Here is a 113680-nt window from a genome sequence, read left to right as displayed (position 1 = left end):
TGTCAGCCATCGCGGCCTGCTCCCCGCCGGAAAGCAGCACGTTCGTCTCCGGCTTCGAGATCACGCCGCTGGCGCTGCTCGTCGCCGCAGTCGACGCCGGCTTGTACGTCACCTCGGCGAAGCCGTCCCGCCGGCGGACCCGCAGGCACTCCACCGTCTCCATGTAGTCGACGTCCGGTCGGCTGTAGTACGTGTCGACCTCGGTCACCGGCTCGGCCGCGGCCCAACCTGAGCCGACCAGCAGCCCCGCCAGGCCCGCGCCGTCGTCGAGCAGCTGGCGCTTGCGCTCCACCTCGATCTGTCCGGTCACCCTGGTCATCCTCCTGAGTTGATCGCCGAGTACACGCGGGTCCGAGCTGCCCTTGCTGCACCACTGCTGAGGAACCCGCATTCCCCGCCCCGTGAGTCGGCCACGGGAACGTTCGAGAAGAGCACCATCTGCTTGGCGTCCTTCAGCGGGTTGGGGAGCGCTCGCCGAAGGTACCGGTTGTAGTAGGCCCGGTCCCTGCGGATCACGTCCGCCGCGGTGACGGGCATCAGCACCGTACGCTCTTCCCGCGCCGCCTCCGTCGACGCTCCTGAGGCCGGCAGCGACCGGAAATGGTGAGCCGGTCGACGATTGCGGTGGTCTACGCCCGGCCAGGCGAGGGCGGGTGGACCGTGCGATGAGGCAACGCTCAGGGACTGGCAAGTCGCCTCATCACCACAGCTGCGGCCACTGTGGCGAAGAGCAGGGCCGGCCAACGTCCCGTGCGCTGAACCACGCCGAACGGTTCGTCCGCACCCGTGCCATAGCCGTGCCTGTCCGAATGCCGGCACGTGCGTCTCATGTCGTCCGGGAGGTCGGCCACCAGTTCCCGCACGGGGCAGCCGTGGACGTCGGCGGCGGGAAACCCCGCCAGATCCTCTGCTCCCCGGTCCACCACCACGCCTCGATCGTCGAGCACCGCGGCTGCCAAGCCGTCCAAGGCGGACACCCTGCCGCCGGGACGGGCACCGGAGGCGCTCATCGCTGCTCAGGCAGCGCCGGCCGAGGCGGCGTTTTCACCGTTCACACCGAAGCGGCCGACCCCTGCGGTGGGCGCAGAGTGAGCGCCTGTCGCTGTGGTCGCGGCACCGCGGATGAACTTCAGGGCGGGCGTACTCAGTCCGGTGGCGAACGCGCGGATCCGTGCCTGATGCCGCTGGACGTACTGCAGAGCGTGCGTCCGCTGAAGCAAGTTACCGACCGGCCTGGGCGTCCCTGATCATGGCGGGCAGACGACCGGCGAGCCGGCTTCCCTCCTGGGCCAGGGGGATGACGAAAAGGGCGACCGCGCCGACGGCCACGGCAGTAGCCAGGAAGACCAGCAAGGTCGCCACCGACCGTCGGCATCGCGGCACCCGTCGCTGCAGCGCCTCGACCGCCGGATGAAGGGAGACGGCCAACAACAGCGCGATGACCGCCCAGATCAAGACCCGACGAGCATGGACCACCAGCTCGAGTACGAGTACGACGTAGGTGGCGAGCACCAGGCCGATGGTGGCGAGGACGGTTCGCGCGACGCCATGGGCACCGGGCGCCCGGCCCCAGTCACCGGAAACGGGTGAGCTCCTCGTCCGTGAGCCCTGGTGCCCTGCGCTCTCGCCGCGGTCCCCCTCTGCCACTGGCGGCGGCAAGTCGGCGGCCCAGCGACCGGTGCCAGCGCCGCCCAGCCGTACGCGGCCACGTCGGCGGCGATCCATGCAGACGGGGTGGAGGCATGCGCCGGCTGTGTCCGCCTACCCCTATGGCGGCTGGCGACGGTCACGTCCCGGGCATCGCCCCCTCCGACCACGGCGCACGCGGGTTGCGGGAACGGTGTCGGCCAAGCGGTGATGGAGGCGCTGCGTAGACCGGTCCGCGGGGCGGTGGGCTTTCACGGCGATGACGGGGCCACGCCCGTCCCAGGTGCGGATGCCCAGACCGAGCTGCAGGCTGGTGCCGCAAGCCGTAACTGCCGAAGGAAGTGTCATGGTGACGCTGGCCGCAGGTGCAATCGCAGGACCGTCGGCCCGGTGGGAGACGGCGCCGTCAGCCGCAGGCGTGATCGCTACAGTCCTGCTGTCGCCGGTGATGTGCGCCGAGCTGATGCGTGCGACCTGGCGGTACGTGTCATGAGCGAGAGCGCGTCGCGGCCGGCGACCGGCGCGCGGCGGCCCTACCTGATCGTGAATCCGCGTTCGGGGGGAGGGAAAGCCGGCCGCTTCCGGATCGTGGAACGAGCCCGGGCGTTCGGAGCTCAGGTTTTCCTGATCGATCCTTCCCTGCGCCAGGACCTGGCGGCTGTCGCCCGACGCGCGGTGGATGACGGTGCGGATCTGCTGGGGGTGGCCGGCGGAGACGGCACGCAGGCGCTTGTCGCCGCGGTGGCCGCGGAGAGCGGCCTGCCTTTCGTCGTCGTTCCGGCGGGTACCCGCAACCACTTCGCGATGGATCTCGGCCTGGACCGTGACGACCCTTCGGTCGCACTGGAGGCCCTCTCAGACGGCGTCGAGTTGCGCGTGGATCTCGGGTACGCGGGCGACCGGGTGTTCGTCAACAACGTGTCGTTCGGAGCGTATGCCGCTCTGGTGCAGGATCCGGCCTATCGGGAGGACAAGATCGGCACGACGGTGCGGATCCTCCCGGAGTTCCTGGCCCGCCACGAGGGTCCGGAGCTGGTGGTACGCGCAGGACTGTTCACGGTGGACCGGCCGGATGCCGTGCTGGTGAGCAACAACCCCTACCAGGTCGACGACCCGGCCGGACTCGGCAGGCGGGCGCAGCTCGACTCCGGGCTCCTGGGAGTACTGGCCGCCAGGGCGGAGACGCCGGCAGAGACGGCCGCCAGGCTGCGAAGCGGGCAGACGCATGGCCTGACCCGTCTCGCGACACCCGACGACGTCGTCATCCACGCCGACGCCCCGGTCGTCCCCGTCGGGCTCGACGGCGAAGCCGTCACCCTGCCTACTCCCGTACGGTGCCGGATCAGTCCCGGGACGCTACGGGTATGGGTTCCCCACCATCGACCGGGCGCCGTGCCCACCGGATGGCGGCCGCCGGGACGGGCCGTCGTCCGGCGGGCGGCCTCACGTGTCGGCCGGTCTCATGGCCGTCACACCGACTGACCCGAACGCCGCTCACCGCTTCCAGCCGGTCAGTGCTGGGGGTGCGGACGCCCGTGGAACAGAGGACGCCGCTGGGTGGCCGTGCCCGAAGCGAGATGACCGATCTCGACGCGCGTCCTGATGGCACGGACCAGTTCGGTCAGGCCCAGAATGATGGCCATGACGCCCACCACCAGGGTGAGTGCCGCGATCGAGGCGAACGGCATGACAACCATCACGATGCCGGCCAGAGCTCCGATGATCCCGAAGGCGACGTGCCAGCCGCGCCCCGGCATGGCCGGGGCCGAGGCCGCCGCGACCGTCTCCGTGGTGCCGCGCAGCAGCCAGCTGAAGCCGATCCACAGGGCGAGCAGCAGGATCGACTCAAGGGTGCCCCGGAAGCAGATCAGTCCCAGCAGGATGGAGGCCGCGCCGGTGATGAAGTGCAGCACGCGAAGGTGCCGTGGGACGTGGGTGCCGAAGGCGGCGGCGAGTTGGGAGACACCGGTGACCAGTAGGTAGACACCGAAGAGAATGCCGACGACGCGCAGCGTCGCGCCCGGCCAGACCAGGGCGATGACGCCCAGGGCGATGGTGGCGAGGCCCATCGTGAGCAGGATCTGCCAGCCCATGTTCGCCAGGGCGACCATGCCTTCTGCCACGGGCCTCTCTTCTGGCTCGGTGCCGCGCGGGGGAACGGGGCCCGCGGAATCGGTGGGGGATGTCATGGCGCCTGCCTCCTTCTTGGAGCAGCGTTGTCGCGTCAGTGCATGTCCGTCGTCACCCGACCACGCCGCATGTGCGTGTCGGTCGCGTTGGCGTCGGTACTCATGCGTGGGGGGTGATGACGGCGCGTCCTTGGATCTTGCCGTCGTGCAGGAGCTGGTACGCCTCGGCGGCGCGTTCCAATGGGAAGTGCTCGACCAGCATCCTGATCTTTTCCTGCTGGGCCAGGGTGATCACTTCCATCAGTTCGGGGAGGGTGCCCCAGTAGGGCGAGGTGACCGAGCACTCGTGCGGCGGGCTGGTGAAGTTGACGGGCACGGCTCCGCCGCCGAGGCCGACGATGGTCAGGTGGCCGAGCACCCTGGCCACCTGAGCAGCCATCCGCAGAGTCGGGTCTATCCCGACCATGTCCAGCACGAGCTCAGCGCCCAGCTGTCCCGTCAGGTCCTTGATGCGCGTGATCGCCTCGTCGCCCGAGGGAAGCGCCTCGTCGGCTCCCATCTGCTTGGCGGTTTTCAGCTTGCCCGTGTCGGTGTCCACGGCGACGACAGTGGTCGCCGTGGTGAGCGCGCGCACGATCTGGATGGTCATCTGCCCCAGACCGCCCGCCCCGATCACGACCGCGGTCGACCCCGGCCCCAGCAGGTGCAGCGACCGTTTGACGGCGTGGTAGCTGGTCAGTCCGGCGTCGCTGAGCGGGGCGGCCTGGCGGGGGTCGAGGGTGCCGAGCGGAATCAGGTAGCGCGGCGCCGGGACGAGCAGGTACTCGGCCATTCCGCCGTCGTGACCGCCGCCAAGGCCGGGGCCCTGACCGCCGAGGTTCTGGCAGTAGTTCTCCAGGCCCTGGCGGCAGTTGGCACACACCCCGCAGCCCCAGCAGCCGTAGACGATCACAGGGTCCCCGGGCGTGAACCCGGTGACGCCCGCTCCCTGCCGTTCCACCCATCCCGCGTTCTCGTGGCCGAGGGTGAAGGGCAGTTCGGTGACGAGCCCGGGTGGTGGCCCGGGTGCCTCCATGATGTGCAGATCGGAGTGGCACGCACCGGCACCCGCGACCTTCACCAGGACCTGCCCCGCGCCGGGCTCGGGTACCGGCACCTCGCGCAGCTCCGGCGGATGCCGCCACCCGACCAGTTGAAAAGCCCGCATAGCGATTCCTCACACACACGCGCTCAGTCACGGATGCCGTCGATGTCGACCAGGACGTGCCGCGGGCCGCGGAAGATCTGGTTGTGCCGGTACGGCGGCGGGTCCTCGACGAGCCGGGGGTTCTGCACCCGGCGGACGAACTCGCCGACCGCGACCTGGACCTCGAGTCGGGCGAGCGGGGCGCCGAAGCAGAAGTGGATGCCCTGGCTGAACCCGAGGTGCTGGTTGTCGGAGCGTTCGAGGTCGAGTTCGTCGGGGTCGGTGAACCGTTCCGGGTCGCGGTTCGCCGAGCCGTACGCCAGGAAGATCGGTGCTCCCTTGGGGATGGTGGTGCCGGCGATGTCGATGTCTTCCAGGGCGGAGCGGGTGTGCCAGAACTGCACCGACGACTCGAAGCGCAGCAGCTCCTCCACTCCGGGCACGATCAGCTCGGGCCGGCGGCGCAGCTTCTCCAGCGCGTCGGGGTGCCGCAGCAGGGTGAGCACGCTGTGGGCGATCAGGTTGACCGTGGTCTCATGCCCCGCGAAGATCAGGAGCAGGGCGTTGCTCGCGAGGACGCCCCTGGACATCCGTCCTTCCGGGCCGTCCTCGTTGACCAAGGCGGAGAGCATGCCAGGGCCGGGCTGGTCGGCGTACCGGTCGAGCAGCTCGGCTGCGAACTGCCCGAACTCCTGCACGGCCTGCCGCGCCCCGGCCTGGCGGCTCCGGATCTCTTCGGAGGCGGCTTCGGGGCCGAAGTCCAGGGCGTCCAGGGCCGTTTCGATCCAGTGGTGGAAGCGTGGCTCGTCCTCCAGTGGCACGCCCAGGACCTTGCAGATCACCGTCACCGGCAGGGGGTAGGCGAAGTCGTCGACGGCGTCGATCCGGGTCTTGCCCCGCATGCCGTCCAGGAGGCCGTCCACGAGACGGCGGATGTCGGGTTCCAGGTCGGAGATCAGGTGAGGCGCGTGAGGCGGGCCGGCGAAGTGCGGCATCATCGTCCGGCGGCCCCTATCGTGCTCGGGGGGATCCTGGGTGATGATGTTCGGCTCCAAGGAGACGACCGCCTCCGTGATCGGCTCGGCCTCCGCCTCCGCCGCTCCCTCGGCCGGGGTGGCGGCCGGAACGGGGCACTTGCGTGGATCCGAACTGACCCGGGGGTCGTGGAGCAGCGTGACGATCTCCCGGTAGGTGCTGACGACATAGGTTCCGTCCGGCTGCCGCGCCACCGGTGTCTTGCGCAGTTCCTCGTAGAAGGGGTACGGGTCGGCGCGGTTGGCGTAGCGCAGGGCCTGCTGCCAGGGGGTTTCCTCGACCACGAGGCTCCCCTCCTTCTTCCTGTCGGTGCTGTCCGCTCATCCGCCCGGTCGGCGGTCGGGTCAGCGATGTCGCGGCCGGAACTCGGCCGTCCGCTCGCTCGGGGCGTGGCCGGTCAGGACGACGTCGGGGATCGCCGTCGGGACCCTCGGGTCCGGGAACTCGGCCGGCATCGGCTTGGCGTCGGGCGGTTGGTCCCATCCCGGAGGGGGAGGCGGGAACGGACCGGACTGCTCGATCAGCTTCCCGTAGTACTCCAGCCACTTGCCGTGATCGAAGGTGACGGCCGCGACGATGCGGCCCCGGTGGCCGTAGGCGGCGGCGAAACGGCGCTCCTCCACGGATCCCTGGGTGAAGACGATCTCGTCGCCGAAAGGCGGCACCCCGACGGACTTGATGTTCACGCCGAACTGACCGGACCAGAAGCCGGGCAGCAGCAGATGCGGGCGGTAGTGGGGTTCGAGGTTCACCATGTTGTGGGCCGCGGCCTCCGCGCCGAGCACCGCGTTGTCCCAGTGCTCCATCGCCAGGAACTGGTACTCGTAGAGCACATGCGGCGCACGCGCCACATCCCCCGCCACGAAGATGCTGTCGGTGACCACGCCGTTGATGTCGAAGGCCCGTCCGCCGGCGTCGCATCCGACGCCCCAGAAACCGGCCGCCAGTCCGGAGCCTTCCAGCCATTCCACGTTGCGGATCGACCCCAGCGACGCCACCACCACATCGGCGTCGACGGTCGAACCGTCCGAAAGCCGAGCACGCCGCACGTGCCCGCCGGAGTCGCCCTCCAGCGACGACACGCCCAGCCCGCAGCGCAGGTCCACGCCGTGATCGCGCTGCAGCTGCGCGGCGATCTCCCCGATCACCCCGCCGAGCGCGCCGACCAGCGGCGCCGAACCCCGCTCGACGACGGTCACCGGGATGTCCAGTTCCCGGCAGACAGAGGCCACTTCCGAGCCGATGAACCCGGCGCCGATGACCAGGACCCGCGACGGCGGCTCGGCCAGCTCCTTCTGCAGCTGCTCCGCATCATCGCGCGAGCGAATCGTGTGGACCCCGTGCAGGGCGGCCTCGGCCGGGTTGGGCCACTGCCGCGCGCGGGTGCCCGTGGCGATCAGCAACCGGTCGTACGGGACCTGCTCACCGTCGGCCAGACGCACCTGCTTGGCGGCCCGGTCCAGCCCGATGGCAGCCACCCCGAGTCGCCAGTCGGCATCCACTTCCCGCATGCGGGGCAGCTTGGTGTGGTCGGCCGGCACCCAGCCCTTGAGCACCTGCTTGGACAGCGGCGGACGGTCATACGGCCCGTACGGCTCGTCCCCGACGATGGTCAGAGAACCGGTGAAGCCCTCCTCGCGCAGGGTCTCCGCGGCCCGCAGCCCGGCCAGAGAGGCACCCACGATGACGATCCGGCCGCTGGCCCGGAACTCGCGCACCAGCTCCGCGACCGTTGCCCGCAAGGTCATGACGTCTCGCCCCGCTCCGCGCCGTCCAAGCGGTCGATCACGATCGCCTGCACCGGGCACGCAGCAGCGGCTCGCTCGACCTGCAGGCGCCGCGCGTCATCGGGGTTCGGCTCATAGGTGAGCGCCTCCTGACCGTTCAATCTGAAGACCTCGTGCGCCAGATACACGCACTGTGCGTATCCCTGGCAGCGATTCAGGTCCACGACGATCCGCATGGGCAGACTCCTTCCGCTCTGCCGACCGCCCCACGGCGGCGACCACCGACACGGTCATGCGGCTGTGGCGGAGTTCAGGCCGTCTGCCAGGTGAGCCGACCGCGGGTGTTCTACCCGTCAGCCTGGAACACCGGCTGAGCAGGTCCGGTCTTATTCGCTGTGCCGCCGCTTCACGGGTGACGTCTGTCGGAGTGTCGCAGCGCGAAGGGCGCGTCCCTCCTCCCATGGCGCCGGCATTCAAGGCTTGGCCCGGCCGTAGCGCCCCTAGGAAAATGCTCGCGCCGCCTTCCGACGATCGCAAACCGCCGTTCGGGGCCCAGCACGTCTCGATGACGGGGCAGCGTGTGAGGTCGACAACGGTCCGCATCTCCACCACTTCTTCCTCCGTTCCTCGCCGGCATGGGCCAGAGCTGAGTCCCTGCATGGCTTGTGATCGAGAGCTGGTATTCGGGCCGGCAGGGTGCGGGGGAAGGAGCTGAACTCCCGGCAATGACGCCCCAGTTGCTGAGAAGCGTTCAGGTGCGTCTCCTTGACCAGGTGGTCCGGGTGACCCGAGTCGCTGTCAGCACCTCCCCATTTCCATACGCCGTATGGTTATCCTGGCAGGGCGATTCCATACAGCGTATGGAACTGCTTGACGGACAACGTCACACAACGCCAGGCGCCTCTCATCGCCTGCAAAAGCAGCCGTTGGTGCGGATCGCACCAACCGGAAGGAAAGATCATGAAGAAGCTCACGAAGCGGATCGCTGTCGCCGTTTCCTCCGTGGCGGTCGCGGGTGTCGCCGTTGTCGGTGCCGGGGGCACCGCTTCGGCCGCGACTCCCGCCTCTGTGCACGTCCAGCGGTCGGCCGAGGTCAACCTGACCGACTACCGCTGGGACCACGGCGCGGGTTACCTGATCGAGCAGGGCTACTGCTGGGACGGACAGCGTGGCTGGCACAACGACGACCATGTGCACAGCCGCGACGGTCGCTGCTACCGCTGGGACGACGAGCGGCGCGGGTGGAAGTCCGACAGGTCCTACCGGCTCGACTGGAACCGCTACGAGAGCGACGGCCGGGGCCGCGACTCCGCGGCCGACCCGCCCCGGTGAGACCAGCCGCCATGCGGCAACCCGCTACCTGCGTCGCATCGCCCACCTTCCCGCGCTCCGTAGCTCGCCGCTCATCGGCAGGCTCTGCCGCAGGGACGGAGCGGTCAGCCGGAGTGCTGGCCGAGCCTGCTGAACTGCTCGACTCATGGACTCCTACTGGGACGGGCGGCTGCCCGATGAACAGTTCTCGCTTGGGTGAGCGGCATCAACGCCGACCGTGCGCACGCTGGGCCCCGCTCCCCGAACCCTGACGGGCTGTACACGCCGGTGCAGCGTAACGTCGTCTTGTGGACTTCCCTGCGGACAGTCTCGTCTCTCGTGCCGCGCGTGAGGTCAGCCTGCGGGCAGACCAGTTGATCCATGACGTCGAGCGGTGCCTGCAGCGTGGAGTCCCCGAGGTCTGGGAAGACCCCGACGCAGCCCGCATGACGGCAGAGAACGTCACCGAACATGTTCTCGCGGCGTTGGCCGGCCTGGTACACGGCATCGAGCCGGACCAGATCGAAACGCCGGCCGCCGACCCGGACCGCGCGCCGACTTGCTCGGCACGGGACACCCGTCAGCGTGATATTGCGGTCCTTCCGGCTGGGGCAAGGTGTCATGCTCGACCGGCTACTCGTGGAGATGCCCCGGCTGACCGACGACGCCGAATTCATCAGTGCGGCGACGCGGAAGCTGATCGCGACGATGGCCGGGTACGTCGATCGCATGTCGGAACAGGGCGTGGCCGTCTACCAGCGGGAACGGGAACGGCGGCTGCAGTGGCGGCTCTCGATGGTGAACGAGGCGGGCAGGCGCATCGGCAATGTCGCAGCCTGATATCGCCCGCCTGCGGGCCCGCCTCAGGCGCAGCGCCTCAGGCTGAGTGGCTCAATGGCCGGCGTGCCGGCCGTCACGACCGGCGGTGAGGCGGCCTTCCAGGCCCGCGATCAGCGTGTCCATCACGAGACGGAACATGTGGTCCTGGTCAGGGCCTTCAGGGGCCGCACTCGTAGAGCCAGGGCCTGCGTCCGCGGCCCCGTCTTCGTCGGCCTCAGGGTCATGGGACTTGAGGGTCGACCACTGGTGGAGCGAGCCGTTGAGTTCCGCGGTGAGGGCACCGATGACGACGGCGACCACCAGCGCGGCGATCTCCGAGACCTCTGACTGCGGCACACCGGCAGCCGCCACGATGGCGGTGAGGGCGGTCCAGAACGGGTCCTCGGGCTGGATGAAGTCCGGCTGGTGGCTGAACGAGTACGCCAGCAGCTTGGGGTGACGGCGCGCCAGGGTCCGGAAGTCCGTGGCGAGCAGGCGGATCCGCTCCTGCCAGGGAGCGTCCTCCAGTGTCACGGTGCGGAACTGCGCTCCGATCATTCTCGTGACGCCGCGCAGCACGGCTTCCTTGTTCGGCACGTGGTGGTACAGCGACATCGGGTTCGCGTCGAGCGCGGTGGCGAGTTTGCGCATGGTGAGCGCCTCGACCCCGTCGGCGTCGATGAGCCGCAGGGCGGCGGCGTAGATCCCGGCCTCGGTCAGAGGCACGTCCCTCTTCCTCGTTCCCCGCGGGGGACGCCTCACCTTCTTTTCCATACCTCGTACGGTATCAATTCCATACGGCGTATGTTTCCGTCCGGCGCCACGGCATCGACCTGCGCAGCGCGCCCTTGCCCTCCACCCCCTCCACCCCCTCCGCAGAGGAGCAAGACATGACCGTCGTCTACGGCTACGTCCGCGTGCCCTCCCCGACGTTCGCCCCGCCCGCCGACCCCGCCACACCGCTGATCCTCATCGGCCCCGGCACCGGCATCGCACCGCTGCGCGGCTTCCTGGAGGAGCGGGCGACACAGCACGCGAACGGCACCCAGGTGGGCCTGTCCCAGGTGTTCGTCGGCTGCCGCCACCCGGAGCACGACTACTTCGTACAAGCAGGAGATCCAGGACTGGGAGCAGGCCGGCATCGCCCAGATCCACACCGCCTTCTCCGCGGTGACCGGCCACCCGGCCCGGTTCGTGCAGAACGCCATCGCCCATGCCGCCGACACGGTGTGGCAGGCCATCGAGGACGGCGCGTACATCTACGTCTGCGGTGACGGCCGCCGCATGGCCCCCGCCGTCCGCGAGGCACTCGCGCCATCCACCGCCAGAAGACCGGCAGCGACGACGAGAGGGCCCAGTTCCACCTGGACAGCAAGAAGTTCGCCGTGGAGGAAGTCCCCATCCCCGTGCCGGGGCCGGGCGAGGTCCTCACCGAGGTCAAGGCCGCCGGCGTCTGCCTCTCCGACGTCCACCTGCTCGACGGCTCCCTCGTCCCGCTGTTCGCCACCTCCGACACCATCACCGTCGGCCACGAGGTCTCCGGTGTCATCCACACGCTCGGCCCCGACCTCAAGCGCGGCCTGCCCGTCGGCACCCGCGTCACCCTGGAGGCCGGCAAGACCTGCGGCACGTGCGCCGGATGCGTGCGCCACCGCCCCTGCACCCAGATGCTCACCGCCGGCATCGACTACGACGGCGGCTGGGCCGAGTACGTCATCGCCCGTGAGGACACCCTCATCCCCATCCCCGACAGCCTCCCCTTCGACCAGGCCGCGATCATCCCCGACGCGGTCTCCACCCCCTACGCCGCAGTCGTCTCCACCGCGGGCGTCCGTGCCGCCCAGTCCGTCGGCGTCTGGGCCGTGGGCGGAGTCGGCGCGCACAACGTACGTCTCGCCCGCCTGGTCGGCGCCGCGCCGATCATCACGGTCGACCCGCTGCCCAGCGCTCGCGAGCGTGCCCTGGCCTTCGGCGCGGAGCTCGCGCTCGACCCGGCAGCCCCCGACTTCGCCGACCAGGTCCGCGCAGCCACCGGCGGACGCGGCCTGGACTTCGCCTTCGACTGCGCCGGCGTCCCCGCCGTCCGCGACCAGGCCGCCTCCGTGCTCGGCCTGGGCGGCTCCCTGATCCTGGTGGGCATCACGCCCCGGCCACTGACCATCACCGAGGGACTGACCTTCAACTACCTGCAGAAGCAGGTGCGCGGCCACTACGGCGGCTTCCCCGAGTCCGTCTCCGAGCTGGTGCAGCTGACCGCGGCCGGACGGCTCGACCTGGCCCCCTCCATCCCCGACCACATCCCGCTCGTCGAGGCCGCCGACGCCGTCCACCGACTGGAGAACAAGATCGGCGAGCCCCGGGCCGCGCACCGCAGCTCGGCGACGCTCGCGCGAACCGTCAACGCATCCTCGCCACCGCTCGGCGGAAACTGCGGGACGACCCCGACGCAAGTCTCGACAGCGTCGCTGTGGCGGCCGGCCTCGCGCGGCGCACCTTCTACGGGCACTTCCCCAACCGGCATGCGCTCATCACCGAGTTGACGCAGGAAGCAGCCCAGGCACTTCGACAAGCGTTCGCCGCAATGGGGCTGCCTCCTCACCGCGCGCGTGGCTTCCGTACGGCCGGATCTGATGGCCGCTTCCGTGCGCGTCACCCGTTTTCTGAGGCGGGAGAGCAGCCACTGGACGCCGATCCAGAAGCCAGCCGAGGTCGCCGCCGCCCTCGAGGAGCACTGGAGCAGCTCTCGGGGGTGACCGGCGCGTCCAGCAACAGCGCCCGTGGGTGCACGCCGGGCGGTGCTGGCTCCATGCCGCCCGACACCCGAGGGGTCCCGCACCGCCGTGCGTCCCGCCGAGCGGGGCGGGCGCTCATCAAGACGGCCGGAGCCTCGCTGCGGCGACGCCATGTCCCGTCGGACTGGCGATAACGCCGCGGAGCTTGGCCAATGACACCGCCACGGGTCGCAAGCCTGGGCCGCCACGTGTCATCGGTGTCCACGACATCGTGGATCGCCGACGCCCCGGCCGGCAGGGCAACGGTGCCGTAGCACGGGACCCACCCGACTTGGCCGGCGGCGGCGCACCAATCCGGACCCTCAGACGAGATCGGGCAGCGGGCGCCGGGTGACCTCGTGCGCGTCCTCCGGCGGGAGCCCGAGCATGCGCAGGACCATCTCCGCCAGGTCGGAGGCGGCCTCGTCGCCGTCGAGGTCGGGGCGGGCCAGCCTCAACGCCACCAGCGACAGCAGGGTGCCGCCCAGGGCGGACAGGGCGGTGGTGGGGTCGGCAGCGGTGAAGCGGCCCGAGGCGATGCCGCGTTCCAGATCGCGACGTGCTCGTGGCGACAGGCCACCCTCGGAGTGGATGTGGGCCAGGCCGCGGTCGCGCAGGATCCGCATGAGTTCGGGGTGGGAGTCGGCCATCCGGGCGGAGAGCCGGAAACCCGCCGCAACCAGCTCGGCGGGGTCCTCGATCCCTTGGACACGCTCGTCGATGACCTGGCCGAACTCCTCCAGGGCGTCCGCCACGGCGGCGTCGAACAGCTCCGTCTTGGACTCGAAGTGGTTGTAGAAGGAGCCGAAACCGACATCCGCGCGCTCGGCGATGGCCTGGATGCTGGCGCTGGTGTCCCCGGTCTCCGCGAGGATCTGCCGGGCCGCACGGATGAGGGCCTGACGGGTCTCGGCGCGGCGCCGTTCGAAGCGGTTCTTGGGTGGGGCTGACGTCGGCATACAACCGAGTGTAGCGGCCGTTCCGATGGCGCCCGCATCACTGATGTTTCCATCAAATATATGGGCCTGCTCTATTGACGGTGGGCAACGGCAAAGTTGATGATTTCCTCATTACGGCAGTGTTGCTTGGAGGGCACCATGTCCCACACCCCCGTTAACAGGGCCGATCTCCAGACGCCCCATCAAGATCTCCACAGTGAGCTTGGCGCCCTGCGCGGTGAGCATCCCGGCCGGTCCCGGAACCCCGTCATCAAGGTGGCGGACCTGGCCTGGCTGGAGTTCGAGAAGCCGGACCTGGACCGGGCCGAGGTGTTCGCCCGGGACTTCGGGTTCGCGATCGCCGCCCGCACCGAGCGGGAGCTGTGGCTGCGCGGTACCTTCGCGGGCTCACCGTGCATGGTCATCCGGCGCGGGCAGGCTTCCCGCTTCGTCGGGCCTGCGTTCCGCGCGGCTGAACGGGCCGATCTGGACCGGCTTGCCCGCACGACCGGCAGTGACGTCCGGGACATCGACGTACCCGGCGGCGGACAGTCCGTCACTCTGCTCGATCCCTCCGGCTTCCCGGTGGGGGTCGTGCACTGCGCCGAGCAGCTGCCCGCTCTGCCCGAGCAGCAGCCGCTGATCCTCAACACCGGCGCCGAGCGCCGTCGTACGAACGCCACCCAGCGGCCGCCCCGCGAGCCGTCGCGTATCCAGCGGCTCGGTCACGTGGTGCTGGAGACGCGGGTCTTCCTGCGGGCCCTGGACTGGTATCTGGACACCCTCGGGATGATCGTGTCCGACTTCCTGTTCCTGGACGGGCAGCGCGGGCGCGGGCCGACGATGGCGTTCATCCGCTGCGACCAGGGCAGCCTGCCTGTGGACCACCACACCCTCGCCCTGCACCTGGGGCCCGGTACCGGATACGTCCACTCCGCCTACCAGGTCACCGACCTCGACTCGATCGCCGCCGGCGGCGAGTACCTGGCCGAGCGCGGCTACCGGCGCAGCTGGGGCATCGGCCGGCACATCCAGGGCAGCCAGCTCTTCGACTACTGGCGCGACCCCGACCGCTTCATGCTGGAGCACTTCGCCGACGGCGACCTGTTCTCCTGCGACCTCGAACCCGGCTGGGCGCCGATGTCCGCGAGCGGCCTCGCCCAGTGGGGCCCGCCGGTCACGCGTGACTTCCTGGGCGCGAGCCCGTCCCCGTCCAAGCTGCGCGAGGTCATGAGGGCCCTGCGCGACGACAACGAACTCGACCCCGCACGCCTGCTGGGCCTGATGAAAGCGATGAGCTCATGAGCACCAACGTTCTGCGCACCACTGGGGGCACCTCCCGCTCGAGCGGAGCCGAGAGTGGGGGAGGCTGGTGGGTCGTCCGCGACGAGCGCGCCGTCCGTATCGAGACCAAGGCCGTCACCACCGCCGAACTGCTCGCTGACCGGGACGCCGTCCGTGAGGCCGCCGCCTCCGGCGAGAGCGGCACGCCGGTCGCCGACCTGGTGGCGCTGCCCCCGGTGACCACCCCGTGCCGGGTGGTGGCCCAGATGGTCAACTACCGCAGCCACGCCAAGGATTCCGGCTTCACCGGCGACATCCCGCCCACCTTCTTCCGCAAGGCGTCCGGCTCGGTCAGCGGCCCGCACGACACGATCGTCCGCCCGGCACACGTCAACTTCCTCGACTACGAGGTGGAAATCGGCCTCGTCATGGGCGCGCCCCTGCCCGTAGGCACCGTCGTGGAGGAGCAGGACCTGCCGCGCTTCGTCGCCGGGCTGGTCCTCACCAACGACGTCAGCGCACGCGACGTCCAGCTGACCAAGACCCAGTTCTACGAGAGCAAGTCCTACCCGACCTTCACGCCGACCGGGCCCTACCTCGCCCTGCTGGAGCCCGACGACTTCACCCACCTGCTGAACCTGCGACTGCGGCTGTCCGTCAACGGTGTACCGCGCCAGGACCGCACCCTCGCCGACATGATCGTACGGCCCGCCCAGGCGCTCACCCTGCTCGCCCGCTTCCAGACTCTCGACCCGGGCGACCTGCTGCTGACCGGCACACCCGGCGGCACCGCGCTGAAGGCTCCGCCCGCACCGGTCGCGAAGATCAGCGCGCTGCTGCCGCCCGCGGTCAGGTGGAAGGCGTTCTTCAAGGGTCAGGCCAAGAACCCGCTGTACCTGCACGCCGGTGACGTCGTCACCGCCACGATCGCCACCCCGGACGGGCGGATCGACCTCGGCGAGCAGCGCAACCCTGTGGCGGACGCAAGGTGAGCGCCGCAGCCGCCCGCAGACCGGTAGTGATCATCGGCGCGGGGCCCGTGGGGGTCACCGCCGCGCTCCTGCTCGCCCAGCGCGGAGTGCCCAGCGTCCTCCTGGAACGCCACAGCGACATCTACCCCCTGCCGCGAGCCGTCGTCGTGGACGACGAGGTCCGCCGGATCCTGCAGAGCGTCGGCGTTCACGAGGAGTTCGCCGCCGTGGCGCGCCCGGCACCGGGCCTGCGGCTGCTGGACCCCCGGCGCCGCGTGATCGCCGAGTTCCCGCGCTCCCTGCACGGCCACCACGGCTTCCCGCAGACCAGCATGTTCGACCAGCCCGAGCTGGAACGCCTGCTGCGTGCCGCCCTCAAGCGCCGCCCCGAGTGCGAGTTGTGGGGCGGGGTGGAGGTCGTGTCGGTCACCCAGGACACCGGCGGATCACACGCTCCGACGGGTCCGGTCCGGGTCACCTTCCGCCGTGACAGCGGCGACGAGGAGGAGCATCTGTGGGCCGATGCCGTCCTCGGCTGCGACGGAGCGGGCAGCATCACCCGTGACGCCATCGACGCCGTATGGGAAGACCTGCACTTCGAGGAGAGCTGGAGGGTCATCGATGTCCGCACCAGCCTTCCGGTGCGCACCTGGGAAGGCGCCGAGCAGGTCTGCTGCCCCACCCGGCCGGCCACGTTCATGCGCGTCGGAGAGGACCGTTACCGCTGGGAGTTCCGGATGGCCGAGGGCGAGCCCCTGGACGGCCCGCAGGGGCTGGAACGCCTGCGCGAGCTGGTCGCCCCCTGGGTGGACCTGCCGTCTGACGGGTCGCAGGACGATGACTTCGAGGTGATCCGGCAGGCGCAGTACACCTTCCGCGCCCGCCTCGCCGACCGCTGGCGCCGCGGACGCGTCTTCCTGCTCGGCGACGCCGCCCACCTCACCCCGCCCTTCATCGGGCAGGGCCTGTGTGCGGGCCTGCGCGACGCCCGCAACCTCACCTGGAAACTCGCCCACGTCCTCCAGAAGGGCGCAGACGAACGCCTGCTGGACACCTACGAGCAGGAGCGCAAGCCGCACGCCCGCCACGTGATCCGTCTCGCGGTCGCCGTCGGCTGGGCCATGACCGGCGGACAGGACCGGGGAGCGGCGCTCCGCCGGACCGTCGTGGGCGCGGCCTGCCGCATTCCCGGCGTGACCGCGACGGTCAGCCGCGACCTCAGCCCCGCCCTGACCGCCGGCCCACTCGTACGGCGCCGCCCCCGGCTGACCGGGCGCTCACTGGCCGCCACCTTCTGCCCTCAGCCCTGGGTCCTGCGGGGCGGCAGGCGCGTGCGCCTCGACGACGTCCTCGGCGACTCCTTCACCGTCCTGACCGCCGTACCGCCGACCGCGCAGATGACGGGCGTGGCCACGGCACTGGGCGCGCCCACGGTCCACGTCGGTGACCTGGGCGACGACGGCACCTTGGCCGCCTGGCTGGCCCGCGGCCGCGCCGACGCCGTCCTGTTGCGCCCCGACCGCGTCGTACTGGACACCGTCCCCACAGGCACCGGCGACTTCACCGGCACCGCATCCTGGGCCTCGTTGCTGCACACGGCCCGCCGCCCCGCCGAAGCCCGGCCCGCACCCTGACGAGGAACACCACACCATGACCACCCCGCACTCCACGCCGTGTCCGGAGCCCTTCCTGCCGCCCGACCCACGAGCGGCCGCCGGCAGCCGCATCGCGGACTTCGCCCGCTGGGCCGCCCGACACCAGGGCGCCGAAGGGATTCCGGACCCGACCGACTACCAGGCCCTGCACCACTGGTCCGTCACGGACCTGGAAGGATTCTGGGCCGCGGTGTGGGAGTACTTCGACATCGACGCCACCACTCCGTACGAGCGGGTGCTGGCCGACGAGACCATGCCGGGTGCGCGCTGGTTCCCAGGCGCCTCCCTCAACTACGCCCACCACGCGCTGCGCCACCTGGACCCGGAGGCGCCCGCGATCACCGCGCTGGACGAGACCGGAGCCGCCTACGAGATCACGGGCCGGGAGCTGCGCGCCCAGGTCGCGTCCGTCGCGGCCACCCTGCGCGACCTGGGCGTCGGACCGGGCGACCGGGTGGTCGGCTACCTGCCCAACACCCCCCACGCCGTCATCGCCTTCCTCGCCACCGCCAGCCTCGGCGCGGTGTGGTCCGTGTGCGGCCAGGACTACGCACCCCAGGCCGCCGCCGACCGCTTCGCCCAGCTCGAACCCACGGTGCTCATCACCGCGGACGGCTACCTCTTCAACGGCACCCGCCACGACCGTCGCGCCGCCTCCCTCGACGTCGCCGCCGCCCTTCCCACGCTCAAGGCCACGGTCCTCGTGGACCACCTGGGCCTTGCGCGGCCCGCGGCCCGGGCCGCGAGGCTGACCGTTCCCTGGGAGGACGCGGCCGGCCGCACCGAGTACCTCACCATCACCCCGGTGCCGTTCGACCACCCGCTGTGGATCGTCTTCTCCTCCGGCACCACCGGCCTGCCCAAAGGCATCGTCCACGGGCACGGCGGCGTCCTGCTGGAACACCTCAAGATCCTCGGCCTGCACTGCGACCTGGGCGTCGGAGACCGCCTGCTGTGGTACACCACCACCCACTGGATGATGTGGAACCTGGTCGTCTCCACCCTGCTGACCGGTGCCGCCACCTGCACCTACGACGGCAGCCCCGCGCCGGTGGCGCGCCCGGACGTCCTGTGGGAGCTGGCGGCGCGCCACAAGGTCACCGTCTTCGGCACCAGTCCCCAGTACCTGCTGGCCATGGCGAAGCTCGGCGTCGACCCCGCCGTGCACGACCTTTCGGCGATCCGCGTCATCGGCTGCACCGGCTCCGCCCTGCCCGCCTCCGCCTACCCCTGGGTCCGCGACCGCGTCGGCGCAGACGTCCAGCTGGCCTCCACCAGCGGCGGCACGGACGTCGTCTCCGGCTTCGCCGGCAGCGCCCCCACCACCCCGGTGTGGGCGGGCGAACTGTCGGCTCCCAACCTCGGCGTGGCGCTCACGGCGTACGACGGCGCGGGACGGCCGGTCGTCGACCAAGTCGGCGAACTGGTCGTCACCCGGCCCATGCCGTCGATGCCGCTGTACTTCTGGAACGACCCTGACGGCAGCCGCTACCGCGACGCCTACTTCAGCGCCTACCCGGGCGTGTGGCGGCACGGCGACTGGATTACCCTCACCTCCCACGGCTCAGTGATCGTGCACGGCCGCTCCGACGCCACCCTCAACCGCAACGGCGTACGCCTGGGCAGCGCCGACATCCACGACATCGTCGAACACCTCCCCGAGATCACCGAGGCCCTCGTCATCGGTGCGGAGGAACCCGACGGCGGCTACTGGATGCCGCTCTTCGTGGTCCTCGCCGACAGGGTCGGCCTGGACGAGTCACTGCGCGAGAAGATCCGCGACGCGATCCGCACCGGCGCCTCCCCCCGCCACGTCCCCGACGAGATCCTCGCCGTGCCGGCCATCCCGCACACGAAGACCGGCAAGAAGCTCGAGGTCCCGGTCAAACGCCTCCTCCAGGGCGCACCCGCCGACCAGGTCCTCAACCCCGCGGCGGTCGACAACCCCGACCTGATCGCCTACTTCGCCCGGTTGGGCGCCGAACGCCGCCAGGCCCGCCGCCCGCACACCCCCGAAGGCGTCTCGTGATCCTCTCCGCCTCGCTGACCTGTCTCATCGCGTTGGTCTTCGCCCTGCTGGGCGCGGCCAAGATCCTGCCCTGGGTCCGATGCCCGAGCTGGCCGCCCACGCCGGCTTCACCACCGCGGCCTACCGGGTCATCGGCGGGCTGGAGCTGGCGGGCGCCATCGGCGTGGCCCTCGGCCCGGTCGTACCGCTGTGCGGCGGCCTGGCCGGCATCGGACTGCTGATGCTGCTCGCCGGTGCCGTGACGACGCACGTACGCAAGGGCGACGGGCTGACCAAGCTCCTCCCCGCGGTGACATGCGCGGCCCTGGTCTTCCGGGCGCGCCCCGGCTCCGGTCGCGGTCCACAGCGGTATGAGGCCGGGGTCGGTGACGGCGTGCCAGACCTTGGCGGGGGAGTGCGGGTAGTCGTGGACGATGCGGATGACGCTCATGGAAGGCTCCCCAAGCGTTCGAGGGCAGAAAATACAGTGACTAGACATTCCGACCCGCTGACGCGCTCGGCGGTGTGCGGGCGGCCGCGGGGAAACGGGCGGGCCGGCCCGGCGACCCCGCTGGTCGCCGAGCCGGCCCTCGTGTCAATCACGCCGGCGGCCGCTAGCGGGCCTCGTCCTGGTGGGACAGCTCCAGGTCGAAGTCCGTGACGCCACTGCCGTCCAGGCGTACGGACGCCGCGACCGGGGCGTAGCCGCTGGCGATGACGGTGTACTCGCCGCCGTCCAGGTCGGTGAACCCGTAGACGCCGTCGGCCCCGGTGATCGCGGTACCGACCACGTTGCCGGCCGCGTCCAGCAGGATGACCTTGGCGTCGTCGAGCGGCCGGCCGGTGGCGGTGCTCACCACGCCGCCGAGCCGGGCGCTGGGCTCCAGACGGATCTCGTGGACCTCGCCGGCGCCCGGGGCGACCTCCACGGGGAGGGCGGCCGGACGGTGGCCCGGGGCGTTCACGACCAGCGTGTAGGTGCCGGGGACGAGATCGGTCAGCGTGAACGAGCCGTCCTCGGCCGTGCTCCCGGAGGACACCACCTCGCCGCGCACATCGGTGGCGACCAGCAGCGCCGCGGGCACCGGGCGGGCGCCGTCGGCGTCCCGGACGACCCCCGAGAGGGCGACGGTGCCGCTGAGGACGAGGTCGCAGACGACCGGCTCCTCGCCGACGAGCACGGTGACGGCCTGCGGCTGGCGGGCACCGGCGGCGGCGATCAGCACATAGGTGCCGGGGCCGGTGACGGACACCGCGTAGCCGCCGTCGGCGCCGGTGACGGCGCGGCCGAGTTGCCGTCCGTCGACGTCGATGACGGTGATCACGGCCTGCTGGACGGGCGCGTTGGTGCCGTCCAGCGCCCGGCCCCGCACGACGTACGACGGGCCGCCCGGCACGGGCGCGAACCGGTCGGCGGCGACGGGGCGCTCCACGGCGGCCGCCGTCGCCGGCTGCCCGGCGGGCTCCCGGCCGGCGGTGGTGTCCGCGGCGGGGGCGGCGTCCGCGGCGGCGGTCGCGGCCGGCTCCGCGGCCGGTGCGCCGTTCTCCTCCGCCGCCTGGGCCTCCAGGCCGGAGACCTTGCGCAGCGGCACCTCCTTGGTCCACAGCGCGACCAGGAAACCCAGGACCATCACGCCCGCGGCGATGAGGAACACGAGCTGCATCGAGTCGGTGAAGCCGACCTTGAACGGCTCGGCCAGGCGCGGGTCGAGCCGCTGGATGAACGACGAGTCGTTGAGCACGGAACCGCCACCGCCGCCGCCCGCCCCCGGGTGCTTGAACATCGCCAGCACGGGCGCGTTGGCCGGGTCGGCGCGTACGGCCGGGTCGTGCAGGGCAGCCTGGAAGGCCGGCGTCTGCGCGGCGGACCGGAAGGCGGAGCTGATCTTGTCGCCGACGGTGCTGAACAGCACGGAGAGGAAGACTGCCGTACCGGCGGTGCCGCCCATCTGGCGGAAGAAGGTGGCCGACGCGGTCGCCACGCCCATGTCCTTGGGCTCGACGGCGTTCTGCACGGCCAGCGTCAGGATCTGCATACAGCCGCTGAGGCCGATGCCGAACAGCGCCATGTAGGCCATGGTCTCCGGCAGCGCCGTGTTCCACTCCACCCGGTAGTGGAACAGCAGCATGGCGGCGATGATCAGCGCGGTGCCGATGACGGGGAAGACCTTGTACTTGCCGGTCTTCTGGATGATGCGGCCGACCACGATGGTGCCGGCGATCATGCCGACCATCAGCGGCAGCATCAGCAGACCGGACTTGGTGGGGCTGACGCCCTTCACGATCTGCAGGTACAGCGGCACCATCATCATGCCGCCGAACATGCCCATGCCGATGAGCACGGACAGCAGGCTCATCTTGCTGAACACCGCGCTGCGGAACAGCCGCATCGGGATCAGGGCCTCCTCGCCCATCGCCCGTTCGACGAGGACCCACACGATCAGGCCGACCGCACCGACGCCGTAGCACAGGTACGCCTTGGTGGAGGCCCAGCCCCAGTCCTGGCCCTGCTCGGCGACGAGCAGCAGCGGCACGACGCCGATGGCGATGGTGAGCGCGCCCCACCAGTCGATGCGGTGCTCGCGCCGGGTGTGCGGGAGGTTCAGCACCTTGGCGACGACGAACAGCGCGATGATGCCGACCGGCACGTTGACCAGGAACACCCAGCGCCAGCCGGCGATGGCCAGGATGCTGCTGCGGCCCGCGAGGAAACCGCCGATCAGCGGGCCGAGCACGCTGGAGGAGCCGAACATCGCGAGCATGTAGCCCTGGTAGCGGGCCCGCTCGCGGGGCGGCACGATGTCACCGATGATCGCCAGCGCCAGCGACATCAGACCGCCCGCGCCGATGCCCTGGAAGGCACGGAACGCGGACAGCTCCGTCATGGAGGTGGCGAACGAGCAGGCCGCCGAGCCGGCGATGAAGATCGTGATGGCCGCCAGGAAGAAGGGCTTGCGGCCGTAGAGGTCGGACAGCTTGCCGTACAGCGGCGTGCTGATGGTCGAGGTGATCAGATACGCGGTCGTGACCCACGCCTGCGAGCTGAGCCCGTGCAGGTCGTCGGCGATCGTGCGGATCGAGGTGCTGACGATGGTCTGGTCGAGCGCCGCGAGGAACATCCCCAGCATCAGTCCGCTGAGGATCGTCATGATCTGCCGGTGCGTCAGTCTGCCGGCCGGTGGTGGCGACGCGGATATCTCTGCGGTTCCCCCGCGGGCCGGGGACGCTGACATGGTCATGCGTACGAATCTCCTTGCCTCGCCTCGCCCCCCGGGCACTGCCCGGCTCCGAGGCTCGTGTTCATGCGGTCCGCCGGGTCGCCGTGGGGCGCTGCACAGATCCCCGATCGACGTGCGAGCGCACGGCTCCCTCCGGGCGCTCCGACGGCCCGTGCCGATCATCACTCATGTTCCGTTGCTTGCGGCTACCAACTGAGTGTAGATCCTGGCAGCGCCTGGCTCTATCACATATGCCGATCATCAACGTCCCCTTACCGGAAGGCACGCCGTCAGGGCAGGGCCGGCCATCCGGTCAGGCCGGTCAGGCCGAGGAGCACGGCACCGATGCCGCACGGCACCGGCAGCCGGCCGGCCACCGGTGCCCACGGGGCCCCGCCGATCCTGCCGCCCGGCCCGGGAAAGGCGGTGGGGAAAGCCCCGCACAGGCCGGTCAGCCCGGCGACGACCGCCACCGCGCAGACGCAGCCGGGCGCCCGGCCGTCGGGGCCACCCCGACCAGGTGGCAGCGGCCGCCCGTCCCCCGCGCACCGCGCCGGCCCACCGCCTTCGGACGCCAGCGGTGCGTACGGCGACGTGCGGACCGGGGCCGGCCGGGGCTCTCGGGGGCCGGGGGCGGTGACGGCCTTCGGGGAGGGTGGCAGTGGCGCACCGGCCTGTGGGCGAGACCGGTGCGCAGGGGGTGGCCCGGCCGGGGCTCTCGTCGGTCCGGGGCGGTTGCGCCCCGGCGCCGGGGGGCTACAGGTCGTCCCATGTCCCGAGGCCGGTCAGGGCGCCCACGGGGTCGGGGTCCGGAGTGCCGCGGGGCCACCAGTCTTCGCGGCCTGGCTCCGACTCGTAGGCGTACCACAGCCCGTCGCGGCCGAGGCGGAGCTGTGCATGGCCCCGCGGGTGGGTGAGGCGGTTGCGCCAGGGACGGAACGCCGGCAGATCGGCGGCGAGCAGCAGCGGGCGGGCCCGGTCGAAGCGGCCGGCCGGAGGGTCCCACGGCTCCTCCAGGGCGGCCAGCCCGGCGGCTCCGCCCTGGCGCCAGGCGGCGACGGCCCGCGCCAGGTCGGACGGGGAGCGGCCGACGGCCGTGGCGAGCGTGGAGTACAGGGTGCGGGTGGCGGCGGTGAGGCCGGAGCCGGGGCGGGCGGCGGCCAGGCGCACCGCGTCCTGCCACAGCGACAGCTCCCCCACCGGATCCCGGCCGGTGCCGAGGAGCGCGTGCGCCCGGGCGGCGGCGTCGGTCGCGAGCTGGTCCAGCGCGAACGGGTCCGGGCCGCCGGGCGCCGCCGGATACACCGGTGGCTGCTCGGGATGCGGCGGCACCGGCAACGGCGGGGGCAGCGGCGGCAGTCCGCGGGGCGCGAGGGCGTCGGTGGCGCGGACGCCGGGCAGCGCCCGGGGCTGCCGCTCCCGGGCGGCGCGGGCCGCGCGGGCGGCACTGCGCCGGGACAGCGCGTCGAGCAGGTCCTGCTCGCCCCGGCCGCGAAGCAGGAGCAGGACGAAGGGGTCGGCGTCGAGCAGCCGGGCCGTCTGGTAGCACAGCGCGGCCGCGTGCTTGCAGGGATGGCCGGAGTCGGGGCAGCTGCAGCGCGGGGAGAGGTCGCCGGGGCCGGGCAGCAACGGCACCCCGCAGTCGGCGAGCGACTGGGGCAGCTCCCCGTCGAGCAGCGCGGCGATGTGTCCCGGACGGTCGGCGGCCGTGTCCAGGAAGCGCTCCCAGTCCTCGTCCCGAAGGGTGTGGACCCGCACCTGCACGCGGTACGGGCGCGGGCGGCTCCCGCGCACGTACGCCAGCACCAGCCCCGGTGTCACGGTGATCGCGTCGACATGGCCCTGGTCGGCGTAACCACGCCCCCGCGCCAGCCGCTCGGGATCCAGCGCGCCCCGCTCCAGCGCGGCCGTCCACGCGTTGCCCCACCAGGTCCCGGCGAACGACGCGCCCTCCTCGGCGGCCCCGCGCGGCGCGAACGCGGGGAACGTGCGCCGCAGTTCGCCGTCACGGTGGGGGGTGGCCATGGTGGCGGGCAGGTGCGGGGCCGCTGTCACGGGGGCCGGGAGGTCCGGTTCGGCGGGGGCGGCGGAAGGGGTGGGAGGGGAGGCCGGCAGCGGCGGGCGCGGGTGAGCCGGGCCGGTGGGGGCGACGGGGGCGGAGGACGACCGGTCCCCGCGGGCACCGCCGCCGGCGGCCGCACCGGTGTCGGGGGGCCCGGTCTCCTCGTCCGGGGTGTCGGACCACGCCGGCATGCGGAAGGCGTTGGCCAGGTAGTGCCGCATGTCCTGGACGGCCTTGGTGCGGGCCGCGTGGTGATCCGCCGCGGGACGGGAGGCGTCGCGCGGTGCCGCGGCGGCGGAACCGCCGGCCGTGCGTGACCCGCCTCGGGCACTTGCCCGGCCCGGCCGCCTGCCGGGAGCGGCACTCGCCGCGTCCGCTTCCGCCGCCGCGTCCTCCTCGGCCCGCAGCGCCTCCCGCCGGGCGGCTCGCAGCGCCTCCCTCGCGATGTCGGCGGGGCGGCCGGACGGCGCGCCCGCGGGGTCCTCTTCCCGTTCCCCGGCGGTGGCGGTCGCCTCGGCCCGTGCCGCGGCGGCGCCGGCCGGGCGAGGGGGTTCGTCCGGTGCGGGGACGGGCTCGGCGCCGGTGTGCCCGCGCGCCGCTCTCAGCGCGCGGCGGGCGGCGTCGGCGGGTGCGGCCTGCGCTCGCACCGGCGCCGGGTCGTGCTCGGCGCCGGTGCGCTCGCGCGCCGCCCTGAGCGCGCGGCGGGCGGCGTCGGCGGGGCCGGGGGTGCTGGTCCCGGGGTGCTCCGGAGGGAGACTCATGGCGTCCTCCGGAGGGAGACGAGATCGGACAGTTCGCGGTCGGTCAGTTCGGTCAGGGCCACCTCGCCGGAGCCCAGAACGGCGTCGGCGAGGGCGCGCTTGGCGGTGAGCATCTCGGCGATGCGGTCCTCGACCGTGCCCTCGGTGACCAGGCGGTGGACCTGGACGGGCTGGGTCTGGCCGATGCGGTAGGCGCGGTCGGTGGCCTGCTCCTCCACGGCGGGGTTCCACCAGCGGTCGATGTGGATGACATGGCCCGCGCGGGTGAGGTTCAGCCCGGTGCCCGCCGCTTTCAGGGAGAGGACGAGGACCGGGGTCTCGCCGTTCTGGAAGCGGTCGACCATGCGCTCGCGCTCGGGCACCGGCGTGCCGCCGTGCAGGAGGTCCACCGGGATCGCGCGGGCGGACAGGTGCGCGGTGACGAGGCGGGCCATGCCGACGTACTGGGTGAAGACGAGCGCCGAGCCGTCCTCGGCGAGCAGGGTGTCCAGCAGCTCGTCGAGCAGGGCGAGTTTGCCCGAGCGGTGTGCCAGGCGGCCGGGACGGGGCTCCTCTTTGAGGTACAGCGCGGGGTGGTCGCAGATCTGCTTCAGGGCGCCCAGCAGCTTCAGGACCAGGCCGCGGCGGGCGATGCCCTCGGCGGTCTCGATGGCGAGCATCGACTCGCGCACCACGGCCTCGTACAGCGCGGCCTGTTCGCGGGTGAGCGGTACGGGGTGGTCGGTCTCGGTCTTCGGGGGCAGCTCGGGGACGATGCCCGGGTCGGACTTCCTGCGGCGCAGGAGGAAGGGGCGGACCAGGCGGGCGAGGCGGTCGACCGCCGCCGGGTCCTCGCCGTTCTCCACCGCGCGGGCGTGCCGGGCGCGGAAGGACTTCAGGGGGCCGAGCAGGCCGGGGGTGGTCCAGTCGAGCAGGGCCCACAGCTCGGAGAGGTTGTTCTCCACCGGGGTGCCGGTCAGGGCCACGCGCGCGGGGGCCGGGACCGTGCGCAGTGCCTTGGCCGTGGCCGAGTAGGGGTTCTTCACGTGCTGGGCCTCGTCGGCGACGACCAGGCCCCAGGGACGGCCGGCGAGCTGTGCGGCCGCCGACCGCATCGTGCCGTACGTGGTGAGGACGAAGCCGCCGTCGAGGCCGTCCAGGGTGCGGTCGGCGCCGTGGAAGCGGCGCACGGGGACGCCGGGCGCGAACCGGGTGATCTCCCGCTGCCAGTTGCCGAGCAGGGAGGCGGGGCAGACGACGAGGGTCGGCTCGGTGCGGGCCCGTTTCAGGTGCAGGGCGATGAGGGTGACGGTCTTGCCGAGGCCCATGTCGTCGGCGAGGCAGCCGCCGAGGCCGAGGGAGGTCATGAGGTCGAGCCAGGCCAGGCCGCGCAGCTGGTAGTCGCGGAGGGTGGCGTTCAGGCCCGGCGGCGGGTCGGCGGGGCGCAGGCCCGCCGTGAGGCGGTCGCGGAGGGTCGCCAGGGCGCCGGCGGGGACGGCTTCGACGCTCTCGCCGTCGACCTCGGCGGTGCCGGTGAGCGCGACGGACAGCGCGTCGACGGGGTCGAGCAGGCCCAGTTCGCGCTTGCGGGCCTTGCGGACCAGCGCGGGGTCGACGAGGACCCAGCGGTCCCTGAGCCGTACGACCGGGCGGTGGGCCTCGGCGAGGGTGTCCATCTCGGCCTCGCTGAGCGGGTCGCCGCCGAGGGCCAGCTGCCAGCGGAAGCGGAGCAGTTCCTCGCTCTCGAAGAAGCCGGTGCCGTCGGTCGCGGAGCCGGGCGCCGGGCGCACCACCGCGGCGGCGGTCAGATCGCGGGCGAGGTCGCGCGGCCAGTGCACGGCGACCCCGGCGGCGGCGAGCCGGGAGGCGGACACGCCGAGCAGCTCGCCCAGCTCGTCCTCGGACAGGGCGAGCACGTCGGGCACGTCCTGCTCGGCGAGCCGGTCCAGGGGCGGCCACACGCGGGCCGCCCGCCGCACGGCGAGGGTGGCGTCCACGCGCGCGCGGGGGCCGAACGCCGCGTCGGCCTCGCCCGCCCACAGGGCCGCCGCGTCGGCCACCAGGGTGGGGTCGGCAAGGCTGTGCACCTGCACGATCGCGGCCCCCGCGGCACGGGCGCCCTCGCTCGCGCCGGCGTCGAAGACGGCGTACGCCGACAGGTCCAGGCGCAGCGAGATCCGTACGCCCGCGTCCATGCCGGCGGCGACCTCGGCGGCCCACGCGTTCGCGTGGGGCAGGGCCACGGGTTCGCGGGCGGCGAAGGGCCGGCCGGCGGTGTGCGGGGCGGCCGGGGTGCGCGGCAGGGTGTCGGCGACCGCGTCGAGGAAGGAGCGGACCAGGGCCTCCGGCTCGGGCAGCCGGAGCGGGCCGGGTCCGGCCAGCGGCACGGCGTGGCCCTCCGGGGGCAGGGCGGCGGCCACCGCCCGCAGATGGGCGATGTCGTCGGGCTCCAGCGGGCCGGCCCGCCAGGCGTCGTGCCCGCTCGGGGTCAGGCCCGGGAGCAGCCGGCCCCGGGCGACCAGCCGCAGCGCGTGCAGCGCGGCGGCGCCCCAGCAGGCCGTCGCCGGGTGGGCGGCCGGGTCGCGGCGGGCCCGGGCCAGCAGCGGAAGGGCCGCGGCGAGCGGCAGGGTGAGCGCGGGGACCTGCCGGCGGCGCACGCCGGCACCGTGCCGGCGTACGACCGTCAGCTCGGCCTCTTCGCCGTGCGGGGGCAGGGGGCCGCCTTCGGGGTCCCAGAAGGCGACGCGGCCCTCGCGCGGCAGGGGTGCGGGCAGATAGACCGACGCGAGACGCACCGGGACCGGGTCCCCGGCGCGCACGGGGTCGTCCGCGCGCGCGGCCGTCGCGGCCGTGTCCGTGCTCATGCGTTCTGTCACCTCCCGCCCGTGTGCCGGATCGGACGTCATCGGACGCCTTCGACTCTACGGGCGGGGTCTGACAACCGGCCCCGGGGACCGGCCGCGAGCCCGGCGTTACGGCACCGTGCGGGAGACGACGTACACCATCGGGCTCTTCGGGTCGGACATGTTCACGACCACGTCCTGGGTGGGCGCCGGGTTCCTCTGCGGGTGGGTGAGGCCCCACCAGGGTCCGGTGCCGGTGAAGTGCCAGCCGCTGACCTCCTGGTCGCGGGCGCCGATGGCGACGTCGCCCCGCTTCAGGTCCTCCCGGCGGGTGCCCATGGACTCCAGGAAGGCGTCGAGGCCCGCGTCGTTGGTGCGGAACTGCACGTAGAGGCGGCTGGTCTTCCAGTTGTTCGTCTCGTAGGAGGCGGTGGCGTCGGCCGGGTGCGGGACCGGGACCTGGTAGAGCCGGCACTGCACCTTCGACGGCAGGCCGGCGGTGAGGCCCGTGGCCGCGTACTTGGCCTCCTTGTCCGCGCCACTGGCGCGGCTCTGGTTGGCGGAGATCACCAGGTACCCGGCCGGGATGCCGATCAGCAGGCCGATGATCAGCAGCGTGAGCACGCGCCGCTTGGCCTTCTGCCGGGGGGTCTCGACACGGCGGCGCGGCTCGTGCGGCGCGGCCGCCTGGCGGGGCAGCGCGGCGGTCATGCGGTGTCCCGGTCGCGGCGGGCCTGGGTGTAGCGCTCGTAGCGCTCGTAGCGCTCCACGCGGCGGCGCTTGGCGCGGCGGAACCGGCGGGCGACCAGCCGGGCCAGGTCGGCGGCGCCGACCATGCCGGCCTCGGGGCCGAGCTGGGCGCGGGTGATACGGGCCTCGGGGCGGTAGCCACGGCCGGTGAGGTGGCGCTTGAAGGCGTCCCGGGCCGGGCCGATGAGCAGGTCGTCGGCGGCCGAGACACCGCCGCCGATGACGAAGCAGGACGGGTCGAGGGCGGCGGCGAGGTTGGCGATGCCGACGCCGAGCCACTGGCCGATGTCCTGGAGCAGCTCGACGCACATGGCGTCGCCCTCGCGGGCCAGCTCGGTGATCATCGGGCCGGTGATGTCGCCGATCTGGCCCTTGACGTGCTCGATGATGCCGTAGGCCACCGGGGAGTCGGCGGCGGCCAGCTCCTTGGCCTCGCGGACGAGGGCGTTGCCGGAGCTGTACTGCTCCCAGCAGCCGCGGTTGCCGCACGGGCAGCGGTGGCCGCCGGGCACGACCTGCATGTGGCCGAACTCGCCGGCGACGCCGAACTTGCCGCGCTTGACCTGGCCGTCCTCCAGGATCGCGCCGCCGATGCCGGTGCCGAGCGTGATCATGACGAGGTGGTCCTCGCCGCGTCCGGCGCCGAAGCGCCACTCGGCCCAGGCGGCTGTGTTGGCGTCGTTGTCCACCAGGACCGGCACGGACAGGCGCCCGCTGAGCCGGTCGCGCAGGGGTTCGTTGCGCCAGGACAGGTGCGGGGCGAACAGGACGCGGTTGCGGTCGGCGTCGACCCAGCCGGCGGCGCCGATGCCCACCGCGTGCACGTCGTGCCGGTCGGACAGGTCCAGGACCAGCTCGACGATGGTGTCCTCGACGACCTGGGGGCTCTTGGACTTGTCCGGGGTCTCCGTGCGGACCTTCTCCAGGATGTTGCCGTCGGCGTCCACGACGCCCGCCATGACCTTGGTGCCGCCGATGTCGATGCCGACCGTCGGCACGCGGGGTGCGGTCAGGTGGGAGCGGCGCTCCCTGGTGCCGACCGTGCGGAGGACCGGGGCGCGGCGGGAGCCGATGGGGGCGGTGAGGTCGCGGTAGGTGCTCATCGGGCTCGATTGTGCCTCACCGTGGGGTAAGCGTGCCGTACGGGGAAGGGGGCGGGGGCGCGTGGGCGTCGCCCGGTGCGGGTGCGACGCGGTCGCTCGCGCGGTCCCCCTCGCCCCTTCAGTCCCGCTGGAGTTCGTGGACGAGGGCGTCCAGGTCGGCGCCGCCCGCCATCTGCTTCGTCAGCTCGTCCAGGGTGATCTCGGCCCGTGTGTAATTGCCCACCATCGTGCCACGGCGCAGCAGGACGAACCTGTCCCCCACCAGGTAGGCGTGATGCGGGTTGTGGGTGATCAAGACGACACCCAGGCCCTCGTCCCGTGCCGCGGCCACATATTTGAGGACCACACCGGACTGCTTCACCCCCAGTGCGGCCGTCGGCTCGTCCAGGACCAGGACCTTCGCGCCGAAGTGGACCGCGCGGGCGATCGCCACGCACTGCCGTTCGCCGCCGGAGAGGGTGCCGATGGGCTGGTCGACGTCGCGCAGGTCGATGCCCATGCGCAGCAGTGCCTCGCGCGTCGTACGGCGCATGAGGTCGGTGTCCAGGCGCTTGAACGGGCCGACGCCCTTGCGGGGTTCGGAGCCCAGGAAGAAGTTGCGCCAGACCGGCATCAGCGGGACGACGGCCAGGTCCTGGTAGACCGTGGCGATGCCCCGGTCCAGGGCCTCGCGCGGGGAGGTCAGCCGGGTCTCCTCGCCCTCGACGCGCAGGCTGCCGGCGTCGTGGCCGTGCAGGCCGGCGATCATCTTGATCAGGGTCGACTTGCCTGCTCCGTTGTCGCCGAGGACGCAGGTGATCTCGCCCGCGTGGACCTCCAGCGAGACGCCCTCAAGGGCGCGCACGTTGCCGTACTGCTTGGCCACGTCGGTCAGCTCGACCAGCGGCGTGCGCTCCTCGGCCCCGGCCCCGGTTCCGGCCCCGGCCGCGGTCTCCCCGCCCGTCACATCGTCCGTCACGTCGTGCGCCCCGTTGTCCGTCATGTCGTCGCCTCCGCGCGCTTGCGGACCCAGGCGTTCAGCAGGGTCGCGAGGAGCAGCATCGCTCCGAGGAAGAACTTGAACCAGTCCGGGTTCCACTCGGCGAAGACGATGCCCTTGCTCGTCATGCCGAAGAGCAGCGCGCCCACGGCGGAGCCGATCGCGCTGCCGTAGCCGCCGGTGATCAGGCAGCCGCCGATGACGGCCGCGATGATGTAGATCAGCTCGTTGCCGACGCCCTCCCCGGACTGCACGGCGTCGAAGGAGAAGAGCAGGTGCTGGCCGCAGATCCAGGCGCCGAACGCCACGCCCATGTAGAGGCCGATCTTGGTCCGTGCCACCGGCACGCCGACCGCGCGGGCCGCGTCCTCGTTGCCGCCGACGGCGAAGATCCAGTTGCCGGCGCGGGTGCGCAGCAGGATCCAGGAGGCCACGGCCACCAGGGCGAGCCACCACAGGATCGTGACCTTGACGTCGACCCCGCCGATCGTGAGGGTCGAGGCGAAGACCGCGTGGGCGGTGGGGAAGCCCTCCATGTCCCCGATGGTCTTGGTCGACACCGTGCCGTCGATCAGCTTGGTGAAGCCCAGGTTCAGGCCGGTCAGCATCAGGAAGGTGCCCAGCGTGACGATGAAGCTGGGCAGCCCGGTACGGGTGAGCATGAAGCCGTTGAAGGCGCCGACGGCCAGCGTCACCAGGAGGGACACGGCCACGCCGACCCAGGTGTTCGCCGTCATCTGGTAGCTGAACATCGAGGAGACCAGCGCCGAGGACGTCACGAGGACACCGGCCGACAGGTCGAACTCGCCGCCGATCATCAGCAGTGCCACCGGTACGGCCATGATGCCGATGGTCGAGGAGGCGTACAGGACGGTGCTGAGGCTGGAGGAGTTGACGAAGCCGTCGGCGGCGACGGCGAAGAAGACGAAGACGGCGAGCGCGCCGACGACCGAGCCCAGCTCCGGCCGGGCGAGGAGCTTCTTCAGCGCAGAGGTCTGCAGAATCCTTTCATCCGCCGTCTTGGGCGGTTCGCCGGCCGTCTTCTGCACGGTCGCGCTCATCGGGTGCCCCGCTCGGTGTAGGCGGCCAGCGCGGCGGCCTGGTCCTTGGTGACGATCTGCGGGCCGGTCAGCACCGGCCGGCCGCCGCCGAGGACGTCGCCGTTGTACTTGTAGGCCCACAGCAGGTCGACCGCCTCGTAGCCCTGCAGGTACGGCTGCTGGTCCACGGCGAAGCCGAGGGTGCCGTTCTTCAGCTCGGCGGCGACCTGGGCGTTGAGGTCGAAGGTGTCGATCTCGGCCGTGCTGCCGGCGTCGCCCTTCGCCTTCACGGCCGTGTCGGCGTACGGGGCGCCGAGGGTGACGACGGAGTCGATGGACCTGTCCGCCTGGAGCTTGGCCTCGATCGCGGACTGCACGTCGGGCATGTCGGTGCCGTTGACGTACAGCTTCCGGAGCGTGCCGTGGAAGGTCTCGGCGACGCCGTCACAGCGCTGCTCGTGGCCGACGTTGCCCTGCTCGTGCAGCACGCACAGGGCCTTCTTCCTCCCGCGCCTGTTCAGCTCGTCGCCGACGGCCTCGCCCGCGACGGTCTCGTCCTGGCCGATGTGGGTGAGGGCGCCGAAGGCCTTGGACTCCGCGGAGCCCGAGTTCACCGTGATCACCGGGATGCCGGCCTTCTCGGCGCGGGCCACGGCGGCCTTCATGGCGTCCGGCTTGGCGAGGGTGACGATGATGCCGTCGACCTTCTTGTCCACGGCCGCGTCGACCAGCTGCGCCTGCTGCTGGGCCTGGGCGTCGTGCGAGTACAGGAAGTTGATGTTGTCCTTGACGGCGGCCTGCTTGGCCCCGTTCTGCACGATGTCCCAGAACGTGTCGCCGTCGCCGGAGTGGGTGATCATGGCGAACGTCCAGCGCGGGGTGTTCACCGCCGACCTGCCCTGGGCGGCCGCGGCCTTGCGGGCGTCCTCGGCCCGTTTGCCGCCGGTGCTGCTGCACGCCCCCAGGGACAGCGAAAGTGCCCCCGTCAGCGCGATGACTGCCCAGGTCCGAAACCGTGCCACGAGGCCGTGCCCTTCTTGCCGTGTTCGTACGTACGGAAGGGGCCGGTGATGACGCCAGCGGCCCCAAATGCTCCAGTATCGAACACCATGAACACTCGTGACAGGACAGGGGGTACCCTACGGGTCCTATTGTCCGGACATTGCGACGCTTCCAGAGGGGCCCGTCACGGCCGGACGAGCAGCTGGAACTCGAAGGAGTAGCGGCTCGGGCGGTAGATGTGGTCGCCGAACTCGACCGCGCGGCCGGTGTCGTCGAACGTGGTGCGCTGCATGGTGAGCAGCGGAGCGCCCTCCGTCTCCGCGAGCCGCTCGGCCTCGGCGGCCGTCGCCCCGCGGGCCCCGATGGACTGGCGGGCGCTGTGCAGGGTGATCCCGGCGGCGCGCATCAGCCGGTACAGGCCGGTGGCCTCCAGCTGGGCGGTGTCCAGCTCCAGCAGGCCGGTCGGGAGATGGTTGACGAGGTACGCCATCGGCTCGCCGTGGGCGAGGCGCAGCCGCTCGATGCGGTGCACCTCACCGCCCTCCGCCACGCCGAGGGCGGCCGCGATCGCGGCGGAGGCCGGTACGACGGTATTGACCAGCACCTTCGTCGCGGGACGCTGACCGGCCGCCTCCAGGTCGTCATAGAGGCTGCTCAGCTCCAGCGGGCGCTTGACCTGGCTGTGCACGACCTGCGTGCCGACGCCTCTGCGGCGCACGAGCAGGCCCTTGTCGACCAGGGACTGGATGGCCTGGCGGACGGTCGGCCGGGACAGCCCGAGCCGGGCGGCCAGCTCGATCTCGTTGCCCAGCAGACTGCCCGGGGTGAGGCCGCCGTGCTCGATCGCGGCCTCCAGCTGCTGGGAGAGCTGGAAGTACAGGGGCACCGGGGAACTACGGTCCACACGGAGGTCGAGCGCGACGGTCGGGTCCACATCTGGTTTCGGCACGGGCCTGAGCGTATCCCTGTGACGGGTTGACGGGAAGTCGTGTAGTCTGATTGTCCGGACATATGTATTGACAGCGCACGGGGTCCGCCCTCACTTTGTTTCCATGCGCATCGGGGTCATCGGTACGGGCCGCATCGGCGCCCTGCACGCGAGAACGCTCAGCCGTCACCGCGAGGTCGGCTCGCTGATCCTCACGGACGCGGATCCCGCGCGTGCCCAGGAGCTGGCGCACCGGCTGGGCGAGACGGCGGCGCCGGGGGTGGACGAGATCTTCACCTGGGGCGTGGACGCGGTGGTGATCACCACGGCGACGGCGGCGCACGCCGAACTGATCGGCCGGGCGGCCCGCTCGGGCCTGCCGGTCTTCTGCGAGAAGCCGATCGCGCTCGACCTGCCCGGCACCCTGCACGCGCTCACCGAGGTGGAGCGCGCCGGAACGATCCTTCAGATGGGGTTCCAGCGGCGCTTCGACGCGGGGTACGCCGGCGCCCGGGAGGCGGTGCGCTCGGGCCGGCTCGGACGGCTGCACACCGTACGGGCGATGAGCTGCGATCCGGCACCTCCCCCGGCCGCGTGGCTGCCGCTGTCCGGCGGGCTGTTCCGGGACACGCTGATCCACGACGCCGACGTGCTGCGCTGGGTGACGGGCCGTGAGGTGGCCGACGTGTACGCCGCCGGCTCGGACGCCGGGCCCGCGCTGTTCCGCGAGGCCGGTGACGTGGCCACCGGTGCGGCCCTGCTCACCCTGGACGACGGCACGCTGGCCACGGTGAGCGCGACCCGGCTGAACGGCGCCGGGTACGACGTGCGCATGGAACTGGCCGGGGAGCGGGACACGGTCGTGGTCGGCCTGGACGACCGTACGCCGCTCGCCTCGACGGAGCCGACCGGTCCACCGCCCGCCCGCACGCCGTGGACGGGCTTCCTGGAGCGGTTCGGGCCCGCCTACGAGGCCGAGCTGAACGCCTTTGTCGAGGTGGTGCGCGGCGAGCGGCCGAACCCCTGCGACGGCCGGGAGGCGCTGCAGGCGCTGCGGATCGCCGAGGCCTGCGAGACCTCCCGGCGCGAGCGCCGCCCGGTGCGCCTCACGGAGATCCCGGACCGGGTGCAGCCGTCGTACGGGTGAGGAGGCCCCGTACGACTGCCGGGGTCGCGTACGGGTGCGGGCGGGGTCGGTGCGGCTGGGGGCGGGGGTGGTGTACGCCCGCGACTGACGCCAGGCCCGCGTACGCCTGACGCTCGCTCGCACGCGGTCGACCGCCGGCACGCGGAACTGACCCCCGGTCCGCCGACGGCGGACAACCGGTCCGCACGCGGTCGCCGCTCGGCGTGTCTGTGGCTGACGCCCCGGCGGCGGGGACGGGGGCCACTTGCGACGGCCTGTGTCAGGGGACGGTCACCAGCGCACCGGGAGGCTGCGCATGCCGCGCATCAGCAGGCCCGGCAGCCACTCGCCCGGGGTGCCGTCGAGTGCGAGGGCGGGGGCGCGTCGCAGGAGGGTGCCGATGGCGATGCGCCCCTCCAGGCGGGCCAGGGGCGCGCCGAGGCAGTAGTGGATGCCGTGGCCGAAGGCGAGGTGGCCGCGGGTGTCGCGGCGGATGTCGAAGCGGTGCGGGTCGGCGTAGCGGCCGTCGTCGCGCTGGGCGGCGGTGAGGCCGACCACCACGTGCTCGCCCTTCCCGATCGGCGTGCCGGCGATCTCCAGGGGCTCGGCGGCGAACCGGTACGTGGCGCTGTGCACCGGGCCCTCGTAGCGCAGCATCTCTTCCACGGCGCCATCGAGGAGGCTCATGTCGGCCCGCAGGTCCGCGAGTTGGCCGGGGTGGGTCAGCAGGGCGTGGACGCCGTTGCCGATCAGGTTGACGGTGGTCTCGTGGCCGGCGACCAGCAACAGGAAGGCCAGGCCGCGCAGTTCCTGCGCGGAGAGGCGGTCGCCGTCCTCGGCGGTGGTGCGGATCAGGTCGCTGAGCAGGTCGTCGGTGGGGCCGGAGGAGCGCTTGTCCTCGATCAGCTCGGTGAGGTACGCGCCGAGCCGGGCGACCGCGTCGTACTCCATCTGCCCGCCGGACGGTGCGACCACTTCGGTGGACATCGTGCGGAACTTCGCGCGGTCCAGGTCCGGCACACCGAGCAGTTCGCAGATGACGGTGATGGGCAGCGGGTAGGCGAGGGAGCCGATGAGGTCGGCGCGGCCCGCCGGGAGCATCTCGTCCAGCAGGTCGTCGGTGATCTGCTGGATCCGCGGACGCAACCGCTCCACGCGACGCGCCGTGAACGCGCGCGTGACCAGCGTCCGCAGCCGGGTGTGCTGGGGCGGATCGGTGGCCAGCAGGTGGTCTCCGACCATCTCCCGCTCCATGACGGTCACGCCGATCTTGCTGGCGTCCTTGGCCAGCCGGAGGTCGGCGAGAGCCGCCCGCGCCTCCTCGTACCCCACGACCAGCCAGGCGTCGTCGTCCCAGCCGGGCAGCCGGACGCGGTGCACGGGGCCCTGCGCGCGCAGTCGCGCGTACACCGGATGCGGGTCCTCGCACAGCGCTTTCTCGAACTCCCCCAGATCGACCACCCGTTGCCTGTCCACAGCTCCCCTTCCGGACTCCCCCGAGGCCCACCGGGTGTCTCCCGGTACCGGGACAACGCCCGGCGTGCCGACTTAGTGCCCGTCCTCGTCGAGCAGTCCCGCGTCGTAGGCGAGCAGGGCGATCTGGACCCGGTTGTTCAGGCCGAGCTTGGCGAGGATGCGGGAGACGTGGGTCTTGACGGTGGCCACGCTCATGAAGAGGCCGGCGGCGATCTGGGCGTTGGCCAGGCCCCGGCCGACGGCGACGGCGACCTCCCGTTCGCGGTCGTTGAGCGCGGCGAGCCGTTCACGCGCGCGTGCCTGCCGGGAGTCGGCGGCGGTGCCGGCCGCGTGGCGCATCAGCTGACGGGTGACGGCGGGCGAGAGCACCGGCTCGCCGGCCGCGACCCGGCGCACCGCGTCGACGATCTCGGCGGGCGCGGTGTCCTTCAGGACGAACCCGGCAGCGCCCGCGCGCAGGGCGTGCAGCACCTGTTCGTCCGCGTGGAAGGTGGTGAGCACGACGACCTGCGGGGCGTCCGCACGCGCGCGTAGCCGCTGGGTCGCGGTGAGCCCGTCCACCGACGGCATGCGGATGTCCATGAGGACGACGTCGGGCCGGGTGCGCCCGACGAGTTCCTCGGCCTCGGCGCCGTCGGCGGCCTCCCCGACGATCTCGATGTCCTCGGCCCCGCCCATCATCAGCGCGAGTCCGGCGCGCACCAGCGGGTCGTCGTCCACCAGGAGGAGTCTGATCGGCGTCATGAGCCCAACGTAATCACGGTTCGCGCGGCCCGTGGTGCCGCACCCGGCCCACCCACCCCCTCGACCGCTGCGTCCCCGCCTCCGGCACACCGCCGGAGGCCGGGGCGGGCGCCGCGTCCCGGATCGGCTCCCGCCCGGCGGTCAACCGTCCGCGCGGCCGTGGCCCGGCGGAAAAGCCACCGGACGCCCGCGGGCCCGGTGCGCTCCCGCGCGGCCGGCACCGGCGGTCCGCCGCACGTCCGGGACCGCTGCCGTCACCGGTGCGGGGCCGGCCCCGTGTTCACTCCCACGGCAGCCAGGCCCGGATCTCGAAGCCGCCGTCGGCCGTGGGGCCGTGTTCCAGGCGGCCGCCGGCCAGGGCCGCGCGCTCGGTGAGGCCGATCAGGCCCTGGCCGGAGCCGGGGACGCACGGGGCCTCGGCCTGGGGCGGGGGGTTGGTCACGGTGATCGTGAGGCCGTCCCCACGGGTGCCGACGAGGCGCAGGGTGACCTCGGCGCCAGGGGCGTGCTTGCGGGCGTTGGTCAGCGCTTCCTGGGCGATGCGGTAGGCGGTGCGCCCGACGGAGGCGGGGACGGCACCGGGGTCGGCGACATCATGGTCGAGCGCGATCTTCATGCCGGCCTCGCGGCACTCGGCGACGAGCGGTTCGAGCGCGGCGAGCGTCGGCTGCGGGCGTCCGCCGGCCGCGTCGTCGGGACCGCCGGTACGCAGCACGCCGATGATCTCGCGCAGGTCCTGCAGGGCCTCGTGGGCGCTCTCCCGGATGACACCGGCGGCCCGCACGATCTCCTCGCGGGGCGCGTCCGGCCGGAACTCCAGGGCACCGGCGTGCACGCTGAGCAGGGTGAGCCGGTGGGCGAGCACGTCGTGCATCTCGCGCGCGATGTCCTCGCGGGCGAGGCGCTGTGCCTGCTCGGCGCGCAGCCGCGCCTCGGTCTCCGCCCGGTGCGCCCGGTCCCTGAGGCTCAGCATCAGCAGCCGTTTGGAGCGCACGAACATGCCCCAGCCGACGACGGCGACGGTGAGCAGCACCGCGAACACGAGGGCGGCCAGGTACGGCAGACCGCTCTCGGGCCGCAGCCAGTAGTAGAGGGGTACGAGGGCGAGGTCGACGCCGCCGATCCAGGCGACGTACCGGAACGGCCGGTGCACGGCGACGGTGAAGAGGGCGACCAGGGCGACCCAGCCCGAGGTCTCGGAGACGAAGCCGATCACGATCATCGCGCCGGCGAGGCCGACCGGCCAGCGGCGGCGCACCCAGACGGCGAGACAGCACAGGGCCCCGAGCACGACGTCGGCGGTCACGAGGCCGCCGGGTACGTCCGGATGCTGCAGCAGGGACACGGTGGTCACCAGGTACAGCACGACGACCAGCAGGAAGCAGCAGGTGTCGACGGCCCAGTCCCGGGCCGTGCGCCGGGGCCGGCGCCCCTCGGGCACCGCGTCCGGGTCGAGTTCCTTCACCACGGCCGGCGGGAGCATCCAGCGGGGCAGTCCGTTTCCGGGGGCGGGGGCCGGCTGCGGTCGGTCTTCACTCACGGTCGACAAACCTACGCAGCGCCCGCCACCGGCGGCCTCGCGCGCGCGGATCGGCTACCAAAGTCGCGGGCTCGCCGACTTTCGGCCTGCCGCGGCGTCCGGGCCGGCGCCGGCCCGGACGCCGCTCGCTCCGCGGCCCGGGGTGGGGGGCGGCCGCGGAGCGAGGCTTGTGGGTCACCTGTGTCGCGCTGTTGCCTCGGTCCCTGTCGTCCGGCTCAGCAGCCGAAGTCGATCAGGTCGAACGTGGCGTAGTGGTCGGAGGTGTAGTAGTCCTCCTGGTTCTGCTCGCCGGTGACGATGCGCCGGGCGCCGCGCGTGGGCGAACCGGGCGTGATCACCGTGTACTCGTGGTAGTACCCGGACGGCTCGCCGGGCAGGACGCCCTCCCGGTTGGAGAAGACGACGCCGTCCTGCGAGTAGGGGAAGGGGCCGCCCTGGGCGATCAGGTCCAGGGTGTCATGGGCCTGCGACGGCAGGTTGCCGTAGCAGATGCTGCCGACCGACGAGGCGGACACGGCCGTCGTGGGGGCGGCGTCCGCCGTCGTGGCGGAGACGGTGCCGCCGACGAGGAGGGCGGACAGGAGCGCGGCTGCGGCGCCGATGCGGGTGGCGCGTGGGGGGAATCTCATGCCCCATGATGACGCGCGTAGACGTTGGCATGTCAACGACAAAGTTGAAGATTCTCCCGTGAAGTCCGATGAGTTTTCGGGAAGTTAACCTGCCGCTCGACGGCCCCACGCGGTCCCCGCGAGCACCAGCGCGCCGCCCGCGAGACCGAGGAGGCCGAGCCGTTCCCCGCCGAGCGCGATGCCCGTCGCGGCGGCCCACAGCGGTTCCGTGCCGAGCAGCAGTCCGACCCGGGACGGGGACGTACGACGCACCGCCCACATCTGGACGAAGAAGGCGAACACCGTGCACAGCACGGCGAGGAAGAGCAGCCCGGCCCAGTCCCGGGCCCCGAGGTCCGCCGCGACCGCCCACGGCGCCGGGCCGCCGGACAGGGCCGACAGCAGGGCGAAGGCGGCGACGCAGGCGGCGAGTTGGACCGTGGTCAGCGGCAGCGCGTCGGCGCCCCGCACGGACCCGATCCGGGACATCGCGAGGACGTGCACGGTTCGGGCGAGCGCGGCGAGCAGCATCAGCAGGTCGCCGGGCGAGGGCCGGGTGAAGCCGCCGCCCTGGGTGAGCAGGACGACGCCGAGGACCGACAGCAGCGCCGCGCCGAGGAAGGCGGGGGTGGGCCGGGTACGGGTGACGGCGGCCTCGGCGAGCGGGGTGAAGATCATGGTGAGGCTGATGATCAGGCCGGCGTTGGTCGCCGAGGTGTGGACGACACCGTAGGTCTCCAGCAGGAAGATCCCGCTGAGGATCAGCCCGAGCAGGGCCGCTCCGCGGCACTGGGCGCCGGTGAGCGAGCGCAGGGCGCGGCGGCCGGCCACGGCCAGCACGGGCACGGCGAGCGCGAAGCGCAGTACGAGGACGGCCAGGACGGTACGGGCGGTGACGATGTCCTTGGCGGCGAGGTAGCTGGCGCCCCAGCAGACCGCGACGAGCAGGACGGGCAGATCGGTGTGCCAGGCACGGCGGGGCGCGGCGGCGCCCGGTACGGCGATCGAGGACATGCGGGCGGCTCTCCCGGTCTCCGGCGGGGGTGCGGAGACGTCGGCGGCTCGCACGGGGCGCGCTCACCGTACCGGCGGTGACGATCTTCGGCCAGGGGTGTGCGGTGCGTCAGGCGCCCTCGGGGAGCTCGTAGGAGCCGTACTCGGGGTCGCCCGCCAGGTCGTAGGTCTGGATGGAGATGCCCGACCCGGTGACGCGGCCGCCGGTGCGGCGGAAGCGGGTGGGGGCCGTGCCGTCGGGGAACAGGCGGTGGCCGGAGCCGAGGACGACCGGGAAGGTCAGCAGGTGCAGGGTGTCGAGGAGGCGCAGCTCGATCAGGGAGCGGACCAGGGCGCCGCTGCCGTGCACCTGCACTTCGCCGTCCGTGCGCTGCTTGAGGGCCTGGACCTCCTTGGCGAGGTCGCCGCCGAGCACGGTGGTGCCGGACCAGCCGGGCGCCTGGAGGGCGGAGGAGACGACGTACTTCGGGAGGGTGTTGAGCCGGGAGGCGATGGGGTCGGCCGGGTCGGTCATCTTCGGCCAGTAGGCGGCGAAGATGTCGTACGTACGGCGGCCGAGCAGGAAGGCGCCGGCGCGGTCGAAGACCTCGGTGACGAACCGGCCGAAGTCCTCGTCGCCGTAGGTGAAGCTCCAGCCGCCGTGGGTGAAGCCGCCCCTGGTGTCCTCCTGGGGGCCGCCGGGGGCCTGGTGGACGCCGTCGAGGGTGACGAAGAGGGTGGAGACGAGACTGCCCATGACAGGTGCCTTCTTCCGGGTGCGGGGTCTGCCGTTTCCCGCTCAGACCCCGTCGTCGCCCGGAACTCATCGGTTCAGCCCGCGTGCGTGGAGAACAGTCCGCCGGTCGGGCCCTGCTTGTCGCCGCCCTGGGCCTTCTTCAGGGCGTTGGCAAGGCTCTCGATGGTCATGGACTGCAGGATCACCCGGCCGTTGCCCTCCAGCGTGGCCAGCGACAGGCCTTCGCCGCCGAACACGGCGTTCATGATCCCCTGGCGGTTGAGGCCGCCGACGCGCTGCACGCCGTACTGGATGCCCTCCTCGAAGGCGACCACGCAGCCGGTGTCCACCTCGATGCGGCCGCCGAAGTCGGCGGGGTCGAGGTCGATGAAGTTGCCGGCGCCGGCGATGATCACCGTGCCGTACCCGGTGAACTTCTCCAGGACGAAGCCCTCGCCTCCGCTCATGCCGGTGCGGCCCCCGGCGAAGGCGATGCCGAACTCGACGGTGGACTCGGCGGCCACGAATGCGTCCTTCTCGGCGAACCACGCGCGCGTGCCGTCGAGTTCCAGCGCGCGCATCTCGCCGGGGAGCACACCCGCGAAGCCGACCGTGCCCTGGCCGCCCTGGGAGGTGAAGTACTGGAACGCCAGCGACTCGCCCGCGAGCACGCGCTGGCCGACCTGCATGGCGGTGCCCATGGCCTGGCGCAGCAGGCCGCCCATGCCACCGCCCCCGCCGCCCTGCCCCTGCTGGCCGCCGTTTCCGCTGCCGGACGGGCCGGACAGGCGTGTCTCCATGGTCACGTTGGTGGTCTTGAACAGGAACTTCCCGGCCTCGCAGTACACGGTCTGGCCGGGGTGCAGGTTGACGACCGCCATCTGCATGGCGTTGCCGACGATCTCTTGCTGAAGGGTCACGTGCACAGAACGCCGGACACGGCCCCCTGAGTTCCTGGCGGCCGTGCACGGGGCCCGTGCGGGTGACACGCGGGGCGCCCGGTGCTGTCCAGGCCGGGGCGCTCCGCGCGCGTCAGGGGGTCAGCCGCCCAGCTCCTGGTGCCGGGCGGCGAGGCCGGCCGCGCCCTGCTCGGTCAGCGAGCCGAAGAGCCGCAGGCGGGAGATGCCGCCGTCGGGGAAGATGTCGACACGCGCGTGCGTGCCGACGGCCGGGGCCGGGAGCACGAAGCGGTGGTTGGTGTCGGGCTGGAGCCGGGTGCGCGGCAGGACCTCGGTCCACTGCCCGTCCTCGCCGTCCTTGACGGACACCGAGGCCCAGCCGGCGCTGTTGCCCTTCAGGTAGGCGGTGTCGATCTCGATCGCGCGGATCTGCGCCTGGGCGACGAGCTGGTAGCGGATCCAGTCGTTGCCCTGGTCGCGGCGGCGGCGGGTCTCCCAGCCGTCGTCCATCTTGCGGGAGCGGCCCGGCTGGATGGTGTTGGTGGCGGGCGAGTAGAAGAGGTTGGAGGCGTCCTCGACCCGGCCGCCGTTCTCCAGCGCGACCACGTCGAAGGTGCCGAGCACGGCCAGCCACTCGGGGTCGGGGACGACCTCGCCGTACACGCGCAGGCGGGCGATGCCGCCGTCGGGGTGCTGCTTGACGCGCAGGTGCGTGAAGTGCTGCTCCGCGGCCACCGCGAAGCCGTTCGCCGCGTGGCCGCCGACCGGGGTGCGCGGGAGAAGCGTCGTCCACTTCACGTCGTCGCCCAGCAGTTCCTCGGGGGACGGGGAGCCCGGTACGCAGGCGGCCTCGACGGAGACGGCCTGCGGGTAGTTGCCGCGGAAGTGGGCGGTGTCGACGACGATCCCGCGGATCACGCCGGGCGCGCCGAGGCGGACCAGCGCCCAGTCGTGGTCCTCGGCGGTGGGCCAGGGATGCTCCGCGGAGGCACCGCGCCGGCGGCGGGTCTCCCAGCCGTCCATGATCTTGCCCTTGTGCCCGAAGTGCTCGGGGTCGAACTCGGCCCGCTCGGGCACCAGCAGGTTCTCGCGCTGGGCGAAGAACTCGTCGTTGGCGGCGATGACACCGGCGCCGAGCTGCCGGTCGGCGAGGTTGGCGTACTGGGTGAAGGGGAAGTCGGCGGTGCGGTAGTCCGCGTACGGGTCGCCGCCCGAGTAGGGGTTGGCGTCGCCGGTGAAGCTGGGTGTCGCCGTCACGGGGATCAGGGATTCCTTTCCGGGAGTAGGCCGGGTGCGGATGCGGGCCGGCTCACTGGGGGCGGGCGAGCAGCGCGCCCCTGGGCTCGGTGAAGACGCCGCCGTCGACGATGCGCTCGCCGCGCAGCCAGGTGGACTTCACGACGCCGTACAGCGTCTTGCCGGCGTAGGCGGTGACCCGGTTGCGGTGCTGGAGGGCGGCCGGGTCGACGGTGAAGGTCTCGTCGGGGGCGAGGACGGCGAAGTCGGCGTCGCGGCCGGCCTCGATGGCGCCCTTCTGGCCCAGGCCCGCGAGGTCGGCGGTGCGCGAGGACATCCAGCGCACCACGTCCTCCAGGCCGTGGCCACGCGTGCGTGCCGCCGTCCACACGGCGGCGAGGCTCAGCTGGAGGCCGGAGATGCCGCCCCAGGCGGTGGCGAAGTCGTCGGTCTTCAGGTCGGCGGTGGAGGGCGAGTGGTCGGTGACGACGCAGTCGATGGTGCCGTCGGCCAGCGCCTCCCACAGCAGGTCCTGGTTGGCCGCCTCGCGGATGGGCGGGCAGCACTTGAACTCGCTGGCGCCGTCGGGGACCTCCTCGGCGGTCAGGGTGAGGTAGTGCGGGCAGGTCTCGACGGTGATGCGGACGCCCTCGGCGCGGGCGGCGCGGATCAGCGGCAGCGCGTCGCTGGAGGACAGGTGCAGGACGTGCACGCGCGCGTGGAGCCGTCTGGCCTGCGCTATGAGGGTCGCGATGGCCGTGTCCTCGGCGTCGCGCGGGCGGGAGGCGAGGAAGTCGGCGTACCGGGGGCCGCCGTGCTGCGGGGCGGCGGCGAGGTGGTGGGGGTCCTCGGCGTGGACGATCAGCAGCCCGTCGAATCCGGCGATCTCCGCCAGGGACCGGTCGAGGTGGTCCTGGTCGAGGTGCGGGAACTCGTCCACGCCGGAGGGGGACAGGAACGCCTTGAAGCCGAAGACGCCGGCGTCGTGCAGCGGGCGCAGGTCCTTGACGTTGTCGGGCAGGGCGCCGCCCCAGAAGCCGACGTCGATGTGCGCCTTGTCGCGGGCCACGTCCTGCTTGACCCGCAGGTGGTCCACGGTCGTGGTCGGCGGCAGGGAGTTGAGCGGCATGTCGATCAGCGTGGTGATGCCGCCGGCCGCCGCCGCGCGGGTGGCGGTCCAGAAGCCCTCCCACTCGGTGCGGCCGGGGTCGTTGACGTGCACGTGGGTGTCGACCAGGCCGGGCAGCAGGACGTGGTCGCCGATGTCCTCCAGCCGGGCCCCGGCCGGGACCTCGGCGTCGTACGGCAGGACGGCCGTGATCCTCCCGGCCGACACGGCGACCGTCGCGGCCCGCGTCCCTTCCGGAGTGATGACGCGCGTCGAGCGCAGGACCAGTTCAGCGTCGGACACCCGAACCCCTCTCTGTACCGCCGTTTTTACGCCCAGGAAACGGGATTTACACCCACGTAACGGATTTCAACGTTCTGTTGAAGGAGTCTTCACTCCCGCTTCCGCGCCGTCAAGGGGCACACTTCCGAGCAGGACGTCACCCACGTCCGCTCTAGACGTTTCCACAAAGCGGAATTAGAATTTCACCAAGCAGAACGTAGCTACGTACAAGCGGGGAGTCAACCGACTGCCGGGTAGGCTTCTGCCCTCCGCCAGTCCCGAAAGGAACGCGCCGTGCCGACGTCCAGCGCCAGCACCACCGACTCCGCCAAGTCCGCCAACGGCGGCGGTGTCCAGTCCCTTGAGCGCGCCTTCGACCTGCTCGAACGGATGGCGGACGCGGGCGGGGAGGTGGGCCTGAGCGAGCTGTCCGCGACCAGCGGGCTGCCGCTGCCGACCATTCACCGGCTGATGCGCACACTGGTCGCCTGCGGGTACGTCCGCCAGCAGCCCAACCGGCGCTACGCCCTCGGCCCCCGCCTGATCCGGCTCGGCGAGTCGGCGGCCCGGCTGCTCGGCACATGGGCGCGGCCGTACCTCGCGCGGCTGGTGGAGGAGACCGGCGAGACGGCGAACATGGCGCTGCTGGACGGCGACGAGATCGTGTACGTGGCGCAGGTGCCCTCGAAGCACTCGATGCGCATGTTCACCGAGGTGGGCCGGCGGGTGCTGCCGCACTCCACCGGGGTGGGCAAGGCGCTGCTCGCCGGGGTGCCGGACGAGGAGGTACGGGCGCTGCTGGCGCGCACCGGGATGCCGGCCGCGACCGAGAAGACGATCACGACGCCCGACGGATTCCTCGCGGCGCTTCAGGACGTGCGGCGGATGGGGTACGCCGTCGACGACAACGAGCAGGAGATCGGCGTGCGGTGCCTCGCCGTGTCCGTGCCGGAGTCTCCGACGGCCGCGGCGATCTCCATCTCGGGGCCGGCGGGACGGGTCACCGAGGCGGCGACCGAGCGGATCGTGCCGGTGCTGCAGGGGATCGCCCTCGAACTGTCGCAGGCCCTGGCGAGTTCGGGCGCCCAGTAGCCCGCCACGCCTCGGGCGTTCGCGGGTGCGGGGCGGCCCGCCGCGCCCCCGCCCTCACGTCCTCGGTGATTCCCCGAACAGATCCACCGCCTTGCGCACGCCCTTGAGGCCGCCCGCCAGGGCGCTCACCGAGCCGATCGCTCCGGCGATCAGCAACAGGGAGCCGCGCAGGCGCGGGATCTCCGGGGAGCCGCCGGAGGCCATCGCCGCGAGGGCCGCCAGTTCGTCCTCCGCTATGGCGCGGTCGGGGAACTCGGAGGGCAGTGTGGCGAGCTCGCGCCGCAGCCGGGACACCGCGGTCCGCAGTTCCGTCACTCTCGGATCCTCGTCACTGCCGATCACTGACCTCTGCCCCACGCTTCGCAACACAGCCCTCCCCCCTCGCACGCCGTCGTGCGCGGGTCAGTAAACGCCACCCCGCCCGGGAGCGCCACCGCGCGGGCCGAAATTCAGCCCAAGGGAACGCGCCGCCGCCGCCCGCGTCAGGTATGCAGGACCCATGACGGACAAGCATCACGAGGAACGGGCGGAGGTCGCCGGGCTGGTGCTCGCCGCCGGCGGTGGGCGACGGCTCGGCGGGCGGCCCAAGGCCCTGCTGGAGCACCGGGGACGGTTGCTGGTCGAGCACGCGGTGGACGTGCTGCACGCGGCCGGGTGCGGGCGCGTGCACGTCGTGCTCGGCGCCCGGGCCGACGACGTGCGGGCGCGGGCGGTGCTGGGCGGCTGCGTCCTCGTGGACAACCCCGCCTGGGCCGAGGGCATGGGCACCTCGCTGCGGGCCGGACTGGACTCCCTGCGCGACACGGGGGCGCGCGCGGCCCTGGTGAGCCTCGTCGACCAGCCCGGCATCGGGCCGACCGCGGCGGCCCGGGTCCTGGGCGCCTACGCCGACGAGAAATCACTGGTCTCGGCCGCCTACGACGGGGTGCGCGGGCATCCCGTGCTCTTCGGCGCCGCCCATTGGGCGGGCATCGCGGCGACTGCCACCGGAGACCGCGGGGCACGCGCCTATCTGAAGGAGCACGAGAGCGAGGTCCGGCTCGTGGAGTGCGCCGATGTGGCGGAGCCGTACGACATCGACACCGAGGCCGACCTGCGCCACCTCGGGTGAGCGAGATGGCACCGGGCGCCACCTTGCCTCGACCCGGAGAATCTCGACATCAACAAACCATTGAAGTTCCACGATGAGGAAACTAGTATCCACTGCTCAGAAGCGCCTGACCGCACAGCGGGCGCTGTTCGCCCTACTCGTGCCACTTGGCACCCGGTGCCACCGCTGAAGGAAGTGACAGCTCATGTCCGCACCAGCGCCGTCCCCGCTGGCCATCGTCGACGCCGAGCCCCTGCCCCGGCAGGAAGAGGTCCTCACGGACGCGGCGCTCGCCTTCGTGGCGGAGCTGCACCGGCGGTTCACCCCGCGCCGTGACGAACTCCTCGCCCGCCGGGGCGAGCGCCGCGCCGAGATCGCCCGCACCTGCACGCTCGACTTCCTGCCGGAGACCGCCGCCATCCGCGCGGACGACTCGTGGAAGGTCGCCCCCGCCCCGGCCGCACTGAACGACCGGCGCGTCGAGATCACCGGCCCGACCGACCGCAAGATGACCATCAACGCGCTCAACTCCGGCGCGAAGGTCTGGCTCGCCGACTTCGAGGACGCCTCCGCGCCGACCTGGGAGAACGTCGTCCTCGGCCAGCTCAACCTGATCGACGCCTACACCCGCAGCATCGACTTCACCGACCCGACGTCGGGCAAGTCCTACGCCCTGCGCCCGAACGAGGAGCTGGCGACGGTCGTCATGCGCCCGCGCGGCTGGCACCTGGACGAGCGTCACCTGGTCGACGCCGACGGCCGCGCCGTGCCGGGCGCCTTCGTCGACTTCGGCCTGTACTTCTTCCACAACGCCCAGCGGCTGCTCGACCTCGGCAAGGGCCCGTACTTCTACCTGCCGAAGACCGAGTCGCACCTGGAGGCCCGGCTCTGGAACGACGTGTTCGTCTTCGCCCAGGACCACGTCGGCATCCCGCAGGGCACCATCCGCGCGACCGTGCTGATCGAGACCATCACGGCCGCGTACGAGATGGAGGAGATCCTCTACGAACTGCGCGACCACGCCGCCGGGTTGAACGCCGGGCGCTGGGACTACCTGTTCTCCATCGTGAAGAACTTCCGTGACGGCGGCGCCCGGTTCGTCCTCCCGGACCGCAACGCGGTCACGATGACCGCCCCGTTCATGCGGGCGTACACCGAACTCCTCGTGCGCACCTGCCACAAGCGCGGCGCCCACGCGATCGGCGGCATGGCGGCCTTCATCCCCTCCCGGCGCGACGCCGAGGTCAACAAGGTGGCCTTCGAGAAGGTCCGCGCCGACAAGGACCGTGAGGCGAACGACGGTTTCGACGGCTCCTGGGTCGCGCACCCCGACCTGGTCCCGATCGCCATGGAGTCCTTCGACAAGGTCCTCGGCGACAAGCCGAACCAGAAGGACCGGCTGCGCGAGGACGTGCACGTCGAGGCGGCCGACCTGATCGCCGTCGACTCGCTGGACGCGAAGCCGACGTACAACGGTCTGGTCAACGCCGTCCAGGTCGGCATCCGTTACATCGAGGCCTGGCTGCGCGGACTCGGCGCGGTCGCCATCTTCAACCTGATGGAGGACGCGGCCACCGCCGAGATCTCCCGCTCCCAGATCTGGCAGTGGATCAACGCGGGCGTGGAGTTCGAGAACGGCGACACGGCCACGCCCGAACTGGCCCGCAAGGTCGCCGCCGAGGAACTGTCCGGCATCCGCCAGGAGATCGGCGAGGAGGCCTTCGCGGCCGGCCACTGGCAGGAGGCCCACGACCTGCTGCTGAAGGTCTCGCTGGACGAGGACTACGCCGACTTCCTCACCCTGCCGGCGTACGAGCAGCTCAAGGGCTGACGACCGGCACAGGCGGTGGCCCCGGGGACGCCCCCGGGGCCACTTCGCGTTCAGCTCAGGTGGACCGACCAGTCCTGCTCCGCGGCCGGCTCCCCGTGCAGGTCGGGGACCCGCTTGAGCCAGTCCGGGCGGCTCGCCCGGGTCCGCACCGCCCGGGCCGCCTCCTCGGCGGCGAGCTGCTCGCGGCTCGGGAAGTCGGTGGGCAGCCACTGGGCCGACAGCCGCAGCCGGGCCAGGAGGTAGTCGACGTAGGCGGCGCGCACGTCGTCGGGCGTCGCGAAGCCCGCGTCCTCGGCCAGCCAGGCGTCCGGGACCTCGGCGACGATGCCGCGCAGCAGCTCCTCGGTCACCTCGCCCGCCAGCTCGGCGTCGGCGGCCAGGACGTCGGGGCCGTAGTGGCCGAGGGCGTGGTGCCGGAAGTCGTACTTCCTGCCCGGGTCCGTGGTGTCCCAGCGGTGGTGGAAGACGAGGGCGGCACCGTGGTCGATGAGCCACAGGCGCGGCGGTACGGTGCCGAGCGTGGGCCAGACCATCAGGTTGGAGCTGTGCACCGTACGGTCCACGTTGGCGGTGAGCGCGTCCAGCCAGACGATGCGTCCCGCCTCCACCGGGTCCACGGGGAAGTCCCTCGCGATCTCGGGGGTGAAGTCGGCGGCCCCCGGCAGGTGGTCCATGCCGAGGTTCACGCCCGTGCTCGCGCCGTGCAGCTCCCGGACCTCCTGGTGGGGCTCGTCCGCGGCGATCGCCGGGTCGAAGTGCACGAGGACCAGTTCGGGGAAGCGCAGGCCCAGCGCGCGGGCCAGCTCGCCGACGATCACCTCGGCGACCAGCGCCTTGTGCCCCTGCGCCGAGCCGGTGAACTTCACGACGTACGTGCCGAGGTCGTCCGCCTCGACGACGCCGGGGACGGAGCCGCCGGAGCGGAGGGGCTGGATGTAGCGAGTTGCCGTGACCTCTCTCAGCATCTTCAAAGGCCCAACCGGTTGTTTACCTTATGTTCCATGACCATCTCCCATGCGGTGCGATCCGGGATACCGTCCCCGATCAGCCCTGGGGAGAAGTGAGCATAGTAACCAAGCGTGACAGCCGGAACGCTTGACGGCGGACATGTAGCACGCCTCTCGCGTAGTCGCTGTCCTCCGGTCTTCGGGGCCCTGTTGCGGGACATGCGGTTGTTGACGCCTGAGCAGGTCTTCAACTCGTCGTGGCGGGCGCCGGAAGATCGCGGTGCTCCTGGACGTTGGCTGCGTGCATGAAGATCAGCGAAGCATCCAGAGTCAGCGGCGTGAGTGCGCGATCGTTGCGGCACTACGAGGAGGAGGGCTTGATCGTCCCTGGCCGCTTCAGCAATGGGTTCCGCGACTACTGCCAGTCCACGATCGACCGGGTGCTCGCCATCCGCTCACTGCTGGAGTCCGGGCTGCCCGTACGGTTGATCAGGGAAGTCCTCCCCGGCCTCACTGACGGATCCGGTGCCGGCACCGGCGTGGTGTGCGCGGAGTTCCTGCACGAGGTGCAGGGTTACCGTGATCGGCTCGCTGCTCGCATCGCCGTTCTCAGCGATCAGCAGGCGGCACTCGACGCCTACCTGCGAGAGGCCGGCCGTACTGATCTCTGACAGCCGCTTGACCTTGCCGTAAGTGTCAGACTCCTACGTTCCGTGCATGGAGATCGACAAGCAGCAGAACACCACCGAGCAGACCGTACGCGCACTGGTCCAGCGGTCGCACCGGGGGCCGAAGGACCTGACGCTCGCGACGGATCACCGCCGCCCCGCCCCGGGGCCCGGCGAGTACCTGATCCGCGTCGGCGCCGCCGGGGTCAACTTCGCCGATGTCATGCAGACCCACGGCACCTACGCAGGAGGCCCACAGGCACCCTACGTGGCGGGCTTCGAGGCCGCTGGCGAGATCGTGGGTGTCGGCCCGGACGTCGGGACTCCGCTGCGACTCGGCGCCCACGTCGTCGGAGTCGGCCCGGGCGCCTTCTCGCAGTACATGACGATGCCAGCCGCGGGTGCACTTCCCGTGCCGTCCGGCTGGAGCGACGCCGAAGCTCTCGGCCTGGTGCTGAACTGGGCCACCGCCTTGGCGGCGCTGAAGCCGTTGGGCGAGGTCAAGACGGGTGACGTGGTGCTCGTCCATGCCGCGGCCGGCGGCGTCGGGCAGGCTGCCGTTCGCCTCGCCCGCCACTACGGTGCGCGGGTGATAGCAACGGCGTCACCAGCGAAGCACGAAGCTGTCGAAGCGCTCGGCGCCGACAAGGTGCTGGACAGCCGGCGCCCCGATCTCGCCGAGGAGATCACCCGCCTGACCGGCAGGGTCGACCTGGTCCTGGAATCGGTGGGACAGGCCACGTTCGAGGCCAGCCTGTCGGTCACCAAACCCTTCACCGGACGCATCGTCGTGTTCGGTGCCGCTTCCGGTGACGCCACCGTGACCACACACGACCTGGTCTTCAGCCACCAGGTCCAGATCAAGGGTCTGCACATCGGTGCGCTGGCGGTCGCGGCCCCCTCCCTCTACCAGTCGTTGCTCGTCGAGATCCAGGCGCTCATCGCCCGTGGCGTGTACCCGCCCGGTACCCCCCGCGTCCATCCCCTGGCCGAGGGACCAGCGGTGCTCCAGCAACTCGAAGCGGGCCGGACTCGGGGCAAGCTTGCCCTCGATCCCTGGCGCTAGGAACGCCGGTGCTTCATCGGAATGCTCCGCGTGCGGCGTTGTCAGCACCACCCGATCGCCCGCGCGGCAGCCGACCTCGGCGCGCGGTAACCAACGTCCTGGCCTCGTACATCCAGCAGCAGCCCAGCCCTGGGAGGCCGAGCGAGAAAGCAGGGGCCTCGCCCCTTCGCGCGAGGCGGAGCCGGCGTGCGACGAGCGCGCGGCCTGCTCCGCCGACGGCGCGACCGTGAAGTGCACCATGACCGCGTACCACCAGCAGCACCACCCCGCCGCCACCGGTTCACACCGGCGAGGGCAGATGCACCGCGGGCAGCAGCCCCAGCTCGGTCTCCCGACGCGGCAGCGACAGCCCGAGATGCTCGCCCACCGCCGCGAACAGCCGCTTCGCCAGCTCCTCGTCCTCGTCCCCGGGGTCCTCGCAGCCGGGGAAGGCATCCCGCACCGCCCCGGCCCGGCGGATGGCCGCATCCAGCGCGGCGAACGTGCCCGAGCCGGTCCCCGGGCGGGACCGCGGTCTCCAGCAAGCTGCGGGGCACCGCGAGCCGCACGTCCGGCAGCCGGCGCGGCAGCGTGGAGAACGCGTCCCGCCCCTGGAGCCGGGCCGGCGGGGCGCCGATGCAGAAGTGCACGCCGTGGCCGAAGGACAGATGGCGGTTCGGGGAGCGGTGACGTCGAACCGCTCCGGGTCCTCGTACGCGTCGGGATCGTGACCCGCGCTCGACAGCGACAGGTGGACGAAGCTGCCCGGAGGCCGAGCCCTCGTAGCGCGGGATCTCCTCGATCGCCGAGGGCATTCCCCTCCGGTGTCCTCGTGTTCCGCGTACTCGACCGAGGGTGTACGGAGGGACTCGAAGCGTTCTCGAGGGGTCTTGGGCCGACCCGGTGCCGTACCGGGCCGGGAGGCCGGTGGCCGGGGCCGGCCGGGTCAGTAGTGGCTGTTCATCGCGGCGCGCACCTCGGCGAGCGTGGCGTCGGCCACCGCCCTGGCGCGCTCGTTGCCCTCGCGCAGCGTCCGGTGCAGGTAGCCGCGGTCCCGCGCATACTCGGCCCGGCGGGCGCGGATCGGTGCCAGGTACTCGTTGACCGACTCCGTCACCGCCTTCTTCAGCGCGGCGGCACCCGCGGAGCCGATCCCGGCCGCGATCTCCTCGGGCCTGCGGCCCTGGCACAGGGCCGCCAGCAGCAGCAGCGAGGACACCTCGGGACGGGTTTGCGGGTCGTAGGCGATGTGGCGCTCGGAGTCCGTCTTGGCGCCCTTGAGCAGCCGGGCGGTCTCGTCGGCGTCGGCGGCCAGGGTGATGGCGTTACGGCGGCTCTTGCTCATCTTGGTGCCGTCCGTGCCGAGCAGCAGCGGGGCGCTGGAGAGCAGCGCGTCGGGCTCGGGGAAGACGGAAGTGCCGTTGCCGTAGCGGTCGTTGAAGCGGCGGGCGATGGTGCGGGTGACCTCGAGGTGGGGGAGCTGGTCCTGGCCGACCGGCACCAGGTTGCCCTTGCAGAAGAGGATGTCGGCGGCCTGGTGGACGGGGTAGGTGAACATCAGGCCGCTGACGGCGGACTGGCGCGAGTGGGCGATCTCGTCCTTGACCGTGGGGTTGCGGTTCAGTTCGGCGACGGAGACGAGGCTGAGGAAGGGCAGCATCAGCTGGTTGAGGGCGGGGACCGCGCTGTGCGTGAAGATCGTGCTGCGCTCGGGGTCCACCCCGATGGCGAGGTAGTCCAGGACGAGGTCCTCGACGTGCTCGGTGAGGTTGTCCGCCACGTCGCGGTCGGTCAGGACCTGGTAGTCCGCGATGATCACGAACGTCTCGACGCCGAGGTCCTGGAGACGGACGCGGTTGTGCAGTGTGCCGAAGTAGTGGCCCAGGTGCAGGCGGCCGGTGGGGCGATCGCCGGTCAGCATGCGGAACCGGCCGGGGTCCCCCAGGATCAGTTCCTCCAGCACCGCGCTGCGGGCCTGCGCGGCGGAGGTACCGAGCGAGTCGGCGGGGGGACCGGCGGCAGCGGCGTCGGGGCCGGCGGCCTGGGGCGTGGTGTTCACAACGTCTCCCTGTGGGTCGGTCTCGCCGTCGGAATGGCACGGGACCCGATCCAGGAGATGCGAAAGGGCCGTCCATCCGAACGGCCCGGTCATGCATGCGAGTCGGCCGCTCCTACCCGGAGCGCCACCAGCTCAGACATGACGAAAGATGCATGCGCAGAGCATAGCGGCTACGACGTCGCTCCGGGCGCGCGCCGGGCGGGGAACGTCCGGGTTCGGCCGCAGTGGTGTGGGGCGGGTGCTGTCGGGAGGGGGGCGGAGTGGGGTCGGGGGTGGTGTCAGGCAGGGCGGGGTCAGGCGTCGGCCAGGGGGTTCGGCAGGGGGAGGTAGCGGGCGTCCGCGCCGTCCGCGCCGGTCCAGCGCAGCAGCAGGTTGGTCTTGCCGGGCAGGGTGGGCGAGGCGAGCAGGGCGGGGATCTCCGGCAGATCGTGCCGGGCGAGTTCACGGCGGGCGGCCGGCCAGGGGTCGAGGCCGGGGTGGTGTTCGGCGAGGGCCGCGGCGATCTCGGTGAGGTGGTTCACCACCAGGCAGTACACCAGCCGCTCCCAGCCCGCGGCGCGGGTCACCTCCGGCAGCAGCTTGACGCCCTCGGCGTCCCGGAACAGCGCGGCCACCGGGGTCCCGGCCGGGTCCACGGCGACGAGGGTGTTCTGCAGGTGGGCCTCGACGACGACGCCGTGCGCGTCGAAGGCCGCGAGGGCGGGCGGCACGACCTGGCGCAGATACGCCTCCCACCAGGCGGCGGGGTCGGTCGCGGCGGCCAGCGGGCTGCCGTCGAAGCCCTCCGCGAGCCCGGCCGCGAGCAGCGCGGTGGCGCCCGGCGGAAGGTGGCCGCGCAGGCCGTCGCGCAGGAGGACCGCCAGTTCCTCGAAGGCGAAGGCGGCGGTGCGGTAGCCGCGGTCGCCCAGCCAGGCCGCGGGCGGCCCCACGGTCTTCAGGGCGCGCCGGGCGGCCGTGTCGGCACGGCGCAGTCTGCGCAGGTCGTGGCGCCACAGCCGGCGGATGTCGTTGGTGATGCGCACGTCCAGGCTGAACTTCAGGAACAGGTCGCGGCGGGGCTCGTAGACCGTGCGGACCGCCGCCGTGGGCCAGGTGTCGAAGGCGGTGGTGCCGAGCCGGACCAGGCGGCCGTCGGCGAAGGCGGGGGCGAGGTCGCGGGCGACCAGGTCGAGCTGCCAGGGGTGGGCGGGCAGCAGCCGGTAGCCGGGCGGGGCGGTGCCGAGGGCGTCCAGGGCGCGGGTGTCGCCCTCCTCGGCGACCTGGTCCTCGCGGACCCCGAGCAGCACCAGGGGGAAGCGGGCGTGCGCCTCGGGGGCGTACGGCAGCCAGGACGCGACCGGGCCGCCGCCGCGGGCCTTGGGCGCCGGGTGGTGGGGGTGGCCGGTGATCAGGGACTGTTCGGAGCGCAGATAGGGGTCGGCGGGCGGGGTCGCGAGGGCGCGGGCGGTGAGCAGCGCGGCGACCGCGTCCCGGCTGTCGACCATCTCGGCGGGCAGGTCGCCGCCGGTCAGCCCGGTGTGCCGGCGCAGTTCCTCGGCGACCAGTTTGACCAGCTCGGTGTGGCCGACGGGACGCCAGCCGCCGGCCGCGTACACCTCCGGATCCCCGGGCCGCCGCCCGGCGCGCACACGCAGCAGCCGGCCGCTCGGCAACCGGTACACCCGCGGACCGCGCGGGCCACCGGGATCGGGGCTGCTCCCCGGGGAGGAAGCGGGGTCCGGGTCGGGACGGGAGTCCGGGGCCGGCCGAGAGCCCGCGGTGGGGGCGGGGGCCGCGGTGGGGGCGGGGGTCGTCAGTGGTTCGGCGACCTCGCGCAGCAGGCAGTTGAGCAGGGGCGCGGCCGCGTACGCGTCGGCGAGGGGGCCGACGGCACCGGAGGGGGGTGTGAGGTCCACGCGATCCATTCGTTCCATGTCCAGGGGCCGGTGAGCCGAACGCTGCGTCCATTGTCCGGGGTACGCCGTCGGTCTCGTGCGCAGTGCGTCCGGGAGCCGGTCGTGATCAGTATGTCCACCGCCCTGCACAATCGTGCCCCGGGCCCGGGCGCCGGGCCCCCGCCTCCCCGAGGAGCCGACCGTGCACCGTCCCCCCACCGCCGAGGCCGAGATCGCCGAGGAGCTGGCCGCCGTACGGCCGGCCCTGCTGGCCCGGTACCGGGCGGAGCTGCCGGGTGCCCGCGCCGCCGTGCTGACCCGGCTGTGGCGGGCCCTGGCCCATGAGCCGCTGCCGTGGATCACCGGCCGGGTGCGCGGCGCGCACAGCCTGGCCCTGCGGCTCGCCGACGGCCGCAGCCTGTACGGGCCGCCCGCGGATCCGTATGCCACGAGCGCGTACGTCACCGGCGTACGCCTCGGCCGCGACCGCCACGTCGATCCGGCGGGCCTGATGGCCGCGCTCGGGGTGCCGCAGGCCGGCTCCTTCGCCGTCGAACTGGCGCACAGCACGGCCTCGCTGGCGCTGTCCCGGGCCGGCGCGGATCACCCGAAGGAGTGGCCGGAGCACGACTGGGAGTGGGAGCAGCGGGTGGCCGACGGGCATCCGTACCACCCCAACTGCCGTTCCCGGCCCGGGTTCTCGGTCGCGGAGCAACTGGCGTACGGCCCGGAGCACCGACCGCTGGTGGAGCTGGGGACCGTGGCCGTGCCGGCGGACGAGTGCGTGCTGAGCGGCGACTGGCCCGACGAACTCAGGGACGGCCGGCGGCTGCTGCTGCCCGTGCACCCCTGGCAGACGGAACACGTCCTTTGCCGCCCCGGCACCCCGTGGCGGCAGGCGCATCCCCTGCTCTCCCTGCGCAGCCTCGCGCTCGCCGGCGGCGGGCCGCACGTGAAGACCGCGCTGAGCGCACGGCTGACGTCCTCGGTGCGGGACATCTCCGCGTACTCGGTCCGCTGCGCCGCGCCGCTCAACGACCTCGCCGGCCGACTGACCGAACACACCGACGGTTTGCTGCACATCACCCGCACGCTGGGCGCGGTCACCACCGGTTCCCCGGATCTCGCGGCGCTGCTGCGCCAGTCGCCGCAGGAGTACGCGGCCCCGGGCGAGCGGGTCCTTCCGGTGGCCGCGCTGCCCGCCACCGGCCTGCCGGGCTCCCCCGACTGGCTGGCCGCGTTCGCCCGCCTGACCCTCACGGTGGGCCTGCGCGTGCTCGACCTCGGCGTGGCCCTGGAGGCGCACGGGCAGAACCTGCTGGTGATCCTCGCGGCCGACGGCACGCCCCGGCGGCTGGTCTACCGCGACCTCGCCGACATCCGCGTCAGCCCCGCCCGGCTGATCCGGCACGGCCTCACCCCGCCCCCGCTCACCGGCCGCCTCGTCACCGACGACGAAGCGGCGCTGCGCCGCAAGCTGTTCGGCTCGCTGGTGGCCGGCGCCCTGGCCGCCACGGCGGGCTCGGCGGCCTGTCTGGCGGCTGCCCTGACCTCCGCGCTCCCGCTTCTTGCGGCCACCTCGGACCTGTCGGCGCTGCGCGAAGCCCCCGTGCCGGCCAAGGCGTTGACCCTGATGCGGCTGTCCCCGGAGACACCGGGCGACCAGTGGACGTCGCTGCCCAACCCGCTCGTTTTGGAAGCCGGTGTGTCTGATCAATAGGATCCGGCGATGATCAGAAGACAACGGCTGGCGGCGGGAGTCTGTGCTCTGCTCGCCGCCCTGGCGGCCGGGATCGCGTTCCCCGGCGGGGCAGTCGCCGACGAGAGCCAGGCCAGCGCCCCGAAGGTCGAACTCGTGCTGGACGTCAGCGGTTCCATGCGTACGCGCGACATCGACGGCGGCTCCCGGATGGCGGCGGCGAAGCAGGCGTTCGACGAGGTACTGGACGCGACGCCGCAGGAGGTCCAGCTCGGCATCCGCACGCTGGGCGCCAACTACCCCGGCGACGACCGCAAGGAGGGCTGCAAGGACACCGCGCAGCTGTACCCGGTCGGCCCGCTGAACCGGACCGACGCGAAGACCGCGGTGGCCACCCTCCAGCCGACCGGCTGGACGCCGATCGGGCCCGCGCTGCTGAAGGCGGCGGACGACCTGAGCGGCGGCACCGGAACCCACCGCATCGTCCTGATCACCGACGGCGAGGACACCTGCCCGCCGCTCGACCCGTGCCAGGTGGCCCGCGAGATAGCCGCCAAGGGCATCGGGCTGACCATCGACACCCTCGGCCTGGTGCCGGACGCCAAGACCCGGGACCAGCTCAGCTGCATCGCGGACGCGACCGGCGGCACCTACACCGACGTACGGCACAAGGAGGAACTGACCAGCCGCGTCGGCCAGTTGGTCCACCGGGCCGCGGATCCGGTGGTGACGCCGGTGGCCACCGAGGGCGCCGCCCAGTGCACCGACGCGCCGCAGCTGAAGTCCGGGCTGTACACGGACCGTGCCGCGTTCGGGCAGCAGCGCTGGTACAAGGTCGACGTCAAGCCCGGCCAGGAACTGCGCGCCTCGGTCAGCGTGGCCGACGACCGCGCCGTGAACCCCGGTTACGGGGTGCTGCTGCGGGCGGTGACGGTGCACGGCCGGGAGATCGTGCGCGGCGAGGCCGCGGGCACCGGCCGTACGGATGTGATCTCGACCGGGCTGCGCTATCCGCGGCCGGCGAGTGACGACGACAACGCGCCCGCGGAGGCGGTGTGTCTCCAGGTCAGCCACTCCTTCTCGGCCGCCGCGGGCGTCAGGACGACCCCCGGCTTGCCGCTGGAGCTGACCGTCGACGTCGTGGCCGGGCCGTCCGGCCATCACGACGTGGCCTCCTTCGGCCTCGGGCGCGGCTGGTGGCTGCTGGGAGCACTCGTGGTGACCGGGTTCCTGGCCGGTCTGCTGTGGGGCTGGCTGTCGCGCTGGCGGGTCGCGATCTGGAGGACGAACTGATGCGGGTCACACATGTGTTGAGCGCGGCGCTGCTGGCGCTGGGGCTGGCCGCCGGACCGGCCGCCGCCGACGCGTCGCCGAGTCCGTCGCCGAGCGGGTCGTCCGACGGCTCGGCGCCCACCCAGGCGGGCACCTCCTTCCGTACGGCGACGGAAATCCACCAGGGCCAGTCGGCCACCGCGTCCGGATCGACCGGTGACTACCTGTACTGGTCGTTCCCTGCGGACGTCGGCCGACGGCCCACTGTCAGGGCCACGGTGAAGCTGCCGCGGACGCACGGCGCGCAGACCTGGCAGCTGGACGTGTACGACGGGCTGCGGCGCCGGCAGGCCTGCCAGTACGGCGCCGATCCCCGCCCCGTCGCACAGGACGCGCCCCAGGTCGAGCTGGCCTGTGTGCTGCGCACGGTGCGCGGCTGGGCCGAGCCGTCGGCCAACGATCCGCTGCCGGGCACGTATTACGTCCGGCTGACCGTGGTGGACCTCGCCGCCACCGATCTCGGCCAGCCGGTGAGTGCCGAGGTGCGCGTCGACTCCAAGGACATCGGCGGCGCCGCGGCCGTGGACGGCTCGCTGGGCAAGCCGCTCGTGCCCGGTATCGCCGTCACGTCCGGGGAGGCGAAGGACGGTTCGAAGACGGCCGTGCTGTCCAGCTTCGGCTCGCACGACGGCTGGTCGTCCGGGTGGTGGTCCGACCGGTGGGTGTGGACCGGGATCGGGGCCGTGCTCGCGGCGCTCGCCGGGATCGGCGGGTACGCGCTGACGCGCGGGTCGGGACGGCCGTCCAGGGTGCCACCGGGCGTCTGACCGGACCCTCGAAGGCCCGCCCTCCGGCGGGCCTTCCCACCCGGTACCCGGCCGGCCGAGAAGCCCGCGCCCGGGGTGATCCGGGCCGAGGGCGCCGCTCCACCGCCCCACCGGCGGCGCGCACGCTCGCCGCCCGCCACACCCTTCGGCCCGGCAGGCACCCCGACCGCCACACCAACCCACACACACCGCGCCGCACCCGCCACATCCCGGCGCGGCATGCACCCCGACCGCCACCCCACTGGCCGCACCCCGGGCCCGGCAGGCACCCCGACCGCAACACACCCACCGCCCCCGGCGCAGCGGGCGCCCGCGACCGCCACACCCCGCGACACCGCATGCACCCGACCGCCGCACCACCCACCACACCCCGGCGCGGCATGCCCCCGCCGGCCACACCACCCGCCGCATGCACCCGGCCGCCACACACCGGCGCCCCGGCCGCCAGACCCCACACCCCCGGCGCCGCATGCACCCCGGTGGCCACACACACCGGCGCGGCACGCATCCCCCGACCGCCGCACCGCCCACCGCCCACCACCCGAGCGCGGCACGCCCCAACGGCCGCAGCGCCCACCGCACCCCCAACACGGCGGTGCGCCCCCAACCGCCCCACCCCGCGGCACCACATGCGCCTGCCCCCGCACCACCCACCACACCACGCGCAAGCACCCCCGACCACCACGTCCCCAGCACGGCGGTGCGCCCACGACCGCCCCACCCGGCGGCACCGCAGGCAACCCGCCCCCGCACCACCCACCACACCCACATCCCGAGCACCCTCCGACCACCACACCGCCGCCCCCGTTCCGCCGGCACACACCCGCCGGCCGTCACGTCGCCCGCAGTCTCGACGGCAGCGGGCGCAGGCCCGCCGTCACGTCGCGCGCAGTGCCTTCGCCAGGGTGCCCTCGCCCGTCACCGTCACGCGTCCGTCCCGTACCGCGTCGGTGAGACGCAGCTCGCCTCGGGCCACCGCCTCGCAGGTCGCCGCGTCCATCTCCAGGCGGGCGTCGGCCTCGGTGGGGGCGGGGCCGTCGGCGTAGACGGGGCCCTCCTGAGCGCCGACCCGCAGATGGAACTCGCCTTCATCCAGGCGGACTTCGACCAGGCCTTCACCGTCCAGGGCCCGCAGCAACGGCAGCGCGAACCAGTGCGCGCGCACCGCGTCCGTCGGGCGGCGCTCCCCCAGCTCGGCCGCGCCCCAGTTGCCCAGCGCCTGCAGCACCGGTAGCAACTCCCGTCCCCGGCCGGTGAGTTCGTACACGAAGGCCGCGCCGGGCGGGGGCAGCCGGCGGCGGGTGGTCAGGCCGTCGCGCTCCATGTCCTTCAGCCGGGACGCGAGTACGTCCGTGCTCACGCCGGGCAGGTCCGCGTGCAGGTCGGTGTAGCGGCGGGGGCCGGCCAGCAGTTCCCGGACGACCAGCAGGGTCCAGCGGTCGCCGACGACGTCGAGCGCGCGGGCTGCGGAACAGTACTGGTCGTAGCTTCGGCGAGGTGACATGCGACGCAGTCTAGACAAGATGTTGGACTTTCCAAGCGCCTACTTGGTAAAACCAAGCAACACGAGTTTCCGGAGGGGCGCATGGAGTTCCGGCAGTCGAACAAGCTGAGCGAGGTCTGCTACGAGATCCGCGGCCCGGTGATCGAGCACGCCGACGCGCTGGAGAAGGCGGGCCACAGCGTGCTGCGCCTGAACACCGGCAACCCGGCGGCCTTCGGCTTCGAGGCGCCGGAGGAGATCCTCCAGGACATGATCCGGATGCTGCCGCAGGCGCACGGCTACACGGACTCGCGCGGCGTCCTCTCGGCCCGCCGCGCGGTCGCCCAGCGCTACCAGAACCTGGGCCTCGACGTCGGCGTGGACGACGTGTTCCTCGGCAACGGCGTCTCGGAACTGGTCTCCATGGCCGTGACCGCGCTCGTCGAGGACGGCGACGAGATCCTGATCCCGGCGCCGGACTTCCCGCTGTGGACGGCCGTGACGACCCTGGCCGGCGGCAAGGCGGTGCACTACCTGTGCGACGAACAGGCCGACTGGAACCCGGACCTGGCCGACATGGCCGCGAAGATCACGGACCGGACGAAGGCCGTGGTCATCATCAACCCGAACAACCCGACCGGCGCGGTCTACCCCAAGGAGGTCCTCGAGGGCATCCTCGACCTCGCCCGCCGGCACGGCCTGATGGTGTTCGCCGACGAGATCTACGACCAGATCCTCTACGACGACGCCGTCCACCACTCGGCCGCCGCCCTCGCACCCGACCTGGTCGTCCTCACCTTCTGCGGGCTGTCGAAGACGTACCGGGTGGCGGGCTTCCGCTCCGGCTGGCTGGCCGTGACCGGTCCCCGGCAGCACGCGAAGGACTATCTGGAGGGCCTGACGATGCTGGCCTCCATGCGGCTGTGCGCCAACGTGCCCGCGCAGTACGCCATCCAGGCCGCACTCGGCGGCCGCCAGTCCATCCGCGAACTGACGCAGCCCGGCGGGAGGTTGTACGAACAGCGCGACACCGCCTGGGAGAAGCTCAACGAGATCCCCGGCCTGTCCTGCGTGAAGCCCAAGGGCGCCCTGTACGCCTTCCCGCGCCTCGACCCCAAGGTGCACAGGATCCACGACGACGAGAAGTTCGTCCTGGACCTGCTGCTGCGCGAGAAGATCCAGGTGGTCCAGGGCACCGGCTTCAACTGGCCCTCCCCCGACCACTTCCGCATCCTCACTCTGCCGCACGCGGAAGACCTGGAGGCGGCGATCGGGCGCATCGGGCGGTTCCTGAGCGGGTACCGGCAGTAGCCGTTCCCGCCCGTTCGCGCCCGTTCGCGCGCGTGTGTGAAGATCACCGCCGAAGGACCGGGGGGACTCCCGCACGCGCCCGACCAGCGCCGCACCGCCGTTCTCCCCGGTCCTGTTCGACAGACCGGGTGAGCGCCTTGTCCACGTACGCGACACGCCGGGCGGCCGTCGCCGCGCTGTGTCTCGCGGCCGTCGGGGGCACCGCCCCCGCGGCCCGGGCCGGCACCGACGCGGCCACGCCGCCGACCGCGAGGCGCAAAGCGCCGCCCGGTTCTGGACCGCGCGGCGCATGGCCGACGCCCGGCCGCTGGACGACGTACGCACGGCTCCCGCCGGGCCGGGCGCCCGGCCGCGAGGCGACCGCAGGGCACGCTGTTCCGGGGGACGCCTCTGGTCGGGACGTTCTTCGGGTCCGACGGGCGGGGCGGCACCACCTGGCACTGCACCGGCAGCGTGCTGGTACGCCGGCACCGGTACCACGCGTCTCGGCACCGAGAAGACCCTCGTCCGGCCCGGCACCTGACCGGAGCGCGGGCCTCGGCCGCCGTCGGCGAGGTCCCCGGAAAGCCGGGTCCGACGGAGGAATGCCCGGCGCCGTCCGCCGGTTGACGATCTCCGCCGGACATCACCGAACCAGGGGGAACGCAGCATGCCGATCGACGTACACGGCACGGTCGCTGAGGGATTCGAGGGCGTACGCGAGGAGTTCGCGGCTGTGCTCGCCGAGGAGCGGGACGATCCGGGCGCGCAGCTCGCGGTCTACCGGCACGGGGTACGGGTGGTGGACCTGTGGGGCGGTGACGGCGTCGACGGCGCCTCGCTGACGACCCTGTACTCCATCGCCAAGGGAGCCGCGTACCTCGTGGTCGCCCTGCTGGTGCAGGACGGCGTGCTCGACCTGGAGCGAGAAGTGGCCGCCTACTGGCCGGAGTTCGGCGCCCACGGCAAGGACCGGCTGACGCTGGGCGAGCTGCTGGAGCACCGGGCCGGTCTGGTCGGCGACGCCGACCAGCCTTTCACCACCGAGCAGTTGGCGGACGACCGGATCGTCGCGGCCCGGCTGGCGGGACGCCGGCCGCTGTGGGAGCCGGGTACCGCCTGGGGCTATCACGCCTTCGTCATCGGCGCGCTCGCCGGCGAAGTGGTGCGCCGGGTGACCGGCCGGTCGGTCCAGGAGCTGTACGAGGAGCGGATCCGCGCGCCGTACGGCCTCGACCACTACCTGGGCCTGCCCGCCGCGCAGGAGCGGCGCTTCGTGGACGTCCAGCCGCTGGTGCCGACCCCGCAGGAGGCCGCGCTGCTGAAGGAGCGGGCCACGGCCGCGAGCGGCATCCGGCGTGTCGCCTTCAACGGGCACGGGCCGGAGCCGACCGACCTGGTGGCCTTCGGCAATCACCCCCGGGTCAGGGCGCTCGGGCCGGCGTCCTCGGGCGGTGTCGGCAACGCGCGCGGGGTCGCCGGGATGTACGCCGCCGCCATCAGCACCGTCGACGGCAGGCCGCCACTGCTCACGCCCGGGACCGCGGCCGCGTTCGGCGCACTGCGCACCCCCGGCGGGCCGGACCTGGTCACCGGCGCCGCGGACCACTTCGCGCGCGGCTTCGAGCACGTCCCCGCGCTCTACCCGTTCCTCGCCCCCGGCACCTTCGGGCACAGCGGCGCGACCGGCTCGCTGGGCTTCGCCGACCCGGCGAACGGCATCGCGTACGCCTACACCCGGCGCCGGTTCGGCTTCCCCTCCGGGGTGGGCGCCGCCCCGGAGAACAGCCGTCTGGCCGAGTCCGTCCTGCGGGCGGCCGCCTCGCTGTGACACGGTGCTGGCAGGCGAGCGGGAAGGCGCTGACGTGGGTGACCTCTTTCTCGTCCGGCACGGTGAGACCGAGTGGTCGCGCTCCGGACGCCACACCGGCTGGACCGACGTGCCCCTCACCGAGCGCGGCCGGGAGGAGGCCCGCCGGCTGGTGCCGCTGATCCGCTCGCACCGGATCGGCGCGGCGTTCGTCAGCCCTCTCGGGCGGGCCCGTGAGACGGCCGAACTGATCGGCATTCCGGACGCCCGGGTCGACGCCGACCTGCGCGAATGGGACTACGGCGGCTACGAGGGCGTGACCACCGTGGAGATCCAGCGCGGCCGGCCCGGCTGGTTCCTGTTCACGGACGGGGTCGCGCCGGGGCCGCCGGAGCACCCGGGCGAGACCGCCGAGCAGGTCGGTGACCGCGCCGACCGGATGCTGGCCAAGGCAGACGCGGCCCTCGCCGACGCCGAGGGGGTCGTCGTGCTGATCGCCCACAGCCACTTCCTGCGCGTCCTGACCGCCCGCCGCCTGGGCCTGCCGCCCCAGCAGGGCGCCCTGTTCCTGCTGGGCACGGGTGCGCTGGGCCGACTGGGCACGGAGCACGGCCGGCCGGTGGTGGCCGGATGGAACATCCGGCCACCCGAGGGGCGGGCCGAGGTCTGAGGGCCGGTTGTCGGACCCGCGCCGTACGCTGCCAGGAGCAGGGAAGGAGTACGGCCGTGACCCGAGCGCCGAGTGCCGCGCAGCGGCGGGTGATCGAGGCAGCCGATCCGGTCACCGGGCGGGTGCGGGGGACGCGCGAGCAGCTCGCGGCGCTGGTCAGGGGCGGCCTCGTGTTCCGGCATCCCCGGCCGCCGCACGAGCACTTCCTGACGCCCGCGGGGCATCGGATACGGCGGTCGGCGGGCCGGGCGGAGCCGGCGGCGGCCGAGCCGGCACCGCAGGCGGAGCCCGGCGCGGGGGTGTTCGCGGCGCGGGCCGGTGGCGAGGACGCGCGGACGGCGGCGTCCGCGACGGGGCCGGCGCGGGCCCGGGAGGTGCACAGCGCCTGGCAGGGACTGCTGGAGCTGCGCCGGATGACGAACGCCGACGGCTCGGTGGACCGGCCGTGCGGGTGGGAGCGGGCGCATCTGGTGCGGGCCGCGGCGCTCGCGCTGGAGGCGGCCGGGCACCGGCCGGCGGGCGCGGAGGGGGACGGCTACCGGGTGCGGGCGACCCCGCAGCCGGAGGCGGTGGCGGTGTACGGGCCGGACGCCCGGGCCCTGGCCGCCTGCGCGGCCACGCTGGAGCGGGCCGGCTGGCAGGCCGGTGAGTACACCGAGCCGCGCACCAGGACCCGCTATCTGCTGGCCTCGCCGCGCCGGGTGTGAGGGACGTGCCAGGATCGACCGACCGGGACCATCGACCGACCTGATCCTCGACCGCGAGAAGGGCAAGCAGTGGCTGAACCGTTTTCCGTCCGAGTGACCGTCCGAGGTTACGAGACCGACACTCAGGGACACCTCAACCAGGCGGTGTACCTCAACTACGCGGAGCACGCCCGCTGGTCGCTGCTCCAGGCGGCCGGCATCAGCCAGGCCCGTCTCGTGGGCCGGGGGGTGGGCCCGGTGGCGCTGGAGACGACCCTGCGTTTCCGGCGCGAACTGCTCGCCGGCGACGAGGTCGACGTGACCTGTGCGTTCGAGTGGGGCGGCGGCAAGACCTTCCGGATCCTGCAGGAGATACGCAAGGCCGACGGCAGCCTGGCGGCCGAGGTCAGCGCGGTGGGCGGCCTGCTGGATCTCAGGGACCGCAAGCTGGTCGCCGACCCGCGCGAGGTGTTCAAGGAGCTGACGGAGGACCTGGCCCTCTTCGGGCTGTAGCCGCCCACGGACGATGCCGCCGGCGGCTCGCCCTCGCGGGCGGCCTGTTCAGGCCGCCCCGAACGCCTCCCGGTGCCGCTCGGCCCACTGCCGGAAGGTCCGGGCCGGGTGGCCCAGCAGGCGCGGTACGTCGTCGGTGACCGCCGCGTTGTGGCCGTCGCGCAGGTAGGCGACGCCGGTCAGCACGTCCTGCGCCCGGGAGTCGTCGATGCCCCAGGCGGTGCGCAGGAAGTCGAGGGTCTCGTCGGGCGTCAGGTCGCGGGTGGTGACGGGGCGGCCGAGGACCGCGGCGAGGACGGCGGCCTGGTCGGGGACGCTGATCGCCGCCGGTCCGGTCAGGGTGTACGTCCGCCCGTCGTGCGCGTCGTCCAGCAGGGCCCGTACGGCCACCTCCGCGATGTCGCGCGGGTCGATCACGCCGGAGGCCCCGTCGGCGGTCATGTTCGGTACCGGCTCGCCCCGCCGGACCGTCTCCGCCCAGGCCAGCGCGTTCGAGGCGAACGACGACGGCCGCAGGACCGTCCAGCGCACCCCGCTCTCCCGCACCGCGCGCTCGCCCTCGCCGTGCCACACGGCGGAGGGACCGGCCGCGGGCTCGTCGGTGCCGATGGCGGACAGCTTCACCAGCCGCCGTACCCCCGCGGCCCGGGCCGCCGCGACCAGCGCCGTGTCGTGCGCGGCGCCGGGGCCGGGCGGACACACCAGGTACGCGGCCGTCACCCCGGTCATCGCCGCCGCGAGGGAGTCGGCGTCGGCGTAGTCCCCGCGGACCGTCTCCACCCCCTCGGGCACCCGGGCCCGTCCCGGGTCGCGGGTGAGGGCGCGCACCTTCTCGCCGCGCGCCGCGAGCTGTCGTACCACTTCACTGCCAGTGGTGCCCGTGGCACCCGTCACCAGAATCATGCGGTCCACGATGGTGTGCCGCCGACGTGGGGCTCTTGGAAATTCCGGCACGGTTCGGCCGCCCGGAAGCGGGTGCGGCGCGCGTACCGTGGAGTGATGCCGAACGCCGTCGCCGAGCAGGCCCTGACCGTGCCCGAGGGGTTGCGTCCCTGGATCGCCGGGGTGCGCACGCTGTCCGTGCCCCACGCCGGGCCGGCCCCGGAACCCGCTACCGAGGGGCCCTTCGTGCACCTGCCCGCCGCGGTCACCAAGGTGGTGCTGCGCGTGTCGGCGGACGGGCGGCGCGACGTGTTGGCCGTCGGGCCGCGGGTGCGGGCGTCGTACCACGCGGGCAAGGCGCATCTGCGCTGTGTCGAGCTGCGGCTCACGCCCGGGATGACCCGCCCGCTGCTGGGCGTCGCGGCCGCGGAACTGGTGGGAGGCACCGCGCCGTTGGAGGAGCTGCCGGGTGCGATGCCCCGCCTGCTCGCGGACCGGCTGCGCGGGCTGGACCCCGAGGAGGCGCTGCCGCGGCTCGCCGAGTCGCTGCCCGGAGTGCTGTCGGCGGCCGCGGACCCGGACCGTACGGCGCTGCTGCGGGCGGGGGTCGACGCGCTGTCGGTCCGGCCGGACCGCGCGCCCGCGCAGGTGTGCGAGGTGGCCCGGGAACTCGCGGTAAGCGAGCGGCAGTTGCGCAAGCTGTTCGCCGAGGGGGTCGGGGTCTCCCCCAAGCACTACGCCCGGATCGACCGCGTCCGCATGGTCGTCACCCGGGCCGGCCACGTCCCGTGGTCGCAACTCGCCGCCGCCACCGGGTACTTCGACCAGGCGCACATGACGTCCGACTTCCGTTCCCTGATGGGCGTCCCGCCCCGCTCGTACGTCACGGGCCGGCTGCCCGCCCTGACGCCCTGCCAGTGGAGAGCGCGGCGGGTCTGACGCGCGCCGGCGCGGGGTACGGCGGGTGGCCGTACCCCGCGCCGGCGGGGCGGGACGGTCAGTGCGCGGGCGTGAGTTCCTGGCCCGACTCCATGGGATGCGTGACGTCCCGGGCTTCCTTGCCCTTTCCGATGTGGTTGAAGACCAGGTTGAGCAGGACGGCGGTGACGCAGCCGGTGGAGATGCCCGAGTCCAGGACGATCTTCGCCGTCGCCGGGAAGGCGTGGTAGAAGTCCGGCGCGGTGATCGGGATGATGCCGACGGCCAGGGAGACGGCGACGATCAGGACGTTGTTGTCCTTCTCCAGCCCGGCCCGGACCAGGGTCTGGATGCCGCTCGCGGCGACCGAGCCGAACAGGACGACGCCGGCGCCGCCGAGGACCGGGCGGGGCACGACGGCGATGAGCGAGGCGGCCATCGGGCACAGGCCCATCAGGACCAGGAAGCCGCCGCCCACGGCGACGACGAACCGGCTGCGGATCCGCGTCATGGCGACGAGCCCGATGTTCTGGGCGAACGCGCTGCACATGAAGCCGTTGAAGAGGGGGCTGAGCGCGGAGCCGAGGGTGTCGGCGCGCAGGCCCGCGGCGATGGTCCTCTCGTCCGAGGGCCGTTCGACGATCTCGCCCAGGGCGAGCATGTCCGCGGTGGACTCCGTCATGGAGACGACCATCACCACGCACATCGACAGGATCGCGGCGAGGTGGAAGGTGGGGGCGCCGAAGTGGAACGGGGTCGGGAAGCCGACGATGTCCGCCCTGGTGACGGGGGTGAAGTCGGTGACGCCGAAGGGTATCGCGATCAGCGTGCCGAGGATCAGGCCCAGCAGGACCGCGATCTGCTTGACGAAGCCGCGGGTGAAACGGCGCAGGAGCAGCACGAGCAGGAGGGTGACGCCGGCGAGGGTGAGGTTGGTGGTGGAGCCGTAGTCGCTCGCCCTGGCGTCGGGGCCCTGGGCCCATGCGAAGGCGACCGGCAGCAGGGAGACGCCGATCAGGGTGATGACGGAGCCGGTGACGACGGGCGGGAAGAAGCGGACCGCCTTGCAGAAGACCGGGGCGGCGAGGAAGCCGAGGAAGCCGGCGACGATGACCGCGCCGAAGATCATCGGCAGGGCGTCGGACCTGTCCTTGGTGGAGGCGACGATGGCGGTCATGGGGGCGACACCGGCGAAGGTGACGCCGTTGACGAAGGGCAGCCGGGCGCCGATCTTCCAGAAGCCGAGGGTCTGCAGGAAGGTGGCGAGGCCGGCCGTGAAGAGGCAGGCCCCGGTGAGGAAGGTGAGGTCTTTGCCGGACAGGCCAACGGCCGCGCCGACGATCAGGGGTGGTGCGACGACTCCCGCGTACATGGCGGCCACGTGCTGCAGGCCGCTGGTCGCCATTTTGAGGGCGGGGAGTTTCTCGTCTACGGGATGGGCGGCCACGGCGGCTCCTCCGGTCGGGTAACACGTCGTCAACGCGGGTTTCATGGAGGTGGTGCGTGCGGTCGTGCGGGACCGGGACGGGGCGCTCGCGCGGCGAGCGGTGGGGGTGACCGTTCCGGGGCGGGTGCGTTGCGCACACGCCCCGGAACAGCTGCCGTGGACCCCGCTCGGGTCCACGGGTTTCCCGGCCGGGAGCCGTCCCTCCCGGCCGGAGTCTTCCCGGCTTGCCGGCCCCGTGCGGGACCGGACAGGCCGGAGCGTGGGGCGGATCAGGCCTGGGCGGCGATCCGGGCGAGGCGCTGGGCCTCCTCGCGGGTGGAGCGGGCGACGGCGTCCTCGTCGACGGTGACCAGCCGGCCGTCCGCCACGATCTGCCGGCCGTTGACGAAGGACGCGGTGACCGGGGCGGCCGCGCCGAAGACCAGCGCGGTGACCGGGTCGGCGATGGAGGCGTGGGCGAGGGTGTCCATCTTCCACAGCACCACGTCCGCCAGCTTGCCCGGCTCCAGCGAGCCGGTCTGGTCGGCCCGGCCGAGCACCCGGGCGCCGCCGTGGGTGCCGAGACGGAGCGCCTGGCGGGCGTTCAGGGCGGCCTCGCGGTGGGCGCCGAGGCGGTTGATGAGCAGGGCGTTGCGCAGCTCGGTGTGGAGTTCACCCGACTCGTTGGACGCGGTGCCGTCCACGCCGAGGCCGACCGGGACGCCGGCCGCCAGCATGTCCGGGACCCGGGCGATGCCCGCCGCGAGGCGGGCGTTGGAGGACGGGCAGTGGGCGACGCCGGTCCTCGTGCGGGCGAAGGCGGCGATGTCGGAGTCGTTCATGTGGACGCAGTGCGCCATCCACACGTCCTCGCCGAGCCAGCCGGTGGACTCGAAGTAGTCGGTCGGGCCCATGCCGAACAGCTCGTGGCAGAACCTCTCCTCCTCCACGGTCTCCGAGCCGTGCGTGTGCAGCCGTACACCGAGGCGGCGGGCCAGCTCGGCGCCCTGCTTGAGGAGTTCGGTGGACACGGAGAACGGCGAGCACGGCGCGACGGCCACCTGGGTCATGGCGTCGAAGGAGGCGTCGTGGTGCTTGCGGACGGTCTCCTCGGTCGCGGCGAGCGCGCCCTCGAGCGTCTCGACGGCGAAGTCCGGCGGCAGGCCGCCGTCCTTCTCGCTGCGGTCCATCGAGCCGCGGGCCAGCGTGAAGCGGACGCCCATCTCGGCGGCGGCCCGGATGATCGACCCGGACAGGTCGCCGGAGCCGTGCGGGAAGACGTAGTGGTGGTCCATGGCGGTGGTGACACCGCCGCGGGCCATCATGGCGAGCGAGCCCTGCGCGGCCGCGTACGTCATCTGCTCGTCGATGCGCGCCCAGGTGGGATAGAGCGCGACGAGCCAGTTGAACAGGTTGTGGTCGGTGGCCAGACCCCGGGTGATCCACTGGTAGAAGTGGTGGTGGGTGTTGACCAGACCGGGCGTGGCCAGATGGCCGCGTGCGTCGATCCGGCGCACGACGTTCTCCAGGCCCTGGGGGGCCTGGCCCGCGCCGACCGACTCGATGCGGTTGCCGGCGAGGACGAGGTGTCCGGCGGCGTACTCGGTGTCGCCCGCGTCCACGGTCGCGATCGCGCAGTTCTCGATGACGATGCGCTGGGCTGCCGATGGTGCCATGGTGCTTCCTTGTCTTTCAGTGGCGGCCCGTGGACCGGGGGTGTCCACGGGAAGGGCACGGCAGGACCCTAGGAGGATTTGAGTGCCGGGGCCGGCCCGCGGCTCCGGGTGCCGAGATGGTGGAAGAACAGGTTGAGCAGGACCGCGACGAGCGCGCCCGCGCTGATGCCGGAGCCGAGCACGGTCTGCGCCCAGGCCGGGAAGTCCGCGTAGAACGTCGGCGCGGCGAGCGGGATGATGCCGGCGCCGAGCGCGACGGCGACCAGGATGATGTTGGAGCTGTCGTCGAGGCCCGCCTCGGACAGCGTACGGATGCCGCTGACCGCGATCGAGCCGAACAGGACGATGCCCGCGCCGCCGAGGACCGGCATGGGGACCAGGGAGACGACCGCGCCGAGGACCGGGAAGGCGCCGAGGACCAGCAGGGCGCCGCCGGCGACGGCGACGACGTAGCGGCTGCGCACCCGGGTCAGCGAGACCACGCCGACGTTCTGGGCGAACGCGGAGGTGGGGAAGCCGCCGAAGACGGGGCCGAGCAGGGTGGCGAAGCCGTCGGTGCGCAGGCCGCGGGTGATGGTGCGCGCGTCGGTACGGCGCTCGCAGATCTCGCCCAGGGCCAGCATGCCGGCGCTGGACTCGGTCATCAGGACCAGCATCACGATGCACAGCGAGAGGATCGCCGCGGGCTGGAAGGCGGGCGGGCCGAAGGCGAACGGCGCGGGCAGCGCGGCGAGGGGCGCGGACCTCAGGGCGCTGAAGTCGGCCATGCCGAACGGGATCGCGGCCAGGGTGCCGAGGAGCAGCCCGAACAGCAGGGCGACCTGCTTGACGAAGCCGCGGCCGAAGCGCTGGATCAGCAGGATGACGGCGAGCGTGAACCCGGCGAGCGCGAGGTGCCTCATCGAGCCGAAGTCGGCGGACGTCCTGTCGCCGCCCTGCGCCCAGCTCACCGGGACGGGCATCAGCGTGACGCCGATCAGGGTGATGACGACGCCGGTGACCAGGGACGGGAAGAAGCGCAGCAGCCGTCCGAAGAACGGTCCGACGGCGAGGCAGAAGACGCCGGCGCACATCACCGCGCCGTAGACGGCGGGGAGTTGGTGGCCTTTGCCGTTGGTCTCGGCGATCGCGAGGATGGGCGCGATGCCGGCTGAGGAGGCGGCGTTGACGAAGGGCAGGCGGTTGCCGACGAAGCCCTTGACGCCGAGGGTCTGCAGGATGGTCGCGACGCCCGCGACGAGCAGGCTCGCGGCGATCAGCCGGGTGCGGGCCGCGATGTCGAGTCCGCAGGCCTGGCCGATGATGAGCGGAGGAGTGACAACGCCTGCGTACATGGCGGCGATGTGCTGGAGCGCGGCGGGGACGAGCCGCGAGACGTGGAGCTTTTCGTCCACCGGGTGCACGGACGTGACGGCGTCCTCGGTGTGCACCGGCGGGGTGGGACAGGGGGCCCTGTCGGGCCCCTTCGCAGGCTGTGCCATTTCGTTCCCTCCGGTGTGGCGTGCCCCCGGCCCTTCAGGTGGCCGGGCCGGGGCACGCGTCCCGCGTCAGAGGTTGGTCATGTCGACCGGGATACGGGCCTCACAGCCGTCCCGCAGTACGGTGGCCTCGATGAGGCCGTAGGGGCGGTCGGCGGCGAAGTAGACCTCGTTGTCGTTCTTGAGACCGAACGGCTCCAGGTCCACCAGGAAGTGGTGCTTGTTCGGCAGCGAGAAGCGGACCTCGTCGATCTCGCCGCGGTTGTTGATGATGCGCGAGCCCATCTGGTAGAGCGTCTGCTGCAGGGAGAGGGAGTAGGTCTCGGCGAAGGCGTGGAGCATGTGCTTCTTGACCTGCTCGTAGGACTTCTCCCAGTTGGGCATCTTCTGCTCGTCGTCGGTCCAGTTGAACCGCCACTGGGCGGCCACCGACGTGGCCAGGATGCGGTCGTAGGCTTCCTGGAGCGTCGTGTACTTGTCCTTGATGTAGCCCCAGAACTCGGAGTTGGTCGAGTTCATCACCGTCAGGTCCTTCAGGCCGGAGACGACCTCCCACTTCTCACCGTCGTAGGTGATCTGGGTGAGGCGGGTCTCCTGGCCCTTGCGGACGAAGGAGTGCTTGACCTCGTCGGCGCCGATGAACTTCGAGTTGGCGTCGGAGGTCTCGATCCGCTCCCAGGCGTACTCCTCGATGCGGATGCGCGCCCGGTGGATCACCTCCTGCGAGGTGACGAAGTGCCGGGCGAGGTGGATGCCGAACTGCTCGGCGGACTCGATGCCGTGCTCCTTGGCCTTCGCGAACACCGTGTTCTTGGTGGTGTCGGTGGGCAGCACGTGGGCGTTGGAACCGGAGTAGTGGACGTCGTCCATGTCGCCGCTCAGCGCGACGGAGACGTTGAGGTCCTTGATGTGATGGGTGGCGCCGTCCCGCGTGATCTTGACGACTCGGTTCTCGGCCTTGCCGTACTGGTTCTGTCCCAGGATGGTCGGCATGAGCTAGCTCCCTCGGTAAACGGAGTAGCCGAACGGGTTGAGCAGCAGCGGCACGTGGTAGTGCTCGCCCGGTACGACGGCGAACGTGATCGCCACCTCCGGGAAGAACACGCCGCGTCCGCTGTCCCGATTCGCGGGGGCGTCCTGCTGCGCATCGGCTTGCTGGTTCGCAGTCTTCTTTTCGAAGTACTGCTCGACCGCGAAGTCGAGCCGTACATGTGTGGTTCCCTCCGGCAGGGCCGGCAGGTCCTTGCACCGCCCGTCCGCGTCGGTCGCGGAGCCGCCGAGCGTCCGCCAGTCCGCGCTCCGCCCGCTGCGCGCGGAGAGCTGGACGGCGACGCCCTCGGCGGGGCGGCCGGTCGAGGTGTCCAGGATGTGGGTGGACACGGAGGCGGTGGTGCTGGTGCTCATGGTGTCAGGCGTCCTCTTCGACGAGTCGGGCCAGGCGGATCCGGTTGATCTTGCCCAGCTCGGTGCGGACGATCTCCCGCTCCTGCTCCGGAGCGTTCCCGATGCGCTCCTTGACGGCGTCGCGCATCTGCTCGCCGGTCCGGCCGGTGGCGCAGATGAGGAAGACATGGCCGAACTTCTCCTGGTAGGCCAGGTTGAGTTCGAGCATCTCGGCCTTGAGTTCCTCCGAGGCCCCGGCCATGCCGCGCTGCTCGCGGGCGGAGGTGGGGTCGCCGGGCCTGGGGCGCCCGATCGGGGGGTGCCCGGCCATCGCCTCGGCCAGGTCCGCCGGGCTCAGCTCGGCCATGGCGGCGTCGCTGGCGGCGTAGAGGTCGTCGGTGGTGGCGTAGGGGCGGGCGGCCAGCAGCCGCCGTCCCCACTTGGCGCAGGCGCACGCCTCGTGGAGGGCGGCGAGGGCCTCGCGTTCCCCCAGGTCGTTGAACCGGGCCAGACCCGGGGGCGTGGAAGTCGTCGTCACGGGAGCCTCCGTGGCCGGAAACGGCCTTCGTGCGTAAGCGGGCTGCCGATAGTGAACGCCCCAGGAAACGCCACGTCAACACTTTGTTGAAAATTCCGCGTAACAAGTCACGCCGTGATCCACAGCGCCCGCAAAGGGCCCGGGCCCGCATCGATGCGCGGCTGCGCCGGGGGCCCGACCGGCCGCGACGGCGCGGCGCAGGCGCGCCGGCAGTCCTCGGCGCCCCCGAGGGCGTACCCCGCCCCGGCGGAGCTACTTGTCCCGGTTGAGGTAGTTGTAGACCGTGAAGCGGCTGACGCCGAGCGCGCCGGCCACCGTCTCCACGCCGTGCCGGACGGCGAACGCGCCGCGCGCCTCCAGGGTCCGTACGACCTCCTGCTTGGCCTTGCGGTCCAGGTCGGCCAGCGGCTTGCCCCGGCGGCGCTCCATGGCCGCCAGGATGTGGTCCAGGGAGTCGGCGAGCTGGGGCAGTCGTACGGCGACGACGTCGACGCCCTCCCAGGCGAGGACGACGTCCTCCTCCCTCGCCTCGACCGGCGGCAGCATCTCCCCGCCCATCGCGTCGACCAGCGGCTTCACGGCCGCGATGAAGGGCTCGTCGCCTCTCATCCATCCCCCTCCCCGAACCCGCCGTCGATCACGCTGACCTGGAGCGAGATCCGGGTGGCACCGGCCCGCAGACTCTTGCGCAGCAGCGCGTCCACGGCGGTCAGCACGCGGTCCGCGCCGCCTTCCGCCGTATTGCCGAACGGGCCGACGTCGACGGTGTCCAGCTCGGCCGTCTCGATGACCTCCCGCGCCGCCATGGCGTGCGCGGGCGCCTCGTCCAGGTCGAAGGGTTCGGTCGTGAACTCCACTCTCAATCGCACGCGCACAACCTAACGCCCGGCGGCGCTTTTCGGGCGGCCGGTGACGGACCCCCCTTGACAAGCACCGACACCCCCCGGCAATCTTCCATTAAGCAGAAACGAACTTCCATAATACGGAATCTCGACCACGTCGACCACGGAAGGGAGCGCGGCCCGAATGGGATTTGCAGACCAGCGCTTCAACGTCAACCTGTCGATCCTCTTCACGGAACTCCCGCTCCTGGAGCGTCCCGCGGCCGCCGCCGCGGCGGGCTTCACGGCGGTCGAGCTGTGGTGGCCCTGGGTCGACTCCCCCACCCCCGAGCAGTCCGAGCTGGACGCCCTGAAGAAGGCGATCGAGGACGCGGGCGTGCAGCTCACGGGTCTGAACTTCTACGCCGGAGCGCTGCCGGGCCCCGACCGCGGCGCCCTGTCGGTGCCGGGCGAGCAGTCGGAGCGGTTCCGCGCCAACATCGACGTGGCCGCCGGTTTCGCCGCCTCCCTCGGCTGCACGGCGCTCAACGCCCTGTACGGCAACCGCGTCGAGGGCGCGGACCCGGCCGAGCAGGACGCGCTCGCCCTTCGGAACCTGGTCCTCGCGGCCCGGGCGGCCGACCGGATCGGCGCGATCCTGCTGGTCGAGGCGCTGAACCAGCCCGAGTCGCCGTCGTACCCGCTGGTGAGCGCCCCCGCGGCCGTCGGGATCGTCGACAAGGTCAACGAGGCGACGGGCCTCGGGAACGCGAAGTTCCTGATGGACCTGTACCACCTGGCCATGAACGGTGAGGACCTGCCCTCGGTCATCGAGCGGTACACCGCGAAGACCGGCCACGTCCAGATCGCCGACAGCCCCGGCCGCGGCGCCCCCGGCACCGGTTCGCTCCCCTTGGAGGACCTGCTCGACCAGCTGAGCAAGGCCGGTTACGACGGCTGGGTGGGCCTGGAGTACAAGCCGGGCGACAGGCCCAGCGCCGAGGCCTTCGACTGGCTCCCGCGCGAAGCGCGCGCCGCCCGCTGAACCCCCGACTCTGCAAAGCTGTTGAGAGAGGCACCCCCTGACATGAGCACTCTTGCCCCCTCTTCCCGCCCGGCGATTGCCTGGATCGGCCTCGGCATCATGGGCTCCCCCATGTCCGAGAACCTGATCAAGGCGGGTTACGACGTCACCGGCTTCACCCTGGAGCAGGACAAGCTGGACCGCCTGGCCGCCGCCGGCGGCACGGCCGCCTCCTCCATCGCCGAGGCCGTGCGGAACGCCGACGTGGTCATCACGATGGTGCCCGCGTCGCCGCAGGTCGAGGCCATCGCCTACGGCCCCGACGGCATCCTGGAGAACGCCCGGCAGGGCGCCCTGCTGATCGACATGTCCTCGATCACCCCGCAGACCTCCGTCGACCTGGCGAAGGCCGCCGGGGCCAAGGGCATCCGGGTGCTCGACGCCCCGGTGTCCGGCGGCGAGGCCGGCGCGATCGAGGCCGTGCTGTCGATCATGGTCGGCGGCGAGCAGGCCGACTTCGACATCGCCAAGCCGATCTTCGAGGCCCTCGGCAGGACCATCGTGCTGTGCGGCCCGCACGGCTCCGGCCAGACCGTGAAGGCGGCCAACCAGCTGATCGTCGCCGTCAACATCCAGGCGTGCGCCGAGGCCGTGGTCTTCCTGGAGAAGTCGGGCGTGGACCTGGCGGCCGCCCTCGACGTCCTGAACGGCGGCCTCGCGGGCTCGACCGTGCTGACGCGCAAGAAGGACAACTTCCTGAAGCGCGACTTCAAGCCGGGCTTCCGCATCGACCTGCACCACAAGGACATGGGCATCGTCACCGACGCCGCCCGCAACGTCGGCGCGGCCCTGCCGGTCGGCGCCGTGGTCGCCCAGCTGGTCGCCTCGCTGCGCGCCCAGGGCGACGGCGGCCTGGACCACTCGGCCCTGCTGCGGGCCGTGGAGCGCCTCTCGGGCGCCCAGGTCTGACGCCCCCCGCACTTCCGGGCCGCGGCGGCGCTGACACCTGTCCTGTCGCGCCCAGGCGCCGCCGCGGCCCGGAACACCTCCGCCGGCCTTGAGCCTCAACAAACTGTTGACGCCCGGAAGGCCCGAACTTAGGCTCCACGAAGCGGAAACAGTTTTCCGCTGCCACTCGTACGGAAGGTCCACGATGTCGAAGCGCGTGCTCACGACAGAGTCCGGCGCCCCGGTCGCCGACAACCAGAACTCCGCCTCCGCCGGCGTCGGCGGCCCGCTCCTGATCCAGGACCAGCAGCTCCTGGAGAAGCTCGCGCGCTTCAACCGCGAGCGCATCCCGGAGCGCGTGGTGCACGCCCGTGGCTCCGGCGCCTACGGCCACTTCGAGGTGACGGACGACGTCACCGGCTTCACCCACGCCGGCTTCCTCAGCGAGATCGGCAGGCGCACCGAGGTGTTCGTGCGCTTCTCCACGGTCGCCGACTCCCTCGGCGGCGCCGACGCCGTCCGCGACCCGCGCGGCTTCGCGGTGAAGTTCTACACCGAGGAGGGCAACTACGACCTCGTCGGCAACAACACCCCGGTGTTCTTCATCAAGGACCCGATCAAGTTCCCCGACTTCATCCACTCTCAGAAGCGCGACCCGTTCACCGGCCGCACCGAGATGGACAACGTCTGGGACTTCTGGGCGAACTCCCCCGAGGCCACGCACCAGGTGACCTGGCTGATGGGCGACCGCGGCATCCCGGCGTCGTACCGCCACATGAACGGCTACGGCTCGCACACCTACCAGTGGACGAACGAGGCGGGCGAGGCCTTCTTCGTGAAGTACCACTTCAAGACCAACCAGGGCATCCGCTGCCTGAGCAGCGAGCAGGCCGCGGAGCTGGCGGGCAAGGACCCCGATTCGCACCAGACGGACCTGCTCCAGGCCATCGAGCGCGGGGTGCACCCGTCCTGGACCCTGTACGTCCAGCTCATGCCGGCGGCCGAGGCGGCCGACTACCGCTTCAACCCGTTCGACGTGACCAAGGTGTGGCCGCACCGGGACTACCCGCTGCAGCGCGTGGGCCGGCTGGTCCTGGACCGCAACGCGGACAACGTCTTCGCCGAGGTCGAGCAGGCCGCGTTCTCCCCGAACAACTTCGTTCCAGGCATCGGCCCGTCCCCCGACAAGATGCTCCAGGGCCGCCTGTTCGCCTACGCGGACGCGCACCGCTACCGCCTGGGCGTCAACCACACCCTGCTCGCCGTGAACGCCCCCAAGGCGGTCCCGGGCGGCGCCCGGAACTACGGCCGCGACGGCTACATGGCCGTCAACGGCCAGGGCCGCGGCGCCAAGAACTACGAGCCGAACTCCTACGACGGGCCGGCCGAGACCGGCCGCCCGCTCTCGGCCCCGCTGGCGGTGTCCGGCCACACGGGCAACCACTCCGCGCCCCTGCACACCAAGGACGACGACTTCTTCCAGGCGGGCGAGCTGTACCGCCTGATGTCCGAGGAGGAGAAGTCCCGCCTGATCGCGAACATCGCCGGCGGCCTGTCGCAGGTCAGCCGCGACGACGTGATCGAGAAGAACCTGGCCCACTTCCACGCCGCCGACCCTGAGTACGGCAAGCGCGTGCAGGAGGCGGTCCGCGCCCTGCGCGAGGACTGAAGCGGCCAGTGACGCCCGAGCGGCGTACGGAACCTGACGGGAGGTCAGCAATCTCCGTACGCGGCCCGCGCGGCACGCCCGGCGGCCCGGATGAGGGGTGGCCGGCGGGCTTCGGCGCGCGGGCAGGGCGAGGACCGCGGCGGCGTGCGAGCCAGTGCGGTGGTGAAGGACCCGCGTCCCCTTCTCGACCAGAGGGAAGGACGACCCGGTCTCCGTCGCATCCGCCGCGGTCCCACCCGGAACCCGTTGCCGGGTCCCCCCGACCCCGTCCGGCGGCGCGAACGACCTGTCGCGCCCAGCCTCGCGCCGCCGGACGGCCAGCCACCAGGACGCTCCCCACGCCGGCTCGACGCCGGCGGCGAGGGAGCGTTCGGCGTTGTCGAGGAGTTCCTCCGCCGGCAGCTCGGGATGCAGACCGGGTGGCCGACCAGCGCCGGGGCACCGGCACGCGGGGTCTCGATGCCGTACTCCTCGCGGCGCTTGATCCGGGGCTTCCCGCGTCTCATGGCCCGCTCGGGTTCGACGATGTGCAAGGCTCCGTCAGCACCGGCGGGCTTCTTCCGCGGGGTGCTCGACGTCGATCCGGCCGCCTCTCGTCAGGCGCTCCGGCCGCAAGGCGATCTCCGATGCGCCGCGCGGGATCACCTAGCGGCCCAGCCGGGCCGGCCGGAGCCCGCAAGAAGGCGGAGTCCCCACCCCGGGGCTCGAAGCGGCCCAGCACCTCCTCGGCGCTCGCGCCGGGACCCTCTCGGAGGCAGGCCCGCCTCTCCTCCCCGAGCCACCTGTGCATCGCCCGCAGGCTGCTCGCCACGTCCTCGGTCAGCGCCGAACGCAGCCGACGTGCGAGAAGACCACGGGCGCCGCACGCTGAACGCATGGGCAATCCGACGCAGTACCCGCACATCGTGGTCCACGCCCCCGCGCTGGACGGCTCCCGGCGGGTCACCGAGGGGGAGGTGACCCTGGGGATCGCCTCTCATCTGGACGACGTCGTGGAGATCCTGCGGCTGGCCGACCTGGACCGCGTCGAGGTGGAGGAGAGCGATCTGATCGAGTGGCAGGGGGGCGGCCCGGAGGACTGGCCGGGGCTGTCGGAACACGAGGTGTAGGGCCTTGCGGGAACGCCGAAGGGCGGCCCGTCCTTCCGGACGGGCCGCCCTTCGGCGCGTGGTGCTGCGGCCGTCAGACCTTCAGCGGCTTGATCGAGGTCGGCGCGTGGCCCGGCTCGGTGGCCAGGTCCTCGAACTCGGAGATGTCGCTGATGTCCATGGTGCGGCTCATCGAGATGTTGGTGATCCGCTCCAGGATCGCCTCGACGACGACCGGCACCCGGTACTCGGCGGCCAGCTTCTTCGCCTGCTCGAAGGCCGCGCCCAGCTGGTCCGGCTCGGTGACCCGGATCGCCTTGCAGCCCAGGCCCTCGGCGACCTTGACGTGGTCCACGCCGTAGACACCGATCTCGGGCGTGTTGATGTTCTCGAACTCCAGGTTCACCTGGAAGTTGATGTCCAGGCCGATCTGCGCCTGGCGGATCAGGCCCAGGTAGGCGTTGTTCACCAGCACGTGGACGTAGGGGATCCTGTGCTGGGCGGCGACGGCCAGCTCCTCGATCAGGAACTGGAAGTCGTAGTCGCCGGACAGGGCCACGACCGGGGAGTCCGGGTCGGCCTTGGCGACGCCGATCGCGGCAGGGATGGTCCAGCCGAGCGGGCCGGCCTGGCCGCAGTTGATCCAGTGGCGGGGCTTGTAGACGTGCAGCATCTGCGCGCCGGCGATCTGGGACAGGCCGATGGTGGTGACGTACCGGGTGTCCGGGCCGAAGGCCTTGTTCATCTCCTCGTACACGCGCTGCGGCTTCATCGGCACGTTGTCGAAGTGCGTACGGCGCAGCAGCGTCGCCCTGCGCTCCTGCGTCGAGGCGACCCAGTCGGCGCGGTCGGGCAGCTTGCCGGCCGCCTTCAGCTCCTTCGCCACCTCGACGAACAGCTCCAGCGCGGCCTTGGCGTCGGAGACGACACCGTAGTCCGGCGGGAAGATCCTGCCGATCTGGGTGGGCTCGATGTCGACGTGGACGAACTTGCGCTCGCCCCGGTAGACGTCGAGCTTGTAGCCGGTGTGGCGGTTGGCCCAGCGGTTGCCGATGCCGAGGACGACGTCGGACTCCAGGAAGTTGGCGTTGCCGTAGCGGTGCGAGGTCTGCACGCCGACCATGCCGGCGTTCAGCTCGTGGTCGTCGGGCAGCACGCCCCAGCCCATCAGCGTCGGGACGACCGGGGTCTGGGTCAGTTCGGCGAACTCCACCAGCAGGTCGGCGGCGTCGGCGCCCAAGACGCCGCCGCCGGCGACGATGACCGGGCGCTCGGCGGCCAGCAGGAAGGAGATCGCCTTCTCGATCTGGGCGCGGGTCGCGGCCGGCTTGTAGACGGGCAGCGGTTCGTACGTCTCCGGGTCGAACTCGATCTCGGTGAGCTGGACGTCGATCGGCAGGTCGATCAGGACCGGGCCGGGCCGGCCCGAGCGCATCAGGTGGAAGGCCTGCTGGAAGACGCCGGGCACCTGGGCGGCCTCCAGGACGGTGACCGCCATCTTCGTCACCGGCCCCGCGATCGAGGCGATGTCGACGGCCTGGAAGTCCTCCTTGTGGATCACGTTGGTGGGTGCCTGGCCCGTGATGCACAGGATCGGGATCGAGTCGCCGACGGCCGAGTACAGGCCGGTGATCATGTCGGTGCCGGCCGGTCCGGAGGTGCCGATGCAGACGCCGATGTTGCCCGGCTTGGTACGGGTGTAGCCCTCGGCCATGTGCGAGGCGCCCTCGACGTGGCGGGCGAGGGTGTGGTGGATACCGCCGCCCTCCTTCAGCGCCTTGTAGAACGGGTTGATCGCCGCGCCCGGCACACCGAAGGCGTCGGTGACGCCCTCGCGCTTGAGGATCTCAACTGCCGCGCGGGCAGCGGTCATACGAGCCATCGAGTACTCCTGCTTCGGCTTCTCGGATGCGTACTCCCGTCGCGCCCCGCGGTGAGCACAGTCTCCAGAGTCGGCTGATTCCGCATAACTTTCGCATTGCGGAATTTAGTTTCTACTATCTGGAAGCAATGTAGGCGGGGTGGGCGAAAGCCGTCAAGGGATTCCGGACAGGGCCGCGAGACGCGGCAAGCGCCGGACAAGCGGGGCGGGAGGGGAGGACGATGAGGGGCGCTGTCTTGACGCGACGCCTGGGGGTGGGCCATGCCCGAGAGCGTGCCGGTGCACTGCCCGGTCTGCCGGCGCGAGCACGTCTACACCGCGCCGGCGTATCCGTGCGTGTGCGGTGCCCCGGTCGCCCCGTGTCTCGACCCGGCCGCCGAACCGGTCGTGGCGGTCCACCGGGCCTGGGACGAGGAGTGGCTCACGCTGGCGTGCGCCGCGTGCGGACGCCACAACCAGTGGCCGCGCCCGGAACTGGGCTGCCCCTGCGGCGCCGTCCTGCACGTCCCGGTGATCCCCTCACCGGCACCGGCAGGAGCGGGTGATCCCGCGCCGCCGCCGACCACGGCGGCACCCGCCGCGGGCCGGGCCCCCGCCGGCCGTCCCGCGTTCCAGCCGCGCGCCATTCGCACCGCCCGTGACGCGGTGACCACCGCCGCGCTGTATCTGCGCCGGCTCGGCTACCGGGGCATCCGGCGCGCCGACCAGCGGCCGCCCAACGGCATCGGACTCGCCGCGCGGGGGCTGCTCGCGCAGGTGGACCCGACCGTCCGCCCGGCGACGCCGCGGGACGTGGAGTGCCTGTGGCTGACGGCGATGACGGAGTCGGCGGACTGCGTGTACTTCTCGCTGGCCGGTTACACCGACGACGCCCGCCGGTGCGCGGCCGCCCTCCGCGTCCCTCTGTTCGTGCTGGACCTCACGGGCACCCCCCAGCCGGAGAACGACGCCGCGGACACCCTGAACTCCCGGGGCGCACCGGACGAGGCGGCGCGGACCCGGGACGAACACACCTCAGGCGGCTGAGCAGACCCGGGCCGCACACCGCACGCACTCCCCGCCCCCGCCGGACAGGCGACACGAACGCGGGACGGACGCACCCCGGGCGGCCGAGGAGACGGGGGCCGGCCGCCCGCCTCCAGGCACGGGCCGGCGGGTCAGCCCCCGTACGTCTCCCGCAGCTCGATCTTGCGCACCTTCCCGGACACCGTCATCGGGAAGGAGCCGAGGAGCTGCAGCCGGCTGGGGATCTTGTAGTGGGCCAGCCGGCCCTCGCAGAAGGCGCGCAGGTCCTCCAGCGTGAGCGGGTCGGCGGTGTCCCGCGGGATGACGCAGGCGAGCACCTCCTCGCCGTACGTCTCGTGCGGCACCCCGACGACCTGGACGTCCTTGATCTTCGGGTGGCCGTAGAGGAACTCCTCGATCTCGCGCGGGTAGATGTTCTCGCCACCCCGGATGACCATGTCCTTGATGCGGCCGACGATCTCGACGTACCCGTCCTCGCGCATGACCGCCAGGTCCCCGGTGTGCATCCAGCGGCCCGCGTCCACGGCCTCGGCGGTCTTCTCGGGCTCGTTCCAGTAGCCGAGCATCACGCTGTAGCCGCGGGTGCACAACTCGCCCGCCAGGCCGCGCCGTCGGGTGACGCCCGTGGCCGGGTCGACGACCTTGACCTCCAGGTGCGGCAGCACCCGGCCGACGGTGGCGGTGCGGTGTTCCAGGTCGTCCTCGATCCGCGTCTGCAGGGACACCGGCGACGTCTCGGTCATGCCGTAGCAGATCGACACCTCGGCCATGTGCATCTCGGCGACGACCCGCTTCATCACCTCCACCGGGCAGGGCGAGCCGGCCATGATCCCGGTGCGCAGGGTGGACAGGTCGTAGGAGGCGAAGTCGGGGAGGTTCAGCTCCGCGATGAACATCGTCGGCACGCCGTACAGGGACGTGCACCGCTCCCGCTGCACCGCCTCCAGCGTGGCCCTCGGCTCGAAGGACGGCGCCGGGATGACGATGCAGGCGCCGTGCGAGGTGGCCGCGAGGTTGCCCATCACCATGCCGAAGCAGTGGTAGAAGGGCACCGGGACGCAGATCCGGTCCTGTTCGGTGTAGGAGACCAACTCCCCCACGAAGTAGCCGTTGTTGAGGATGTTGTGGTGGGAGAGGGTGGCGCCCTTCGGGAAGCCGGTCGTGCCCGAGGTGTACTGGATATTGATGGGGTCGTCACAGGAGAGCTCCTCGTAGGGGGCGTCCCCGGTGCCCCGCGCGAGCAGCGCCTGCCAGCCCGGGTCGCCGATGTACACGACCTCGCGCAGCTCGGGGCACCTGCCCCGTACCTCGTCCACCATCGCCCGGTAGTCGCTGGACTTGTGGCGCAGGGAGGCGAACAGCAGCGAGATCCCCGCCTGGCGCAGGACGTACTCGACCTCGTGGGTGCGGTAGGCCGGGTTGATGTTCACCATGATCGCGCCGACGCGGGCGGTGGCGTACTGCACCAGGACCCACTCGGGGCAGTTGACCGCCCAGATGCCCACCCGGTCGCCCTTGGCCACACCGCTCGCCACCAGCGCCTGTGCCAGCTCCTCGACGGCCGCGCCGAACCCGGCGTACGTCCAGCGCCGCCCGGACGGCACATCGACCAGCGCCTCGCGCTCCGGCCACAGCGCCACGGCCCGGTCCAGGTCGGCGCCGATGGTGTCGCCGAGCAGGGCGGTGGAACCGGTTCCGTGGGTGTACGACAGCGATGCGCTCACCGGAAGTCCTCCTCGCGGTACTCGTCCTCGGAGCCCTGGGCCGTGGCCTCGCGCAGCTCGATGCGGCGGATCTTGCCGGACACGGTCTTGGGCAGGGCGCCGAACTCCAGCCTGCGGATGCGCTTGTAGGGGGCGAGCACCTGGCGGGAGTGCTCGAAGATCACCTTCGCGGTGTCCGGGCCCGGCTCGTAGCCCTCGGCGAGGACGACGTACGCCTTGGGCACCGCGAGGCGCAGCTCGTCCGGCGCGGGGACGACGGCGGCCTCGGCGACCGCCTCGTGCTCCAGCAGCGCGCTCTCCAGCTCGAACGGACTGATCTTGTAGTCGGAGGCCTTGAAGACGTCATCAGCGCGCCCGACATAAAAGACATATCCGTCTTCGTCCCGGCGGCCGATGTCCCCCGTGCGGTAGTAGCCGCCCGCCATGGCCTCGGCCGTACGGTCCGGGTCGCCGTGGTAGCCGGTCATCAGGCCGACCGGGCGCTCGGAGAGGTCGAGGGCGATCTCGCCCTCCACGGCGCCGGGCGCGCCGGAGACCGGGTCGAGGAACTCGACGCGGTAGCCGGGGCTCGGGCGGCCCATGGAACCGGTCTTGAGCATCTGCCCGGGGCTGTTGGAGACCTGCACGGCGGTCTCGGTCTGCCCGAAGCCGTCCCTGACGGTGACGCCCCAGGCCCGCCGGACCTGCTCGATCACCTCGGGGTTCAGCGGTTCCCCGGCGGCGACGGCCTCGCGCGGCGGGGTGGCGAGCCGGCCGAGGTCGGCCTGGATGAGCATGCGCCACACGGTCGGCGGGGCGCAGAACGTCGTCACGCCCGACCGGTCCATCTCGGCCATCAGCCGGGTCGCGTCGAAGCGCGTGTAGTTGTACAGGAAGACGGTCGCCTCGGCGTTCCACGGCGCGAACAGGTTCGACCAGGCGTGCTTGGCCCAGCCGGGCGAGGAGATGTTCAGGTGCACGTCACCCGGCTTCAGGCCGATCCAGTACATGGTCGCCAGGTGCCCGATCGGGTACGAGGTGTGGCTGTGCTCGACCAGCTTGGGGCGGGCGGTCGTACCGGAGGTGAAGTACAGCATCAGCGGGTCGTCGGCCAGGGTCGGGCCGTCGGGCACGAAGCCGGCGGGGGCGGTGTACGCGTCCTCGTACGGCTCCCAGCCCTCCTCGGGCAGGCCGCCGACCGAGATCCGGGTGTAGGCGCCGGGCACGTCCGCGAACTTGGCGGTGTCCTCGGCCCGTGCGACCACGTGCCGGACCCGGCCCCGCTCCACGCGGTCGCGCAGGTCGGCCGGGCCGAGCAGCGGGGTGGCCGGGATGACGACCGCGCGCAGCTTCATCGCGGCCAGCGCGGTCTCCCACAGTTCGGCCTGGTTGCCGAGCATCACCAGGACGCGGTCCTCGGCGGCGACGCCCCGCGCGCGCAGGTGGTTCGCGACCCGGTTCGAGCGCTCGGCCATCTCGGCGAAGGACAGCTTCGTCTCGGCGCCGTCCTCCTCGACGATGTGCAGCGCGGTCCGGTCGTTTCCGGCGGCGATCGCGTCGAACCAGTCCAGCGCCCAGTTGAACCGCGCGGGCCGCGGCCAGCTGAAGCCCTCGTAGGCGGTGGCGTAGTCCTCGCGGTGTTCCAGCAGGAAGTCCCGGGCGTCGCGGAACGCATCGGTCACCGTGCTCATCACATAACTCCTCGCTGCTGCCGGACCATTGCCGGGCGGCTCTCTGGCATCGTCTAATCCGTGATGCAGGTCTCACTACCCCCGAACGGGGGTGCGCGGCACACGCACGTCGTGCCGGTGACAGACGCGGGCCGCGCCGAAGGAGCGATGACATGGCGGCAGAGGCCGTGGCAGCGGTGGAGATCCGCGGTGCGCTGGCCCGGTTGCGGTACGCCACGGGGCTTCCCGTCGCCTTCGGCGGGCTGCTGGTGCCGGGCCGGCCGCAGATCCGGATCAGCGAGCTGAGCGGCACGCGCACGGCGGCGCTGCGCGCGCTCGCGGTGACCTCCGGCAACGGGCTCGGCGGCAAGGCGGTGGCGCTGGCCCGGCCGTGCGCGGTGACGGACTACTCCAGCTCCCGGCAGATCAGCCACGAGTACGACGTCCAGGTGGCCGCGGAGGGCATCCGCTCCGTCGTGGCCGTGCCGGTGGTGGTGCGGCGCCGGGTGCGCGGGGTGCTGTACGGCGCGCTGCGCTCGGCCCAGCCGCTCGGCGACCGCACGCTGGGCGCGGCCATGGGCGTGGCCCGGGACATGGAGCAGGCGCTGGTGGTGCGCGACGAGGCACGGGAACTGCTGGCGGCGGCCCGTCCGGAGCCGGCCGGCGCGGAGCGCGGGGCCGCCTGGGAGCAGGTGCGCGAGGCCCACGCGGCGCTGCGCGCGCTCGCGCCCCGGATCCCGGACCCCGGGCTGCGGGCGGAACTGCTGGCCGCGTGCGGGCTGCTGGCGGCACCCCGGCCGGCCGGGGGCGCGACCCTGGCGCCGCGCGAACTCGACGTGCTGTCCTGGGTGGCGGCGGGGGCCACCAACGCGGCCGTGGCCGACCGGCTGGACCTGCGCCCGGAGACGGTCAAGGGCTATCTGCGTTCGGCGATGCGGAAGCTGGGCGCCCACACGCGAGGGGAGGCGGTGACCGCGGCCCGCAGGGCGGGGCTGCTGCCGTAGCGGGGTCGACCGCGACAGCAGTAAACAAACCTTCCTAATCAATCGGAACGCCCTTGATTTTCCCCGGGCTTGGCCTTCTGTTATTTCCCTCACCACGGCTTCCGTCCGAATTTCGGGGATCGTTGCCTAGAATTTGGCCCGGACACGACACACGAGGGGAGCGGTGACCGTGCGACGGGACTTCCAGGAACCTGCCAAGTGCCGTCCCGACCTGGTCATCGGCCGCGAGGAGCTGTTCACCGACGCTCGTGACCAGCTCACCTCGGGCGGCAGTGTGCTCCTCCACGGTCCCGCCGGAATAGGGAAATCCACCGTCCTGCGCGCATTGGCCGAGGAATACGGGGCCGCCGCGCACACCGTACTGCGCTGCTCGGCCACCGAGTCCGAATCCCACCTTCCCTTCCTGGCCCTCGCCGACCTCCTCGGGCTGGTCCTCGACGACATCGCCCCGCGGCTGCCGGCCGCCCAGCGCACCGCCCTGGAATCGGCGCTCACCGGCCGCGGCGAGTCCAGCCTCCAGCGCGACGGGCTCGCCCTGCGCCTCGCCGTGCTCTCCGCGCTGCGCGCGCTGGCCGCCCGCGGCGGGGTGCTCGTGGTCGCCGACGACCTGCAGTGGCTGGACCCGGCCAGCGCCGAACTGCTCGGCTTCGCCGCCCGGCGCCTGGAGGGCACGCCGGTGCAACTGCTGTGCGCGGTGCGCACCGAGGAGCAGCAGAGCCAGGAGTACGACCGGCACCTGCGCGCCTGCCCGCCGGGCACCCTCGCGGTGCGGCTCGGCGCGCTGAGCCGCACCCAGATCGCCCAGTTGCTCGACCACCGTGGCCACGGCCACCTGCCCCGCTCCACCGTCCGCGAGATCCACCGCACCTCCGGCGGCAACCCGCTGTTCGCGCTGGAACTGGGCCGCGCCCTCGCCGAGAGCCCCACCCCGCCCCGGCCGGGCGAGCCGCTGCCGGTGCCGACCAGCCTGCGCGCCCTCGTCCTCAGCCGCCTGGACATGCTGTCCGTGGAGGCCCGCCGCACCCTGCTCGTGGCCAGCGCGGGCGCCCGGCCCACCCCGGCACTGCTGCACGCGGCGGGCCGGACCAACGCCGAGGCCGAGTGCGCCCAGGCCGCCGAACTGGGGCTGCTGGCCACCGAACCGGACGCCCCCGCCGTACGGTTCGCGCATCCGCTGATCTCCGCGGCGCTGTACGCCGAGACGCCCGCGCCCGAGCGGCGCGCCGCGCACGCGGCCCTGTCCCGGGCCGCCTCCGACCCGATCGAGCGAGCCCGGCACCTGGCGCTGGCCACCGTCGGCGCCGACCCCGAGGTGGCCGCCCGGCTCGCCGAGGCCGCCGCCCTCGCCCGGGACCGGGGCGCCCCCTCGGTCGCGGCCCAACTGGGTCTGCTGGCCGCCCGGCACACCCCGGTCGACGGCGCGCCGCGCCAGGAGGAGCGCCGGCTCCAGGCCGCCGAGGACGCCATCACCGCGGGCGAACTCGACCTGGCCCGGGACATCGCGCGCGAGGTGCTGGCCCGGGCCGCCGTGCCCGCCGACCGGGTGCGCGCCTGGATGATCGTCATCGACAGCGCCGGGCACACCATGGCCGAGGTCGACGCCGTCTTCCCGCAGGCCCTCGCAGACGCCGGCGACGACCCCCGGCTGCTGGCCCTGGTGCACTACCAGCTCGCGTGGCGGGCGCTGATCGTGGCGGGCGACTTCACCGAGGCCCGCGAGGCGGCCGCGCACGCCGCCGAGCTGGCCGCCCGCGGCGGCGAGAGACGCACCGAGCTGCTCGCCCTCGCCTTCCAGGCGCAGACCGAGACCCTGATGGGCCATCCGCAGGCGCCCCGCACCATCAAGCGCGCCCTGAAGGAGCCGCAGGATCCCCGGGTGGCCTGGCACCACAACGGGGCGCTCAGCGCCCGGTTCCGCTGGCTCGTCATGGGCGACCAGCTGGCCGAGGCCCGGGCGACGGTCACCGCGCTGCTGCGCGAGGTGCGCCGGCGCGGCTCGGTGGAGAGCGAGGTGCACTTCCTGCGCGGCCTCGCCGAGACGGAGCTGCGCTCCGGGCACTGCGGGCGCGCCCTGGAACTGGCCCGCGACAGTCTGCGCCTGGCCCGGGACTCGGGGATCGGCGAGACCGCCTCGGCGATGCTGACCTCGCTCGCGGAGGCCTCCGGCGGCGACGTGGACCGGGCCCTCGCGCTCGCCCGGGAGGCGGTGCAGCACGCCGAGGAGGACGGCGACCAGATGTACCTCTCGCGGGCCCTGGGCGCGCTCGGGTACGCCCAGCTGGTGGCCGGCGATCCGGCGGGCACGGTGCGCTCGCTGCGCCGGGTGCGCCGGCTGGAGCTGGGGCTCGGCATCACCGACCCGGCGCGCGGCCGCTGGCAGGGCGACCTCGCCGAGGCGCTGGTCCGCACCGGTGAACCGCAGGAGGCCCAGGACGTCATCGACGCGAGCCGGGAGCACGCGCTCCGGCTCGGCCGGGAGAGCGTCCTCGCCGTCCTGGACCGTTCGGAGGCGCTGGTGCGGGCCGCCCGGGGCGAGACGGAGGCCGCGCTCGCCCAGCTGACGTCGGCTCAGGACCGGCTCGGCAAGCTCGGCTACGGGCTGGAGGAGGCACGGGCCGCGTTCGCACTGGCCCGGCTGCGGCCGCGGCGGCCCGCCGGTGCGGAGGGGGCCGGGGCGCGGCGGCACGTGGGGGCGTTCGACGAGGCCACCCGGATGTTCCGCCGCTGCCGGGCGCTGCCCTGGCTGCGCCAGGTGGACGAGGCCCTGAGCACCCCGGAGCCGGTGCCGGGGCCGGCCGCGCCGGACGCCCTGGACGCGCTCGGCGTGCTGGCGGCGATGGAGCGTCAGGTCGCCGCGCTGGTCATGGAGGGTGCCACCAACCGGGAGATCGCCGCCCGGCTGTTCATCAGCGTCAAGACGGTGGAGGCGACCCTCACCCGGGTCTACCGCAAGCTGGGGATCCGGTCGCGGGTCGACATCGTCCGATTGGCGGCGGCTCACCGCGCGAAGTGAGAACCCGGCCGGTTAACTGAACCGGACCGAGGGTTTTCCCTCACCCGCCCCCCTAGGGGGTTCCCTCATTGGGAGCCGACCGTTCCGGGTCCTAGCGTAAAGGGCGTGCCGCTCGCTCGGGCACACGGGGGTCGGTCCCGCGACCCCCGTGCATCACCCGCCCGTGCGACTCCCCCACCGGTGCAACCCCACTGAGGAGACTCATGTTCGGCCTCACACGTGCCAGACGGACCGCCGCGACGGTGGTGGCCTGTACCGCCGCTGCGGCGAGCGCGCTCATCGCCTCCCCCACGGCGTACGCGGCCCCGCAGCCCATCGTCGGCGGTACGACCACGACGACGGCCGCGTACCCGTTCGTCATGCAGATCACGGACGCCGCCGGCAACCAGTTCTGCGGCGGCACCCTCGTGGCCGCGGACAAGGTCGTGACGGCCGCGCACTGCATGGTCGGCGAGTCGGCCGGCAACCTGCGCGTGGTCGGCGGCCGGACGTATCTGAACGGCACGGACGGCACGGTCAGCAAGGTCAGCAAGATCTGGATCAACCCGGACTACACGGACGCCACGAGCGGCCACGACGTGTCCGTGCTGACCCTGTCGACGTCGATGCCGTACACCACGGCGAAGTTCGTCTCCTCCTCGGACACCGGGGTGTACGCGGCCGGCACCACGGCGCGCATCCTCGGCTGGGGCACCACCTCGGAGAACGGCGGCTCCTCCAACCAGCTGCGGACCGCGACCGTCCCGCTCGTGGCCGACTCCAGCTGCAAGAGCTCCTACGGCTCGGACTTCGTCCAGTCCGACATGGTTTGCGCCGGATACACGTCCGGTGGCGTGGACACCTGCCAGGGCGACAGCGGCGGTCCCCTGCTCATCGGGGGCGTCCTGGCAGGGATCACTTCCTGGGGCGAGGGGTGCGCGGAGGCCGGCTACCCGGGTGTCTACACCCGGCTGGCCGCCTTCTCGGACCTGGTGACCGCGCAGGTCGACTCGTGACCGGGACACAGAACACCTGAGCACCCCTCAGGTAGATGCCAGGGGGACGTTGCGAGCCACCACGAGCGGCCCGCAACGTCCCCCTCTCCATGCCGTACGGCGCTGAGCCGAGCCGGGGGGCCGCTCAGCGCCGTACGAGGCCCCGGCACGGCGGAACCCCGGGGCAGCCGGGGCGGGGCGTGGTCGCACGCCGACGGCAGCCATGCCAGGGCGGGGGTGCGGCGCACGGACTTTGGGTTCCGCAGCAGGGCGTCGGGGTGATCGGGTGAGCCGGGTGGTCGAGCGTCGCCTCGGCGAAGGCGTCGCGCACCGAGGGCGGCATCGCGTCCGCTGCGTCGAAGCGGTGGACCGCGCGGTCGTCGAGCAGGGTCGCGGCGAGGGACCGGTGCCGGGCGGCGGCCCGCGGCAGACGGCTGAGGATCGTCCCGGCGGGACCCACGCGGCCGAAGGCGCAGGGGGTGCCCTCCTCCGCGCCGAGGACGATGCCGATGACCCGGCCGGTCGCGTGGTCGGCCACCGGGCCGCCGCTGCAACCGGGGGGGCGGCCGGTTCGCCGGGGGTACGCGGCCGCAGCCGGACCTGGCAGTCGCGGCCCGGAGCGGCTTTTCGGCGCGGCGCCGTGCCGGCGGCCTCCGTCGTCGCCGTCCGGGAAGCCGTACGTGACTCACTGCGCGTGCGGTGCCTCAACTACCGGTGTGCACCGGGGAGTTGCCGAGGCGCGGCGTCCGAGGTACGGGCGAGGGGCGGCTGCCGCACGGGCGATCCGTCCGTCCCCGAACGCGCACCCTGGGGCACCCCACCGGACCCGCCGCCCCAGCGGTCCCCACCTCACCGCCCCCGCAGCGCGGCGAGCACCTCCGCGTCCGTGAGCTGGTCGAAGTCCTCGTACCACTGCCCCACGGCGGAGAAGCCGGCCGGCCGGTGCGGGCACACGACCGTGTCGGCCTCGCCGCTGAGCGCGTCCAGCGAGTCGGGGGCGCCGACGGGTACGGCGAGGACGAGGTGCGCGGGCCGGCGGCGGCGGACGTGGCGCAGCGCCGCGCGGGCGGTGGCGCCGGTGGCCAGGCCGTCGTCGACGACGATCACCGTGCGTCCGGCCGGGTCCGGGGGCGGCCGGTCGCCGCGATAGCGCTCCTCGCGGCGGCGCAGTTCCTTCCGCTCGCGCTCGACCACCGGGGCCAGCAACTCCTCGGTCAGGCCGAGCATGCCGAGGGTGCCGGCGTCGAAGAGGGGCGGGTCGTCCGCCGCGAGCGCGCCGACGGCGAACTCCTCGTGGTGCGGGGCGCCGATCTTGCGGACGACCAGCACGTCGAGCGGGGCGCCGAGGGCCCGGGCGACCGGCTCGGCGACGGCGATGCCGCCGCGGGGCAGCGCGAGCACCAGGGGCTCGGCCAGCTCCTCCCGCTCGCACAGGTCGGCCACCTCTCCGGCCAGTTCCCGCCCGGCCTCGGCACGGTCCCTGAAGCGCATGGCTGGTCCTCCTCCGCGGGAGCCCCTGCCTCCATGGTGCTACGGCGCGCGGGACTACGACCCGTGGGCCGGGACCGGACCCGTACCGGACCCGCAGAGAATCGAACACATGCTCTATACACTCTGTGTATAGTCCAGGCATGCCTCTGTGGACCGACACGATCCCGACGCCGAAGCGCACGCCGAGAAAGATGCGCGAGACCGCCCGGAGGTTGCGCCCCGCGGTGCTCGCCTCGGCCGCCGCCTGCCTGGCGCTCGCGCTCGCGGGCTGCGCCCGGCTCGACACGACCGCGCCGAGCACCGCGCGGGCGCGGGCGGCGAAGGAGGCACCGGCGCCGTTCGGGACCGTCGACTGCCGCACGGCCAAGTGCATCGCGCTCACCTTCGACGCCGGGCCCAGCGAGAACTCGCCGCGGCTGCTCGACATCCTGAAGGAGAAGAAGGTCCCGGCCACGTTCTTCCTGCTCGGCAAGAACCACATCGAGAAGTACCCGCAGTTGGTCAAGCGGATGGCGGCCGAGGGCCACGAGGTGGCGAGCCACACCTGGGACCACGAGATCCTGACGCGGATACCGGACGCCCGGATACGCGAGGAGCTGAAGCGCCCCGACGACGCGATCGAGCGCCTCACCGGCCGCAGGCCCACCCTGATGCGCCCACCGCAGGGCCGCACCGACTCCGACGTGCACACAATCGCCAAGGAGGAGGGCCTGGCGGAGGTGTTGTGGAGCGTGACCGCCAAGGACTACACGACCGATGACTCGGCACTCATCGAGAAGCGCGTCCTTCAGCAGTCGTCCCGCGACGGGATCATCCTGCTGCACGACATCTACCCCGGCACGGTGCCGGCCGTGCCCGGCATCATCGACGCCCTGAAGGAGCGCGGCTACGTCTTCGTGACGGTGCCTCAGCTGCTGGCCCCCGGCAAGGCGGAACCGGGCAAGGTGTACCGCCCCTGACATCCGCCGGGCCCCTACCATCGGGCCGTGCCGATCTTCTCCTTCACCCGCACGGCCCCGCTCCCCCTCGACGAGGCGTGGCGCCGGCTCACCGACTGGCCCCGCCACGCCGACGCGGTCCCGCTGACCCGGATCACGGTGCTCACGCCCGGACCGACCCGGGTGGGCACGCGCTTCACGGCCCGCTCCGGCGCCGGCCCGCTGGCCTTCGACGACGTCATGGAGGTGACCGTCTGGCGCCCGCCCGCCGAGGGGCAGGGCGGACTGTGCCGCCTGGAGAAGCGGGGCCGGGTGGTGCTGGGCTGGGCCGAGATCGAGGTGGGCCCGGGGCCCGGGGGCCGTAGCCGGGTGGTGTGGCGGGAGGAGCTGCGGGTCCGCTTCCTGCCGCGCGCCTTCGACGGCGTACTGCAGCGCACGGCTCGGACGATGTTCGGGCGCGCGGTCAACCGGTTGCTTCGGCGGGTCTGAGCGGCAGCGCTCCCGAAGGGACGCAACGGCTGTGCCGGGCGGCCGCGGCGCCCGGGCGCGGCCCGCCACGGCCCTCACCGGGACCGCCGCCGAGGGCGGCGGTCGTGCCGCCCTCGGCGCTCGATAGGAGGTCAGCGGCGGGTCTCGATCGTCAGGTCGCCCGTGGTCACCCTGCGGATGTGGTCACTGGCGAGCACGTCGTGCGGGAATCCGAGGCCGACCGCGCTGACCTCGTCGAGGCGGGCCAGGTGGGAGGCGGTGAAGTCGACCTCCAGAGCGCCCAGATCGTCCTCCAGCTGCGCGGGGGTGCGGGCGCCGACGACCGGTGCGGTCACGCCCGGATTCCGCAGGGTCCAGGCCAGCGCGACCTGGGCGGGGGTGCGGCCCAGCTCCGCGGCGACCTCCTTCACGGCATCGGCGATGACGAGGTTGCGTTCGGTGAGCGTGCCCAGGGCGAGGTTGAAGCTCCTGCGGGTGCCGTCGGCGGACGCCGCCTGCGCTGCGGTCAGGTCGTCGCGGCCGTACCTGCCGCTGAGCACGCCGCCGGCCAGTGGTGAGTACGGGATCACACCCAGCCCCATCTCGCGTGCCATGGGGATCAGGTCACGCTCCCCGGTGCGCTCGGTCAGGTTGTATTCGATCTGCAGCGCGACCAGCGGCGACCAGCCGCGCAGGTCGGCGATGGTCTGCATGCGTGACACCTGCCAGGCCGGGGCGTTGGAGACCGCCACGTACAGCACCTTGCCCTGCCGGACCAGGTCGTCCAGGCCGCGCAGGATCTCCTCGACCGGTGTCGTGGCGTCCCACACGTGCAGGTAGAGCAGATCGATGTAGTCCGTGCCGAGCTGTCGCAGACTCGCGTGCACCGAAGCGAACAGGCTCTTGCGGTGGGCGCCCCCGGAATTGGGGTCACCGGGCCGGCGCAGCGTCGTGTACTTCGTCGCCAGCACCAGGCTTTCGCGCCTGCCGCGGGTGAACGCGCCCAGCAGGCGCTCGGAGCTGCCCTCGGTGTAGGTGCTGGCGGTGTCGACGAAGTTGCCGCCTCGCTCGACGTAGCGGTCGAACAGCTTGCGCGCCTCGTCCGGCTCGGCTCCCCAGCCCCACTCGGTGCCGAAGGTCGCCGCGCCCAGCGCCAGCGGTGAGACCCGCAGCCCGGAGCGGCCCAGCAGCCGGTAGGTGTCGAGGGTGAGCGGCATCGTGTCCTCCTGTGCTCGTGGTGCGTCGTCGAGAACAAGGCTGCGACCGCCGCGAGCCGGGGATAAGGGAAGGACTTTCCTGGGAACGCCGGTCCCACCCTGGCTGTTGGAACGCACATGACGCCCCACACCGTGGACACGACACAGGAGCTGGCCGCGTTCCTGCGGACCCGGCGCGAGCGCCTGGACCCGCACGCGCTCGGCCTGCCGCCGCGCCGGCGGGTCCGGCGCACCCCGGGACTGCGCCGGGAAGAGGTCGCCGAACTGGCCGGGGTCAGCGTCGACTACATCGTGCGGCTGGAACAGGGCCGAGGGCCGCGGCCCTCGGCGAGCGTCGTGGAGGCGCTGGCCCGGGCGCTGCGCCTGGCCCCCGACGAGCGCGCCTACCTCTACGACCTGGCCCAGCGGCGCCCCCGCGACGCCGGCGAGCCCGCCACCTCCGCGGCACCGCCGCTGGCCCGGCTGGTCGCCGACCTGTCGCCACTGCCGGCCATGCTGATGAACCACCGCTACGACATCCTCGCCTGGAACCGCGAGATGACGAGGCTGCTCCTGGATTTCGGCACCCTGCCCCCGCCGCGGCGCAATGCGATGTGGCTGTGCCTGATGCACCCGGGGACACGCGAGTTCTACGTCGACCGGGAACGCGTCGTGCGCGAGGGGATCGCCCACCTGCGCGCCGCGTGGGCCGCACATCCGCAGGACCGGGCGTTGACCGGCCTCATCGCCGAACTCCGAGCGTGCGACGAGGAGTTCGCGCGGGTGTGGGACGAGCGGGACATCAAGGTCAACGGCCGCGGGCACAAGGTGATGCGGCATCCCGGCGCCGGCGTGATCGCGGTGGACTTCGAGGTGCTCGTGCCGCTGCAGGATCCGGATCAGCGGTTGCTGGTCTGCCGCCCCGCGGACGATCGCAGCCGGTCGGCGCTGGACCGGCTGTGTCGCCCGTGACCCGTGCCTGCGCGGCGGACCGACGGTCGAGCGGGTCCGGCGGCGTCCGGTGCGGTGCGGCGGCGCCCCGAAAGGGGCGCGGGGCACCGCGCGCCCAGCCGCGGCGGACCCGCGGCCGCCCGACGGCACGCCGCGGCGCCTTCGGCGGAGCGCTCAGTCCCCGCGCCCCGTCACGGCCACCGTCACGCCCAGCCCGATCATGGTCAGTCCCCCGGCCCCGCCGACGGCGGACAGCCGACCCGGCGAGCGCGCGAACCACTCCCGCGCCGCGGACGCCACCAGCCCCCACACACTGTCGGAGACCAGCGCGATGGCGTTGAAGACGAGCCCGAGCAGCAGCATCTGCGCCGGGACGTGTCCCTGCTCGCGGTCCACGAACTGCGGCAGCACGACGGCGAAGAACACGGTCGTCTTGGGGTTGGCTACCCCGACCGCGAAGCCCTCCCAGAAGGTGCGCCGGGCCCCCTGCCCGACGGCGCGGTCCGGCCGCGCGAACGCGGCCCGCAGCGAGCCGCGTTGCCGCCAGGCCCGCACGCCGAGGTACACGAGGTAGGCGGCGCCCGCGAGCTTCAGGACGGTGAAGACGAGGACCGAGCGCTCGACGACCGTGCCGATGCCGAGCGCGACGGCGGCGACGAGCACGTACGCGCCGGCGGTGTTGCCGGCGACGGTGGTCAGCGCGGCCCTGCGGCCGTGGGCGAGGGCGCGCCCGACGACGAACAGCACGCTGGGGCCGGGAACCACGATGAGGACGAGGGACAGAGCCGCGAAGGCGGCCAGCCGGTCGAGGGACACCATGCCCCATGCAAGCACGGGGACCGCACCGCCCGGCAAGCCGATTTCCCGGCAGCGCTCTTCACGCCACCGAACCGATCCGTCCCGCCGGCCGGGAAGCCGTGTCGTGGTGGATCGGGGTGTGCGCGCCGGTCAGGGCGACCCCGCTGCCGCCGCGCCGGTCGGCGACGATCTCCGCGCCGATCGACAGGGCCGTCTCCTCCGGCGTACGGGCGCCGAGATCGAGTCCGATCGGCGAGCGCAGCCGGGCCAGTTCGAGTTCGGTGACGCCGACGTCGCGCAGGCGCTGGTTGCGGTCGAGGTGGGTGCGGCGCGAGCCCATCGCGCCGACGTAGGCGACCGGCAGGCGCAGGGCGAGCCGGAGCAGCGGTACGTCGAACTTGGCGTCGTGGGTGAGGACGCACAGGACCGTACGGCCGTCGGTCCGCGTGCGCTCCAGGTACCGGTGGGGCCACTCGACGACGATCTCGTCGGCCTCGGGGAAGCGGGCCCGGGTCGCGAACACCGGGCGGGCGTCGCACACGGTGACGTGGTAGCCGAGGAACTTGCCGACCCGGACCAGCGCGGAGGCGAAGTCGATCGCGCCGAAGACGATCATCCGGGGGGCGGGCACGGAGGACTCGACCAGGACGGTGAGCGGGGCGCCGCAGCGCGAGCCCTGCTCACCGATCTCCAGGGTGCCGGTGCGGCCCGCGTCCAGGAAGGCACCGGCCTCGGCGGCGACCGTGCGGTCCAGTTCGGGGTGGGCGCCGAAGCCGCCGTCGCGGGAGCCGTCGGGACGGACGAGGAGGGCCCGGCCCCGCAGCTCGGCCGGGCCGTCCACGATCCGCGCGACCGCCGCCGCCTCCCCACGGGCGGCGGCGGCCAGCGCGGCCGCGAGCACCGGCCGGGCGGGACCGTCCGCCCGGACCGGTGTGACGAGGACGTCGATGATTCCGCCGCACGTCAGGCCGACGGCGAAGGCATCCTCGTCGCTGTAGCCGAAGCGTTCGAGCACGGTTTCCCCGTCCTCGAGCGCCTGTCGGCACAGTTCGTACACGGCGCCCTCCACGCACCCGCCGGAGACCGAGCCGATCGCGGTGCCCTCGGCGTCCACCGCGAGGGCGGCGCCGGGCTGGCGCGGGGCGCTGCCGCCGACGGCCACCACGGTGGCGACGGCGAAGTCACGGCCCTGCTCGACCCACCGGTTCAGCTCCGCGGCGATGTCCAGCATGTGTCGGTCTCCTCACAGGATGGTTTGTGGGCGTTGGCCGGGCTAGTGCACGCCGAGCCAGGCCTCGATGGGATGGAGGGCGAAGTAGACCAGGAAGACCACCGTGAGGCCCCACATGAAGGCGCCGATCTCGCGGGCCCTGCCCTGGGCGGCCTTGATGGCCGTGTAGGAGATGACGCCGGCGGCGACACCGGTGGTGATGGTGTACGTGAACGGCATCAGGACGACGGTCAGGAAGACCGGGATCGCGGTGGCGCGGTCGGCCCAGTCCACGTGCCGGGCGTTCATCAGCATCATCGCGCCGATGACGACGAGGGCGGCGGAGGCGACCTCCTGCGGCACGATCGCGGTGACCGGGGTGAAGAACAGGCAGGCCGCGAAGAACAGGCCCGTCACCACGGACGCCAGGCCCGTGCGGGCCCCCTCGCCGACGCCGGTCGCGGACTCGATGAACACGGTCTGGCCGGAGCCGCCCGCCACGCCGCCGATCGCACCGCCCATGCCGTCGATGAACAGCGCCTTGGACAGGCCGGGCATCCGGCCCTTGTCGTCGGCGAGGTTCGCCTCGGTGCCGACGCCGATGATGGTGGCCATCGCGTCGAAGAAGCCGGCGAGGACGAGCGTGAAGACGATCATGGTGATCGTCATCGCGCCGGCCTTGCCCCAGCCGCCGAACTCCACGTGCCCGAGGAGCGAGAAGTCGGGCATCGACACGGCGCCGCCGTGCAGTTCGGGGGCGCCGTTGGCCCACTGCCCGGGATCGATGACGCCGAGGCCGTTGAGGACCGCGGCGACGATCGTGCCGGAGACGATGCCGATGAGGATGGCGCCGGGGATGTTCCGGGCCTGGAGCATGAAGATCAGCAGCAGGGTGCCGGCGAAGAGCAGCACCGGCCAGCCGGCGAGCTGGCCCGCGGGGCCGAGGGCGAGCGGGGTGGCCTTGCCCTGGTGCACGAAGCCGGACTTGTAGAAGCCGATGAGCGCGATGAACAGGCCGATGCCCATCGTGATGCCGTGCTTGAGCGCGAGCGGGATCGCGTTCATGATCATTTCGCGCAGGCCGGTGACGACCAGCAGCATGATGACCACGCCGTACATCACACACATGCCCATGGCCTGCGGCCAGGTCATGTTGGGGGCGACCTGCGAGGACAGCACGCCCGATACGGACAGCCCGGCGGCGAGCGCCAGGGGCACCTTGCCGACGAAGCCCATGAGCAGCGTGGTGAACGCGGCGGCGAGCGCGGTCGCGGTGATCAGCGCCTTCTGCCCGAGCGTGTCCCCGTGGACGTCCTTGCCGGACAGGATGAGCGGGTTGAGCAGGAGGATGTAGGCCATCGCCATGAAGGTGGTGATGCCGCCGCGCACCTCTCGCGCGAGGGTCGATCCTCTGGTGGATATGTGGAAGTACCGGTCGAGCCAGGACCGTCCCGCGGGGACGCGGCTGCCGTCGCCGGCGTCCTCCGCCGCGGTCCTCGGCTCTGTTGACTGCTGGGTCATGGGCCAACTCCCAAGGTTCACAGGGGCACCCGTACAACTGCCGTGGCGGTCACGGGATTTGGGATTGGACGACCCGGGGGACGGCCCGAGACGAACAGTGGGGGCCGGGGGGACGGGAGTCCCCCCGGGAGATCACCGGCAGAATCCCCGAAGGGTCACGCGCCCGTGAGGTGCTCGGGCCGTACCGGAGTGCGGTTCAGCTCCAGCCCGGTCGCGTTCCGGATCGCCGCGAGGACGGCCGGCGTCGACGACAGGGTCGGGGCCTCGCCGATGCCGCGCAGCCCGTAGGGGGCGTGCTCGTCGGCGAGTTCGAGGACGTCGACCGGGATGGTCGGCGTGTCGAGGATGGTCGGGATCAGGTAGTCGGTGAAGGAGGGGTTCCTGACCTTCGCCGTCTTCGGATCGACGATGATCTCCTCCATCACCGCCACGCCCAGGCCCTGGGTCGTGCCGCCCTGGATCTGGCCGACGACGGAGAGCGGGTTGAGCGCCTTGCCGACGTCCTGGGCGCAGGCCAGCTCGATGACCTTGACCAGGCCGAGTTCGGTGTCGACCTCGACGACGGCGCGGTGCGCGGCGAAGGAGTACTGGACATGCCCGTTGCCCTGGCCGGTGCGCAGGTCGAAGGCCTCGGTCGGCCGGTGCCGCCATTCCGCCTCGATCTCGACGGCCTCGCCCTCCAGGACGTCGGCCAGGTCGCCGAGGACCTCGCCGCCGTCGGTGACGACCTTGCCGCCCTCCAGCAGGAGTTCGGCCGTGGCCCAGGCCGGGTGGTAGGAGCCGAACTTGCGGCGGCCGATCTCCAGCACCCGTTCGCGGACCAGCTCGCAGGCGTTCTTCACGGCGCCGCCGGTGACGTACGTCTGACGGGAGGCCGAGGTCGAACCGGCGCTGCCCACCTGGGTGTCGGCCGGGTGGATGGTCACCTGGGTGACGCCGAGTTCGGTGCGGGCGATCTGCGCGTGGACGGTGACACCGCCCTGGCCGACCTCCGCCATCGCGGTGTGCACGGTCGCGACCGGCTCGCCGCCGATGACCTCCACGCGCACCTTGGCGGTGGAGTAGTCGTCGAAGCCCTCGGAGAAGCCGACGTTCTTGATGCCGACGGCGTAGCCGACACCGCGTACGACGCCCTCGCCGTGCGTGGTGTTGGACAGACCGCCGGGCAGCTGCCGCACGTCGGCGCCCTCGCTGGACTCCCACTGGCGCTCGGGCGGCAGCGGCATCGCCTTGACGCGGCGCAGGAGTTCGGCGACCGGGGCCGGGGAGTCGACGGGCTGGCCCGTCGGCATGATGGTGCCCTGTTCCATCGCGTTCAGCTGCCGGAACTCCACCGGGTCCATGCCGAGCTTCTTCGCCAGCTTGTCCATCTGCGCCTCGTAGGCGAAGCACGCCTGGACCGCGCCGAAGCCGCGCATGGCGCCGCAGGGCGGGTTGTTGGTGTAGAGGGCGATGGCCTCGATGTCGACGTCGTCGACGACGTACGGGCCGACGGAGAGGGAGGAGGCGTTGCCGACGACCGCCGGGGAGGCGGAGGCGTACGCGCCGCCGTCCAGGACGATCCGGCACTTCATGTGGGTCAGCTTGCCGTCGCGCGTGGCCCCGTGCTCGTAGTACAGCTTCGCCGGGTGGCGGTGGACGTGCCCGAAGAAGGACTCGAACCGGTTGTAGACGATTTTGACCGGCTTGCCGGTGCGCAGGGCGAGCAGGCAGGCGTGGATCTGCATCGACAGGTCCTCGCGGCCGCCGAACGCGCCGCCGACGCCGGCCAGCGTCATGCGCACCTTCTCCTCGGGCAGGCCGAGGACGGGCGCGATCTGGCGCAGGTCGGAGTGGAGCCACTGGGTGGCGATGTAGAGGTGGACGCCGCCGTCCTCCTCGGGCACGGCGAGCCCGGACTCCGGGCCGAGGAAGGCCTGGTCCTGCATGCCGAAGGTGTACTCGCCCTCGACGATCACGTCCGCCCGCCTGCGGGCTTCCTCCACGTCGCCGCGGACGATCGGCTGGCGGTGCACGATGTTGGGGTGCGGGACGTGGCCCGCGTGGTGGTCGTCGCGGCCCTCGTGGACGAGGACCGCGTCCGGCGCGGTCGCGGAGGCCTCGTCGGTGATGACGGGGAGTTCCCGGTAGTCGACCTTGATCTTGGCGGCGGCGCGGCGGGCCGTCTCCGGGTGGTCGGCGGCGACGATCGCGACCGGCTCGCCGTGGTGGCGGACCTTTCCGTGCGCGAGGACCGGGGTGTCCTGGATCTCCAGGCCGTAGGTCTTCACCCCGGTGGGCAGGTCGTCGTACGTCATGATCGCGTACACGCCCGGCATGGCGAGGGCCTCGGAGGTGTCGATCGAGACGATCTCGGCGTGGGCGACGGTGGAGCGCAGGATCTGGCCCCACAGCATGTCCTCGTGCCACATGTCGGACGAGTACGCGAACTCGCCGGTGACCTTGAGGGTGCCGTCCGGGCGGAGCGTGGACTCGCCGATGCCGCCCTTGGTCTGGGACCCCTGGGTGATCTTGGTGGGAGCGCCGTTGGTGGGCACGGTCAGACCGCCTCTTGCTGCCGGGCGGCCGCCAGGCGGACCGCGTCCATGATCTTCTCGTAGCCCGTGCAGCGGCACAGGTTGCCCGACAGCGCCTCGCGGATGTCCGCGTCGGTCGGGTTCGGGTTGCGCTCCAGGAGTTCGTCGGAAGCGACGAGCAGACCCGGGGTGCAGAAGCCGCACTGGACGGCGCCGGCGTCGATGAACGCCTGCTGGACGGGGCTGAGTTCGGTGCCCTCGCCGGTCTGCGAGTCGGTGCCCTTGGCCGCCCACTGCTGGGCGTCCTGCAGCGTCGTGCCGCAGGCGCCGGACGCGCAGCCGCCCTCGGCGCGCTGCTTGGCGAAGTCCGCAAGGCCCTCGACGGTCACGACGTCGCGGCCCTCGACCTGGCCGGCCGCGACCAGGCAGGAACAGACCGGCACGCCGTCCAGGCGCACGGTGCAGGAGCCGCACTCGCCCTGCTCGCAGGCGTTCTTGGAACCGGGCAGGCCGAGGCGCTCGCGCAGGACGTACAGCAGGGACTCGCCCTCCCAGACGTCGTCGGCCTCCTGCGGACGTCCGTTGACGGTGAAGTTGACGCGCATTACGCAGCTCCCTCGGATGCGCGGCGGGCGCCGCGGTAGGACTCCCAGGTCCAGGTGAGCGTCCGGCGGGCCATGACGCCGACCGCGTGGCGGCGGTAGCTCGCGGTGCCCCGGACGTCGTCGATCGGGTTGCAGGCGGCGGAGCACAGGTCCGCGAACTGCTTGGCGACCGACGGGGTGATGATCTTTCCGTTGTCCCAGAAGCCGCCCTCTTCCAGGGCCGCGTTCAGGAACTCCTCGGCGGCCCGCGCCCGCACGGGCGTGGGCGCGGCCGAGCCGATGCCGGTGCGCACGGTGCGGGTCTCGGGGTGCAGCGCGAGACCGAAGGCGCACACGGCGATGACCATGGCGTTGCGGGTGCCGACCTTCGAGTACTGCTGCGGGCCGTCGGCCTTCTTCACGCGCACGGCGCGGATCAGCTCGTCGGGCTGGAGCGCGTTGCGCTTCACGCCCGTGTAGAACTCGTCGATCGGGATGAGGCGGGTGCCGCGGGCGGCGGAGGCCACCTCGACCTCGGCGCCGGCGGCGAGGAGGGCGGGGTGGGCGTCACCGGCGGGCGAGGCCGTGCCGAGGTTGCCGCCGACGCCGCCGCGGTTGCGGATCTGCGGGGAGGCGACCGTGTGCGAGGCGAGCGCGAGGCCCGGCAGCTCGGCACGGAGATTCTCCATGATCTTCGTGTACGGGACGGAGGCACCCAGCCGTACGCTGTCCTCGCCGATCTGCCACTCGGCCAGCTCGCCGATGCGGCCCAGGTCCAGCAGGTACTCGGGCCGGCGGTGGTCGAAGTTGATCTCGACCATCACATCGGTGCCACCCGCAATCGGCACAGCGGTGGGGTGCTCGGCCTTCGCGGCGAGCGCCTCCTCCCAGCTGGCGGGGCGAAGGAAGTCCATGACCGGCTCTCTTCTTCGTCTCGTGAGTCGTGCAGATTGAGCCAATCCGTGTGCGGCGGGGGCGGCTCGTTCATGTCCTGTTAACGCGGAACGAACTCAGTACACCGCCCCGTACTCCGGCGGGTCAGTCACCGAAACCATGAAGGAGTTGGCTGGCCACGACAGGCATCTTGTAGATTCGTATGAACGGAGGTCATCGGTAACCTCTCCGATTTCCTGGGGAAACGCAGGAAACAGCGCGGAGACCCCGGAGCGCGCCCTGTACGGCCCCGTGCCGGGCCCCTTCCACGACACCCTCCAAGATCCATCGTAGGTTTCGAGACAAAGAACGGCGGCGACGAGATGCGGCTGCGCGCACTTCTGGACACCGATGCGCTGGGGCTGCGGCTACTCGGCGGCGAGAACGAGCTGGACCGTACGGTGCGGGGCGTCATGACCACCGACCTGCGTGACCCGAGCCGCTACCTGGCGGGCGGCGAGCTGGTGCTGACGGGCCTCGCCTGGCGCCGGGACGCCGCCGACTCCGAGCCCTTCGTCCGCACCCTGGTGCAGGCCGGCGTGGCCGCGCTGGCCTCCGGCACGGCGGAGCTGGGCTACGTCCCGGACGACCTGGTGCTGGCCTGCGCCAGGCACCGGCTGCCGCTGTTCGCGGTGGACGAGTCGGTGGCCTTCGCGACGATCACCGAGCACGTCGTACGGCAGGTCTCCGGCGAGCGCGCCGGGGACCTGGCCGCCGTCGTGGACCGGCACCGGCGGATGATGACCTCGGGCCCGGCGGGCGGCGGCCCGGACGTGGTCCTGGACCTGCTGGGCACCGACCTGGACCTGCGCGCCTGGGTGCTCTCGCCCGCCGGCCGGATGATCGCCGGCTCGAAGGTGGCGGGCCCGGCGCTGCCCGCGGAGACCTGCGCGAAGCTGGCGGCCGAGCACCTGGCCGCCACCCGCACCGGCCGCCGCGGCCCGCACCGCGTCCTGCTCGGCGGCGCCACGTACTCCCTCTTCCCGGTCCGCTCCTCCGGCCGCTCCCCACAAGGCGCCCGTGACGTGCGCGAGACGGTCCTGTCGGACTGGCTGCTGGCCGTCGAGGCGGACGCGGGCGACTGGCCCGAGGAGCGCATGGACCTGCTCCAGGGCGTGACCCAGCTGATCGCCGTCGAGCGCGACCGCCGTGACGCGGCGCGCACGGTGCGGCGCCGGCTCGCCCAGGAGGTGCTGGAGCTGGTGCAGACGGGCGCCGCGCCCGCCGAGATCGCGGCCCGCCTGCGGGTGGCCGCGCCGGTGCTGCTGCCCGGTCTCGGCGCCGCCCCGCACTGGCAGGTCGTGGTGGCCCGCGTGGAGTGGGAGGGCGAGGGCGTGGAGGGCGGCCCGGTCGCGCAGGCCCTGCTGGAGGAGGTGCTGGTCGACCCGCTGGCCACGGGCCCGGAGCCCTCGGACCGCATCGCGGTCGCGCACACCGGCGACGAGGCGATCGCCCTGGTGCCGCTCCCGGCGGTCTCCGCCGAGCACGACGGCTCGGAGACCGGGCTGCTCGCCGACGCCCTGCTGCGGGCGGTGCGCGAGCCGCTGTCGGCGGGCCTGGACGGCGACGGCCGGCTCACCCTCGGCGTCAGCGCCGCGGTGCACTCGGCGGAGGGGCTGCGCGGCGCCCTGGAGGAGGCCCGGCACGCCCGCCGGGTGGCCGCGGCCCGCCCCGGCCGGGTCTGCGCCGCGGGCCATCAGGAGCTGGCCTCGCACGTCCTGCTCCTGCCGTTCGTCCCGGACGACGTGCGCCGCGCCTTCACGGCCCGCCTGCTGGACCCGCTGAAGGACTACGACCGCCGCCACCGCGCCGAGCTGATCCCCACCCTGGAGGCGTTCCTGGACTGCGACGGCTCCTGGACCCGCTGCGCCACCCGGCTGCACCTGCACGTCAACACGCTGCGCTACCGGGTGGGCCGGATCGAGCAGTTGACGGGACGGGACCTGTCGCGCCTGGAGGACAAGCTGGACTTCTTCCTCGCGCTGCGCATGAGCTGAGGTCAGGGGGGCGCGCGGGGCCCGGACCCGGACGGGCCCGTACCCCACTACTTTGTGAAAACTTTCACCCACCCCCTTGGCCCCGCCGGGCGATCGGTGCTGGAATGCCGCCACCACTCAACAGCTCGATGGCGTGCTCGGGGAGGGCAACGTGGCGCACTCCGCCATGTCCGGCAACGGAACGACCGCCGGTGACGATCCGCTCCAGACCGCGGTGTGGCGGTTGCGCTCGCGGGCCTGCTGGGCGGACGCGGCGGCCCTGCTGCCCCACGACACCCCCGCGTCGGCACTCCAGCGGGCCGCGCTGCTGGTCGAACGGTGTCTGTACACCGAGCGCGGCTGGGCCGAGGCCGAGGACGCGCTGCGTACGGCGGAGGCACTCGCGCACACCGGCGAGGAGCGGGGCGCGGCGGCGTGCGAGCGCGGGCAGCTGGCCTACGCGGCGACGCTGCACGGGGTGCGGGACCGCGCGGACGAGGCACGGGCCGCGCTGGGCCGGGCGGCGGCCCTGATCCCTCCGGGAGCGGTGGGCCGGGCGCTGCTGGACTTCCGCCGGGGCCTGCTGGCGGAGAACCTGACCCGCTCCCCGCAGGCGGCCCGCGCCGCCTACCGCCGCGCCCACGCGGGGGCCACGGCGCACGCCGACCCCCTGCTGCTGTCCTTCACCTGGCGCCATCTCGCCGGACTCGCCCTGCGGGACGGCGAGTTGGCCGAGGCGCGGCACGGCTTCGCCGAATCCCTGCGGATCCGGGAGGAGTTGGGCTACCTGGTGGGTACGGCCCCGGCCCTCGCCTCGCTGGCCGACGCGGAGACCGAGCCGGAGGCGTCACGGCTGCGGGAGGAGGCGCGGCGGCTGTTCCGGCTGCTGGGCGGCGTACCCACGTGGCTGGCACGCCAGTTGACGCCGCCGGCGCCGGGGGCGGCGACGGCCTAGGCGGGCGGCTGCGGCGTAGGCGGGCGGCTGCGGCCCCCTCGCCGCACCCGGGAGACGCGCCCGCACCCGTACCACGCCTGGACCGGACCGCTCAGCCCGCGGACGCGAAGTGCTCCCCCACCAGGCCCCGCACCACCTCGACCTCGCCCGCGATCAGCGCCTCCAGCAGCGCCATGTGCTCCGCCGCGTCGGCGACCAGGCACCCACGGCCGCGCCGGACGGGGGGCCACTGGGAGCGGCGGTGCAGATCGGAGGCGATGCGGACCAGCTGCTCGTTGCCGGACAGGGAGAGCAGCGCCGCGTGGAACGCCCGGTCGGACTCCGCGTAGGCGGCCGGGCAGCCGGTCGCCGCCACCCGCACCGTCTCCTCCGCCAGCGGGCGCAGCTCGGCCCACCGCTCGGCCGGCACGGTGCGGGCGAGCCGCAGCATCACCGGCACCTCGATGAGCCCGCGCACCTCGGCCAGCTCCGCCAGCTCCCGGGCTCCGCGCCGCACGACCCTGAATCCCCGGTTCGGCACGACCTCGACGGCTCCCTCCAGGGCGAGCTGCTGCATGGCCTCGCGCACGGGCGTCGCCGAGACCCCGAAGCGCTCGCCGAGCACCGGCGCCGAGTACACCTCCCCCGGCTCCAGCTCACCGGTCACCAGCGCCGTGCGCAGCGCGTCCAGGATCTGCCCGCGCACCGAGGAGCGCTGCACCCCGGCCCGCGGCCCTGGGACCGGTGCCTCGGCGTGGGTGTGCTCGCCGCGCGCGCCGGGCAGCGCGGCCTCCCGCTCCCGGGCACCGGCGCCCGCCTGCGCCGCGCGCGCCTGCGCGGGCACCCGGGCGCCCCGCGCCTCGCAGCCGGGCGCCCCCGTCCCGGCGGAGCCCTGCGCGCCCTGTTTCACGGGGTCCACGGGATCCTCCTGGCGGCTTGTCGGCACTTGGGTCATTAACGACGGGTTGTCACTTGTCCGTCAAGCACCTTAGGCGCACATCCCGGCAGTGCAAACTCACCGGTCCGTACCGCTCACAGATCACTGAGGTGAGGCTTGCCTCCGTACGTCCGGCCCGCGCTCCAGGATCGGTGGTTCCGCAATGCCCGCTGCGGCCTCGCCGCTCACCGCCGCGTACGACCGCCCGACCGAGGTCCACCCCGGCCCGACCCTCACCGAGCCGGCCCCCGGACGGCCGCTGCCGGACGGCGCGGAACTGGACGCCTTCCTCGCCTGGGACGAGACCCAGGTGCTGCGGGACCACGGCCGCCGGGCCCGCCCGGACGTCGTCGCGAGCTTCGGCCTGCACCGCTACGCCTGGCCCGCCTGCCTGCTGATCACGATGCCGTGGTTCCTGCTGCGCCGGGTCCCCGGCTGCCCGTGACCCACGTCGCGTACGACCGCGCCGCCGGCCGCATGGCCGTGCGCCGCCCCGCCTCCTGCGCCTGCCTGCCGGGCGACCCGGCGGCGGCGCTGCCCGAGGCCGTCGTCGTACCGGACGAGGAGGCGCTGCGGGCCGAGGTGCGCGCGGCCGTGGCCGGGCCCCTGGAGCCGGTGCTCGCCGCCTTCGGGCCGCGCACGCGCCGGCGCGGGCGCGCGCTGTGGGGCATGGCGACCGACGAGGTGGTCGAGGGATTGTGGTACGTCGCCCGTCTGCTCGCCGGGGACGAGGAGGCGCGGGCCGTCCGGGAGCTGGAGGCGCTGCTGCCCGGCGCCACCCGGCCGTACGCCGGCGCGGCCGCGTTCCGGGTGCCGACCGGTCCGGACGGCGAGCCGCCGGCCACCCGCGACCGGGTGAGCTGCCGCATGTTCTGCACCGTGCGCCCCGAGGACACCTGCGTCACCTGCCCCCGCACCCGCGACGACGACCGGATCGCCAAACGGGCGCGCACGTCGATCGCCTGACGGGCCCTCAGCCGACGCGCGCGGGGACCGGAGCACCGCCGCCCGTCCACTAAGATCGGCACCGGCGGACGACCCGTTCACGGACCGGTCCCCGGACAGGGAATTCACAACTTCCTCACGTGCCGCGGGAGCTTTCCGAGGAACCACCCGTACGGGTAGTCTTATTCGAACTCAACTCCCGCCCCTCACGCGGCAGTTCGAGCAGAACGCCGTCTGCGGGCATCCCCTTGCACTTCCTTGGCGGCCTCTTGCCCCGAAACCCCCTGAGGGCCCTCGGGAGTGGGCCACTATGGCGGGCGTTACGCCCTATCCCAATGCAAGGGACCCCTGATGAGACTGACCGACATATCGCTGAACTGGCTGCTTCCGGGCGCCGTGCTGCTCCTGGGCATGCTGGCGGCGGTGGCGGTGCTCGCGCGCGGCAAGCGCTCCTCCGGGGAGAACGCGAGCGCCGACGACTCGTGGGAACGCAGCGAGGAGCGCCGACGGCGCAAGGAGGCCGTCTACGGCACCGCCTCCTACGTACTGCTGTTCTGCTGTGCGGCGGTCGCCGCCGCCCTGTCCTTCCACGGCCTCGTCGGCTTCGGCGAACAGAACCTGGGGCTGACCGGCGGCTGGCAGTACCTGGTGCCGTTCGGCCTGGACGGCGCGGCGATGTTCTGCTCGGTGCTCGCCGTGCGCGAGGCCAGCCACGGTGACGCGGCGCTCGGCTCCCGGATCCTCGTGTGGATGTTCGCCGCGGCGGCGGCCTGGTTCAACTGGGTGCACGCGCCCCGGGGCGCCGGCCACGCGGGCGCTCCCCAGTTCTTCTCCGGCATGTCGCTGTCGGCGGCCGTCCTGTTCGACCGCGCGCTGAAGCAGACCCGCCGGGCCGCGCTGCGCGAGCAGGGCCTGGTGCCGCGTCCGCTGCCGCAGATCCGTATCGTGCGCTGGCTGCGGGCACCCCGCGAGACCTACAAGGCCTGGTCGCTGATGCTCCTGGAAGGCGTGCGCAGCCTGGACGAGGCGGTCGAGGAGGTCCGCGACGACAAGCGGCAGAAGGAGGACCAGCGGCAGCGCCGGCGCGAGCAGCAGCGCATGGAGCGCGCCCAGCTGAAGGCGATCAGCCGGGGCCACCGCGCCTTCGCCGGCCGCGGCGGCCGGCAGGTCGAGGTGGCGGCGGTGGAGCGCGGCCCCGCCGAAGTGACCGCGGAGCCTGCCATAGCGAGCGCGGAACAACTGCCCGTGCGCGCCCGCCACTCCCTGCAGCCGGTCCGCACCGGCTCTGAGCCGGTGACCGTCGACCTCACCGCCGAGGACGACACCATGGCGCTGCCGCGCCTGGACTCCCTGGAGCGCAAGCTGAAGGACCTGGAGCAGCAGTTCGGCTAGGCCGCGCCCCCCTCGTCCCGGGCCGGGGGCGTGACCGCACGGGTCACGCCCCCGGCCCGTCGCGTACCGCCCGTGCCCCTACGCGGCCTCGGCGCCCAGTTCGAACCACACCGACTTGCCGACGCCGTGCGGCCGCACCCCCCACGCGTCCGCGAGGGACTGCACCAGCACCAGGCCGCGCCCATGGGTGTCGCTCTCCGCCTCCGGCGTCCTCAGCTCGGGTCTGCGGGCCACGAAGTCCCGTACCTCCACGCGCAGTCCGCCCGGCCCCACGACGGCCGTGAGGACCGCGTCGTCGTCGGTGTGCACGAGCGCGTTCGTGACCAGTTCGCTGGTGAGCAGTTCGGCGATCTCCGAGCGGCCCGGCCTGCCCCAGTGCCGCAGCAGTTCGCGCAGTTCCCTGCGGGCCTCGGGCACCGCCCGCAGATCCGCCCGGCCCAGCCTGCGCCGGAGCCGGTGCGCGTGGTCGGTGGTGGTTCCGGTCTCTTCCCCCGCCGTGTCCGCGGCGCTCCCCACGACCATGGGACCGCCCCCTCGTGCCTGCCTCTTCATGACCCCCGCCCGCACGATGTCTGCCCCTGCCCCTCCTGGTCGAACACGTTCACGGAGGATGCTTGCCCAGCAGAAACCAGGGCAGTCCTGGCATCCGCGCGAGGACCGCTGTTCGGCCACGGCCCCGCGCCGTGCGAGCCGCCCGCCGCCGCCGCCCGCACCCGCCCGCCCGCCGCCCGGCACGGCGCTGGGCGCCCCGGACGCCCCGGGACGGCGAGGCCGGTACGCCCGGCACCAGCCGTCGGCGCACCGTCACGCCCCGTGAAACTGGCCGAAATCCGCCCCTCCGGTCCGGTGTGCGCCGTTAGGGGCGGGGCACGTTGCGCAGGTTGGAGCGGGCCATCTGGAGCATCCGGCCGACACCGCCGTCGAGCACGATCTTGGACGCGGACAGCGCGAACCCGGTGACCATCTCGGCGCTGATCTTCGGCGGGATGGACAGCGCGCCCGGGTCGGTGACGATGTCCACCAGCGCCGGGCCCTTGTGCCGGAAGGCCTCCTTGAGCGACGCGGCGAGCTGCCTGGGCTTGTCCACCCGCACCCCGTACGCCCCGCAGGCCCGCGCGACGGCGGCGAAGTCCGGGTTGGTGTTGGCGGTTCCGTACGACGGCAGTCCGGCGACCAGCATCTCCAACTCGACCATGGCGAGCGAGGAGTTGTCGAACAGCACCACCTTGACCGGGAGGTCGTGCTGGACGAGCGTCAGGAAGTCGCCCATCAGCATCGAGAAGCCGCCGTCGCCCGACATGGACACCACCTGGCGGCGCCGGTCGGTGAACTGGGCGCCGATCGCCATGGGCAGCGCGTTGGCCATCGAGCCGTGCGAGAACGAACCGATGATCCTGCGGCGCCCGTTGGGCGAGATGTAGCGGGCCGCCCAGACGTTGCACATGCCGGTGTCGACGGTGAACACGGCGTCGTCGTCGGCGACTTCGTCGAGCACGGCGGCCACGTACTCGGGGTGGATCGGGAGGTGCTTGTCGACCTTGCGGGTGTAGGCGCTGACCACGCCCTCCAGGGCGTCGGCGTGCTTCTTCAGCATGCGGTCGAGGAAGCGCCGGTCGGTCTTCTCCCGCACGCGCGGGATCAGGCAGCGCAGCGTCTCGCGCACGTCGCCCCACACGGCGAGGTCCAGCCGGGAGCGGCGGCCGAGCACCTCCGGCCGCACGTCGATCTGGGCGATCCGCACGTCGCCGGGCAGGAAGGCGTTGTACGGGAAGTCGGTGCCGAGCAGGATCAGCAGGTCGCACTCGTGTGTGGCCTCGTAGGCGGCGCCGTAGCCGAGCAGACCGCTCATGCCGACGTCGTACGGGTTGTCGTACTGGATGAACTCCTTGCCGCGCAGGGCGTGCCCCACCGGCGACTTGACGCGCCCCGCGAACTCCATGACCTCGACGTGCGCGCCGGCCGTGCCGCTGCCGCAGAACAGCGTGACCCGGCCGGCCGCGTCGATCATCTCCACGAGCGCGTCGAGTTCGGCGTCGCCCGGCCGGACGGTGGGCCGGGAGGTGACGAGGGCGCTCTGCGCGGCCTTCTCCGGGGCCGGTTCGGCGGCGATGTCGCCGGGCAGCGAGACGACGCTGACCCCGCTCCGCCCGACCGCGTGCTGGATGGCGCTCTGCAGCAGCCGGGGCATCTGCCGGGCGTTGGAGATCAGCTCGCTGTAGTGGCTGCACTCCTGGAAGAGCCGGTCGGGGTGGGTCTCCTGGAAGTAGCCGAGGCCGATCTCGCTGGAGGGGATGTGCGAGGCGAGGGCGAGCACCGGGGCCATCGAGCGGTGCGCGTCGTACAGCCCGTTGATCAGGTGCAGGTTGCCCGGGCCGCAGGAGCCGGCGCAGGCGGCCAGCCGGCCGGTGATCTGCGCCTCCGCGCCCGCCGCGAACGCCGCGGTCTCCTCGTGGCGGACGTGGATCCAGTCGATGGCGGAGTTGCGGCGGACGGCGTCCACGACCGGGTTGAGGCTGTCGCCGACCACCCCGTACAGACGGTGCACGCCGGCGCGGACGAGGATGTCGACGAACTGCTCGGCGACGTTCTGTTTGGCCATGCCTCCCATGGAGGCACAGGGGACCCGCTCACGCCTCCCACACGGCCGCGGCCGTACGGTCGTCGGCGTAACCCTTCACCCGTACCTGGGCGTCGGCGAGGAACGCGGCGAGGCCCGGCGGGGTCCGGCCGGACCAGCGGCGGGCCAGGTACGCGCAGAGGGCGGGCTCGCCGCGCAGCGGTTCGGCCAGGCCCGCGCTGCACATCACCAGGGCGTCACCCGGCCGGGCGATCGAGGCGCGGAAACGGAACGGCTCGCGCGGGGGTTCCGGCGCCGGCTCGTAGGGGTCCGGCGGGGCCGGGAGGCCGAGGTCCATGGTGACCCGGTCGCCCTCGGGGGTCTCGGCGGCGGTGTCCTCCGGCGCCGGCCGCGGCTCGATGTCCTGCCAGGCGCCGTCCCGCAGCCGGAACAGCCCGCCGTCGCCGACGCCGAAGAACACACGGGTACGGCAGTCGGGGTCGCCCGGCAGCAGCAGACAGCGCAGGCTCGCCGTGTACTGCCGCGGGTCGACGCCCTGCTCGGCGGCGCTCGCCCGCAGTCTGCCGAGACTTCGGTCGGTGAGCCGGTGCAGCCCCGCCTTCAGTTCGCCGCGCCGGGCGGCCCGGATGTCCTCGACGAGCCCCGCATGGCTGCGGCCGACGGCCCGGCCGATCCACCGGCAGGCCTCGGCCGCCGCCAGATGCGCCCCCCGAGCGGTCCGCGCGCCGGTCGCCACCGCGACGAGGACCAGCGCCTGCTCCCCCGCGCCGAACCGCGCGGTGAGCAGCGCGTCCCGCCTCGGCTCGCCCCGGTAGCGCGCCGAGTCCCCCCGCAGCGACACCGCCCGCACCGTGCACGCCCCGTACCGGCCGCCGTCCAGCACGGTGTCCGCGACGAGTTCCCCCAGCGCGTCGGGGTCGGCGGCGGGCAGCGCGGTGGGCTCGGGGTCGTAGGTGGGCGGCCCGGAGCCGACGTAGTCGAGCGCGGAGGGAAGCGGCGGCGGGGCGGTCGCGCGGGTTGCCGGTGCGGGTGCCGGTCCCGGTGCCGGCCCGCCACCGGCGTGCGGCCTCCCGACCGAGCCGGCGGACCCGGCGTCCCCGGGTCGGGCGTCCATGGGCCCGGCGTCACTGGGGCCGGTGTCCCCAAGGCCGGCGTCCATCGGGCCGGCGTCCCCGAGGCCGGCGTCCATGGGGCCGGCGTCCATGGGCCCGGCGTCCATAGGACCGGCGTCCATAGGACCGGCGTCCATCGGGTCGACGTCCGTGGGGTCGGCGTCCCTAAGGTCGGCGTCCAGGGGTCCGGCCTCACTCGGGCCCGCATCCCCGAGGCCGGTGCCCATGGGCCCGGCGTCCATGGGCCCGGCGTCCATAGGACCGGCGTCCATAGGACCGGCGTCCATCGGGTCGACGTCCGTGGGGTCGGCGTCCCTAAGGTCGGCG

General features: G+C 72.7%; 98 protein-coding genes and 2 pseudogenes (1 of these 100 running past the window's edge). 40 read left to right on the top strand and 60 right to left on the bottom strand.

Annotated elements, in window-relative coordinates; genetic code table 11:
- From ACZ60X_RS06290 to ACZ60X_RS06280, 3 genes are all read right to left on the bottom strand, one after another.
- A protein-coding gene (locus tag ACZ60X_RS06290) for a class IV adenylate cyclase (RefSeq protein ID WP_469593934.1) crosses the window boundary here: on the bottom strand, positions 1–310 show its start. Its footprint begins 644 nt before the window's first position; 310 of the gene's 954 nt are visible here — the first part of the coding sequence; the start codon lies at positions 308–310; its stop codon lies beyond the left edge, outside the window.
- 367 nt (positions 311–677) lie between these two features.
- Complete coding sequence (locus tag ACZ60X_RS06285) at positions 678–968, bottom strand: hypothetical protein (protein WP_469593932.1); 291 nt, start codon at positions 966–968, stop codon at positions 678–680.
- Between the two features lie 253 nt (positions 969–1221).
- Complete coding sequence (locus tag ACZ60X_RS06280) at positions 1222–1512, bottom strand: AI-2E family transporter (RefSeq protein ID WP_469593929.1); 291 nt, start codon at positions 1510–1512, stop codon at positions 1222–1224.
- A gap of 624 nt (positions 1513–2136) precedes the next feature.
- Here ACZ60X_RS06280 and ACZ60X_RS06275 point away from each other — a divergent pair.
- A complete protein-coding gene (locus tag ACZ60X_RS06275) occupies positions 2137–3129 on the top strand; it encodes a diacylglycerol/lipid kinase family protein (RefSeq protein WP_469593927.1) in 993 nt (330 codons plus the stop codon).
- A 29-nt stretch (positions 3130–3158) separates the two neighbouring features.
- Here ACZ60X_RS06275 and ACZ60X_RS06270 read toward each other — a convergent pair whose 3' ends face one another.
- From ACZ60X_RS06270 to ACZ60X_RS06250, 5 genes are all read right to left on the bottom strand, one after another.
- Positions 3159–3836, bottom strand: a complete 678-nt coding sequence (locus ACZ60X_RS06270) for an HdeD family acid-resistance protein (protein WP_469593924.1) — start codon at positions 3834–3836, stop codon at positions 3159–3161.
- Between the two features lie 100 nt (positions 3837–3936).
- On the bottom strand, positions 3937–4983 hold the full coding sequence (locus ACZ60X_RS06265) for an NAD(P)-dependent alcohol dehydrogenase (protein WP_469593922.1): 1047 nt from the start codon (positions 4981–4983) through the stop codon (positions 3937–3939).
- A gap of 23 nt (positions 4984–5006) precedes the next feature.
- Positions 5007–6281 carry a cytochrome P450 gene (locus ACZ60X_RS06260; protein WP_469593920.1) on the bottom strand — a complete coding sequence of 425 codons (1275 nt, stop codon included), beginning with the start codon at positions 6279–6281 and terminating at the stop codon, positions 5007–5009.
- 60 nt (positions 6282–6341) lie between these two features.
- A complete protein-coding gene (locus tag ACZ60X_RS06255) occupies positions 6342–7745 on the bottom strand; it encodes an NAD(P)/FAD-dependent oxidoreductase (protein WP_469593917.1) in 1404 nt (467 codons plus the stop codon).
- Positions 7742–7960, bottom strand: a complete 219-nt coding sequence (locus ACZ60X_RS06250; RefSeq protein ID WP_228622888.1) for a ferredoxin — start codon at positions 7958–7960, stop codon at positions 7742–7744. Before ACZ60X_RS06250 ends, ACZ60X_RS06255 begins: the two co-directional genes overlap by 4 nt.
- 724 nt (positions 7961–8684) lie before the next feature.
- Between ACZ60X_RS06250 and ACZ60X_RS06245 the strand changes: the two genes are divergently transcribed.
- Positions 8685–9056 carry a hypothetical protein gene (locus ACZ60X_RS06245; RefSeq protein ID WP_469593914.1) on the top strand — a complete coding sequence of 124 codons (372 nt, stop codon included), beginning with the start codon at positions 8685–8687 and terminating at the stop codon, positions 9054–9056.
- Between the two features lie 450 nt (positions 9057–9506).
- Entirely contained in the window at positions 9507–9875 is a 369-nt protein-coding gene (locus tag ACZ60X_RS06240) for an RsbRD N-terminal domain-containing protein (protein ID WP_469593912.1), read from the top strand.
- 51 nt (positions 9876–9926) lie between these two features.
- Here ACZ60X_RS06240 and ACZ60X_RS06235 read toward each other — a convergent pair whose 3' ends face one another.
- Entirely contained in the window at positions 9927–10580 is a 654-nt protein-coding gene (locus ACZ60X_RS06235; protein WP_469593910.1) for a TetR/AcrR family transcriptional regulator, read from the bottom strand.
- Between the two features lie 164 nt (positions 10581–10744).
- Here ACZ60X_RS06235 and ACZ60X_RS06230 point away from each other — a divergent pair, with 164 nt between their 5' ends.
- Positions 10745–11128: a hypothetical protein gene (locus ACZ60X_RS06230; RefSeq protein ID WP_469593908.1), complete on the top strand. Its 384-nt coding sequence runs from the start codon at positions 10745–10747 to the stop codon at positions 11126–11128.
- A gap of 42 nt (positions 11129–11170) precedes the next feature.
- Positions 11171–12211: pseudogene (locus ACZ60X_RS06225) on the top strand (zinc-binding dehydrogenase); the annotation flags it as partial.
- A gap of 737 nt (positions 12212–12948) precedes the next feature.
- On the opposite strand, the gene ACZ60X_RS06220 reads toward ACZ60X_RS06225, so the two are convergent.
- Positions 12949–13584, bottom strand: a complete 636-nt coding sequence (locus ACZ60X_RS06220; protein ID WP_469593907.1) for a TetR/AcrR family transcriptional regulator — start codon at positions 13582–13584, stop codon at positions 12949–12951.
- Between the two features lie 138 nt (positions 13585–13722).
- Between ACZ60X_RS06220 and ACZ60X_RS06215 the strand changes: the two genes are divergently transcribed.
- The 5 genes from ACZ60X_RS06215 (at position 13723) to ACZ60X_RS06195 (ending at position 20142) form a co-directional block, all read left to right on the top strand.
- Entirely contained in the window at positions 13723–14868 is a 1146-nt protein-coding gene (locus ACZ60X_RS06215; protein WP_469593905.1) for a VOC family protein, read from the top strand.
- Positions 14865–15839 (top strand): fumarylacetoacetate hydrolase family protein, encoded by a 975-nt coding sequence (locus tag ACZ60X_RS06210; RefSeq protein ID WP_469593901.1) that lies wholly within the window; start codon positions 14865–14867, stop codon positions 15837–15839. The genes ACZ60X_RS06215 and ACZ60X_RS06210 overlap by 4 nt, the downstream gene beginning before the upstream one ends.
- The gene (gene mhpA, locus ACZ60X_RS06205; protein WP_469593898.1) at positions 15836–17452 is read left to right on the top strand and encodes a bifunctional 3-(3-hydroxy-phenyl)propionate/3-hydroxycinnamic acid hydroxylase MhpA; all 1617 of its coding nucleotides are present in this window, start codon (positions 15836–15838) and stop codon (positions 17450–17452) included. The genes ACZ60X_RS06210 and mhpA overlap by 4 nt, the downstream gene beginning before the upstream one ends.
- Positions 17453–17468: 16 nt before the next feature.
- The gene (locus tag ACZ60X_RS06200) at positions 17469–19502 is read left to right on the top strand and encodes an acetoacetate--CoA ligase (protein ID WP_469593895.1); all 2034 of its coding nucleotides are present in this window, start codon (positions 17469–17471) and stop codon (positions 19500–19502) included.
- Positions 19503–19581: 79 nt separating this feature from the next.
- Positions 19582–20142: a DoxX family protein gene (locus tag ACZ60X_RS06195; RefSeq protein ID WP_469593891.1), complete on the top strand. Its 561-nt coding sequence runs from the start codon at positions 19582–19584 to the stop codon at positions 20140–20142.
- On the opposite strand, the gene ACZ60X_RS06190 is transcribed toward ACZ60X_RS06195, so the two are convergent.
- The 10 genes from ACZ60X_RS06190 to ACZ60X_RS06145 form a co-directional block, all read right to left on the bottom strand.
- Complete coding sequence (locus ACZ60X_RS06190) at positions 20096–22720, bottom strand: MFS transporter (protein WP_469593888.1); 2625 nt, start codon at positions 22718–22720, stop codon at positions 20096–20098. The genes ACZ60X_RS06195 and ACZ60X_RS06190 overlap by 47 nt on opposite strands.
- A gap of 269 nt (positions 22721–22989) precedes the next feature.
- Entirely contained in the window at positions 22990–23172 is a 183-nt protein-coding gene (locus tag ACZ60X_RS06185; RefSeq protein WP_469593885.1) for a hypothetical protein, read from the bottom strand.
- A gap of 283 nt (positions 23173–23455) precedes the next feature.
- Entirely contained in the window at positions 23456–25522 is a 2067-nt protein-coding gene (locus tag ACZ60X_RS06180; protein WP_469593883.1) for an SWIM zinc finger family protein, read from the bottom strand.
- On the bottom strand, positions 25519–28365 hold the full coding sequence (locus ACZ60X_RS06175; protein ID WP_469593881.1) for a DEAD/DEAH box helicase: 2847 nt from the start codon (positions 28363–28365) through the stop codon (positions 25519–25521). The genes ACZ60X_RS06180 and ACZ60X_RS06175 overlap by 4 nt, the downstream gene beginning before the upstream one ends.
- A gap of 108 nt (positions 28366–28473) precedes the next feature.
- On the bottom strand, positions 28474–29055 hold the full coding sequence (locus ACZ60X_RS06170; RefSeq protein WP_469593879.1) for a sugar kinase: 582 nt from the start codon (positions 29053–29055) through the stop codon (positions 28474–28476).
- Positions 29052–30197 (bottom strand): ROK family glucokinase, encoded by a 1146-nt coding sequence (locus ACZ60X_RS06165; protein WP_469593877.1) that lies wholly within the window; start codon positions 30195–30197, stop codon positions 29052–29054. The genes ACZ60X_RS06170 and ACZ60X_RS06165 overlap by 4 nt, the downstream gene beginning before the upstream one ends.
- Positions 30198–30315: 118 nt before the next feature.
- Complete coding sequence (locus ACZ60X_RS06160; RefSeq protein ID WP_469594411.1) at positions 30316–31209, bottom strand: ATP-binding cassette domain-containing protein; 894 nt, start codon at positions 31207–31209, stop codon at positions 30316–30318.
- Positions 31176–32237, bottom strand: a complete 1062-nt coding sequence (locus ACZ60X_RS06155) for an ABC transporter permease (protein WP_469593874.1) — start codon at positions 32235–32237, stop codon at positions 31176–31178. Before ACZ60X_RS06155 ends, ACZ60X_RS06160 begins: the two co-directional genes overlap by 34 nt.
- Positions 32234–33238: a sugar ABC transporter substrate-binding protein gene (locus ACZ60X_RS06150; protein ID WP_469593871.1), complete on the bottom strand. Its 1005-nt coding sequence runs from the start codon at positions 33236–33238 to the stop codon at positions 32234–32236. Before ACZ60X_RS06150 ends, ACZ60X_RS06155 begins: the two co-directional genes overlap by 4 nt.
- 164 nt (positions 33239–33402) lie before the next feature.
- Complete coding sequence (locus ACZ60X_RS06145) at positions 33403–34152, bottom strand: GntR family transcriptional regulator (RefSeq protein WP_469594408.1); 750 nt, start codon at positions 34150–34152, stop codon at positions 33403–33405.
- 118 nt (positions 34153–34270) lie between these two features.
- Between ACZ60X_RS06145 and ACZ60X_RS06140 the strand changes: the two genes are divergently transcribed.
- Positions 34271–35293 carry a Gfo/Idh/MocA family protein gene (locus ACZ60X_RS06140; RefSeq protein ID WP_469593869.1) on the top strand — a complete coding sequence of 341 codons (1023 nt, stop codon included), beginning with the start codon at positions 34271–34273 and terminating at the stop codon, positions 35291–35293.
- Positions 35294–35563: 270 nt separating this feature from the next.
- On the opposite strand, the gene ACZ60X_RS06135 is transcribed toward ACZ60X_RS06140, so the two are convergent.
- The 9 genes from ACZ60X_RS06135 to allB form a co-directional block, all read right to left on the bottom strand.
- The gene (locus tag ACZ60X_RS06135) at positions 35564–36748 is read right to left on the bottom strand and encodes a cytochrome P450 family protein (protein ID WP_469593866.1); all 1185 of its coding nucleotides are present in this window, start codon (positions 36746–36748) and stop codon (positions 35564–35566) included.
- Between the two features lie 72 nt (positions 36749–36820).
- On the bottom strand, positions 36821–37492 hold the full coding sequence (locus ACZ60X_RS06130; protein WP_469593863.1) for a response regulator: 672 nt from the start codon (positions 37490–37492) through the stop codon (positions 36821–36823).
- 280 nt (positions 37493–37772) lie between these two features.
- Positions 37773–39041: a sensor histidine kinase gene (locus tag ACZ60X_RS06125; RefSeq protein ID WP_469593861.1), complete on the bottom strand. Its 1269-nt coding sequence runs from the start codon at positions 39039–39041 to the stop codon at positions 37773–37775.
- A gap of 206 nt (positions 39042–39247) precedes the next feature.
- Entirely contained in the window at positions 39248–39661 is a 414-nt protein-coding gene (locus ACZ60X_RS06120; RefSeq protein WP_469593859.1) for a ribonuclease domain-containing protein, read from the bottom strand.
- An 84-nt stretch (positions 39662–39745) separates the two neighbouring features.
- The gene (locus ACZ60X_RS06115) at positions 39746–40654 is read right to left on the bottom strand and encodes a DMT family transporter (protein WP_469593857.1); all 909 of its coding nucleotides are present in this window, start codon (positions 40652–40654) and stop codon (positions 39746–39748) included.
- A gap of 109 nt (positions 40655–40763) precedes the next feature.
- Positions 40764–41390: a dihydrofolate reductase family protein gene (locus tag ACZ60X_RS06110; RefSeq protein ID WP_469593855.1), complete on the bottom strand. Its 627-nt coding sequence runs from the start codon at positions 41388–41390 to the stop codon at positions 40764–40766.
- A gap of 74 nt (positions 41391–41464) precedes the next feature.
- Positions 41465–42289, bottom strand: coding sequence for an AIM24 family protein (locus ACZ60X_RS06105; protein WP_469593852.1), 825 nt, complete (start codon positions 42287–42289; stop codon positions 41465–41467).
- A 120-nt stretch (positions 42290–42409) separates the two neighbouring features.
- The gene (gene alc / locus ACZ60X_RS06100; protein ID WP_469593850.1) at positions 42410–43525 is read right to left on the bottom strand and encodes an allantoicase; all 1116 of its coding nucleotides are present in this window, start codon (positions 43523–43525) and stop codon (positions 42410–42412) included.
- A 52-nt stretch (positions 43526–43577) separates the two neighbouring features.
- Positions 43578–44915, bottom strand: a complete 1338-nt coding sequence (gene allB, locus ACZ60X_RS06095; RefSeq protein ID WP_469593846.1) for an allantoinase AllB — start codon at positions 44913–44915, stop codon at positions 43578–43580.
- A 273-nt stretch (positions 44916–45188) separates the two neighbouring features.
- On the opposite strand from allB, the gene ACZ60X_RS06090 reads away from it, so the two are divergent.
- Positions 45189–45986, top strand: a complete 798-nt coding sequence (locus tag ACZ60X_RS06090; RefSeq protein ID WP_469593843.1) for an IclR family transcriptional regulator — start codon at positions 45189–45191, stop codon at positions 45984–45986.
- A gap of 54 nt (positions 45987–46040) precedes the next feature.
- On the opposite strand, the gene ACZ60X_RS06085 is transcribed toward ACZ60X_RS06090, so the two are convergent.
- Positions 46041–46355 (bottom strand): DUF5955 family protein, encoded by a 315-nt coding sequence (locus ACZ60X_RS06085; protein ID WP_469593841.1) that lies wholly within the window; start codon positions 46353–46355, stop codon positions 46041–46043.
- Positions 46356–46485: 130 nt separating this feature from the next.
- Between ACZ60X_RS06085 and ACZ60X_RS06080 the strand changes: the two genes are divergently transcribed.
- Complete coding sequence (locus ACZ60X_RS06080; protein WP_469593838.1) at positions 46486–47097, top strand: nucleotidyltransferase family protein; 612 nt, start codon at positions 46486–46488, stop codon at positions 47095–47097.
- Between the two features lie 184 nt (positions 47098–47281).
- Entirely contained in the window at positions 47282–48907 is a 1626-nt protein-coding gene (aceB, locus tag ACZ60X_RS06075; RefSeq protein ID WP_469593835.1) for a malate synthase A, read from the top strand.
- Between the two features lie 50 nt (positions 48908–48957).
- Here the strand turns inward: aceB and ACZ60X_RS06070 are convergent, their stop codons facing one another.
- Complete coding sequence (locus ACZ60X_RS06070) at positions 48958–49872, bottom strand: HipA family kinase (protein WP_469593832.1); 915 nt, start codon at positions 49870–49872, stop codon at positions 48958–48960.
- A 287-nt stretch (positions 49873–50159) separates the two neighbouring features.
- Here ACZ60X_RS06070 and ACZ60X_RS06065 point away from each other — a divergent pair, with 287 nt between their 5' ends.
- A complete protein-coding gene (locus ACZ60X_RS06065; RefSeq protein WP_469593829.1) occupies positions 50160–50525 on the top strand; it encodes a MerR family transcriptional regulator in 366 nt (121 codons plus the stop codon).
- Between the two features lie 46 nt (positions 50526–50571).
- Positions 50572–51588: an NADPH:quinone oxidoreductase family protein gene (locus tag ACZ60X_RS06060; protein WP_469593827.1), complete on the top strand. Its 1017-nt coding sequence runs from the start codon at positions 50572–50574 to the stop codon at positions 51586–51588.
- 280 nt (positions 51589–51868) lie between these two features.
- Here ACZ60X_RS06060 and ACZ60X_RS06055 read toward each other — a convergent pair whose 3' ends face one another.
- The 3 genes from ACZ60X_RS06055 to ACZ60X_RS06045 form a co-directional block, all read right to left on the bottom strand.
- Positions 51869–52030 (bottom strand): hypothetical protein, encoded by a 162-nt coding sequence (locus ACZ60X_RS06055; protein ID WP_469593825.1) that lies wholly within the window; start codon positions 52028–52030, stop codon positions 51869–51871.
- A gap of 483 nt (positions 52031–52513) precedes the next feature.
- Positions 52514–53626 carry a tryptophan--tRNA ligase gene (gene trpS, locus ACZ60X_RS06050; protein ID WP_469593822.1) on the bottom strand — a complete coding sequence of 371 codons (1113 nt, stop codon included), beginning with the start codon at positions 53624–53626 and terminating at the stop codon, positions 52514–52516.
- A gap of 293 nt (positions 53627–53919) precedes the next feature.
- Positions 53920–55530: an IucA/IucC family protein gene (locus ACZ60X_RS06045; RefSeq protein WP_469593819.1), complete on the bottom strand. Its 1611-nt coding sequence runs from the start codon at positions 55528–55530 to the stop codon at positions 53920–53922.
- Between the two features lie 172 nt (positions 55531–55702).
- Between ACZ60X_RS06045 and ACZ60X_RS06040 the strand changes: the two genes are divergently transcribed.
- Genes ACZ60X_RS06040 through ACZ60X_RS06030 form a run of 3 tightly spaced genes read left to right on the top strand, consistent with a single transcriptional unit; the run spans position 55703 to position 59298 of the window.
- Positions 55703–57220, top strand: a complete 1518-nt coding sequence (locus ACZ60X_RS06040; protein WP_469593816.1) for an IucA/IucC family protein — start codon at positions 55703–55705, stop codon at positions 57218–57220.
- Positions 57221–57229: 9 nt separating this feature from the next.
- A complete protein-coding gene (locus tag ACZ60X_RS06035) occupies positions 57230–58492 on the top strand; it encodes a VWA domain-containing protein (protein ID WP_469593813.1) in 1263 nt (420 codons plus the stop codon).
- On the top strand, positions 58492–59298 hold the full coding sequence (locus ACZ60X_RS06030) for a hypothetical protein (RefSeq protein ID WP_469593811.1): 807 nt from the start codon (positions 58492–58494) through the stop codon (positions 59296–59298). Before ACZ60X_RS06035 ends, ACZ60X_RS06030 begins: the two co-directional genes overlap by 1 nt.
- A gap of 877 nt (positions 59299–60175) precedes the next feature.
- Here ACZ60X_RS06030 and ACZ60X_RS06025 read toward each other — a convergent pair.
- Positions 60176–60802, bottom strand: coding sequence for a winged helix-turn-helix transcriptional regulator (locus ACZ60X_RS06025; protein ID WP_469593808.1), 627 nt, complete (start codon positions 60800–60802; stop codon positions 60176–60178).
- 81 nt (positions 60803–60883) lie between these two features.
- On the opposite strand from ACZ60X_RS06025, the gene ACZ60X_RS06020 reads away from it, so the two are divergent.
- From ACZ60X_RS06020 to ACZ60X_RS06000, 5 genes are all read left to right on the top strand, one after another.
- A complete protein-coding gene (locus tag ACZ60X_RS06020; RefSeq protein ID WP_469593805.1) occupies positions 60884–62092 on the top strand; it encodes a pyridoxal phosphate-dependent aminotransferase in 1209 nt (402 codons plus the stop codon).
- A 649-nt stretch (positions 62093–62741) separates the two neighbouring features.
- Positions 62742–63902 carry a serine hydrolase domain-containing protein gene (locus ACZ60X_RS06015; RefSeq protein ID WP_469593803.1) on the top strand — a complete coding sequence of 387 codons (1161 nt, stop codon included), beginning with the start codon at positions 62742–62744 and terminating at the stop codon, positions 63900–63902.
- Positions 63903–63936: 34 nt separating this feature from the next.
- Positions 63937–64551, top strand: a complete 615-nt coding sequence (locus tag ACZ60X_RS06010; protein WP_469593800.1) for a histidine phosphatase family protein — start codon at positions 63937–63939, stop codon at positions 64549–64551.
- A gap of 56 nt (positions 64552–64607) precedes the next feature.
- Positions 64608–65258, top strand: coding sequence for a hypothetical protein (locus ACZ60X_RS06005; protein WP_469593798.1), 651 nt, complete (start codon positions 64608–64610; stop codon positions 65256–65258).
- Between the two features lie 69 nt (positions 65259–65327).
- Positions 65328–65750, top strand: a complete 423-nt coding sequence (locus ACZ60X_RS06000; protein ID WP_469593796.1) for an acyl-CoA thioesterase — start codon at positions 65328–65330, stop codon at positions 65748–65750.
- A 48-nt stretch (positions 65751–65798) separates the two neighbouring features.
- Here the strand turns inward: ACZ60X_RS06000 and ACZ60X_RS05995 are convergent, their stop codons facing one another.
- Complete coding sequence (locus ACZ60X_RS05995) at positions 65799–66653, bottom strand: NAD(P)H-binding protein (protein WP_469593793.1); 855 nt, start codon at positions 66651–66653, stop codon at positions 65799–65801.
- Between the two features lie 96 nt (positions 66654–66749).
- On the opposite strand from ACZ60X_RS05995, the gene ACZ60X_RS05990 reads away from it, so the two are divergent.
- On the top strand, positions 66750–67571 hold the full coding sequence (locus tag ACZ60X_RS05990) for a helix-turn-helix transcriptional regulator (protein WP_469593791.1): 822 nt from the start codon (positions 66750–66752) through the stop codon (positions 67569–67571).
- A gap of 58 nt (positions 67572–67629) precedes the next feature.
- On the opposite strand, the gene ACZ60X_RS05985 is transcribed toward ACZ60X_RS05990, so the two are convergent.
- The 8 genes from ACZ60X_RS05985 to ACZ60X_RS05950 all read right to left on the bottom strand — a co-directional run bounded on the left by ACZ60X_RS05985 (position 67630) and on the right by ACZ60X_RS05950 (position 74920).
- On the bottom strand, positions 67630–68997 hold the full coding sequence (locus ACZ60X_RS05985; RefSeq protein ID WP_469593788.1) for a nucleobase:cation symporter-2 family protein: 1368 nt from the start codon (positions 68995–68997) through the stop codon (positions 67630–67632).
- A 269-nt stretch (positions 68998–69266) separates the two neighbouring features.
- Complete coding sequence (locus ACZ60X_RS05980) at positions 69267–70652, bottom strand: 8-oxoguanine deaminase (RefSeq protein WP_469593785.1); 1386 nt, start codon at positions 70650–70652, stop codon at positions 69267–69269.
- A 68-nt stretch (positions 70653–70720) separates the two neighbouring features.
- On the bottom strand, positions 70721–72133 hold the full coding sequence (locus tag ACZ60X_RS05975; protein ID WP_469593783.1) for a nucleobase:cation symporter-2 family protein: 1413 nt from the start codon (positions 72131–72133) through the stop codon (positions 70721–70723).
- A 66-nt stretch (positions 72134–72199) separates the two neighbouring features.
- Complete coding sequence (gene pucL, locus ACZ60X_RS05970) at positions 72200–73123, bottom strand: factor-independent urate hydroxylase (protein ID WP_469593780.1); 924 nt, start codon at positions 73121–73123, stop codon at positions 72200–72202.
- Between the two features lie 3 nt (positions 73124–73126).
- Complete coding sequence (uraH, locus tag ACZ60X_RS05965; RefSeq protein ID WP_469593777.1) at positions 73127–73534, bottom strand: hydroxyisourate hydrolase; 408 nt, start codon at positions 73532–73534, stop codon at positions 73127–73129.
- 4 nt (positions 73535–73538) lie between these two features.
- Positions 73539–74051 carry a 2-oxo-4-hydroxy-4-carboxy-5-ureidoimidazoline decarboxylase gene (gene uraD / locus ACZ60X_RS05960; RefSeq protein ID WP_469593773.1) on the bottom strand — a complete coding sequence of 171 codons (513 nt, stop codon included), beginning with the start codon at positions 74049–74051 and terminating at the stop codon, positions 73539–73541.
- Between the two features lie 252 nt (positions 74052–74303).
- The gene (locus ACZ60X_RS05955) at positions 74304–74660 is read right to left on the bottom strand and encodes a helix-turn-helix domain-containing protein (RefSeq protein WP_469593771.1); all 357 of its coding nucleotides are present in this window, start codon (positions 74658–74660) and stop codon (positions 74304–74306) included.
- Positions 74657–74920 (bottom strand): hypothetical protein, encoded by a 264-nt coding sequence (locus ACZ60X_RS05950; RefSeq protein ID WP_469593769.1) that lies wholly within the window; start codon positions 74918–74920, stop codon positions 74657–74659. The genes ACZ60X_RS05955 and ACZ60X_RS05950 overlap by 4 nt, the downstream gene beginning before the upstream one ends.
- A 157-nt stretch (positions 74921–75077) precedes the next feature.
- Here ACZ60X_RS05950 and ACZ60X_RS05945 point away from each other — a divergent pair, with 157 nt between their 5' ends.
- The 4 genes from ACZ60X_RS05945 (at position 75078) to ACZ60X_RS05930 (ending at position 79622) form a co-directional block, all read left to right on the top strand.
- Positions 75078–75917, top strand: a complete 840-nt coding sequence (locus tag ACZ60X_RS05945) for a TIM barrel protein (protein ID WP_469593767.1) — start codon at positions 75078–75080, stop codon at positions 75915–75917.
- Positions 75918–75959: 42 nt separating this feature from the next.
- Positions 75960–76865, top strand: coding sequence for a 2-hydroxy-3-oxopropionate reductase (locus ACZ60X_RS05940; protein WP_469593764.1), 906 nt, complete (start codon positions 75960–75962; stop codon positions 76863–76865).
- Between the two features lie 184 nt (positions 76866–77049).
- Complete coding sequence (locus ACZ60X_RS05935; protein ID WP_469593762.1) at positions 77050–78513, top strand: catalase; 1464 nt, start codon at positions 77050–77052, stop codon at positions 78511–78513.
- An 875-nt stretch (positions 78514–79388) separates the two neighbouring features.
- Entirely contained in the window at positions 79389–79622 is a 234-nt protein-coding gene (locus ACZ60X_RS05930) for a hypothetical protein (RefSeq protein ID WP_469593760.1), read from the top strand.
- Between the two features lie 73 nt (positions 79623–79695).
- Here ACZ60X_RS05930 and gcl read toward each other — a convergent pair whose 3' ends face one another.
- Positions 79696–81483 carry a glyoxylate carboligase gene (gene gcl, locus ACZ60X_RS05925; RefSeq protein ID WP_469593758.1) on the bottom strand — a complete coding sequence of 596 codons (1788 nt, stop codon included), beginning with the start codon at positions 81481–81483 and terminating at the stop codon, positions 79696–79698.
- A gap of 261 nt (positions 81484–81744) precedes the next feature.
- On the opposite strand from gcl, the gene ACZ60X_RS05920 reads away from it, so the two are divergent.
- Positions 81745–82509, top strand: coding sequence for a hypothetical protein (locus tag ACZ60X_RS05920; protein ID WP_469593755.1), 765 nt, complete (start codon positions 81745–81747; stop codon positions 82507–82509).
- Positions 82510–82640: 131 nt separating this feature from the next.
- On the opposite strand, the gene ACZ60X_RS05915 is transcribed toward ACZ60X_RS05920, so the two are convergent.
- Positions 82641–84233, bottom strand: a complete 1593-nt coding sequence (locus ACZ60X_RS05915; protein ID WP_469593753.1) for an AMP-binding protein — start codon at positions 84231–84233, stop codon at positions 82641–82643.
- Entirely contained in the window at positions 84230–85903 is a 1674-nt protein-coding gene (locus tag ACZ60X_RS05910; protein WP_469593751.1) for an AMP-binding protein, read from the bottom strand. Before ACZ60X_RS05910 ends, ACZ60X_RS05915 begins: the two co-directional genes overlap by 4 nt.
- 152 nt (positions 85904–86055) lie before the next feature.
- Between ACZ60X_RS05910 and ACZ60X_RS05905 the strand changes: the two genes are divergently transcribed.
- The 3 genes from ACZ60X_RS05905 to ACZ60X_RS05895 all read left to right on the top strand — a co-directional run bounded on the left by ACZ60X_RS05905 (position 86056) and on the right by ACZ60X_RS05895 (position 90894).
- Entirely contained in the window at positions 86056–86886 is an 831-nt protein-coding gene (locus ACZ60X_RS05905) for a helix-turn-helix transcriptional regulator (RefSeq protein ID WP_469593748.1), read from the top strand.
- A gap of 163 nt (positions 86887–87049) precedes the next feature.
- On the top strand, positions 87050–89899 hold the full coding sequence (locus ACZ60X_RS05900; RefSeq protein WP_469593745.1) for a helix-turn-helix transcriptional regulator: 2850 nt from the start codon (positions 87050–87052) through the stop codon (positions 89897–89899).
- 203 nt (positions 89900–90102) lie between these two features.
- Complete coding sequence (locus ACZ60X_RS05895; protein ID WP_469593743.1) at positions 90103–90894, top strand: S1 family peptidase; 792 nt, start codon at positions 90103–90105, stop codon at positions 90892–90894.
- 124 nt (positions 90895–91018) lie between these two features.
- On the opposite strand, the gene ACZ60X_RS05890 is transcribed toward ACZ60X_RS05895, so the two are convergent.
- Both ACZ60X_RS05890 and ACZ60X_RS05885 read right to left on the bottom strand, forming a co-directional pair.
- Positions 91019–91411 (bottom strand): hypothetical protein, encoded by a 393-nt coding sequence (locus tag ACZ60X_RS05890; RefSeq protein WP_469593741.1) that lies wholly within the window; start codon positions 91409–91411, stop codon positions 91019–91021.
- Between the two features lie 311 nt (positions 91412–91722).
- Complete coding sequence (locus ACZ60X_RS05885) at positions 91723–92364, bottom strand: phosphoribosyltransferase (protein WP_469593738.1); 642 nt, start codon at positions 92362–92364, stop codon at positions 91723–91725.
- Between the two features lie 191 nt (positions 92365–92555).
- Between ACZ60X_RS05885 and ACZ60X_RS05880 the strand changes: the two genes are divergently transcribed.
- Positions 92556–93323 carry a polysaccharide deacetylase family protein gene (locus ACZ60X_RS05880; RefSeq protein WP_469594405.1) on the top strand — a complete coding sequence of 256 codons (768 nt, stop codon included), beginning with the start codon at positions 92556–92558 and terminating at the stop codon, positions 93321–93323.
- A 27-nt stretch (positions 93324–93350) separates the two neighbouring features.
- A complete protein-coding gene (locus ACZ60X_RS05875) occupies positions 93351–93791 on the top strand; it encodes an SRPBCC family protein (protein WP_469593736.1) in 441 nt (146 codons plus the stop codon).
- 131 nt (positions 93792–93922) lie between these two features.
- Here the strand turns inward: ACZ60X_RS05875 and ACZ60X_RS05870 are convergent, their stop codons facing one another.
- Positions 93923–94987, bottom strand: coding sequence for an aldo/keto reductase (locus ACZ60X_RS05870; protein ID WP_469593734.1), 1065 nt, complete (start codon positions 94985–94987; stop codon positions 93923–93925).
- A gap of 117 nt (positions 94988–95104) precedes the next feature.
- On the opposite strand from ACZ60X_RS05870, the gene ACZ60X_RS05865 reads away from it, so the two are divergent.
- A complete protein-coding gene (locus ACZ60X_RS05865) occupies positions 95105–95938 on the top strand; it encodes a helix-turn-helix transcriptional regulator (RefSeq protein ID WP_469593732.1) in 834 nt (277 codons plus the stop codon).
- Between the two features lie 153 nt (positions 95939–96091).
- Here ACZ60X_RS05865 and ACZ60X_RS05860 read toward each other — a convergent pair whose 3' ends face one another.
- The 6 genes from ACZ60X_RS05860 to ACZ60X_RS05835 all read right to left on the bottom strand — a co-directional run bounded on the left by ACZ60X_RS05860 (position 96092) and on the right by ACZ60X_RS05835 (position 103460).
- On the bottom strand, positions 96092–96736 hold the full coding sequence (locus ACZ60X_RS05860; RefSeq protein ID WP_469594402.1) for a LysE family translocator: 645 nt from the start codon (positions 96734–96736) through the stop codon (positions 96092–96094).
- 58 nt (positions 96737–96794) lie between these two features.
- Complete coding sequence (locus tag ACZ60X_RS05855) at positions 96795–97946, bottom strand: XdhC family protein (RefSeq protein ID WP_469593730.1); 1152 nt, start codon at positions 97944–97946, stop codon at positions 96795–96797.
- Between the two features lie 42 nt (positions 97947–97988).
- The gene (locus tag ACZ60X_RS05850; RefSeq protein WP_469593728.1) at positions 97989–99446 is read right to left on the bottom strand and encodes an NCS2 family permease; all 1458 of its coding nucleotides are present in this window, start codon (positions 99444–99446) and stop codon (positions 97989–97991) included.
- Between the two features lie 155 nt (positions 99447–99601).
- The gene (gene pucD / locus ACZ60X_RS05845) at positions 99602–101983 is read right to left on the bottom strand and encodes a xanthine dehydrogenase subunit D (protein ID WP_469593726.1); all 2382 of its coding nucleotides are present in this window, start codon (positions 101981–101983) and stop codon (positions 99602–99604) included.
- 2 nt (positions 101984–101985) lie between these two features.
- Positions 101986–102567 carry a (2Fe-2S)-binding protein gene (locus ACZ60X_RS05840; protein ID WP_469593723.1) on the bottom strand — a complete coding sequence of 194 codons (582 nt, stop codon included), beginning with the start codon at positions 102565–102567 and terminating at the stop codon, positions 101986–101988.
- Positions 102567–103460, bottom strand: coding sequence for an FAD binding domain-containing protein (locus ACZ60X_RS05835; RefSeq protein ID WP_469593721.1), 894 nt, complete (start codon positions 103458–103460; stop codon positions 102567–102569). Before ACZ60X_RS05835 ends, ACZ60X_RS05840 begins: the two co-directional genes overlap by 1 nt.
- A 342-nt stretch (positions 103461–103802) precedes the next feature.
- On the opposite strand from ACZ60X_RS05835, the gene ACZ60X_RS05830 reads away from it, so the two are divergent.
- Both ACZ60X_RS05830 and ACZ60X_RS05825 read left to right on the top strand, forming a co-directional pair.
- The gene (locus tag ACZ60X_RS05830; protein WP_469593719.1) at positions 103803–105476 is read left to right on the top strand and encodes a PucR family transcriptional regulator; all 1674 of its coding nucleotides are present in this window, start codon (positions 103803–103805) and stop codon (positions 105474–105476) included.
- A gap of 166 nt (positions 105477–105642) precedes the next feature.
- Positions 105643–106410, top strand: coding sequence for a hypothetical protein (locus ACZ60X_RS05825; protein WP_469594398.1), 768 nt, complete (start codon positions 105643–105645; stop codon positions 106408–106410).
- Positions 106411–106501: 91 nt separating this feature from the next.
- Here the strand turns inward: ACZ60X_RS05825 and ACZ60X_RS05820 are convergent, their stop codons facing one another.
- Positions 106502–107299, bottom strand: coding sequence for a GntR family transcriptional regulator (locus ACZ60X_RS05820; protein ID WP_469594396.1), 798 nt, complete (start codon positions 107297–107299; stop codon positions 106502–106504).
- Positions 107300–107489: 190 nt separating this feature from the next.
- Between ACZ60X_RS05820 and ACZ60X_RS05815 the strand changes: the two are divergent.
- Positions 107490–108292: pseudogene (locus ACZ60X_RS05815) on the top strand (iron-sulfur protein).
- Positions 108293–108622: 330 nt separating this feature from the next.
- The gene (locus ACZ60X_RS05810) at positions 108623–109663 is read left to right on the top strand and encodes a DUF2637 domain-containing protein (RefSeq protein ID WP_469593717.1); all 1041 of its coding nucleotides are present in this window, start codon (positions 108623–108625) and stop codon (positions 109661–109663) included.
- Between the two features lie 78 nt (positions 109664–109741).
- Here ACZ60X_RS05810 and ACZ60X_RS05805 read toward each other — a convergent pair whose 3' ends face one another.
- The 3 genes from ACZ60X_RS05805 to ACZ60X_RS05795 all read right to left on the bottom strand — a co-directional run bounded on the left by ACZ60X_RS05805 (position 109742) and on the right by ACZ60X_RS05795 (position 113400).
- Positions 109742–110185, bottom strand: coding sequence for an ATP-binding protein (locus tag ACZ60X_RS05805; protein WP_469593715.1), 444 nt, complete (start codon positions 110183–110185; stop codon positions 109742–109744).
- A gap of 334 nt (positions 110186–110519) precedes the next feature.
- Entirely contained in the window at positions 110520–112262 is a 1743-nt protein-coding gene (locus ACZ60X_RS05800) for a pyruvate dehydrogenase (protein ID WP_469593713.1), read from the bottom strand.
- Positions 112263–112290: 28 nt separating this feature from the next.
- Complete coding sequence (locus ACZ60X_RS05795; RefSeq protein WP_469594393.1) at positions 112291–113400, bottom strand: protein phosphatase 2C domain-containing protein; 1110 nt, start codon at positions 113398–113400, stop codon at positions 112291–112293.
- Positions 113401–113680 lie beyond the last annotated feature (280 nt).

This window comes from Streptomyces sp. NPDC104106, assembly GCF_055584345.1.
This window is presented reverse-complemented; position numbering and strand designations above follow the sequence as displayed.

Excerpts from the sequence above, each read along its gene's own strand:
- gcl (WP_469593758.1), bottom strand. The coding sequence starts at position 81,483 with ATGGCTCGTATGACCGCTGCCCGCGCGGCAGTTGAGATCCTCAAGCGC.
- ACZ60X_RS06210 (WP_469593901.1), top strand. The coding sequence starts at position 14,865 with ATGAGCACCAACGTTCTGCGCACCACTGGGGGCACCTCCCGCTCGAGC.
- ACZ60X_RS06255 (WP_469593917.1), bottom strand. The coding sequence starts at position 7,745 with ATGACCTTGCGGGCAACGGTCGCGGAGCTGGTGCGCGAGTTCCGGGCC.
- ACZ60X_RS05880 (WP_469594405.1), top strand. The coding sequence starts at position 92,556 with ATGCGCGAGACCGCCCGGAGGTTGCGCCCCGCGGTGCTCGCCTCGGCC.
- ACZ60X_RS05865 (WP_469593732.1), top strand. The coding sequence starts at position 95,105 with ATGACGCCCCACACCGTGGACACGACACAGGAGCTGGCCGCGTTCCTG.
- ACZ60X_RS06155 (WP_469593874.1), bottom strand. The coding sequence starts at position 32,237 with ATGAGCGCGACCGTGCAGAAGACGGCCGGCGAACCGCCCAAGACGGCG.
- ACZ60X_RS06110 (WP_469593855.1), bottom strand. The coding sequence starts at position 41,390 with ATGGGCAGTCTCGTCTCCACCCTCTTCGTCACCCTCGACGGCGTCCAC.
- ACZ60X_RS06270 (WP_469593924.1), bottom strand. The coding sequence starts at position 3,836 with ATGACATCCCCCACCGATTCCGCGGGCCCCGTTCCCCCGCGCGGCACC.
- ACZ60X_RS05800 (WP_469593713.1), bottom strand. The coding sequence starts at position 112,262 with ATGGCCAAACAGAACGTCGCCGAGCAGTTCGTCGACATCCTCGTCCGC.
- ACZ60X_RS06120 (WP_469593859.1), bottom strand. The coding sequence starts at position 39,661 with ATGAGATTCCCCCCACGCGCCACCCGCATCGGCGCCGCAGCCGCGCTC.
- ACZ60X_RS06060 (WP_469593827.1), top strand. The coding sequence starts at position 50,572 with ATGGAGATCGACAAGCAGCAGAACACCACCGAGCAGACCGTACGCGCA.
- ACZ60X_RS05990 (WP_469593791.1), top strand. The coding sequence starts at position 66,750 with ATGCCGAACGCCGTCGCCGAGCAGGCCCTGACCGTGCCCGAGGGGTTG.
- ACZ60X_RS05855 (WP_469593730.1), bottom strand. The coding sequence starts at position 97,946 with ATGCTGGACATCGCCGCGGAGCTGAACCGGTGGGTCGAGCAGGGCCGT.
- ACZ60X_RS06035 (WP_469593813.1), top strand. The coding sequence starts at position 57,230 with ATGATCAGAAGACAACGGCTGGCGGCGGGAGTCTGTGCTCTGCTCGCC.
- ACZ60X_RS06065 (WP_469593829.1), top strand. The coding sequence starts at position 50,160 with ATGAAGATCAGCGAAGCATCCAGAGTCAGCGGCGTGAGTGCGCGATCG.
- ACZ60X_RS06020 (WP_469593805.1), top strand. The coding sequence starts at position 60,884 with ATGGAGTTCCGGCAGTCGAACAAGCTGAGCGAGGTCTGCTACGAGATC.
- ACZ60X_RS06215 (WP_469593905.1), top strand. The coding sequence starts at position 13,723 with ATGTCCCACACCCCCGTTAACAGGGCCGATCTCCAGACGCCCCATCAA.
- ACZ60X_RS05910 (WP_469593751.1), bottom strand. The coding sequence starts at position 85,903 with ATGAGCACGGTGACCGATGCGTTCCGCGACGCCCGGGACTTCCTGCTG.
- ACZ60X_RS06240 (WP_469593912.1), top strand. The coding sequence starts at position 9,507 with ATGTTCTCGCGGCGTTGGCCGGCCTGGTACACGGCATCGAGCCGGACC.
- ACZ60X_RS05995 (WP_469593793.1), bottom strand. The coding sequence starts at position 66,653 with ATGATTCTGGTGACGGGTGCCACGGGCACCACTGGCAGTGAAGTGGTA.
- ACZ60X_RS06195 (WP_469593891.1), top strand. The coding sequence starts at position 19,582 with ATGCCCGAGCTGGCCGCCCACGCCGGCTTCACCACCGCGGCCTACCGG.
- ACZ60X_RS06245 (WP_469593914.1), top strand. The coding sequence starts at position 8,685 with ATGAAGAAGCTCACGAAGCGGATCGCTGTCGCCGTTTCCTCCGTGGCG.
- ACZ60X_RS06275 (WP_469593927.1), top strand. The coding sequence starts at position 2,137 with ATGAGCGAGAGCGCGTCGCGGCCGGCGACCGGCGCGCGGCGGCCCTAC.
- ACZ60X_RS05905 (WP_469593748.1), top strand. The coding sequence starts at position 86,056 with ATGGCGGCAGAGGCCGTGGCAGCGGTGGAGATCCGCGGTGCGCTGGCC.
- ACZ60X_RS06025 (WP_469593808.1), bottom strand. The coding sequence starts at position 60,802 with ATGTCACCTCGCCGAAGCTACGACCAGTACTGTTCCGCAGCCCGCGCG.
- ACZ60X_RS05940 (WP_469593764.1), top strand. The coding sequence starts at position 75,960 with ATGAGCACTCTTGCCCCCTCTTCCCGCCCGGCGATTGCCTGGATCGGC.
- ACZ60X_RS05840 (WP_469593723.1), bottom strand. The coding sequence starts at position 102,567 with ATGCGCGTCAACTTCACCGTCAACGGACGTCCGCAGGAGGCCGACGAC.
- ACZ60X_RS06190 (WP_469593888.1), bottom strand. The coding sequence starts at position 22,720 with ATGACCATGTCAGCGTCCCCGGCCCGCGGGGGAACCGCAGAGATATCC.
- ACZ60X_RS06220 (WP_469593907.1), bottom strand. The coding sequence starts at position 13,584 with ATGCCGACGTCAGCCCCACCCAAGAACCGCTTCGAACGGCGCCGCGCC.
- ACZ60X_RS06070 (WP_469593832.1), bottom strand. The coding sequence starts at position 49,872 with ATGCTGAGAGAGGTCACGGCAACTCGCTACATCCAGCCCCTCCGCTCC.
- ACZ60X_RS06175 (WP_469593881.1), bottom strand. The coding sequence starts at position 28,365 with ATGAGCACGGACACGGCCGCGACGGCCGCGCGCGCGGACGACCCCGTG.
- ACZ60X_RS05810 (WP_469593717.1), top strand. The coding sequence starts at position 108,623 with ATGAGACTGACCGACATATCGCTGAACTGGCTGCTTCCGGGCGCCGTG.
- ACZ60X_RS05920 (WP_469593755.1), top strand. The coding sequence starts at position 81,745 with ATGCCCGAGAGCGTGCCGGTGCACTGCCCGGTCTGCCGGCGCGAGCAC.
- ACZ60X_RS06180 (WP_469593883.1), bottom strand. The coding sequence starts at position 25,522 with ATGAGTCTCCCTCCGGAGCACCCCGGGACCAGCACCCCCGGCCCCGCC.
- ACZ60X_RS06200 (WP_469593895.1), top strand. The coding sequence starts at position 17,469 with ATGACCACCCCGCACTCCACGCCGTGTCCGGAGCCCTTCCTGCCGCCC.
- ACZ60X_RS05805 (WP_469593715.1), bottom strand. The coding sequence starts at position 110,185 with ATGGTCGTGGGGAGCGCCGCGGACACGGCGGGGGAAGAGACCGGAACC.
- ACZ60X_RS05930 (WP_469593760.1), top strand. The coding sequence starts at position 79,389 with ATGGGCAATCCGACGCAGTACCCGCACATCGTGGTCCACGCCCCCGCG.
- ACZ60X_RS05870 (WP_469593734.1), bottom strand. The coding sequence starts at position 94,987 with ATGCCGCTCACCCTCGACACCTACCGGCTGCTGGGCCGCTCCGGGCTG.
- ACZ60X_RS06030 (WP_469593811.1), top strand. The coding sequence starts at position 58,492 with ATGCGGGTCACACATGTGTTGAGCGCGGCGCTGCTGGCGCTGGGGCTG.
- pucL (WP_469593780.1), bottom strand. The coding sequence starts at position 73,123 with ATGCCGACCATCCTGGGACAGAACCAGTACGGCAAGGCCGAGAACCGA.
- ACZ60X_RS05860 (WP_469594402.1), bottom strand. The coding sequence starts at position 96,736 with ATGGTGTCCCTCGACCGGCTGGCCGCCTTCGCGGCTCTGTCCCTCGTC.
- ACZ60X_RS06115 (WP_469593857.1), bottom strand. The coding sequence starts at position 40,654 with ATGTCCTCGATCGCCGTACCGGGCGCCGCCGCGCCCCGCCGTGCCTGG.
- uraH (WP_469593777.1), bottom strand. The coding sequence starts at position 73,534 with ATGAGCACCAGCACCACCGCCTCCGTGTCCACCCACATCCTGGACACC.
- aceB (WP_469593835.1), top strand. The coding sequence starts at position 47,282 with ATGTCCGCACCAGCGCCGTCCCCGCTGGCCATCGTCGACGCCGAGCCC.
- ACZ60X_RS05830 (WP_469593719.1), top strand. The coding sequence starts at position 103,803 with ATGCGGCTGCGCGCACTTCTGGACACCGATGCGCTGGGGCTGCGGCTA.
- ACZ60X_RS06265 (WP_469593922.1), bottom strand. The coding sequence starts at position 4,983 with ATGCGGGCTTTTCAACTGGTCGGGTGGCGGCATCCGCCGGAGCTGCGC.
- ACZ60X_RS06170 (WP_469593879.1), bottom strand. The coding sequence starts at position 29,055 with ATGACCGCCGCGCTGCCCCGCCAGGCGGCCGCGCCGCACGAGCCGCGC.
- ACZ60X_RS05835 (WP_469593721.1), bottom strand. The coding sequence starts at position 103,460 with ATGGACTTCCTTCGCCCCGCCAGCTGGGAGGAGGCGCTCGCCGCGAAG.
- ACZ60X_RS06165 (WP_469593877.1), bottom strand. The coding sequence starts at position 30,197 with ATGAGCACCTACCGCGACCTCACCGCCCCCATCGGCTCCCGCCGCGCC.
- ACZ60X_RS05935 (WP_469593762.1), top strand. The coding sequence starts at position 77,050 with ATGTCGAAGCGCGTGCTCACGACAGAGTCCGGCGCCCCGGTCGCCGAC.
- ACZ60X_RS06080 (WP_469593838.1), top strand. The coding sequence starts at position 46,486 with ATGACGGACAAGCATCACGAGGAACGGGCGGAGGTCGCCGGGCTGGTG.
- ACZ60X_RS05955 (WP_469593771.1), bottom strand. The coding sequence starts at position 74,660 with ATGAGAGGCGACGAGCCCTTCATCGCGGCCGTGAAGCCGCTGGTCGAC.
- ACZ60X_RS06230 (WP_469593908.1), top strand. The coding sequence starts at position 10,745 with ATGACCGTCGTCTACGGCTACGTCCGCGTGCCCTCCCCGACGTTCGCC.
- ACZ60X_RS05895 (WP_469593743.1), top strand. The coding sequence starts at position 90,103 with ATGTTCGGCCTCACACGTGCCAGACGGACCGCCGCGACGGTGGTGGCC.
- ACZ60X_RS05945 (WP_469593767.1), top strand. The coding sequence starts at position 75,078 with ATGGGATTTGCAGACCAGCGCTTCAACGTCAACCTGTCGATCCTCTTC.
- ACZ60X_RS06250 (WP_228622888.1), bottom strand. The coding sequence starts at position 7,960 with ATGCGGATCGTCGTGGACCTGAATCGCTGCCAGGGATACGCACAGTGC.
- ACZ60X_RS05850 (WP_469593728.1), bottom strand. The coding sequence starts at position 99,446 with ATGACCCAGCAGTCAACAGAGCCGAGGACCGCGGCGGAGGACGCCGGC.
- ACZ60X_RS06015 (WP_469593803.1), top strand. The coding sequence starts at position 62,742 with ATGCCGATCGACGTACACGGCACGGTCGCTGAGGGATTCGAGGGCGTA.
- ACZ60X_RS06045 (WP_469593819.1), bottom strand. The coding sequence starts at position 55,530 with ATGGATCGCGTGGACCTCACACCCCCCTCCGGTGCCGTCGGCCCCCTC.
- ACZ60X_RS05975 (WP_469593783.1), bottom strand. The coding sequence starts at position 72,133 with ATGGCACAGCCTGCGAAGGGGCCCGACAGGGCCCCCTGTCCCACCCCG.
- ACZ60X_RS05980 (WP_469593785.1), bottom strand. The coding sequence starts at position 70,652 with ATGGCACCATCGGCAGCCCAGCGCATCGTCATCGAGAACTGCGCGATC.
- ACZ60X_RS06140 (WP_469593869.1), top strand. The coding sequence starts at position 34,271 with ATGCGCATCGGGGTCATCGGTACGGGCCGCATCGGCGCCCTGCACGCG.
- ACZ60X_RS06130 (WP_469593863.1), bottom strand. The coding sequence starts at position 37,492 with ATGACGCCGATCAGACTCCTCCTGGTGGACGACGACCCGCTGGTGCGC.
- ACZ60X_RS05795 (WP_469594393.1), bottom strand. The coding sequence starts at position 113,400 with ATGGACGCCGGCCTTGGGGACACCGGCCCCAGTGACGCCGGGCCCATG.
- ACZ60X_RS05885 (WP_469593738.1), bottom strand. The coding sequence starts at position 92,364 with ATGCGCTTCAGGGACCGTGCCGAGGCCGGGCGGGAACTGGCCGGAGAG.
- ACZ60X_RS05825 (WP_469594398.1), top strand. The coding sequence starts at position 105,643 with ATGTCCGGCAACGGAACGACCGCCGGTGACGATCCGCTCCAGACCGCG.